Origin of the sequence: Pleomorphovibrio marinus (assembly GCF_003347495.1) — a bacterium.
Classification (GTDB): domain Bacteria; phylum Bacteroidota; class Bacteroidia; order Cytophagales; family Cyclobacteriaceae; genus Pleomorphovibrio; species Pleomorphovibrio marinus.
In genome coordinates, this window is sequence record NZ_QCXY01000003.1 from 57,672 (window position 1) to 173,014 (window position 115,343).

A 115,343-nucleotide genomic window follows, 5' to 3' on the forward strand; every position below is an offset into this window, starting at 1 on the left:
AAGGCAAAACTGTCAAGGCCTGTTCCCATCCGCTGGGCTATGGTAGTGGCCGAGGGTATGGAGGCTATAGTTACGGTAAGGGTCAAGAAACTAGATAATCCTAAACTCCAGGCGACTGGCACCCCTATTACCATCAATAAAAGAAAACTGACTACTAAAACGATGACACTGATGTATTCCATCCTATGCGTTATTTTGGGTGTTTTTTAGTTTAATAAGAGTATATATCTCCAAGAATTGGTAATACAATACCAACAACCCGCTAACGGGGATAATGAAATACACATAAGCCAGGGGCAGGTTGAGTGTTGCCGATTTTTGCTCAAGTACATAGGTGATATATACCAAGTTTCCTCCCCCCAACACCATCACAGGAAGCACGAAGGAAACGATTAAAATGTGAATTACTATCATCAACCTCCTTTTTGGCTCCCCAACCAATTTTTGGGGTAGTATATCTATGGCCAAGTGGCCGTTTTGGCCGGCAACGTAGGCAGCTCCCAGCATACCCAACCAGACTAACAGATATCTCGATAACTCATCAGTGAATGAACTTGGGGATTGTATCACATACCGGGAAAAAACTTGCCAAGTTACGTTAAACACCATCACGGCCATTATCACTGTGATCACTACCGCTACTATTCGGTCAATTTTCAGTTTTAATTCCATATCGGATCAGTAATTTCTAATTTCCTGTACCAGGTTATACATTTCTGGGTCACTGGTTTTCATTATCTCATACCCACTTTCGACCGCGGCTTCAAATGGAGCCTTATCCGGGTAAGAAACTTTTACCCCTGCTTCTTGAAGGATCTTCATAGATTCTTCCACCGATTCCTCCCATAGTTTGTATTGAAAAACCGCAGATTCATCCGCGGCTTCCTGAAGCCATTGCTTTTCTTCGTCAGAAAGCAGATTCCAAACTTTTGTGCTTACAATCATCATATCAGGAACAGCCGTATGTTCGTTCAAGGAATAAAATTTGCATACTTCATAATGCCTTGAAGTCAATAAACTGGGGGGGTTGTTTTCTGCCCCATCCACAATTCCCTGTTGCAAGGCTGTATATAATTCCCCAAAAGATACAGGAGTGGGTGAACCTCCAAAACTTTGTATGAGTCGAACAGCCGTAGGACTTTCCATTACACGGATTTTCAAACCCTGAATATCCTCAGGCTTGTCCACCGGTTTGTTTTTGGTATAAAAACTCCGCTTGCCTGCATCATAATAGCAGAGCCCTTTCAGCCAATATTTTTCTCCTGCAGCCAGAAGATCCTTTCCTATGGGTCCCTTTAGCACCTTGTCCCTATGTTCATCATCCCTGAACAGGTAAGGTTGGCCCAACACTTTTATTTCCGGTGCAAATCCTTCCATAGCCGCGGTAGAAACCTTTGTCATGGAAAGACTTCCGATCTGAAGCAATTCCACTAATTCCCTCTCGGATCCCAATTGTTGGTTTGGGTATACTTGAATGATCATTTGCCCATCGGATTTTTCCTCCGCCTTTTCAGCCATAAATACCATCGCTGCATGCACGGGGTGGCTGGTGTCCAACCCATGACCCAGTTTCAATATTCTAACCCCTCCCGGTGTATTGCAGGCAGAAAAAAGAAATCCTAGGGACAGTAGTATGAGGCTCAAAATAGTTGAAACCGGTTTGGGTTTGTCGATAATCCACTTCATTGGCATTTTAATTTCCATTTATAATAATTCTGTACTTCAATTTTTTTAAGCCCTTTGCTGAATTCAAGGAAACTTTTATCGCAGCAACTTACCCACGTTTTCTCCTTTTACCAAATCTTCCACCTCCTCCAGAGAAACGTAGTTCACATCTCCTGGAATACTATGCTTCAAAACGGAAGCCGCTACCGCAAACTCCAGGGCTTCGTGATCGGAATTGTTGAGAAGGCCATAGATCAGTCCTGCCATAAAGGCATCTCCTCCCCCTACCCTGTCGACTATGTTTGGCATATCGTAGGATCTGCTGTGCAGCAATTGTTTTCCATTCCAAAGCATGCCGGATAGCACATTATGGCTAGAACTCATGGATTGTCTCTCAGTGGTGACAATATGTGTAATAGAAGGAAATTTGGCTTTGGCATTTTGACAGGCGGTCACATAGTCTTCTTCATGAATATCCATACAATTCTGCATATCCGTAAGGCCTGCAATGATCACCTGTGTATGCTGAATCAACTCTGGCATTACCTCCAAGGGGCCTTTGCCGTATTGCCAAAGGTTTCTTCTGTAATTAATGTCTCCACTCACCTTGACACCGTGCTTTTGGGCAGCTTCCAGGGCCTTTATGGTCAGTTTGGCAGCAGCGTCTGAAATCGCCGGGGTTATTCCTGTCCAATGAAACCAGTCTGCCCCTTCGAATACCCTGTCCCAATCCACCCCCTCACCGTCAAATTCGGAAAACGCTGAATAGGCTCTATCATAGATAATCTTTGAAGCGCGCTGCATAGCGCCTCCTTCAAAGAAATAAAGCCCCATCCTACCAGGTCTTTTTTGGATAAATGTGGTATCGATTCCTGTGGACCGCAAATAGGCGTTCGCTGCTTTACCGATTTCATTGTCGGGAAATGCACAGATGTGAGCAACCGATTGACCCCAGAAAGCAAGGGATACAGCCACATTAGCCTCCGCTCCACCATATTGAACCTCATAGTCCCTGGTTTGAAAAAAACGCTCATGACCTGTAGTGGACAACCTCATCATGACCTCTCCCAAGGTAATTATACGTTTAGACATTTATTATTTTGGGGTTTTGTCATCAATTCTCCAAAATTAAGGGGGATTTGAAAAAAAAGAAGTAAACCGAACTTATTTCTTTCTTTTTATTCATAAATTGTGCAATCGATTGCTCAATATAAGTAAAAAATCACATGAAATCGAGCCTGTCCTGACGGCAGTCAGGGCATGACGAGCACGTCACACACTGGGATGATTATAGACTGCGAGATTCCCCCGAAACAAGTTCCCCGAAACAAGTTCGGGGCAGGCAGGGGCAGGCTATATGACCGCTGAAAAGACAATTATAAACATATGAAATCGAGCATGAGGAGAACCTCACACGTAGGGATGATTATCAAAGCGAGATTCCCCCGAAACAAGTTCGGGGCAGGCTATGTGGCCATTGAAAAGAAAATATAAACACATGAAATGCCCATGAAAAAGAATTCTCACACAGTGGGATGATTATCATGGCGAGATTCCCCCGAAGCAAGTTCGGGGCAGGCAGGGGCAAGCTACCTGCCTGACGGTTTACCTGCCGAAGGCATCGCAGTCAGGTGTGACCTCTAAAAAACAATTATAAAAATATGAAGCATAACGTTTTAAAAATTCATCCTAAGGACAATGTACTTGTTGCCCTTGCCGATTTGAAAGCCGGCGATATTATAGAAAACGAAGGAGAAACCATAGAGCTGGCCAACGACGTGGCCGCTAAGCACAAGTTTACCATAGGTTCCCTACGCAAAGGGGAGCACATTTTCATGTATGGGATTATTGTCGGAGAGGCTTTGGTGGACCATCCAAAAGGCGGTGCAGTCACCACCGAAACCATCAAACATGCCACCGCTACTTTTACCGGAAAGAGGAACCCCTTTTCCTGGCAGCCCCTTGATGTATCCAAATGGAAAACCAGAACTTTCATGGGGTATCACCGAGAAGATGGAAGAGTGGGAACAGCCAATAACTGGCTGGTAGTGCCCTTAGTCTTCTGCGAAAACAGAAACGTGGACATTATGAAACAAGCTTTCGTAGAAGAGCTGGGGTTTGCCAAGCCTAACCCTTATAAGTCCTTTGTGCAGCAAATGAAGCAATTCTACCTTGAAGGCAACCACAGTGGTATACAGGAATTGAATTTTGAAAGGGCGGAAGCCGAGGCCGGCCAAAGGATCTTCAAGAATGTGGATGGGATCAAGTTTTTGACCCACCAGGGTGGTTGTGGCGGCATAAGGCAGGATTCTGAAGCCTTGTGTGCATTAATCGCCGGATATATTGCCAACCCCAATGTGGCTGGAGCCACCATTCTCAGTTTGGGCTGTCAAAATGCGCAGCCCGCCATTTTGAGGCAGAAATTGGCTGAGATGGGTATGGAATCCAAAAAACCAGTTTTAATCCTTGAACAACAAAAGGAGGGCTCCGAAGCCCAACTGCTAAAAAACGCCATTCAACAAACATTTTTGGGCTTGGTGGAAGCAGACCAACTGGAAAGAAAACCTGCTGGGCTGCAACACCTGACCATAGGATTGGAATGTGGTGGTTCGGATGGCTTTTCGGGAATTTCTGCCAATCCGGTAGTGGGCCAGGTTTCTGATATCCTTTCCTCCCTAGGAGGGAAAACCATTCTTTCTGAATTCCCCGAATTATGTGGGGTGGAACAGGAACTTATCAATCGCTGCCAAACAGATGAAGCAGCGGACAAATTCATAAAACTAATGAGGGCATATGCGGCCTCTGCTGAGGCAGTTGGTTCGGGTTTTGACATGAACCCCAGTCCGGGAAATATCAAAGATGGACTGATTACCGACGCGATAAAATCGGCAGGTGCAGCAAAAAAAGGAGGGACATCCCCAATTGTTGACGTACTTGATTACACGGAGCAGGTGAAAAAACCAGGTCTAAACCTACTTTGCACTCCTGGTAACGACGTGGAAAGCACTACTGCCATGGCGGGGAGTGGGGCAAACATCATCCTTTTTACCACAGGTTTGGGTACCCCGACTGGTAATCCCGTCACGCCGGTAATCAAAATCTCCTCCAATCATAAACTGGCTAAGAAAATGGAAGACATTATCGATGTGGATACCGGCGCGGTGGTTTCCGGGGAAAAAACCATCGCTGAAGTGGGAGATGAACTTTTCGAATATATTTTGAAGGTAGCCAGTGGAGAGTTGAGACCAAAAGCGGTCCAACTGAACCAAGATGACTTTATCCCTTGGAAAAGAGGTGTATCTTTGTAATATAGCATGTTAATTTAACCTAAAAGTATGTCTAGTTTATTTTCAGTTAAAAATAAAATCATAATAATCAGCGGTGCCACAGGAGTACTTGGAAAAGCCATGTCCAAGCACCTAGCCTATGAGGGGGCCCAAATGGTCATCTTAGGAAGAAATCCCGACAAGGTAAACCAGCTTGTGAAGGAAATTAAAGATGAGGGTGGGTTTGCCGTCCCAGCTGTGGCAGATGTCACAAATGAAAAAGAACTGGAGGAGGTAAAGAAAGAGCTCGGCAATTCCTTTGAATACGTGGATGGGCTAATCAATGCCGCAGGAGGGAATATGCCTGGTGCGGTGGTGATGCCTAATCAGTTCCTCTCCGACCTATCAGGAGAGGACGTAAAGAAGATCATGGATTTAAATTACATGGGTACCTTTTTGCCTACAAAGGTTTTTCTGCCCCTGATGACCGCTACCAAGAAAGCAAGTATTGTCAATATTTCCTCCATGGCCGCAAGTCGACCCATGACCCGGGTGATGGGCTATGCCTCGGCCAAGGCGGCAATTGACAACCTCACCAAGTGGTTGGCCACGGAATTCGCAAAAAAATACGGGGAGGGGATGCGTGTAAACGCGGTGGCTCCCGGGTTTTTCTTAACCGAACAAAACCGAGCCCTCTTGACCCAACAGGACGGGAGCCTTACTGAAAGAGGACAATTGATTATCCAAAACACCCCTATGGCCAGATTTGGTGAACCAAATGAGCTTTTCGGCGCTATACAGTTCTTGTGCAGTGAAGCTTCGAAGTTCGTGACAGGAACCATAATTGAAGTAGACGGAGGTTTTAATGCATTTGGAGGAGTATGATGGAAGGTAATACAATTTTGATGGAGCAAACCATGCGTTGGTATGGCCCGAAGGACCCGGTAAGCCTCAGGGATATTTTACAATCCGGGGCTACGGGGATAGTCACGGCTTTGCACGATATCCCCAATGGTGAGGTTTGGCCAAGGGAAGCCATTAAGGAAAGGAAGAAACTAATTGAGAATACAGGTCTGCGGTGGTCTGTAGTGGAAAGTGTTCCCGTTCATGAAAGCATAAAGACCCGTAAAGGTGCGTATGAAAAACACATCCGCAACTATTGCCAAACCCTTGAAAACCTCGCCGCAGAAGGTATTTCAACGGTTTGCTATAATTTCATGCCTATATTGGATTGGACTAGGACCAATTTGGCCTACACCTTGGAAAATGGAGCGAAAGCCCTTCGCTTTGAAATGAAAGCATTGGCAGCTTTCGATGTATTTATGCTGAAGCGACCAGGTGCTGATCAGGACTACCCCGCTACCCTACTTGCCAAAGCAAGATCCTACACGGAGGAAATGAGCGAAGAGGAAAAGCAAAAGCTGATCAATACCATCATAGCAGGCCTTCCAGGTGCGGAAGCGGGCTATACCCTAGAGGATTTTCAAGCTGCCTTGGACACGTATCAGGATATAGATGCCGATAAACTGGGGAAACATCTCAACTTATTTCTTTCGGAAATAGTGCCTGTAGCCGAAGCCAACGGCGTAAAGTTGTGTATTCATCCTGACGATCCTCCATTTCCCATCTTCGGGCTTCCTAGGGTGGTGAGTATTTCCAGGGATTACGACCGGATCTTGGCTGCAAACCCAAGCAAGCATAACGGAATCACTTTCTGCACGGGATCTTTAGGGGTAAGGGCAGACAATGACTTGCCGGCGATGGTAAAAAAATACGGGGATCATTTCCATTTTATTCACCTTAGGAGTACCCAAAGGGACGAAGAGGGCAATTTCTACGAAGCCAACCACTTGGAAGGCGATGTACCTATGTACGAGGTAGTAAAAGAACTGGTACACCTGCAGCGGCGCACGGGGAAACAACTTCCCATGAGGCCTGACCATGGTCACCAAATGCTGGATGACCTTGCCAAAACCACAAACCCCGGCTATTCGGCAATAGGAAGGCTTAAGGGTCTGGCTGAACTAAGAGGGTTGGAACTGGCTATCGTTAGGACTTTATTTCCATAGATTCAATTAATTAATCCAAATATCAAAAAAATGAATAAAAAGCATAATCAAAGAAGGGAGTTCATAAAAAAGTCCGTTTTGACAACGGCAGGATTGACTACCCTGGGAACCGCAGGGCTTTCGGCAAAGAGTTACAGAAGAGTGGTAGGTGCCAATGAGCGTTTGCAAATTGCCGTTGCGGGACTTGGCAGGAGGCTAGGGGCTTTCTATGCACCTATTGCCATGGAATCAAGTAATGTTGACTTGGTGTACATTTGCGATGCAAAAACATCTCAATTGGAGAAAGCTGCCGGCAACTTCAAAAAACATATAGACTATAATCCCAAACACGAGACCAACATACTCAAGGTTATTGAGGACAAGGAAATTGACGCGCTGATCAATGCAACCCCAGACCACTGGCATGCACCAGGTACTTGGTTGGCCTTGGAAGCCGGTAAACATGTATATGTGGAAAAACCTTGTAGCCACAACCCCTATGAGGGTGAACTGCTGGTTGCCTACCAGAAAAAATACAACAAGGTGGTACAGATGGGTAACCAGCAGAGGTCAGCACCAGAAAGCATAGAAATCATTAAAGAAATCCATGATGGCAAAATAGGTACCGTTTACAAGGCCACCGCCTTTTACAATTCAGCCCGGGGAGAGGTTCCCAATCAGCAGAAGGCCTCCCCTCCAAGTGATTTGGATTGGGAAATGTTTCAGGGGCCGGCCCCTAGACGTGCTTATACAAGCGAAACTTGGGATTATAACTGGCACTGGTATGGATGGGATTATGGAACAGGGGAAACAGGCAACAACGCTACCCACGAATTGGATGTGGCCAGATGGGCACTCCAGGTGGATTTCCCAAGTAAGGTCATCGTAGATGCCGGCAAATACCACTGGCCGGATGATGGGTGGACCATGTATGACACCATGCATGCCATATTCAATTTCGGGGACAACAAATCCATTCATTGGGATGGAAAAAGCCGAAACGGTTACAACACCTATGGCCCTCAAGGTAGAGGAACCATTATTTATGGCTCAGAAGGTTCTGTGTTTGTAGATAGAGGGGGGTACCAGTTATTCGACCGTGGTGGCAAGCTAGTGAAGGAAAATAAGGGAGGAAGTGATGAAGGTGGCACCCAACTCGGGGGCGGTGGAGGCATGTCCACCCGACACGTGGTCAATTTCTTTGAAGCTATTAGAGGGAAAGAGGAACAACGCTCCCCAATAAACGAAGGAGCAAAAAGTACATTGTTGTGCCACTTAGCTAATATTGCCTCCCGTACAGGGGAATCCTTGGAGTGTGACACCAAAAACGGGCACATCAAAAACAGCAAAAAAGCCCAAAACCTGTGGAAGAGAGAATATGAGAAAGGATGGGAGCCAAAACTAAAGGCTTAGGAATTCTGTTTTAGCCCAAATTTTGAAGAAGAAGTAGTTATCCATGCCAATGGATAGGTACTTCTTTTTTAAAAGGAGTATACAAATGGAGATAACACTATTAACAATAACAATTTAACCATGAATAAAACCAACAAAACCCGAAGAACCTTTATCAAAAATTCGGTTCTCAGTACAGCCGGATTGGCAAGTTTAGGAGCAGTTGGATTTTCTGCCAAAAGTTATGGCAGAATCCTAGGTGCCAACGATCGCGTAAACGTGGGTATCGTTGGGTTTTCAGATCGATGCAGGGGAGCGCTTGTTCCTGCTATGCTGAAACACTCCGAAGAACTCAACTTTGAATTCACCGCCATTTCAGATATTTGGAACCTGCGAAGAGAAGAAGGTGCAGCCTATGTAAAGGAGAAATCCGGAAAAACCCTTGCCAAGGCCAGAAATAACGAGGAGCTGTATGAGAGAAAGGATGTGGATGCCGTCCTTATCAGCACCGCAGACTTTCAACACGCCTTGCATACTAAAGAGGCGGTGGAAGCCGGTAGAGATGTTTACGTGGAAAAGCCCTTTGCTGAAACCATGGAGGACAACAGGGCTGCACGAGAGGCAGTAGAAAGATCCGGTAAAATTGTACAAGTAGGTTCTCAGCGTAGAAGTGGACAGAATTACCATGCTGCCAATGAATTTATCCGTTCAGGGCAATTTGGGGACATTGTAGCTGTAGAGATGAGCTGGAACGTCAACCAGCCTGGCCGTTGGAGAAGACCCAGTTTGGTAGAAAAGATAAGAAAAGAAGATACAGACTGGGACAGGTACCTGATGAACCGACCTAAAGAAGACTGGGATCCTCGCAAATACCTTGAATTCAGGTTATTTTGGCCCTATTCTTCTGGAATTCCAGGCCAATGGATGGCTCACCAAATCGATACCGTACACTGGTTTACTGGGCTAGACCATCCCCGAAGTGTAGCTGCCAATGGGGGTATTTACCTTTGGAAGGATGGCAGGAAAAATTTTGATACCATGACAGCAGTTTTCGATTATGGTCCATATGACGATGAAACCAAGGGATTCCAGGTCATTTATTCCTCCCGTTTTACCAATTCTGCCGGAGGCACTAAGGAAATATACTTCTCCAATGGAGGTGAATTGAACCTGGACACCAACATGGTCACTCCAAACGGTGGACTAGATGAGCGGCACGCGAAAGCCATGGGCAAAGAAGCAAACAAACTGCCGGAAATGTCCCTATCTGAAGTCATCCAAGTGGAAACTGGGGCAGACACTGGGGCAGACAACCTCACCTCTTCACATATGAGAAACTGGATGGAATGTGTGAGAAACCGAAAAAACCCAAACGCTGATGTAATGGCTGGTTATAACCACTCCATAGCAAACATCATGACTACCGCAGCACTTAGGACAGGTGAGTTTGTGACCTTTGACCGAGAAAAGCAAGAGGTAATGGCAGGTGGTAAAGTTTTTAAATATTAAAGGAAAATGAACATGAAGAAAAAAAGTAAATATCATTTTCTTTTAATATCCCTGCTCCTCTTAATGGTAATAGGCATAGCACATATCTCCTCTGCCAGGACAAACCCTGACCCAATGGAAAAGGAAGAAAGGATACAACTTGTGAGAAATGATGATCAAAAAAAGGTAGATGTGATCATTGATGGGGAGCACTTCACCTCTTACATTTATCCAGAAACTATTGAAAAACCAGTTCTATATCCTATAAAAACCTCAAAGGGAACCTTTATCACCAGGGGTTATCCCATTGCCAACAGACCCGGCGAAAGGGTGGACCACCCACATCATGTAGGGCTTTGGCTAAATTATGGGGATGTCAACGGTTTGGATTTTTGGAATAATTCGGATGCCATCTCAGCAGAGAAAAAACCCAACTATGGTAGTATCATACACCGTGAAATCCTCCATATTGAAAGCGGTAAGGATGAAGGTATATTAGAAGTGGCCATGGATTGGGTGGATCACCAAGGAAAGGTACTCCTAAAAGAGCAAACCAAATTTGTATTTAAGGGAAAAGGGAACAAGAGATCCATTGATCGCATCACCACTCTAACTGCAAATGGACAAAAGGTAAATTTTACCGATAACAAGGAGGGCATGTTGGGTATCAGAATGGCGAGGGAACTTGAACATCCCTCTGATAAACCAGAAAAATTTACCGATGCCCAGGGAAACCCCACCGATGTGCCTTCCATGAACAATGAGGGAGTAAGCGGGAAATACAAAAGTAGTGAGGGGATAGAAGGGGATGATGTATGGGGAACCCGAGCGAAATGGATGAACCTTGCTGGCACCATTGAGGGTGAAAACATTTCTGTAGCCATATTGGACCATCCTGACAACGTGGGCTATCCCACCTATTGGCATGCCAGAGGTTATGGACTTTATGCCGCTAACCCTCTCGGACAAAAAGCAATGAGCGGAGGCAAGGATGAGCTCAACCATTCCCTAAATGCTGGAGAATCCATGACCTTTAAGCACAGAATCTTGGTATACTCAGGAAAGGCAGTAAAGGATAAGGATGTGGAAAAGGATTACAAGACATTCACCAAATAAATCTATCAATCGCTCGCTACCACGCTTGCGAATGTTGAAAGTGTATTTAATGGCTGTGTCTTATGGATACGGCCATTTTTGTTTACAAATTATTAATATAAAGAGGCTTATAAACTAGAGACATTTACTGTAGTATTGTACCACCAATTCCTAAAATCCCTAAAACACATGAACCACCTGATTCCAATCATCATCGTTTCTCTTATAATTTGTCTTACCGCGTGTGGCCCAGCTCCAGAAACCTTCTTGGACAACCCCGTTATTGCCCACAGAGGTGCCTGGAAAACCGAAGGATTACCGCAAAACTCAATAGCTTCACTGCAACGGGCCATAGATATAGGATGTGCAGGATCGGAGTTTGATGTTTGGATGACCTCTGATGGGGTATTGGTACTTAATCACGATGCCGATTACGAGGGCCTGGTACTAGAGACAGCTACCTTTGAAGAAGTCTCCCAACTAAGGCTTTCAAACGGAGAAAGGCTACCAACAGCAGAAGAATATATTAGAAAGGGAATGACCCAAAACAGGACCAAACTCATCTTTGAGGTCAAACCTTCGAAAATAAGTACGGGGAGAGGGGTAGAATTGGCCGAAAAATCAGTGGATATAGTAAAGTCCATGGGTGCTGAAAAATGGGTGGACTATATCACTTTTGACCATGATATAGGACTCCGGATTATCGCGTTGGATCCAGATGCCAATGTAGCTTATCTGAATGGTGACAAGAGTCCTCAAGAGCTTAAGGAGGCTGGATATTTTGGGCTGGATTATAACATACGTGTAATGAAGGAAAACCCTAATTGGTTTGAAGAGGCTAGGGAGTTGGGATTAAACATCAACGTGTGGACTGTCAATAATCGGGAGGATATGGAATGGTTGTTGGACCAGAATGTGGATTACATTACCACGGATGAACCGGAGTTACTTTTTGAAATGCTGAACGACTGACATTTTTAGGAGCCCAATTTTTCCGCACTCAGGCCAACTTTAAAAGGAACATGACATTGGTTTTATCTGATATGGTACCCCATAGAGATGACATATTTGCGGTGAGATTTCTAAGCTCATTAAAATACCCTAGGGAAAGTTAGGTATGTTTTAGCTAAAATTCAGATGAACGGAGCTTATTTTGGTTAAAAGACATGCTGTTAGTGGATAACGACGGATTTCTCGGAAACCAAAACTTTACGAATAGTGACGGGCAGACAACAAGTGTATTTATACCCATCGACAGCAGGATGCTATTGTTTTCTCCATTTTTTCCGCTTCCTCTTTATCCAAAACCCCAAAAAGATCATATGCGGTTGGCCGCTGTGCTTCTTTTTCCTTCTCCCTTTTCAACAGAGATTCCAGCTTATCAATAATCGCTTCATTGCTGACCGACAAAAGTTCCTGTATGAATTTTAGCTTTCTAGTTTGTATGTCCATAGTTTTAACCGATTGTATCCATTGTTGTAAAGTTAACGATTTCACTTTAATTTTTAGTTTCATTGTTTTAATTCACACTGGCCTCTGATATTCAGTTCCTCATAGGCTGTACCCTGCTGAAACATGTCTCTAAAAGCAGGGGATAAGGGTATTATGATAATTTGCAGCCCTGAGAAAAACCTTTTAGAACGCGGTTTTGGGAAAGAGATCAGTGGATACTTTAATGAAATTTAATGGTATTCAAGTAAATAGTGTTTTGATTTCAACGGTGTATATGGTTTAAAAATATATACCGTATCAAAATCAAATCTCACTATTTTTGATAAATCAATTTCACTTTTCTGATCGGTAATCAATTCTTCAGTCCCTCAAATCAACCCCTTTTACCTCAGGCAAACCACCTTACAGGGAAAACTTTGGGAGTCAATCAGCTCCAACTTGATGCTTATATCCGATGGAAACAGTTTCTTTCTCCTTCCCAATACTACGGGATGGATATATAGCCAATATTCATCCACCCTTCCAAGTCGGATAAATGACTCGGCAAGGTTTGCATCACCAACCTCATTGGCGTTTCCGGGTTGAGATCTCAATTGGCGGATCTCCTCAGGAACTACCTCTCTGACAAGCTTCGAATTCCAGGCAGTTGTCTCCAGGGTTTTGGAGAATACAAGTTTGGGTACTTCTTTCCAAATCCTAGAAAACTCTCATTCCACTGGAGACACGGTATCCTCATCGATGTTAGGCCAATAAGCAGCCATATTTTCATATAAACTCCGACCATACAAAGAGGTATCAATGGCTCCACTTGTTTAAAGATCATTGAAATGTTGGTGCAGTTCCTCCCCAGGGGCTGACCAACCGAGTTCCCCTTTTGGCCCCTCCAAGTATCCATCTAATGATACCATTTGTACGTAGATAATTTTTCTCATGGTCATTGTTTTTTAAAATAAAAATCTTCTGCCATAGGGATACTACCACTCCATTACCACCCTTTACTTGGAATCTTCATCCACTTGGAAGATCCCAAACGTGTTGCCCTCCGTATCTATGAAATACCCTTGCCAACACACTCCTGGCACTGCAAATTTGGGCATTGCAACGTTCCCTCCAAGTTCGGAAATAATTCGGGCAGTTGCTTCGAAGTCCTCCACTTCCACCGAGCAAACATAGGCATTCGTCCCACAACCTAGAGGAGGGGTTGATGCGGGACGCTTGAGTAAACCTCCCGCCGTGCCTCCAGTTTGTATCCTCCAATAGGGTACAGGAGTCGCCTCCTCCGCTTTTTCGATTTTCCATCCGAAGACCCCCTTGTAAAAGTTGGCAGCACGCATGGGGTCTTCTGCGTGTATTTCAAAATAAATATGTCCGTTCATGAGTTAATGGTTTGGTTGCAAATTTGAAAATCATTTTAGTTGAGATCCACTCCTATTCTATGCATTTCTACTCTTCAATCAACTACAGGTAAAGGTATTAACCCTACAAACGTCCGGCATGGTACGTTTAAGACATTTTTCAGGGTGGATTACGGCAGGAAAAAAATTTTCTTGTATCATATAGGAAGGAAACCATTTTTTAGTCGCTAAATAAGTGAAAACTCGCTCACATAAAGATGTGATTATCACCTTGAATATCAATTCTCCCGCAACCAATGCTCCTGATTTGCCATCAGGGAAGTAAACATTCCTATTTTAATAAACAGTCACGAAATGATATCAATCAACAAACTAATCTTGGCTATGTGTTTACTGGTAGCCATTTTCTCCTGTAAAGAAGACGACGGTTCCCCAAACCTGGGCAACAAGTTAATTGCCAACGCTGGCATGGATAGAGAGGTGCCCCTGGGCGAAGCGGTAGAATTGGATGGCTCAGGTTCCAAAGACGGGAACAACAAGTCCTTTTCCTTTCTGTGGACGCTCAAATCCAAACCCGAGAACAGCAATGCGGCTTTAACAAAGGCCATTGAAATGAAGCCATTAATTACCCCGGATCAGCTGGGTGTCTATGAGATCGAACTGAAAATTGCCAATGAAACCGGGGAAAGTAAAGCCACGGTAAAGCTTACTGCTGTGGAAGATAGTCAAGGAGGGACCGTGATACTTGACCGGGATATCCTCCAAAACAGGGTGTTAGTGGATATCCACGAAGACCCATCAATCCCGGACTACCTGGTGACGGTAAACCTTGGCGTCAAGGCAGCCTTGACCGTACAGCCAGGAGTGGTCATCGCATTTGAGGAGAAAAAAAGCTTGAAGGTGTTCGAGGAAGGGACTATAATTGCAAAAGGTTCACCTGATAAAAAAATCCAATTTATTGGAAAATTGCCGAACAAAGGCTATTGGGCCGGTATCATATCTCAGTCCAGCAACCCGTTAAATATCCTTGAACATGTCGAGGTGAGTGATGCGGGCAGTAATACCATCTATCCTGTACCTCAGGCCACGGCCCTTAGTCTCACCCACAATGCCTATCTCAATATTTCCCATACCACCATCCATCGCTCCCAAGGCCACGGCATTTGGATAAACCAAACAGCCAATTTTGATTTTGGCAACAACGTTTTCAGGGAAAATGATGGCATCAACCTACTAGTGCCAATAAGTAAGGCCCATAAGGTGGACAGTGAATCGCATTTTGAAACAAACAATGCAGCCAACAATGTCATCGAACTCGTAGGAAATGTGTTGGATCTGGATGTCCATGTAACTTGGAACAAACTCGGCCAAAACACAAAATATAGGGTCAAAGAAGACGTGGTGGTTAAGTCCGACCTTAGCTTGTCAAAAGGAGTAAAGCTTGAGGTGGCCCCGAATAAATTCTTAAGGGTTGATGGCTCCCTCCATGCGAAGGGAAGCCAAGATGATCCTATTATTGTTAACGTATGGCCTTCCGGGGGAGAAAAATGGGGTGGCTTGGTAGTACATTCCGGCAGTGACCAAAACCGCTTGGAATGGGTGGAAATCAGAAACGCCGGCAACAACCAAAGAGGGTATGGAATGGACAAGAGCGCCGCAGTAGGAATAGACAACGCAGGAGATGGTGGAAAACTCCATTTGGCAAACACAAAGATTATAGGAAGCAATTCCTATGGCCTCTATATTGAGCCGGGTGCGCATTTAGGAGATTGCGTCAACCTCACCTTTACAGGCATTAAGGGAAGAACGATTGCCCTTCCCGCGTCCCTGGTAAGCAGGCTAAATGAAGCTGATTTGGTGTTTTCCCAAAATCAATTGCCATCTGTAGAGATTTTAGGGTTCTCCCTTCAAGCCACTCAAGAAACCGTGTGGGCACCACTTCCTGATGGGATACCCTTCTTTATCCCCAACCAGCTTGATGTAATATCGGGGTTGAAATTGTTGCCAGGTGTTACACTTGAATTCACACAACATGCCATGTTAGCCATCCTCCAAAATGGTTATTTGGAGGCCATAGGTACGGCTCAAAAAAAGATAACCTTTAAAGGCGCTGAAGATCAGAAAGGGTTTTGGAGAGGGGTGATATTTAAGTCTTCCAGTGACCAAAACATCATGGAACATACACTAATTGCAGGAGCTGGAGGCCAGGCATTACCCTGGTCTGGGGGGAGAAGTGCCAGTATTGGGGTTTTCCCTGGTGGTGCGGGTTTGCAGTTAAAAAACAGCAAAATTACCAAGGGTGGAGGTTGGGGCATTTTGGTAGATACCAGTTTTGGTGCCCATATTAACCCGGACGCGGAAAGCCTCAATCTGTTTGAGGACATAAGCAACGGGAAAATCATTCACCTTTAAAATTAAACAAATACAAAACCAGCTTTTTGGAGGGGCCTTATGGCTAAAAAAAAAGCTGGTTTTGTTTATCTATTCGACATCGGATTTCCTTTTTATTTTTCCTATTATCCCAATAAAAAACAGCCCATCTCGCTTCCTAGCAACATGTGGCGATAGCCCATGAACAGTACATCTCCTCTTTATAAAAACAAAAAATTGTTATTGAGATGCTTCGGTTTCTATTGCTCTTTCCACATAATATTCCTGAACCAGGTTAATAATTACCACCAGCAACGGAGTGGCGAACAGTACTCCCCAAACCCCTGTCATCAAACCCATCAGCAACTGAAAAAACAATACCAAAGCAGGGGGTAGGGAAAGCAGCTTCTGGCGAATGAAGGGACCGAAGATCCCGGATTCCACCACCTGAACCAACAGGTACAATCCCACTACCATAAAGGCTACCTGAAAACCAGAAAGCAAGCCAACCAAAAAGGCAGGAATAATGGCCAGTGCTGGACCGATATTGGGAATAAAGGTCAGGAATCCGGCCATAATTGCTAAAATCAACCACAAGTCAATCCCCATTATAAATAAGCCAATGGCTGTGGTGAGAAACACAAAAATCATCTCCAGTACAATGGCCCTTAGCCAAACTTTAAGCTTTCCTCCTGTTTCCCTTAGAAAGTTAAGGGTATTATCGCGTTCCTTTGAGGGTATAAGCAATCCAAATCCCTCTACATACATTGCAGGATTGACCATAAAGAATATCCCAAAGAAAAGCACTGCATAAAAATCCCCAAAAAAACCAAAAGTGGTCCTGAAAAAGGCTTGGAAATTGTCAATAAAATCGATGTCGTCATTCTCCATATCTTCCAGCTTATCTACTATTTTTTCTCCAACTATGGTTTCATTCAGTTGGGATTTTAAGTTTTCCACCATGTCTGGAACCTTCTCAGCAAACTCATCATATTGTTGGCTCACTTGGTTTCCAATCAAAAAGGAGAGGCCTGCATAAAACAGGAAAATCATCAGTACGGATAGGCTGAGGGTTACCCCTCTTTTCCAACCAGTCCAATCCTGCAGTTTTACTGAAATGGAATGAAAAAACAAGGAGAATAAAATCCCACCAAAAGCCAGCAAAAATATTGAAAAGGCTAGGGTGAAAATTGAAAAGAGGGCAACCACAATTACTACCACAAAGGTGACGGTAAGCGTTTTGTGCATCAGAGAACGGGTAGGATGTTGCATTCAATAGTGATAAAATGAAATCTTACATTGATTTTATGATATACTACAAGGATAAAGCCAAACCATAAGTCCTGCTATAAAAGAATGAACCATGAACCACTTTTCCTGGACATCCACCGCTAGCTTGTAGCTATAATAATAAAAAACTAAAAAGGAAGCTATCCTAATGGATAGCTTCCCTTTTGGTTACTAAAGCATTTTAATCGCAATGACTATTAATACAAAGGATTTTGAACTAATTGAAAGTTTCGGTTCATTTCATCCAATTTAATGGGAAGCAGATAGGCCCTGTCCTGCCAAGACCTGTCCTGTACTTCAATTACTGTATAGGTAGGGTTTTCGGCAGTGGTATTATCGGCTTGGAGTTCATACCTTACTCTTACTCCCTGGGCATTTCCGTACACCTCTGGTGCGATCATCCATCTTCTGACATCGAAATACCTATGGTCTTCATACGCAAGTTCCACCCTTCTCTCATTCCTATAACGTTGTTTTAGTGCTTCACCGGAATCCGCTATTGCAGGCATACCTGCTCTTTCACGTACCATATTGATATATGTTCTTGCCTCAGCCTCCTCACCAAGTTCTATACATGCCTCTGCATAATTCAATAAAACCTCGGTGTACCTCATGATCCTCCATGGAACCTCCTGCCTGAAATATTGGTGATCCACATTTGGGTCAATAAATTTCCTCAGGTAGTAACCTGTATAGGTTCCATTCCAATCTTCAATAGGACCCTGGCGGGTATCCAGTCCATTTTGAACATTGACTTGTCCTGTAGAAGAGTTATACCTTTCCCATTGCCCAACTTGAATGATTCCTAATGGGTCGGAATCCCTAAGATTCTCTGGTCTTTGCCTCCACCTAGCTCCTTCATAAAGAAAAGTGGCATAAAACCTGGGGTCCCGGTTACTGTATGGCTCTGCTGCATGTTGTGGGTTGCTCCAATCAAACCTGGAACCATCCGCCATTTCAAAATCATCAGCCAATTGACCAACAGGGGTATTACCTCCCCAATTGTGATATCCATTTGGACCGTTGAAGAGACCTGGGTCTCCTATATCCCAATCCTCCTGAACCCTCTGGAGCATGTACCGCACATAAATATCCTCCGAAGTTTCCTTTGCAGTAAACACCTCTCCAAAGTTTTCCCAATCTTCTCCACCCCCGTTGTGCAGCGAATACTGCCCAAGGTCTATCACAGCTTTGGCCGCATCTTTGGCTGCTCGCCACCGGCTCATCTGGTCCCCACCGGTATGGCTGATCAATTCAGGGTTACTGAAACCCTGGGCCCAAGATGGGTTATGGTAAAGGTCGCTTGCGGCATATAGTAAAGTTCTAGCCTTTAGCGCCAAAGCTGCACCTTTGGTGGCCCGCCCCATTTGATCCCCAAAATGTTGTAGCGGTAGCAACTCTGCGGCCTTGTCCAGTTCCTCCACGACAAAATCTACCACTTGGGAATAATTGGTTCTAGGTTGCTCATAGTCTTCGCCTAACCCGAAAGCTTCAGTAATCAATGGTACTCCTCCATACACCGACAATAAGTTGTGATAAATAAAGCCCCTGAGGAAATGTACTTCTCCTATAAGCCGGTCTCTGAAAGATTCATCAGGAAAGTCCGCTTCATGGATTTTATCCATAAAGATATTACAGTTCCTCAATTGCCGGTAACTGTTTGTCCAATTGATCTGTTGGTATCTTCTACCAGTCCAAAAATTCTCATCCCAAACCCCCAGATAGCTGGGGTTGATCAAACTTTTGGTCGCATTACTCGTTTCCCAGTCCCATACTGCCATGGATTCATCCACCAGACTGGACATCATTAAAGCATGAAACCCATGAGGGATGGCAAAATATATGTTGTTGACGAAAGTCTCTATCAGATTAGGATCATTCCATACTGCATCTTCTGCAAACTGATCCAAAGGTTGCCTATCCAAATATTCCTCGCTGCATGAGCTCAGCCATACCAATAAGGCAAGAAAACTAGATATTATATAGTTGCTTTTTTTCATTGTCTTAGAAGGTTAAGGTCAAACCAGTATTTATCACACGCTGCAAAGGGTAACTTTGCCCACTAGCGCTGTCTGATTCCGGATCAAAATTCCTCAAATCCGGAGCATAAGTAAGCAGATTAAACCCACTTACATACATCCTGAAATTTTGAAGGCCTAGTTTCTCGGAGACAAAAGAAGGAAGGTTGTAACCCAGCTCCAGGTTTTTTAGCCTAATATAATCTGTGCTGTGCAGCCAAAAGGTGTTTCTTTGGTTCATCCAATATTCATCCGATCTGTTAAAAGTCCTTGGATAGTTGGCATTAGGGTTATCGGGAGTCCATCTGTTTTCTGCAAAATCCCTGAGAAAGTTTCCAATTTCCCCGGATTCTGTATTCACATATCGAACTGCTCCTGCGGCTCCCTGAACCAAAATGGCAAGATCAAACCCTCTCCATTGGGCACTTAGATTTAAGCCGCCGGTGAACCTGGGTATATTGTTTCTGTCATTTCTTACCATATCATTGGCATCGATCACGCCGTCCCCATTTACATCAGCGAAAATGATGTCACCGGGTCTGGCACCTGGCCAATTTGGGGTATTATCAATTTGCTCTTGATCCCGGAATATCCCAACAGCCTGATAGTAGAGATCCTGGTTTGGGTTAAAGGGATTGGATGGAATAGGTCTACCGGTAGTTTGTTGGTATTCCGGTGCTCCCGGGGATTCATCCCAAAACTCCACTCTGTTGTAAGCATAACCAGCATTTGCGGAAATTTGATAGGTAAAATTCCCTGCATTCCCGTTATACGTTGTTATAAAATCAAATCCCCTATTGGAAACTTCCCCAATATTCTCTCTAGGCAAAGTAAGCCCGGTAGAGGCTGGTATAGAAGCATTCCTCCACCAGAGAATCTGTGACCTATAGTTATAAAAGAAGTCGGCTTCCATGGTCAACCTACTGTTGAAAAAGCCCAGCTCAATACCCGCATTGTACTGATCTGCCACCTCCCAGGTCACATTTGGATTGGGAATTCGCAATTCCCTTAAGGCCTGGTGTTCTTGATCCACCCCGAAAATATAGGGTATATTGCCAAATCCATAAGAAGCCATGTACTGCCATTCGTCTATTCGGTCATTGCCAGTTTGGCCATACGAGGCTCTGATTTTGAAGTGGTCTGCATTGGGCATGGCCGACTTCCAAAAATCCTCCTCAGAAATCCTCCACCCTACAGAAATGCCAGGGAAGAACCCAAACCGACTACCTTGTGGAAATATGTAAGAGCCATCATATCTCCAAACGAATTCGGCCAAATATTTACCCCCGTATTCATAATTGAAACGCCCAAAATAATTGAGTCGGGCATTTTGATAAGCAGATCCACTGTTGTCCCGCTCGGCGTTGCCTCCCGCAAACATCTGATCCACAGCAGTAGAAACAAAGAATCGTCGAAATGCACTTAAACTGTTTCCAAATCCTGTCCTTGATTCAATACCCACCATTAATCGCATGGCGTGGTTCTCGTCGAAATCCTTGTTATAATTCAACATCCCATTGACCAATACCTCTCTACCGGTACCCATATTCTCACTCAACCTAGGGTCATTGAAACCTCTTTGTCCCCTGACCAGCTCTGGGGTACCGTCAGGCGTGTAGGTGTTGCCGTCCCAGCTGTACAAAAACCAAGGAGTCTCAAAGCGCTTTTGCGTGGTAAAGGTTTGGTCAAAGCCCACATTACCGTTGAATGAAAGACCTTCAATCCAGGGATTATCCATATTCAGCCTCAAGGTGGTTTGAAGGTTATAAAGGTTGCTCTCATCGTATCCGGTGGCATCGGTGGTGATGATGGCCGGGTTGTCCCCGTATTCAATATCAGGACCGGGGCTGCCATCAGGCCAATAAGCATGCATATTTGGTTTTCCTCTCATTATCATCCTGAAGATATTCCCTGCAGAGCGGGTGGGAAAGTTCCTCTTCTCCTGCCTCCCGGCAATATCGAAGCCTATTTTCACGTAATCATTGATTTTTCCATCAAGGTTACTCCGGAAATCATATTGATCATACCTAGTGGCACTGTTATAATAATAGCCATCCTGGCCCTTTGCACCTAGCATCAAAAAATAATTGATACTTTCAGTTCCTCCTGAGGCAGTCAGGGTATGATAGGATTGTGGTGCCCAAGGCCGAAGAACCTCACCAAACCAATCGGTGTCCGGGTGATGCCAGGGGTCGGTTCCTTGCCTAAAGTCATCGATTTCCTGCTCAGTAAACCTGGGCTGACGGTTCCTATACATGTCTATTTCATTGAGCATGGTCAAGTACTGCTCCGCATTAGCCATTTCCGGCAATACAGTAGGTTGATTCCAGCCGAAATTTGAATTTAACTCTATGACTGGTTTACCAGTTTTTCCCCGCTTGGTAGTTATAAGTATGACTCCATTGGCCGCCTGCGCACCATAAATAGCGGCAGAAGCATCTTTCAAAACGGTAATACTTTCCACACTATTAGGATCAATCCTAGAAAGGGACCTACCAGGTATGCCATCCACGACCACCAAGGCAGTATTATTCCCCAAGGTGTTCGTGCCTCTTATCCGAATCATGGAATCATCATTTCCTGGCTCCCCACTTCTTGTGACAGAGCTTAGACCAGGCAGTCTTCCCACAAGGCTGTTACTCACATTGGTCACCGGCGCAGTCCTTATCTCTTCTCCTTTTACCGAGGATACCGAACCGGTGAAAGTGACTTTTCGCTGCTCCCCGTACCCCACTACGACTACTTCCTCCAAGGAGCGGGAATCCATGATCATCCTCACGCTAAGGGTAGTAGCGGAACCCACAATAATTCTTTGAGTTTCAAAGCCCACAAAGGAGAATACCAATACTTCTCCTTCATCTGCGTCTATGGAGAACCTGCCCTCTATATCCGTAACTGTCCCACCTGTAGTGCCTTCGATAATCACTGTAGCACCGGGTAATGGCTCCCCATCCTCATCGGTAACTACACCTGTCACAGTTGCCATTGCCTCGATGGATTCGTTTGCGACCATCTCAACGGAAGCACCTGAACCCCCTTCTAATTTTCTTACGTGAATGTTCTGATTTACCTGTCTAAATTGCAGCCCTGTTTGCGCAGAAAGGTTTTGTAATAACTCATATACACTTGCTTTTTGCCCGTTTAATGAAACCCTTTCCATGCTTGCCATTTCCTCCGGGGTATAGACAAAGTGAAACCCAGAGGCCCTTTCAATTTTTGAAAAAGCTTCTTCGATAGCTGTTTCTTGGATATTGACGTTGATCAATACCTCCTCTATGTTTTTCTGTTGGGCCTTGCCATCATTGGCCAAAAGCCAACTCATCGAAAAACACTGTACAATGAATGCGTATAGGCATAGTTTGGTCATACCAAGTACAATAGGTACAAGATTTTTCATATCTTTACTCTGTTAAATTAAGTCCTGAAATTGATCGATTTAATTGAACGCCTACCCTGTTTATCCATTTCCACTGGATGGGGTAGTTGATCCCGGGGATGTTGACGCATCCCGGGGATTTTTTCCATTAGTTTTTCCTCATAGGCAAATTAGCGTTGAATTTGAGAATTATTAAAGGTTATATAAACCCGGTCTCCATCGATTTGATAGGAAAATCCGGCGGCATAGCTCAAGCCTTTCATCACATTTTGAAGGGTTTCATCCTGAAATCTCCCCTTAAAGGATATCTTGTTCTCAGGCTGGTTTACAAAATGGAACTTCACCCCATACCAATTCTCCAATACCCTTACTGCTTTGGGTAAAGGTGTATGTTCAAATAGAATCAATTTCTTGGTCCAGCCCACTACACTTTCTTCATCAAAAGCCTTTACCATAAATCCTCTGGAATTATATTTTAACATTTCTCCAGGAGACAAGGTGGTTCCTTTATTGTCTGACTTATCATTTGCAACCTTATCCTGGACGATTACCTTTCCAGAAACCAAGGCTACATTGCAAAATCCATCCGTATATGCTTCCACATTGAAAGAGGTTCCTAAAGCTATGGTCTCTAGCCCACCGGAGTGCACTGAAAATACTCTCATTGAGTCTTTGGCAATTTCAAAATAGGCTTCACCCTCCAAAAAAACTTCTCTTCTGTCCTGATCAAATGGTTTTGGAAAAGTAAGTTTACTATTGGCATTGAGTATCACTTTACTTCCATCTCCTAGCGTGATATGGGCTTTTACCCCTGGAGGGGTAACCCGCTCTACAAAAGCTACGGCTGGTTCCTCCACATCGGTCTCATCTCCGGGTAGGGGCATCAAAAAATACCCCAAGCCTAAGACTATAATCAATATAATGGCCACCCTTAACCATGTATAATCATCGTTTTTACGGATCCTCCTCTTTTCAAGTGTGCTCTTGGAATGGATGGGCACCACTGGAATTTCTACTTGTTCCTCCTTGAGGTTATAATGGATTTGTTTCCAAAGCAAAGTTTTCTCTTCTGTTTGAAATTGATGCTTCCATTGTGGCAAATGCAAAAGCATCTCCCTAGCTAACCTTACTTGTTGCCTTTTCCCAGGATTCTCCTCGATTAGTTTCTCCCATTTGATGTTTAATGTGGCGTTTGGCCTTAACACCCATTCTCTAAAAGAACTGTCAAGAAGGAAATCCTCAGTAGTATAATTGGTTATATCCATAGTATCACAAACTATCTACTACGAGAGAAAAATAGTCAAATTCTATCCTTCATTTGGCAAAAAAAAATAAAATTTATGTTATTAAGAAAAAACATTGTTTGTATTTATGGATTTAGTAAAAAAAATGAATGTATTCTAAAAAAATTGAAACAGACAAAATAAAGCAACTCCTTTGGAGTAATGTTTTTTTAGACGGTTAAGCGCTTTCCACGCCAACGTATATACTGATTGCACATTTATGCCCATTATATCGGATGTTTGCTCATAGGTGAAGCTCTCAAAAAACAAATACTGAATCACTTCCTTCTGTCGATCCGGCAATTTTCTAAGCGCATCTGCCATTGCCTCTTGTTTTTCCAATTCGATTTGGGAAGCAATGAGATTTGTCTCTTCGGCCTCCACTTGCAGTTGGCCGTTATGTACGGGGACATCCTCAATTGGTTTAATCAAGCGAATTTTTGCCGATTCGTGAAAAATCCTGTTTCTCAAACACTTAAAAAGGTAGAGTCGGAAATTCCTTATGGAGTTTAAAGAGGACCTATATCTCCAGAGCTCTAAAAACACTTCTTGTATACAGTCCTTGACAAGTTCTTTTTCCGAAACAACATTCATTCCAAAGGAAAAGAGTTCTTCTGCGTATTTCTCGTAAAATCTTTCGAGACCTTTTGGGTCCCCTGCTTTAATGATTTGCCAAAAAAGTTGATCTTCAGTGCAAAATGCCTCCTCAGAAATTGTTTGATCTGCCTTACTGTTCATCATTTTGGGTTTTTATGGCAGAAAAGTAAAACTTTTGGTTTTAATTACAAATATAAATTATAATTAAAGTAGAGGGGTCGGTATAGGTAATATTTAAGCGGTGAATTTAAGGCTTTTCAGGAAGTTTATTTGTAAATAAAACACCTTACTTCCTCCAATCCACTTTCAGGGTTTCCAATTCCGCAGAATTTGGCCCTACCATGATTTCAAACTCCCCAGGCTCCCATACATGCTCCAATTTATAATTGTAAAATTTTAACTCATCCAACCCAATTTCAAAAAGTACCTCCTTTTCTTCTCCTGCATTTAGGGAAATTTTTTGAAAGGCCTTTAATTCCTTTACCGGTCGCGTGATGGATGCCACCACATCCCTGATATAGAGCTGCACTACCTCTTTTCCATCTCTATCACCTTGGTTTCGCACAGCTACCTTCACTTTGATCTTTTGATCACCAGAGGGCTTAAGGTCGCTGACCTCCAGCTTCCCGTATTCAAATTGGGTATAGCTGAGCCCAAACCCAAAAGGAAATAAGGCTTCATTGGGCACATCGAGATAGTTGGATCGGAATTTCTGAAACCATTCCCCTTCCGGTAAAGGCCTGCCAGTGTTTTTATGGTTATAATAGATGGGAATCTGGCCGGTGTTTCTGGGGAATGAGGTTGTCAATTTGCCAGAAGGATTTACGTCACCAAAAAGCACATCGGCAATGGCATCGCCTGCTTCCGAGCCGGCAAACCAAACATTCAGTATCGCCGGTAGATGCACTGCTTCCCATTCCAAGGCCAATGGCCTGCCAGAAAATAATACCAAGATCACAGGTTTTCCAGTGGCATGGAGAGCCTGTAATAAATCCCTTTGATTAGTCTGCAATTCTATGTTGGTTAGACTGGATGATTCTCCGCTCATTTCCGCCGCCTCTCCCATTGCCGCAATGACCACATCAGCTCCCTTTGCTATTTCCACGGCTTCCTGGATCAATTCCTCTTCCGGCCTTTCGTCCCTGTAGGTGGGTTTCCCGAATATGCTTACCCTTTCTTCCAGGTCAGGATCCCTTGTCACATTGGCTCCTCTGGCCAATAGAATTTCTCCCATATCGCCTAGGGCATTTTCCAATCCCTTTTTTAGCGACACGGATTGATCAAAATTTGCCGCCACGCTCCATGTTCCTGTCATGTTCTCCCGGTTATCCGCCAAAGGACCCACCAGGGCAATTTTGGCGGATTTTTGTAAGGGCAGTATGTTTTCTTCGTTTTTCATTAAGACCAAACTTTGAGCGGCAATATCCCTGGCAGCTTTTCTATTGGTTTCAGAGAAAACTTCTCTTTCCGCCCATCCCGGCTTACAGTATCTATAAGGGTCTTCAAAAAGCCCTAACCTGGATTTTGCCACCAAGATCCTTTTGCAGGCCTCTTCGATTTCAGATTTGGTGATTTTGCCTTCTTCCAATGATTTTCTCAAAGTAGTTAAAAAGCCCTCCCCCACCATGTCCATGTCCACACCGGCTTTCAACGCCAAGGCAGAAACCGCCTGAAGGTCTCCTACCCCATGATCCACCATCTCATTGATGGCGGTATAATCCGTGACCACAAATCCGTCAAATCCCCACTGGTTTCTCAATACTTCGGTCATCAACCATTTATTGCCACTGGCAGGGATACCCTCCACATCGTTAAAAGCTGTCATCACTGACCCCACACCTGCCTCAATGGCCGCCTGGTAAGGCAAAAAGTATTCGTTGTACATACGTATCCTACTCATATCTACTGTATGATAATCCCTACCTGCCTCAGGTGCTCCGTATAAGGCAAAGTGCTTCACACAGGCCAAAATGGTCTCCTCTTCCGAAAGATCTTCTCCCTGGTACCCTCTCACCATGGCTTTGGCAATTTCTGCCCCTAAGTAAGGATCCTCTCCATTGCCCTCAGACACCCTACCCCACCTGGGATCCCTGGATACATCGGTCATAGGAGAGAACGTCCAATTAATGCCATCTGCACTTGCCTCCCTGGCAGCTATTCTTGCAGACCTTTCCACCAGATCCATGTCCCAAGAACAGGATAGTCCCAGGGGAATGGGAAACACACTCTCATAACCATGGATTACATCCATCCCAAATAAAAGGGGAATACCCAAGCGACTTTCTTCCACGGCAAGTCGTTGAACCTCCATGATCTTTTTCGCACCTTTTAAATTGAATAGACCCCCTACCTGCCCGGCTTGAATTTTTTCAGCAATATTAGCACTGGAGGCCTGACCTGTGGTGATCTCCCCTGCCGCGGGTAAATTCAATTGCCCGATTTTTTCCTCCAATGTCATCAAGGAAATAATGGAATCAGCTCTCCTGTCATGCTTTTCATCAATGTGTTGAGCAAGGGCGCCTCCAGAGAATAATGTGCCTAAAACAAGCGCAAATAGAAGATGGGTTTTCATCGCTTTTGGGGTTTTGGTTAAAGAAATATAATGAATGTTAGAGGCTGATGATATTCCGTTTTCATTGAAAGCTTCTATGGTAAAATAATATTCTTGGCCCACATTCAGGCTTCTGAGATCAAGTTCGGTTTGGCCATAGACCATCCAGGAGCTGTATAATTTTTCCAGGTCTATTCCACAACGGATCATGCTGTTCGTAGGGCCCTTATTCAGGAAAATAGATAAATTTGTGAAGATGGTCCCTAATTCCATGATGTACCCTTGCGCTGTGGAAACCCGCGAATTCTTAATAGTGGTAATTCAGGAATTTCCCACTTACGTTAATATTCAAAACCAAGCTTATCCAAACCTTCCTGCACCTCAGGGCAACTCATAAAAAGGTCCCAAAGCAGCCCCGAGCGATGATTTTCCATCATCACAACAATAGGGCCTTGGTCAATGGCCAGGTACCTTTGAGGGAACCAGTCCTCCGTCTCGCTAAAGGCATCGTAAAACCCAAATTTCCCGAACAATTTATCCCCCAGTTCGTCGTACCAATATCTCATTGTTTCTTTGGAATACTCAGGTGTGTAGGGCATCGAAGATAAGGCGGCTGTTGGGGTAATGACTCCCTTGTCTCTGCTTTCTGCTGGCGCATGCCCGGAATATCCATTTACCGAATAGCTTGAGGTGAGTCCCCAGCTCTGTGGGCCATATCCTTCATATCCAAGCGGGTTTTCAACGCACCAAGCCCGGTTGATCAAGGTATGGTTGGTATTATGCTCCCAGTAATCTGCATACTCATCCTTGAGAGTTCGGGGATCTAAACCCAAATAGGAATAATGTGCCCAGAATAAGGGTCCCCCCTTCTCTGGATTGCCATTATGCACCATGGAAAGGTGATGGCCATAGGCCTCGTGGTCTTCATCATTTTTGATTTCACCTGCTCTGGCCCATCCTTGATGGTAGGTTTCTGTCGGGATTGGGTGTGTAGGTGAGGCCGCAGCCAGCACATACATGATGAGGCACTCGTTGTACCCTCTCACTTCATGGTTCATTTCCCAGCCGTAATTCGGACTCCAATGCCAGAGCAACACGTCCCGCTCATTACGGTAAAAATTGAAATCTACCGCCTTCCAAAGGTCATCAATTCGGTTTGCTAACGCTTTCTCTTCCTCATCGCCATCCCTGAGGTACTGCCTCACCGTTAATAGGCCTTGTACCATAAAGGCAGTTTCCACGAGGTCTCCTCCATCGTCTTTTTCACTGAAGGGCTTTACTTTACCCGTTTCGCCGTGCCACCAATGGGGAAAGGCACCATGAAACTTATCTGCCTTTTCTAAAAATTCCACAATTTTATTTAGACGCTCGACCCCCTCTTCTTTGCTGATAAATCCACGTTCAATCCCTACCAAGATAGCCATTACCCCAAATCCCCCACCTCCGGAGGTGACCACATTTCTGTCATCCTGGGGATATTCCCCATCCACATGGTATCGTTCCCTTGCCAGGCCGGAGGTGGGCTCCGCCCCATCCCAGAAATACTGGAAAGTCCTGTATTGAACCAGGTTAAACAAAGAATCATCCGATATCTTTCCTTCATCCTCACTACCATTTCCTACCTTTGGCTCACAGGATACAGTGACTAATAAGGCTAATGTTACAAATACTAAATAATACTTCATGAGTTTTTGCTTATGGATTGATTAATAAATTTTCCAATCCCGATTGTAGGTCAGGATCCTGCATAAACAGGTCCCAAAGAAGACCTGTCCGGTAATTTTCGATCATTAAAATAATGGGCCCTTGGTCAATGGCTAGGTAAGAATCTGCATACCATTCTTCAGTGATATTGAAGGCATCATGAAAGCCGTATTCGCCCCATATTCTGTCCCCCAATTGGTAATAGAAGAACCTTAAAGCTTCCATGGATTCCTCGGGCGTGTAAGGCATAGAGCTCAGGGCGGCGGAGGGAGTGATCACCCCCCTGTCGTTGGTAGGGGAATGTGCCGAATATCCATCCTGGTTATCGCTTGCCGTGAGCCCCCAACAACGTTCACTATACCCCACCCACCCTTGTGGGTTTTCAATGCAATGTGCCCTGTTAATCAGGGTATGGTTTACATTTTGCTCCCAGTAGTTGGCATACTGATCGGAGAGTGTTCTAGGGTCTAGGCCTAAGTAAGAATAATGGGCAAAAAACAATGGCCCACCAAATGGAGAGCCTAATGGAAGGTTGATCCCCAGGTAATTATTGCCATTGACCATATCCCCACCTCTGGCCCAGCCCTGCTCATATACAGAACGGGAAATGGAACGGGTAGGGGATCCTGCTGCCAATAGGTAAGTGATCAAGCATTCGTTGTATCCTTGAATGGGCAGATTCATTCCCCACTCATGCTCAGGGGACCAATGCCAATACAAAACTTCCCTATCTCCGCGGGTGTACCAATCCCATTCCACATCTCTCCAAAGCCTGGTAATCTTATCGATAATGTATCCCTCCGTACCTATAGTCGGATCCAGGTAAGCCTTTAGGGTAAGTAATGCCTGAATCATAAAGGAAGTCTCCACTAGGTCCCCTCCATCGTCCATTTGGCTAAATGGGATTACCTGCCCGGAATTTCCGTTGAGCCAATGGGGCCATACTCCGTGAAACCGATCGGCGTTTCCCAAAAAATCCACTATCCTTACCCACCTTTCCACTGCTTCCTTCCGGGTGATAAACCCTCTTTCTACCCCTACTATCAATGCCATCACACCAAACCCGGAGCCTCCGATGGTTACCAGATCTCCGGAGGAATTTCGTTCCCGGGCTAATCCACTGTTGGGGTGCGCAAAATCCCAGAAATAACGGAAGGTCTGTTCCTGAACCAATGTCAGTAAGTCTTCATCTGTAATAACCGGAAATTTGGGAGTCTCATCCACACTGGTATAGAACACCTGCGAAAACCCGGCAAAACCCTCCCCTCCCTGACCTAGCAGGGTCTCCGAAACGGATAGAGTGTATTTGGACAAATCCATTAACTCCCCTTCTGAACGTACGGTAACTTGTGTTTGGGTTTCGTCAAATTGAATGCCTAGGTTAGGCACTTCTTGCCCTTTGATGGAAAAAGCTTCCTGAAAAGATGAGGGTTCAATGGGGTTGGAAAATTCTAAATTGAGCCTAAATTCCAAAGGTACTTCGCTTATCCTTCCACCCGCCAATTCTTTCCCCTCTTCAATAGTAAAACCAGTCAGCGCCAAATCACCAATTTGGGTTCTGAAAGCAACGCTTTTTGGAGAAAAACTTACCCCTGATATGGTCTGCAGGTTTTCATTTATGGAAATGGTATAAACTGTGTTGGTTGAAAATGTTCCCACTTTATTTAGCACCACCCTTGTGTTGTTGGATATGAGATTGGAATTGGTTGGGATTTCTTCTTCTCCTTCTAGCAACCTAATCCCTCCTGCCACACTTGAAGGGTCCAATGCCTGTGAAAATGCCAGGGTTATTGACCTATCAATGGGCAAATTGGCAGACATCTCTCCCTCAATTTCAAGCTCCTGTTCCCCTACGATAATTTGAAGTAAGGCTGGGGTCACCCATTCTTCCTCCCTTTCACAGGCAGCGAAAAGTATTAGAAAGCCAAAAGAAAATAACAAAAAGGGATATTTCATAAAGTAGGCTTTAAAGAAGTAAGATGGGATATGACTCTCCATATCCCATCTTGGGGTGTGTAATTAGAATTACATGCCCAGTTGTGAAAATCCTGAACATTTAAGCAACCTAACTCATTGCCTTTCGGCCTCCATGATATCTTGAATTTCCTCTTGAGTTAGGACAACGTCAAAGATCCTAAGTTCATCCATTAAGCTTTGGGTAGAAAGGTGACCCCACCCAATAAACCTAGGAGCACCAGATCCGACAGAAAGGATATCACATCCCTCCCAGTCTATTCCTGGAAACTCGCCCGTACTTACCACCTCTCCATTGATATAAACGGTACAGTTAGTACTACCGATTGTGATCGCAAGGTGGGCCCACTCATCCGAAGAAGGATCGATATCTGCTGCAGGACCACCGTCAAACCAGTTTTCTCCAGAACCATTGCCCACGTTCAGCTTAAAACGTTGGTTATCTCCTCCTGCTTCCCTGAAAAACCTAAATCCACGGGTTCTGTTATTGGCAGACCCAGGGTTGGCTTCGTCGGGAGGGCCCATAACCAGAAGTCCTGCCCTGTTGGGGTCTGCATTGGTCTTGTACCAAAAAACTGCACTAAATTCCTCGTTTTGCAAATGTTCCGCTTCGTACATCAAATATCCACTACTGGAACCCCTATAGGCTCTGCCGATCTTTCCATCTGCAAAACCCGGGTTCCCATTCACTTCCGGACTTTGTATGGTAACCAATTCCGTAAAATCTCCGTCAAAGTTTACATAAAAGACCTCATTTTCATAGACTGGCCGATACGGCTCTATCTTCTCAAAGCTCACGGATTCTTCGGTGGTTTTTCCAGATGAGTCCGTTGCAATTACGGTCAGGGTATGCTCACCATTGGGCACTTCCTCAAACCGATATTGCTTTAGGGCTCTTCGAAAATCCGGGAAATCATCAAATCGCGCAATTTCTTCCCCATTGAAGAGTAGTATAACGTTTTCTATCTCAATGTCATCTGTCACTTCCAGGTCAATAGTAATGGAAGTCACATCTTCTACTACCCTGATCTGTGCACCTTCTACAGGGGAGTTAATGGTTACCTCTGGGGCTTCCATGTCTTCACCAGGGTCCACGGTTTCAATATCGTCGATGTAGTTCTGGTCGCAGGCCCAGAAGAGCACTAAAAGGCCTGCTATTAAACTGATTTTTTTCATTGTTTAGTGATTTTTTTTCAACGGTAACATAGCTTATATCGCAGGATATTGTTCACTCCTACATGCACATCGTGTCTCATGCCTTATTTTTTCTTATCTTTCTCATTCATTGGTTTCTGGCTTCTGCCGCTTCCCTTATTTGAGGAATGATGTCCTGTTGTTCCAATGGGTAAGGAAGGAACCTATGATTTTGAAGATTAAAGTTTCTTCCTTCATAGTTCAACTCTTCCGTTCTATTGTGCCGGATAAGGTCATTGAACCTGACCCCCCACTCCATTCCAAACTCCGCAAATTTTTCATCCAAGACCACGTCAAGGTCCACCACCGGTGCCGGGTCCAATCCTGCCCTAGCCCTCACGGCATTTACTGCTTCTTCTGCAGATAATACAGCACTACCTGCGCCACTTACCTGGGCTTCGGCATGCATGAGCAGGATCTCGGCGTATCGAATGGCTGTAAAATTCTTGTTTTCACCATAGGTGAAGCGCCCGGGTGTTAATTGAACAGAAGGCAAATAGTGCTTTCCACTCAAGAAATTATACCTGGGATGGTTATTGAATTGGTCGCCGTCCCTGGTGATATTGGAAATCCAAGCGGGCAATTCCGCAAAATCCGGATCAGATCTGATCTCGTTCATTCCATCCGGGGTGAAAAGGACAGAAGTTTCCAATCTGATCCTCTCCCCTCTATCCAACATGAATTTGATGTATTTTGTGGTGGGCTCCCAAAAACCCCAACCGCCGCCGGCACCGGACACAGCGGGAGTCCAAAGGGCTGGGCCATAAAAGTTCCAGTTGAATCTGGTAACGGTTCCACTTGCCTGACCAAAGTCCGAGTATTGCATTTCCAGGATATTTTCCCGGTCAAGCTTTCCTGGTATTTTAAAAAGGTTGTAGAAATCATCCTTGAGTTCAAACATTCCACTGGAAATGATCTCATCGGTGGCCGCCACCACCACAGGATAATTCTGCAACTCCAAATTAGCCATGGCTTTTACAGCCAATGCAGTATATCGTGTAATACCACCTGTCACATCAGACCTATCCGCGGGATGCACCGCAGGAAGAAATGGGATCGCCTCGTCCATATAGCCGGAGATATACTCTAGCACCTCAGAAAATTCAGAAACTTGCACATTGAACAAATGGCTGGGCTGCGACTCTAAAGGGATCAAGATGGCTCCCCATAGCCTGGCAAGTTGAAGCATTTTAAACCCTTGCATTACCTTGATCTCGGCAATATATTGCTGGGCGTTTGCCTCGCTGGCTCCTGCCTCCTGGTACTTTTCTATTTCTTCAATGGCCCCGTGCCAATACAATAAGTCAGAGTAAAGGTTAAGCCACACCGAGTTGTACATCCAAAAATTCCGGTCATATCGGAATTCATCGGTTTCTATCAACGGAAATTGATCTCCTGCGGCATTCACATCGTCCCCTCTCACACCCAATATCGGATGGGTTTCCCATTGCATGCCGTACAATTGCGCATAGGATCCGTAAAGTAGCAATACCATATTCTGTGATTCAGAATAATCCGTTCCCTCTACCAGAAATTGGTTCTCAAGGGGTTCGTCCAGGGCGTCCACACAAGCGCCCAATAAAGTGGCGACGAACGTTAGGATGAGTAAATTATAGATATATTTAAATGGTTTCATTTTCTCCAAATTTAGAATTTCACATTTAGGCCAAGGGTGTATATTGCAGGTATAGGATACACTTGACGATCTATTCCATTGGGCACCTCTGGGTTGAAGCCATTGTAGTCAAAGACTGTCAAAGGTCTTTCCGCAGTAAGCGTAAGGGCAGTATTGGGCATATTTACCCCGAAAAGCTGTCTGTCCAGAAAGGAATAGGTCAATCTCACATTTTGAATCCTCCAATAAGAACCATCTTCTATGAAATAGCTACTTAGATTTTGGTTCCAACCTCTTCTCAACCCGGATGCTGAGGGGTAGCTATCCGAAGTACCCTCCCCCCTCCATAGGTTATTGGCAAGATCCGCATCAATATTGGTATCGTTGGTGAAAATGATTTCTCCACGCTTTCTGTTCAGAATGCTGTACCCTGCCTGACCTTGAAAAAGTGCCGAAAAATCCCAGTTTCTAAAAGTAAAACCCATGTTAAATCCATAGGTAAGGGAGGGTAAAAATGACCCTAACACCACCCTGTCCTCATCATTAATCACGCCATCACCATTCTGATCCCTGAAAATCAAATCTCCTGGCTGTAGGTTATTATCATTGATAAACTCCTGGGTGTAACCGCTGTTCTGAATCTGTTCCTCATTTTGAAAAACCCCATCGACTTCATATCCGAAGAAGGCCTGAAAGGGCTGACCAATTATAGATCTCTGCCTGAATTCCGCAGAGCCAGCATCCAATCCCTCTGCTCCCCCAAGTCCCAACACCTGGTTGTTCAGGGTAGCAATATTACCTCCTATATAGTAGGAGAAATCCTGGGTAATATTATCCTCCCAATTCAAAGTTAACTCCAGGCCCTGGTTTCTGATTTCCCCTACACTTCTCCTCTCGCTTGCCCTGATCACTGGTGGGATGATGCTCACCGCCAAATTCCTGGTATCCCGAATAAAATAGTCGGCTTCTAGGGACAACCTATTTCCGAATAACCGGGCATTTACTCCGATGTTTGTTTCAACGGTAGTTTCCCACCTGTCTATCAAATCAAAAGTGGGGTTTAACCTCCTGCCAAATACCAAGACATCATTAATGGCAGCAGAAGTCTCTACCAAGGTAGGAGCTCCCACAGAGGGGTTAATGCCATCATTACCAAGTTGGCCCCAAGAACCGCGAATTTTGAGAAAGTCTACAAACCCGGAATTGAAAAAATTCTCTTCAGAAACCACCCATCCTGCACCGAAGGTGGCGAAGTTACCCCAAGTTTGCTGAAACTTATTGTTGCCGTCCCTTCTGAAGGTACCGTAAAGCAGGTAGCGGTCATCGAAGTTATATGCAACCCTGGAAAAATAGGAAAGGAAAAACAATCTGTTCCCACCATCTCCAATAGCATTCAGGTCAAAGTCCGTAGAATTTGACAAGTACCAGAATTGTTCCGCATTACGGAGAGGAGCAGGGTTCAGGTTGGTGCCCCGGGCAAACAATCTCTCATTGGTCTCGCTTCTGTAAGATTGACCAACAACAACTGTTAGATTGTGCCTGTCAAAATTCTCCTGATACGTAAGGAAATTGTCCAAAATCTGGTCAAACCTGTTGAAGGTTTCTCTCCTCAGTCCGGATTGGAATTCCGTCACACCATCATTGTACTCCAGGTTGGTATTTCGCATATTGATGCTTTCCAGGTTATAGTTGAACTGTGTCCTGAAAGTCAGTTTATTGGGGATCACTTCCGCTTCGGCATAGAAGTTTCCCAACACCTTATTGATGTTGTTGCGGCGGTCATTATACAGTAAGGGATAAAAGGGGTTTTGGTTTCCCCTGTAACCTAGCTGTTGGGCATTGGAGAGCCTTACAGGCCTGGCATTTGCATTTTGCTCATCATACACCGGCAAGAAAGGCACTGCGAAATAGGAACGAAACCATGCTCCATCGTCCCCATTAAACTGCTGAGCGGTACTAATATTAAGGTTGCCTCCAATGGTTAACCAATCCCGTACATCGGTGTCAATTTTGACACGGAAGTTTAGGCGCTTATAGTCATTTCGGGTTTGATCCATCAGGCCTTTCTGATCAAAATAACTCCCGCCCACTGAGTACCTGGTTTTGTCATTCCCGCCATTGAACGTCAAAGTGTGGTTTTGGATCGAGGAAGGGCTCATCATTTCTGCATACCAATCGGTATTTACATCCGGTATATTGGGATCAATCCTACTTCGGCCAAACCTTTGCATGGCATTTTGAACAAAGGCTATATCCGCTGCCGAACCTGTCTCGTTGATATACTGAACAAATTGTTGAGTATTGGCCATTTGAAGCACGTTTTGGGGGTTTTGGAAGCCATAATAGCCATCGTAAATGATCTCTGGTTCTTGATCATAACTTCCCGACTTGGTCTCTATAACCACTACACCATTGGCAGCCCTTACCCCATATATTGCAGAGGCCGAGGCATCTTTCAATACATTGATAGTCTCTATATCATTTGGGTTAAGAAAATCGATGTTTTCAAAAAACATTCCATCCACAACATATAAAGGAGCCGCCCCACCTTCAAAGGAACCAACACCCCTAACTCTAACTGTGGGCGCAGCGCCAGGTGCACCACTACTTACAATTTGAACACCAGCTACCCGGCCCTGTAATGCCTGCATAGCCTGGGCATTTGGGGTTTTGATAATATCCTCATTTCTAATCGTGGCGATGGCAGAGGTGAGGTCTTTTTCCCGCTGGGTACCGTAGCCCACCACAACTACTTCATCCAAAGCCTGGGTGTCCTCCTCCAGTTGGACATTTATGGTGCTTGCATTCCCTACTTGCCTGCTCACTCGTGTAAAGCCAACAAAGGAAAACACCAATACATCCTCCGAACCCACCTCAATGGAAAAGTTACCGTCTATGTCGGTAACTGTACCGGTAGAGGTGCCATCAATTACTACAGTGACTCCTGGAAATGGCTCACCGTCTGCATCTGTGACCGTTCCGGTCACTACTTCCTGCTGGGCCATTGCTCCCGTGTACACCACGAAAAAAAGGGCCATAAGCAGTAATGTTAACTTTTGGTTAGGGAATCTGAGCCTTTGCTTGGCTCTCCCATTGGGTAGTTTGTCTCTCATATTTATGGTTAGTTTTAAATAAAAAACAACAAGAAAATTGTACCTCAATCAAGCTGGTTTGTCGATTTATCGAATTTACCTTTAATAACAGATAAACATTAAAATGGTCTTAAAATATCTTAAAAAAATTTAACTAAAATATTAAAATAAAGATGGTTTTTTCCCGCTTGGATATCACTCAAAAACCTGCATTTAGGATTAAATAGAAGTAATTTAACATTTTAATCCCACTTAATTACTAACCTAATTTTCCTCAAAAAAATTGGATTCGTGGAAATTTAAAAAGGTAGTAATAAATGCTAGAAGGGACTGTTTTAAAAACTAAATGCATGGAAAAATTGCCAAAAATCCAATGCTTATAATTAATACCTTATTCTATTAAAATTAATATTCAATTAATCAACATCAGCCTAAAAAAACACTCTACATAAAAGAATGTTTTCCAGTTTTCAAAAAGTAGCCTAAAATAAAAGTCATACCACCTATGAAACCAGAAAACATAGCAAAAAGTGTATACCTTTTCCCCACAAAATGCCTATTCCCGTTGGGGCTCTATCTCCACTATCAACTCGTGCCACTGAGGAAAGGGAAGGCCTCTGGCCTCCATCTGGGTTTTAACCTTCTTCCTGAAACTCCAAACCGTGTTTTTCCTTAGGTCCAGGGTTTCTGAAAGCTCTTCCAAGGTATGATGTTCTTGGGCCGAAATAAGGGAATAGGTAATATAAAAAGCTTTTTCAAGGGGAAATCTCACCCCATGGAAAATGGTACCAGCCGTTACGGATTCTATATGCCCACATTTAGAGCAACGACGAGTAAACAATTTCGGCCCTTTACCTGCCTTGTCGTTACCACAATGCCTACAAGAAAACCCGTCTTCCCATTTTAATTGCTCCAAATACCTGCAACAAGCTGCTTTGTTGGGGAAAAGTTCTTTGAATTCGCCATAAGTCATTTCCTTATTGTCCAATCTTGCTTGAAAAGAGGCCTTAATGGAACTCTTTAGCTTCCAATTGTCCTTGTCCAGGAATGAGTTGATCCGTTGTATTTCTTCATCCTTTTCCCTAAGCTGGGCATTGAATGCTTCGAGTAATTGGTTTTTCCTCTCCAGTTCCCTAGTTCTTGTCTGTACCTTGCTTTCCAGTTCAGCATTGACTTTTTCTTTTAATGCCACATTGATTTTGTATTGTTCTAAAGACCTTCTTAGGGCTTTGTCCCGAATTTGCTTCATGATTTTAATACGGTCACCCAAAGCCAAGGAAAGCAGGACCATTTCAATCAGGAATGCAATGTGAAGGCTGTAATAAACCAGGGTGTTGTGTTCTATAATAGCAGTATTGGCTAAAACCTTAATTACCGCACCCACAAACAATACACCGTAAGCACCTACAAAAAGCCGGGCACTTTTATACCCCTTTACATAGACAAAAATACTGGTGGCAAAAATGAGTAGGAAAGGAACGATATCAATGTGAGAAATCTCAAAAAAGCGCACATCGTAAAATACCCCAACCAAGAAGACAACAACTTTTGCCGCTAAAGAAATCAGGAGTAGGTAGTGAAACAATGGGGATTTATAGCGGGTGTTTAAAAACCGAATAGTAAAGAGTATTGCCCAAGTAATCACTGACAACTTGAAAATGCCATTTGCGTACATATTAAACTCTGGCACATTTGGCCAAAAATACTGGAAACCTATACCATCCAGACTCATGGCAAATAAGCCAGCGCTGCAAAGATAGAAAATGTAGTACAAGTACTTCATTTCTCTCACAGCCATGAAGGTTACTAAGTTATAGAGTGAAATGATCAAAATCATCCCATAAAAAATCCCATAAAGGAAATACTCATTCAGGGCATAAAACAGTAATCGGTCATAGGAACGGACGGCAATTCTAATGTCTGCCTTTTGTGAAGATCTAATTTTAAAATAGTAGGTATCCATCCCCTCCTGCTGGTTCGATATCTTGATTTGGAAATTTTTGTGCGCAAATTCCCTTAGCCCAAAACTCTGCCCATCCCCTAAATTTTTCACTTCAAAACCTTTTCCTAATTCCCTAGGAATATAGGCCTCGATTTGATCAATACTCTGATCATAAAATTCAAAAAGCCAAAGTTTTTCACTTTCAGGGTTCTTTTGGATTTGAAGCTTTACCCAGTAGGTGGAGCGAGTGTCTACCTGGCTTTTACTATAGAGGGGATTTAGTTGAAAAAGGTGTTGGAAATTTTCATCAGCCACTTCCTCGATGGTCAATTCACCAGGAATGTCTTCGTAAAACTCCAATTGAGAAATGGAGAAAATCCGTTCCTCCTTGCTGTCGTTGAGTATAATCGGTGAGCTGGCAAAACTATTTTCAGTAATAATAATGCAGGCACATAAAAATGCCAGATTAATTGTAAAAGGTTTCATGTTGGGTATCCGATTGGCTCCCACAAAAATAGGGTATTGCCACAAGTATACCCAACCTATGCATTCAGGACTAGGGTAGGAAGTAGAGGTTTCTCCTATTTATCCCAATATTTCCTGATTTTTTGCTTCAAAAAGCTCACACTTCTTTCCAATTGATCCATGCCATCTACCCCATCTTCAATACTGATCCAGCCGTCAAAGCCTTTGCTCTTCAATTCTGAGAAGATAGCATCGTAATCATTCAATCCTTTTCCGATTTCACCATGGCTTAGCCTTTTGGCATAACCTACTGCCCCATCTTCCTCTTTTTTCAGGTCTTCAATAGTGCCGGATTTCAGGTACCTGTCACTGGCATGCATGGTGACCACGCGATGGGAGATTCTCCCTAACAGTTCCAATGGGTCTTCTCCTGCCAGGAAAGTATTGCTGGGATCATAATTCACCCCGAAGTTTGGGTGATGGATTTGATCCACCAATTGGCAAAATACATCCATTTTCTGCGCAAATTCCGGATATTCCCAAAAGTCGTCCTTATAGTGGTTTTCTATGATAAGTGTTATGCCCCGCTCTTTTGCATAGGGTATGCAGGCCATTATGGCATCCGCTGCAAGTTTCACTCCCTCATCCAGGGTTAGTTCAGGTCTGCGCTGCCCACTCAAAACCCTGCAGTATTGCCCCCCTAGGGCATGTGTCATGTCTATCCAGTACTTTTGCTTTTTTATCTCCTTTTCTCTAAATGAGGCATCTGGGTGGGTAAAGTCAGGAGAACAGCACATCATGGGTATGGATTTCCCGTTATCCTCCACCATTTTTCTGAACTCTGGCCACATGGACTTATCCTCCATTTCCAGAAAACCGGCGTACCATTCCAATCCCATTACATCCAATTTGGAGGCCAAGTTGATCCATTCTTCCAACTTCATGGTTCCATCTTTACAAAGAGCCTGCATATAGGCCTTTGGAAACGCAGCTAATTTGGGCATTTTATCAATTTTATTTTAGGTTTTTTATATGAACTCATTTTATAGTACTGGTGTCCTTCGGAGGATTCCTTCCTATCATTGGATGCTGTTCCAACTCCATTATTTGGCCACTTATGGGCCCTGACTCCTCGGAAAGCCAAAAAATAGCACCTGCAGCTATTTCTCGCGGGAAAATAATCCGACCTGCGGGAGCAAACATGGCAGGAAGTCCCTCGTACCAGTTTTCCGAAAGACCATGCTCTTTCTTCCTCTTTATTTCTGTCTCCGTCAACACCCAACCAGGATTAATTTGATTTACCCTCACCTGGAAATCCCTGAAAAGTACATCCCCAAGATTTCGCGTCATGGTCATTAGCGCGCCCTTGGACATACTATACCCCAACAAATTGGGTTCACCAGACCAGGCGTTTACTGATCCTATATTAAGGATAGATCCTTTGGTTTTTTTTAAGTGGGGCAATGCCGCTTTTATGAGTAACAATGGTGCAAGGGTGTTTATGGAAAGCACCTTTTCCATAAAGGGCCTATCGGAGTTTTCTATCGTGGAGGCAGGCACCCAGGCAGCGTTGTTTACCAAGGCATCAATCTTTCCGTATTTTTTCAAACAGACCTCTACTACAGCTTCAATAGTGGTATCAAAGGACAGGTCTCCAGTATAGGCAAGGGCGCACTGCTCTCCCAATTCCTTTACGGTTTGTTGAGCCCAATCCTCCTCTAGACCATGAATAAGCACCTTGGCTCCTTCTTCCACACATCTTTTGGCTATGGCCTTTCCTATTCCCGTGGTACTTCCTGTTACTATGACCACCTTATCCTGGAGTCGCATATCAGACAGGTTTCAAAACACTTTTCACCACCTCTCCATGATGCATCTTTTCAAAAGCCTCTTTCCAAGAGGTAATAGGCCAAACCCCACCGATAATGGGTTTTACGTCCAATGTCCCTGCCGCCATCATGGCTATAACTTTCTCCCAAATGGGCCAATTGTGACTGAAACTCCCCTGCAGCCTTACATTCTTTTGAACGATGGGATCCAAAGAAAAGTCGCAGGGTTGTTTTCCCCACCCCACTTTGGTGATTTGTCCGTTGGGTCTTACCCAATCCATGGCTAGCTTGAGAGTGGAGCTGTGACCAGCCGCATCTATGATCAGTTCTGCCCCTAGGCCATCCTTATTTCTGGCCCAGTCAGAGGCATCACCCACAATTCCCACACACCCATAGGACTCCGCAATTTTAAGTCTGCCCTTGTCTGCCTCTAAACCCACCACTGCCACTTGAGCACCGTTTAGCCTTGCCATAACTGCACACAACATGCCAATGGTTCCGGGGCCAATTACCACAACGTTGTCACCGGGCTGTAAACGAGAATTGGCCACTACCGCATTATAAGCCACACAGCAGGGTTCAGTGAGGCATGCTTCTTCAAATGGTACGTTTTCAGGAACATGGTGCAGGCACCGTGCAGGGACTTTTACATACTTGGTCATCGCCCCATTTACACCGTATCCAAATCCCTTTCGTGTGGGATCCAGGTTGTACAAGCCTACCCTGCTCATCGGGTTCAGTGGGTCTATCACGGCTGCTGTTTCACTTACCACCCTGTCACCTGACTTCCAACCCTCAACTCCGTCACCCACAGCTACCACATGGCCTCCAAATTCATGACCGAGAACCACTGGGTAATTTACTGGCCAGCTATGATCTGAAGTCCACTGGTGAAGGTCACTTCCACAGACTCCCACATTGGCCACTTCCAAAAGTACATCTGTATTTCCTATAGAAGGAAGAGGTATTTCCCTGATTTCTACCGATCCTTTCTCTTCTGCAAAGTTTACTACAGCAGGGGAGTTTTCAGCTATTGCCATCTTTCAATAAGTTTAATTTTGAGGGTTTTGTGTGAAAATTAGACATTGATATCCCCGTGGGCATGCACTGCTTCACAGATTTTCCTTAGGGAAGCTTCCAGGTTCCCGTCAGCAGTTTTAAAAGCATCTGCATCTATGGTCAATGGCGCTCCCAAGACCACCAAGGGTGCCCCGTAGGTAGGGGTGGCTATGGCTTGCTCAAGGGAAAGCCCTCCTACTGCCTGCACAGGAACACTCACTGCCTGAACAACGTCTTTTAATTGGTCTAGAGGACTTGGCATTCTTTCTCCCCTAGCTGCTATCCCCCTTCTTTCGTCATATCCTATATGATGAATCACAAAGTCACAGCCCAAATCTTCAAGGAACTTGGCTCCAGCCACCATATCCGGGCATCCGAGGTTGTCTCCCATCACTGCCACTCCATAATCCTTACCTGCTTGGACCACACACTTGATAGTTTCTTCATGGGCCCTGGCCATCACTACTACGTGGGTGGCACCTGCTTTGGCCATCATTTCAGCCTCAAGGTATCCTCCGTCCATGGTTTTCAAGTCAGCCACTATGGGGATACCAGGGAAAGCTTCCCTCATCTTCCTGACCCCATGCAACCCTTCTGCCAAAATAAGGGGGGTACCGGCTTCCAGCCAGTCTACCCCTGCACGCAGTGCCATGGAGGCAGTCTCTAATGCCTCATCGATATTTGTTAAATCCAGTGAAATCTGTACAATGGGTTTCATCAATATTGGTTTATTTGTCAATCGAAAATGATTATAAATCGGTATTCAATTATAGTACAGCAATAAAAAAAGAAAGGCCATCGATAGGCCTTTCTTTTTTTTAGGTAGTGTACACCGAGTTAAACATAACATAATCGGTGGTGAGGTCACTGCCCCAGCCCACTGCCTCTGCATTTCCTGTATTTACTTCCAGATGAATACAAATATTGGATTCCCTGAGCAATTTTTTCATGTAGTTTTTGTCAAAATCAGTAGGAGTGCCCTTTTTCAGAACTTCGATACTGTTTTCGCTATCGCCCAAGTAGAGGTTTGCCTTCTTGTAATTGAAGTTAATGCCGGCATTTCCACAGGCAGCAATAATCCTTCCCCAGTTTGGATCCCTCCCAAACATGGCTGTTTTTACCAGTACTGAATCGGAAATGGCCCTTACCAAGGTTCTGGCCGTGGTCTCCGTTTTTGCTTTTGAAACCCTATATTCTATAAATTTGGAAGCTCCTTCCCCATCCGAGACAATTAGCTTGGCAAGATAAATAAGTATTTCCATCAGTTTTTCCCTGAACTTTTCATAGAGGGGGTCATCTGTGCTTTCCACCTTTTTGTTACCAGCCAGACCATTGGCCAAAATGGCCACCATGTCATTAGTAGATGTATCTCCATCTACCGTAATCATATTAAAGGATCTCTCCACACAATATTTCAGGGCTTTTTCAAGCAGTTTTTCGTCAATGGCAATATCAGTTACCACAAAAGAAAGCATGGTGGCCATATTGGGGTGGATCATCCCTGAACCTTTGGCAATGCCTCCAATGGATATCGCTTTTCCTTCCCATTCAAATTCCACAAAACCTTCCTTTGCAAAGGTGTCCGTGGTGAGAATGGCATTGGCCACAAAAGAACCAGCTTTAGGATCATCACTCAATTTTGGAATACTGGTATGTATGCCCTCTACGACCTCCTCTGTAGGGAATTTTTCACCTATAAGCCCGGTACTGGCCACAATCACGTCTTCTTTGGGTATGCCCAATCCATCAGAAACAGCCTTTGCCATGGCTTCTGCACCCTGTTTACCCTGCTCTCCCGTACAGGCATTGGCATTGCCTGCATTGCAGACAATGACTTGAGCCCGGTTGTTCTTTAAATGCTTTTTAGTCAGCTTTATGGGTTCTGCCTGTACCTTATTTTGAGTGAATGTAGCTGCTGCTGCGGCAGGCACCTCTGAATAAATCAAGGCCAAGTCCCTTCTCATGGATTTCACTCCGGAATGGGCACCCCAAACCTTTATTCCTTTTACACCTGTAATGTTCTTTATCATAAAATATTTGTTTATCTATATTTGCTAGGGTTGCATGGGTAATTGGATCAAGCCTTCTTTTTCCTCTAGCCCAAACATCAAATTCATGCAATGCACCGCTTGTCCTGCAGCACCCTTTACCAAGTTATCTATTGCAGATAATACAATCGCTCTACCGGTTCGTTTATCCCAAAATGGGTAAATGTCGCAGAAATTACTTCCTCTTACGTCCTTAAGCGACGGGGCATGTTTTCTTAACCGAACAAAGGGCTTCCCCTCAAAATAGGACGCATACAAGTTTTCTAATTTCTCCTGATCCATTTCTCCACTTACCTTGGCATAAGAGGTAGCCAAAATCCCTCTATCCACTGGCAACAAATGGGGAGTAAACTGAACTTCTATATGCTTTTTAAATAATCCCCCCAATTGCTCCTCTATTTCGATGGTATGCCTGTGACTTCCTATGCCATAGGCTTTGAAATTCTCATTCACGTTAGAAAAATGGGTCACTGGACTTACCTTGATTCCTGCTCCGGTAGTTCCGGACTTGGCATCAATAATCACTGTTCCCTCCTGCACCACCTTTTTGTGAAACAAGGGTGCAAGGCTCAAAATGGATGCGGTGGGGTAACAACCTGGATTTGCTACAAGGTTGGCAGTTTTTATTTCCTCAGCGTGCAGCTCAGGCATACCATAAACAGCTTTCTGAAACCCCTGTTTAAACGTATGGGCTTTTTTGTACCATTTCTCATATACCTCTGCCGAAGAAAGTCGGAAATCCCCGGATAAATCAATGATTTTCACTGCGGAATGCTGCCACTTTTCCACAAAATCCATGGATACGCCATGAGGCAATGCCAGAAAAAGCAAATCCTGGTCTTGGACATCTATAGAAGAAGCACTTTCCAATTGTATATCCAAATTTCCCAAAAATTGGGGATGAAGATCCGAAAATTTTTTATCTTGATGGCTTTCTGAAGTGATATGGTCTATGCCTACCATGGGGTGGTTCACTAAAATCCTGGCCAGTTCCGAACCAGTATAACCAGATGCACCTATGATGGATGCTTTTATTTTATTTTTCATGTGTTTATATTTTCTTTTCAACGGCCACATAGCCTGCCCCTGCCTGCCCCGAACTTGTTTCGGGGGAATCTCGCAATCTTAATCATCCCTCCGTGCGTCGCTTGCGTCATGCCTGACTGCCGTCTAGGCAGGCTCGATTTCATCTTTGTTGATTTGGGTAAGAACTTTTTCAAGTTTTTGCATCACCAAACTTAAATCCTCCTTAGGGATATTTAAGGGCGGAACTAAGCGCAGAACCGATTCTGCTGTAGCATTTGCAATCACCCCTTCTTCCATTAATCCCATAACTATGGGTGCTGCAGGCCTGTCCATTTGAACTCCCAACATCAAACCAAGTCCCCTCACCTCTTGTATCATTGGAAACTTGGATTTCATTTTGTTCAGTTCATCTGTCAAATATTTCCCCTTTACAGTGGCTTCATGTAATAATTTTTCCTCTTCAATCACTTTAAGTGTGGCCAAGGCTGCCGCAGAAGTAAGGGGATTTCCCCCAAAGGTAGTCCCGTGGTCTCCAAAATCAATGGCATCTCCCACCTTTTTATTGCAAAGGAAAGCACCAATTGGGGTTCCGCCACCCAAACCCTTCGCCAGGGTCATGATATCCGGTTGTATTTGATAGTGGTCTTTAGCGAAAAGGTGCCCTGTCCTACCTATCCCACATTGGATTTCATCAAAAATAAGTAATACATTTTCTTTGTCACATAGCTCCCTGATTGCTTTTAAATATTCAAGCTCGGCAGGCCGAATACCGCCTTCGCCCTGGATGGGCTCCAAAATCACTGCGGCAACATCATTTGAAATTTGTTTCCTAACTGCCTCCAAATCATTAAAAGGAACCTGCACAAACCCTGTAGGAATCGGCCCAAAGCCACGTTGGTATTTTTCCTGACCAGTAGCGATGGTTGCTAAAGTACGGCCATGAAAAGAGTTGTGCATGGAAATAATTTTACCCCCACGCTGCTGCTTAAAGGCATATTTTCTTGCTACTTTTATCGCTCCCTCCACAGATTCTGCCCCACTGTTTGTCAGGAAAACGTGCTGCAGCTTACTTGTGTCTACCAGTAACTTACTCAAAGCAACTTGGGGAGGGCTCACAAAAAAATTGGAAACATGTATCAGTTCAGCAGCTTGGTCCTGAATGGCTTTTACCACCGCAGGATGGCAATGCCCTACATTGTTCACTGCTATGCCTGCCAGCATATCGATATATTCCTTTCCATTCGCATCCCATAGCCTGCTTCCCTTCCCCTTGATAAAAGCCAAGGGAAATCTTTTAAAGGTGGGTAAATAATTCTTTTTGTCTTCTTCGTGTAAATATTGATTAGAAATCTCCATATTTATTTACTTAGGGTTGTACCAGTTTTCTTATTGTGTAAAAGGTAATCGGTGATTTGGTTCGGCTTGGTGCCATTCATGATAATTGCCTTTTTCACACCTTCTTTGAGCGCATCTTCGCAGGAATTGATTTTAGGAATCATCCCCCCTTGAATCACCGTACCGTAATATTCCTTTAGAGAGGAAAGCTTGAGGTCCTTCACAATGGATGCTGGATCCGGAAAATCCAGAAAAAGGCCATCAACGTCGGTAAGTACTATATACTCATCCACGCCCAAAGAAGAAGCTATTTTTCCAGCGAAAACATCGCCATTGATGTTATAGTCGTTACCTTCCTCATCAGAGGCTATACAGGTAATTACAGGGGTGAATCCCCCTTGCAATAAAATATTTAAAAGGGACACTTCCACCTTCTCCACGTCCCCCACCTGCCCCAGGTCTACTTTTATCGGCTCTCCTTGTTCATTTTTCTGGGTATGCCATCGCTTTTTGGCGGTGACAAGCTTTCCATCCTTCCCTGAAAGACCCACAGCCTTAAGCCCCTGCTTATTAAAAAGGTTTACTAGAGAGCTGTTTACCTCCCCTTTAAGAGTGCGTTCAATACAGGTGAGTGCCTCCAGGGAAGTGTGTCTGTGTCCGTCAAAAAATTCAGAAACGATTCCGGAACCCTCTAAGGCTTTATTGATAAATGGACCTCCTCCATGCACGAGCACCACTTGAATGTCCGCATCCCGAAGTTGTTTAATCCGTTTTGCGATCGAATGCTTTAATTCGTCGCTTATCATAGCATTCCCACCGTACTTGATGAGAACTTTTCTATTTTCCATTTGTATAACTGTTTCTATTGGTAACTCTTTGAATTTAGGTAAGATAGAAGTGAATTATGCTCAAAATATTCTGATAGAAATTTCCCAAACCTAATGTTGCCAAATTATTAAACAATAATTATACCAGTGAAGATAAAAAATTTGGTTTTTTCAGGACATTACCTTTTTATTGAAATAGGTAAAATAAAGCTTTGAATCCTTAAAATAAACTCGGGACCTAGGACCATCAAGAGGAGGCAACTCCATTTTTAAGTGACACCTTGTCCCTCTTTAGCAAAACTCCCTTGCAAAACAAGTTGGTTCTCCTTCCAACCGATTCTGAAAAGGCCTCCCCTTTGGCTTAGCTGATGGGCAACCATTGCCCTTCTACCCATTCTATCTGCCCAGAAAGGTGCCAACATGGCATGGGAGGAGCCTGTGGCAAAATCTTCCAGTTGCTGCACATGGGGAACCAGTGTCCTACTCACAAAATCCGCTTTCTCCCCCCGTGCCGTAACTGCATATCCAAAAATGTCGGACTCCCTCAGCTTATCAAACGAGGGTTTCATCTCCGTCACTGATTTTTCCGAATCGGTGAGGATAATATGCTTGTTTCCTGTGGCATACATGGCCAATACAGGAATGCCAAGCCCTTCCTGGATAGCATGTGGCACTTCGATTTCATTCTTTACCGAGATAGGGTTAAGGGTCAAAGAAAAAGACTCCTTTTCAGGGTAAAAACCGGCTTGTATCTCCCCCTCTCCGTATAATAGCCGACATGAGGTTATGGAGTGATTTTTCCCTAAGAAAACCCCTGCAGCCCCGGCTCCATGACCACAAAGCCCAATTTCAGCATCTGGGGCAAACCAGCGAACCATATAGACATCGGCGTCTTTGGTGGGCCTTAAAAAGGTGGTAGCTGGTTGTCCAAGCCGTTTTGCAATAGCCTGCATTTCCACTTCGGGTATCTCTTTTTCTGTAAGGATTACAGAAGAGGGATTTCCCTTAAAGCCTTGCCTGGAATCGGTAAATACGGCTATAGTTTCATAAGGAAGTGAGTAGTTCATTTGGTTTAATTTGAGGTAGGGCCATTAGTTGGCTCTCCAAAAATAGGGAGAAAACAACACAATAATAGTAAACAATTCCAATCTGCCCAAAAGCATAAGAAAGCTTAAGAACAACTTGGCAAGTGGCGAAAAAAAAGCAAAATTGTCCATTGGACCGACAAGGCCAATTGCAGGACCGACATTTCCAAGAGAAGTGGCAACTGCACCAAAACTGGTAATCATGTCATACCCCAAAATCGACATCACCACACTCCCAATTACAAAGATCATCAAATAAAGCAACAAAAAATTGATGATGTGAATAATCACTTTTCCAGTAACCCTTTCATTATTAATCTTTAAAGGAATTATAGCTCTAGGGTGTATTATTCTTTTAAATTCCAACCTGATGTTATTGACAAAGGTCAAATGTCTGATAAATTTAATGCCACCACTAGTAGATCCTGCACTAGCTCCAAAAAACAAAAACATAAAAAAGACAATAGTTAATCCATTGCTATAACTAGTATAATCAGCGGTGACATAACCAGTAGTAGTTATCAAAGAAATTACTTGAAAGGCCGTGTCTCTAAAAGTCTTTTCTATCCCCTCATCGGTTATCGTATAAATTGCAATGAATAAAGAAATGGTTAAAAATAATATTGTTAACAGGTAGGCCCTAAATTCATCACTAGACCACACCTTATTAAATTTCCCCTTAAGCCCATAATAGATGAGCGTAAAATTTGTTCCCGCTAAAAACATGAAAATAATGGCAGTATAATGGATTATGGGATTGGTAAAAAATGCGAATGATTCATTTCTTGTAGAAAAACCTCCAGTAGCCATTGTAGTAAGACCATGATTAAAGGCATCAAAGAAACTCATCCCTTCAAGGTAATACAGCAACATCAAAATGCCTGTCAATCCAATATAAACCAGCCATAGTCGTTTTGCTGTTTCCGAAATTCTAGGATGAAGTTTATCGGAGGTGGGGCCAGGTGCCTCAGCCACGAACAATTCAATTCCTCCAATTCCCAATAAGGGAAATATGGCAACCGTAAGTACGATTATCCCTAAACCTCCAATCCATTGGGACATACTCCTCCAAAGCAATACTCCCTCTGGAACTACCTCTATATCATCCAGGATGGTCGCTCCTGTGGTAGTAAACCCTGAAACAGTTTCAAAAATAGCATCTGGTATATTTTCAATAACTCCACTTACCAAATATGGAACCATTCCAAAAATTGACATAAAAACCCAGCTGAGTGCCACAATAAGGTAACCTTCCCGCTTGCGAATATTTTGCTCCTGGCCGGCAAATGAAAAGAACAAAAAGACACCCGGCACCAGACAAACTGACAAAGAAACCCAAAGGGAAAAATGGTCTCCACTGCTGAAATAATAAGAAAAGGCCAAACTTGGCATCATGAGCAAACCAAGTAAAATTAAAAGCCCCCCCATGATCTTAAAAATTGCCTTAAAATGGATCATGGTCAATTGAATATTTTTTCCAATACAGCTTTTGCTGAAGGAAGTGCTAATACGATTGCTTTATCATTCAAATTTAGCTGAAATTGACCATCAGGAATGAAAACTTCCTCCCCTCTGATCACTCCTGCGACAATAGCCGAATCTGGAAACTTAAGGTCTTTAAGCTTTTTTTTCGTTATTCTATTATTTTTGGTGATTGAGTATTGGACAAACTCGGCATCCACGCCATGGATACCCGAGACTAACTCGACATTACCCTTTCTCAAATAGCGGCTTACATAGTTTGCAGCTACTAGCTTTTTATTTATCAGTGAGTCAACTCCAATACTATGGGAAATATGAATGTATTCCCGGGTGTCCACATGGGCGATGGTTTTATACACCCCATGGTTTTTGGCCGATAGACTAGTAATGATATTGGTTTCAGAGCTATCGGTAAGTGCCAGAAACCCATCCATAGTTTCCAACCCTTCTTCCATAAGAAGGGAAACATTTTTATAGTCGCCATGAATAACTAATGTATGTTTTAACCGCTGAGCTAACCATTTACATCTTTCCTTGTCTTTATGAATTAAGGTTACTCTGTAACTTTCCTCCAATTTCAAGGCTGTAGAAAAGGCTAGATCATCACCACCTATTATCATAAGTTGCTTAACTAAAACCTCCTTATGATGTATTAACTTTTTTATGGACTCTACTGCCTCTTTGTTTGAAATAAAGAAAACATGGTCCCCATTTCTAATGTAGGTATTTCCTTTTGGAATTATAGTTAATTGGTCTCTAACTATGGCTATAATCCTAATATCATGAAAAATTGGGCTGGTACTTGCATCGGAAAGCATTTTGTTCACCAATGGTGAAAATCTATCTAGTGTAATCCCCACCACATTTAGCTTACCTTCTTCAAACTCTATGACATCCGAGAAAGTAGAGTTTTTCATCATCCTCTTGATCTCCTCGCTGCATAGTAGGGAGGGAGAAATGATTGCGTCAATCCCCAAATTATGAAAAAAAACCTTGTTTTCGGCTAATAAATAATCGTGGTTCCTCACTCTGGCAATCACCTTCCTAGCCCCTAATTGCTTGGCCAGGACAGCTGTAACCAAATTTGTCTTCTCGGAGGTAGTAACTGCCAATAATAGGTCTGCCCGGGCTATATTGGCGTTACTTAGGATTTCAATAGATGAAGAATCTCCCATTATTGCCATTACATCCAGATGAGATGAAATATTGTCAAGGACATCACTATCTAAATCAATAACGGTGATATCCTTGTTTTCATGGGACAATTGCTCAGCCAAATGATATCCCATATCACCTGCTCCCGCAATCACTATATGCATAGCCATACCTTATCAGAAATTACAGGTGGGCAAAATTGAAGAGATTATTCGGTAAAAAAAAACTTGCCGAACTTTATTACGGAAAATCAGCTATTAATCAGCCCTGGTCCAGGTTGTGGTCCGCCCAATCAAGGAAATACCGACATATCCTCTTACTTCTAAGGTGTCCCTGTTTTTTAATTTCATGATACAGGAATACGTTTTACCACTCTTCGGATCGTAAATCTCACCGTTTTCCCAGCTACCGTTTTTATATTCAAATCCTTCCAATATCCTTAGGCCTTTAAGAGGCCTGTCTCTTTTTGATTTATCGGGGTTGTTTTTATCGGTTTTTGGCTTGCCATCTTCCTTTGGTTCCTTTAGCCAGATCAACTTGCCGTAGAACTTGCCATTTTCCTCAGAAATTTCAATCCTTCCCTCCTTTTCTTCATTGAACCATTCCCCTTTGATGGCATTTTTATCTTGCGCGGAAAGAGTGAAAATACTTGCGAACGCTACGGATACAACTAATAGAATTTTCATAATTATATGTTTTAGACTATGGAAAAAAACAAATACCATACCTAAATTATCATATAATTGTTCTCAATCTTATTTTTTCTTTGTGGGCTTTACATTCATTCCTTCTGTTTTTTTAACAATTTCCCGTATGATTTCATCCATTTCCTCAGCGGATTGCTCTATGTATTGAAGGAGTTGAGTGCGTTCCTGTTCGTTGATAATATTTGATTGGACAAGACTGACTAGCCCCATAAGTCTGGATAATGGGGCACGAACTACGTGTGATTGGGTCCAGGCAATCTCCCTTAGCCTTAGGTTTTGCTCCTCAATGATATTTACATGTTTCAACCGCTCCGTAATATCATTTGCCAAGATGACATTTGCCTTGGCACCTTTATAGTTTATACTGTTACTTCTTACTTCTACGTCTATGACCGTTCCGTTCTTTTTTTTGTGCTTAAAGAGCCCCCTAAAAAAGCCTCCAGACACCTTTCTCCTTTCTTCAACCAAGGATTTCACCTCATCCACCAGATGATCCGGACGAATATCAAGGATAGTCATAGCCATAAACTCGTCATGGGTATAGCCATAGTGGTCAATAGCTGCTTGATTTACATCCAGAAAAGCAAAAGAATCCCTATCATATACCCACATGGGTTGGGGGCTTAATTGGAACAACTCGCTGTATCGCTGTTCAGATTCTTTCAGTCTGATATAATTTTTGTTTCGCTCGATGTTATAAACAATGCTCTTGTATAACACCTGAGGGGAAAGTTCATCTTTCAACAGATAATCCGAAACACCAAGACTCAAAGAACGAACCGCAAATTTCATGTCCGTGTATCCTGTCAAGACCACCACAGGACGGTTTCTACCAACGAAAACCATTTCCTTCACTAATTCCTCCCCTACTTTGTCCGGTAGAGAAAGGTCTAGCAAAATAAGGTCGAATGGGATGTCTTTTTCACAATACCCCTTTGCTTCCTTTAGGGTTTTGGCCCTTATGATTTCTGAATGTAGAATGCTCTCTTCCAAATAATCTTGAATAAGGACAAAATCACCTGTATTATCCTCTACTACCAGAAGGCAATAGGTTTTTTGGTCTTTAAGCATCTTACTTGCTTTTTTTTGGTAAAGTAACAATGCTAAGCCAGAAGCTTTCTATTGAGGTAATTGCCTGCAAAAACTGATCTACCTCAACCGGCTTTGTGATGTAACAATTGGCGTGATTCTCATAGGACATCTTGACGTCCCTTTCCGATGAGGAGGTGGTAAGCATGATAACAGGAATTCGTTTTAGGGAATCATCGGATTTAATGGTCTGAAGAACCTCATGTCCACTTTTTTTTGGAAGGTTGACATCTAATAAGATGAGATCTGGCAATTTCCTGCCTTTGAATTTATCCGTTTCATACAAAAAGTCCAGGGCTTCTTTACCATCTTTTACCACACTTATATTGTTTATCACTTTTCTTTCTTCTAGGGCTTCCATCGTCAAAACAATATCCCCTTCGTTATCCTCCACCAATAAAACATGAATGCTTTCCATCGAATACTTAATTGTTATAAATTCTATCTCAATGTATATTATTTTTTTGGTTTCGGAAAGCAAAACCTAATCCCATTTTTGGAATCACCTATTACCCAAATCTTTTGCCCCTTAAGTTCATGATTTTGCAAAGCTAAAGCTAAATCAAGGACCTCATGCCTGATATCCTTTTCAGATTGCATTCTTTAAGCCGTTTGAATGTGCTTTCTAATCTAAAACTTTAAAAAAATAATATTTAGCAGAGCCCCTGAGGCGACCTTTTTACGAAAAATGCTGTAACAATCCTTTATTTCAAAAACAACAGCCCTAGTTCTTGGTGTTGCTCTGTAGGGCATAACCACTGGTATTTTCCTCCTTGGACTTATTTTCCAATACCAGAACTGCAGTATGGTCATCGAGATAAAAATTTTCCTTTCCCACAACTTCCATCACTCCCCATTTCATCATAATGTCTCTTATTGGTCCCCTCGCACCTGCAATGCAAAAAAGTATATTGGATTCCCTCCACTCCTTTATCCAATCCACCAGTGCATGTACACCGGTACTGTCCAAGCCTGTAAGGCTTTCCATGTCAAATACGATGGATTCCACCTTGGTTCCCCTGTCCTGTATCCATTTGTCCATTTTATCTTTAATATATTGCACGTTGGCAAAATACAAGGGGCCATCCACCCTTACCACCAGAATGCCCGGGTTTAACTCCAGGTTTTCAAATCGTTTAACATTACGGAAAATTGTGGTGTCGGGTACTCTTCCTAACTGGGCCATATGAGGCATGCTGGCTTTATAAATCACAGCCAACAGGGATAACACCATACCAGCAATAATCCCAGTTTCAATTCCCAAAGTAAGGGTGAGAATAAAAGTGACAGATAACATCAAAAAATCGACTTTGTCCCTTTTCCAAAGTTCCCTGGGGCTATTGAAATCTATCAATCCATAAACCGCCACCATAATCACCGCAGCCAGTATGGCGTTAGGCAAGAAGTAAAACACTTCGGTAAAAAACAGCAAAGTCAACATTACAACTATGGCACTGATTATGGATGCCATGCCTGTTTTAGCACCAGCTTCATGGTTGACGGCTGTCCTACTAAACCCCCCTGTCACAGGATATCCATTGAATACAGAGACTCCCACATTTGCGATTCCTAATGCCTTCAGCTCTTGATTAGCATCCAACTGATAGTCCTTATGTTTGGCTTGAATAGCTCTGGCTACTGCAAAACTCTCAGCAAAACCAATTAATGCGATGGTCAATGCCACTGGAAACAATTCCCGCCATGCCCCCAATTCGAAACTAGGGAATGAAAAGCCCAAAAAGCCACCTGGCACTTCCCCTACAATTCCTACACCCAACTCGTTAAGCCCAAAACCAAAGGTCACAAAGATTCCGAAGACGACAGCAAAAAATGGAGCTGGTAATGACTTATTTATTTTTTTGGTGAATATAATCGTCAGAATACCTACCGCCCCTAGAAGCAAGGTGAGGAGATGGGTTTGGTTTAGGTTATCCACCAATGCTGGAATTACCTCCTGAATATGGCTGGTATTAGGCAAGGGGATGCCCAGGAGGTGCTTTAGTTGACTTAATCCAATAATGATGGCCGCTGCAGAAGTAAAACCACTGATTACTGGGTGAGAAATAAAATTGACCACGAACCCAAGTCTAAATAAGCCCATGCCAAATTGTATTAATCCCACCAAAAAGGCAAGTGTAAGTGCGTATAACAAATATTGGGAAGGATCTTCTGGATTCAAAGCTGCTATTCCCGCTGCCGTGAGCAGGGAGACCATGGCCACAGGGCCTACTGCTAACTGCCTAGAAGTCCCAAATACAGCGTAAAGAAGCAAGGGCAAGGTGGCAGCATATAAGCCATGAATGGGGTTTAAACCTGCTAACATGGCATAAGCCATCCCCTGGGGTATCAACATTACTCCTACTGTGAACCCAGCAGTAAGGTCCTTTTTGAAAAACCCTCCATGGTAGTAGGGGAGCCATGATAATATGGGAAATGCTTGCTTCAATTTCATGTGTTTAAATTTTCTTTTCAGCGGCCACATAGCCTGCCCCTGCCTGCCCCGAACTTGATTCGGGGAACTTGTTTCGGGGGAATCTCGCTTTGATAATCATCCCAGTGTGTGACGTGCTCGTCATGCCCTGACTGCCGTCAGGACAGGCTAGATTTCATATGTTTATATTTGTTTTTCAATGGTCAGATGGAATGCCCTGGATAATCATCCCCATGTGTGAGAATAATTTCTCATGGGCATTTCATGTGTTTATATTTGTTCTTTATAGGTCACATGGAATCTCGCAATCTTAATCATCCCTCCGTGTATCGCTTGGGTTATGCCTGACTGCCGTCCAGGCAGGCTCGATTTCATCGCATCAGTATAAATCCTAAACCTTGGAACAAATTTCGGCAAAAAATATCCCTTTGCTGGTGACCATTGTCACAATGCATCTAACCTGCTACAATCTCTATATTTCGTTTTAATGATTTTGATAGCACATCAGAAAACCGTTGCGCCTCCCATATTTCCAGGTCCGGCGTTTCTTCTGCAAACACCTTAATGGTGATTTTTTTGGTTTCCGGCACACAATATACATGCTGAACCCATTGGTTTTTTGTCTTATCCAGACCCACGGCCACCCGGAGCACTCCAGACAGGAGCCGTAGCCTTTTTTGCTGACTTTTAATTAACTTCCGGAATTTCTTTTGCTTCTTTTTAGGGCCTCCTTTCCGGTGGTATCTTGCCAGGTGTCCAAGTAGTAAAACCTCTTCATTGTTAAACCCCCGGAGCTGACTATTCCAAATGAGGTATCTGGAGTGTTTGTGATAGTCCTGGAATTTGACAAACAGCCCAACTTCATAGATGATACAGGAATGGTAAAGCAATTGCCTATCTTCTGTTTCGGCACCATGGATATCCTTTAATTGGTCAAAAATCTGTAGTGCCAACCTCGCCACATGAAATTTTTCTTCCACATCCACCTCGTATCGGCTTGCCAATAACAAGCAGCTTTTTTCTTTTACATGTTTGCCACCTATACCTGATTCAAAAACTCCGTCATGCCTGTATAGATAATCCAGGATCATCCCTTCTCGAAGTGAGGCATCAGAGAGGGTAATTCCATTTAATCCTGAGAGTTGCATCAATTCTACCAACAAAACAGCACCCAAATGTACCGCATCTGCCCTATTACTGCTTATCCCATTTACCTTAGCCCTATCCTCCGGATTGAGTGTGCATAGTTTTTTTGCGAGTTTTTCCAAGGCCTCCAGGGATACCCACTCGGCATTTACCGACTCTGGGGAGGGGTTTCCCTGCTTGGTCAGGCATGCTTCTCCTAAGGATCTAATGGTACCAGATGTACCTATGATCCTGTCAAAACCTCTTTCCAGTGCCCCTTGCATAACTTTTTGTGCTGTTTTCCGCACATGCTCTTTAAGCCGGGTCAGTTCATCCTCGTTTAAAGGGTTTTGGTGGCCTACATAGTCCAACAGCCTAAGCACTCCCAATTTCATACTTTTGCAATAATCCACCTTATGGTTATCACCAGTCACTGCCTCGGTACTTCCCCCACCTATATCCAGAACCATGGCCCTTTGTCCTTTTAGGTCAATAGCCTTTCTTACCGCTAAAAAAATCAAACGTGCTTCCTCCTTTCCGGAAATCAACTGGGGAGAAAGACCCGCCTCTGCAATAATGGCATCCAAAAAATCACGGCCATTCTTTGCTTCCCGGGTAGCGGAGGTGGCAGATGTGATGATATGGTCTACTCCAAATTGATCCGCCAGTTGGACATAGCGCTTGATCGTCTCTATCCCCGCCTTGAAGGCCCTGTCGTTTATGATATTACTGGCAAAAACACCCTCTCCCAGTTTGACCATCTCCTTTTCTTGCATGAGAATGTCAAACTGCTCCCTACTCCTGGCCTCTACGATGACCATGTGTATGGAGTTGGTACCTATATCGATAGCAGCCAGTTTCATAAAACTCAGGATAAACAAAAAGACCCTTTCGGAGGTGGGAAAGGGTCTTTTGTGTAAAAATTAGATAAATTGGTTCAAAATATTCTCGTACATCTCTTGCTTGCCACTGATTTGTTTGGGTTCTCCCACTTCAACGGCGATGGCCCTAAGGTCATCCAGGGTAAGTTTCCCTTCTTCGAATTCTTTGCCCTTTCCCGTGTCAAAGGAGGAGTAGCGTTCTTTTCTCAGCTTTTGGTAGGGGGATTTTTCCATAATGTCGTTGGCAATGATAAGGCTCCTTGCAAATGCATCCATACTTCCCACATGTGCATGGAACAAGTCGTCCAAATCTGTGGAGTTTCTCCTGATTTTAGCATCAAAATTCACTCCTCCGGTGGTAAAGCCCTTACCTTGTAGGAGCACCAACATGGACTCGGTGAGTTCCATCAAGTTGATGGCAAACTGGTCGGTATCCCAACCATTTTGATAGTCTCCCCTATTGGCATCTATACTGCCTAACAAGCCAGCATCTTGAGCAACCTGCAATTCATGCTGAAAGGTATGGCCAGCAAGGGTAGCATGGTTTACTTCCAAGTTCAGCTTAAAGTCCTTGTCCAACCCAAAATGCCTCAAGAATCCAACCACGGTAGCTGCATCATAGTCATATTGGTGTTTGGTGGGCTCCATAGGCTTGGGCTCAATCAAGAAGGTGCCTTCGAAACCGTTTTTCCTGCCGTAATCCCTGGCCATGCTTAGGAATTGGGCCAGATGTTCGGTTTCCCTCTTCATGTCGGTATTAAGAAGGGACATATATCCTTCCCTTCCTCCCCAAAACACGTAGTTTTCACCACCCAAAGCGATAGTAGCATCAATAGCATTTTTGATTTGTGTACCTGCCCTGGCCACCACTTCAAAATTGGGGTTGGTGGATGCCCCGTTCATGTACCTTGGGTTACTGAACACATTGGCTGTTCCCCAAAGCAACTTAATGCCTGTTTCTTTTTGTTTCCCCTTAGCATAATCCACTATGGCCTGCATATGCTTTTCATACTGCTGCAAGGAATCCCCCTCGTCTATAAGGTCAATGTCATGGAAGCAATAAAAAGGGGCGCCTATTTTGCCGATGAATTCAAAGGCAGCGTCCATTTTATCCTTTGCTCTTTGTATAGGATCTTTTGCCTTGTCCCATTCCCTAACAATGGTACCGGGACCAAAAGGATCGTTTCCAGCTCCACAGAATGAATGCCAATAGGCAATGGCAAACCTAAAATGATCTTTCATGGACTTGCCTCTTATCACCCTGTTTTCGTCATAATATTTAAATGCCAAAGGGTTATCGGATTCCTTTCCCTCAAAGGGTATTTTTTCAATGTTTGGAAAATAGGTTTTAGACATGGTTAAGTTAATTTAATATGTGAAACAATCAAAAGTTAAGATATAAGGGATAATTTTTCCTTCCAGATTTGGTAAACTTCCTCATAGGGAGCTGAGAGTTTGTCATCTGGATGAATTTCCAGCAGCTTTTCAAGACCTACAAACGCTTCCTTTGGAGATGAATAAACACCAGCTCCTATACCTGCCCCTCGGGCTGCACCCTGAGCTCCGTCCGTATCATAAAGCTCCACTACCACGCGGTTCATGTTGACAAAGGCTTCCCTAAACAGAGGGCTCAAAAACATATTTGCCCTACCAGCTTTCACCGTATTCAGGTTTAGTCCCATTCCTTTCATGATATCAAACCCGTAGGTCAATGCAGCTACGATACCCTCCTGGCCTGCCCTTAGCACGTGGCGCTTATCATGTTTCAATAAGTTCAGCCCATTCAGATGAGCGTCCACTGTTCTGTTTTCCATGATTCTTTCAGCACCATTTCCAAAAGGAATAAAGGTGAGGCCTTCTGATCCTATGGGAACTTCTTGGGCCCATTCATTCATTTCTTCATAGGAAACACTACTGCCAATCAATTTCTTAAGCCAGGAATTCAGTATACCGGTACCATTTACACACAGCAAAACGCCGTACCTGGGCTTTTCTTTAGAATGATTGACATGAACAAAGGTGTTTACACGACTTGCGGGGTCATAAACCGGCTTTTCACTAACCCCATACACAGTTCCAGAAGTACCCGCAGTAGTGGCCAGTTCACCTGCCTCCAGCACATTAAGTGAAAAGGCGTTGTTGGGTTGGTCCCCTGCCCTGTAAGTAATGGGAATTCCTGCAGAAAGGCCCAGGGAGGCTGCTGCCTTAGTGGACAATTTGCCCTGTTCACTGAAAGAAGGCTTAGCCTCTGCAATCAGCGATGAGCTAATCCCATAGTGATCCAAAAGAGGGCTGGAAATCCCATTTTCCAGAAAATCCCAAAAGATACCTTCAGAAAGGCCTGTTTCGGAGGTGAAAATTTCTCCAGTCAGCTTCATGGCAATAAAGTCACCGGGGAGCATAACCTTGTGTATCCTTTTGAAATTCTCCGCTTCGTTGTCCTTTACCCATTTCAACTTCGATGCGGTAAAATTGCCAGGCGAATTGAGCAAATGGGACAGGCAGTAGTCGCTACCCATAGCTTCAAAGGCGGATTTTCCGATTTCCACAGCCCTGCTGTCGCACCAGATAATGGAGGGCCGGATCACTTCATAGGAAGCATCTACCATGACCAATCCATGCATTTGGTAACTAATGCCTATGGCTTTGACTTCCTCCTTTTTGATATTGCCTTTGGAGACGGCTTCCCTGGTGGTGTCTTGAATGTATTTCCACCATAGCTCAGGATCCTGTTCTGCCCAATCTCTCTTGGGTGCAGCCATAGGCATTTCTTCTTTTGGCAGCGTTACTGCTACCACCACTTTTCCTGATTCTGCATCCAGAACAGTAGTTTTTACAGAGGAACTTCCAATATCGTATCCTAATAATAACGTTCTCATTATTGGTTTTGGGTTTGAAAAATGATTACCAGAATGCCGAATAAAGCCCCACTAAAATACCTGCAATAAGTATAGCGCCTACTTTAAACTTGGTACTGGTTTTAAATAAATCAGGGGTAATTTCTATTCCTTTTGGATGATCCTTTCCTTTTCCTTCATAAAGGGAAATCGCTATGATCAATACCGAGATGATCAAAAAGACGATGCCCATCCTGTCAATAAAGGGGATGTTAGGGGTCAGAAACTTAAAGGCAGTGGAAAGGGGTATGGTCAATGCTGCTGCGGTGAGAGCGGCATTTGAGGTGGTTTTTTTCCAGAAAAAACCAAAGATAAATATGGCAAAAACCCCCGGAGAAACGAATCCCGTATATTCCTGTATATATTGAAATGCCTGGTCCAGCTGTCTCAAGGCAGGCGCTACGAGAGCCGCAATAAAAAAGGCTGCAATAGCAGTAATCCTACCCACCCGCACTTGCTTCTTTTCGCTCGCACCCCTATCGAAGAAGTTTTTATAAATATCCAAGGTAAATATTGTAGAGGTGCTGTTTGCCATACTTGCCAATGAAGACACTATCGCGGCAGTTAAGGCTGCAAACGCCAATCCCTTCAATCCCGAAGGGAGCAACTGCAGTAAGGTGGGGTAGGCCCTATCCGACTTAATCACTCCGGCCTCAGGATCCGTCATGGATTGAATAAAGGAGGTGTCAATCCCCTCGCTAACGATTACATATGCCGCTATTCCAGGGATAACCACGATCAAGGGCATAAACAACTTTAAAAATCCAGCGAAAATCACCCCTTTTTGAGCTTCATTAAGGGATTTAGCTGCTAGCGCTCTTTGTGTGATATATTGGTTAAAGCCCCAATAATTTAGGTTAATCACCCACATACCCCCGATAAGCACACTAATTCCAGGTAGATCAAGATAGGCATCCCTGAAGCCACCAGATCCATCTGGGATCATCATTTCCCCTTCTTGAATAATCATCTTAAAATGAGCTGGAGCCTTAGAAATAAGGCTGGCAAAGCCGCCCAAAACATCCCCCTCTCCAACAATGGATAAGGCCAGGTAAGTAGTGGCCAAACCTCCGGCCACCAGGAAGAACACCTGTACCACATCCGTCCAAGCCACTGCTTTCAACCCTCCGTAAATAGAATACAACATGGCAAAAACTGCCAAGCCAGCGATCCCATATCCAAGGGGAATTCCCAATATAGTGTTCAGGCTTAATGCCCCAAGGTACAGTATGGAAGTAAGGTTCACGAAAACATACACCAATAGCCAAAATATTGCCATTACCGTTCTCACCCTGCTATCATACCTTTTCAAAAGGAATTGAGGCATGGTACTAATCCCTTCTTTCAGGTATACCGGAAGGAAAAAGATAGCAACAATCACCAAGGTGGCTGCGGCCATCCATTCATAGGTGGAAATGGCCAGACCAAGCGCAAAACCAGAGCCGGACATTCCGATAAACTGTTCCGCAGAAATATTAGAAGCAATAAGGGAGGCTCCTACTGCCCACCATGGTAAGGCCTTGCTTGCCAGAAAATAATCGTTGGAATTTTTGACATGTCCTTTTTTTTCACGGGACACTATAAACCCCAAAACGACAATCAATAAACAATATCCGATAAAGATAGTCAGGTCAAGTGTAGTGAAATTCATGCGAGTAGATTTTCTATCATGGGTTATAATTTTTGACCAAATAAAATAATGGAAGCTTAAATTGGAAGTGCAATATAGTCAATATTGATTTTTTGAAGCAAAAATTTGGGTTTTTTAAAAACAATCCTGGATTCGTTTATGCATGTTTATTTACTTCAATTTTGTATATTCATCTTTCATCCATGAGCAACTATCAAGACCCTCTATAATGAGAGCAATGTCAAATCATGAAGCGAAACTCAATCAATTTTTAAACTTATTTTTAAAAAGTACCCAGTCACACGGGATTATACTCCACATATACCGGGACAGCCATGACCCTATTACTTGGATAGGTGCAGCCGGCAATCTTGATGTGGCGACCCCTTATTTTCTTACCAGTGTAGCCAAGTTGCACATCACTGCAATAACCTTAAAACTCAGGGTTCAGGGAAAATTGGATTTGGATTGGAAAATACACCCATTCCTGCCTGAGGAATGGACCCATGAATTGCATATATGGAAAAAAAGGGACTATTCCCGTGAAATACGTATTCGGCACCTTCTTTCTCATAGTTCTGGTCTGCCCGATTACTTTGATTTCAAACAAAATAGTGGCCTTTCCCTGTTGGATGAACTAAAAAATGGAAGGGATAAATCATGGACTATAAATGACATTCTACAATGGGTCAAAAAAATGGAACCCAAATTCGCCCCTGGCTCAAAAAACAAAGCCTATTATGCGGACACTAACTTCCAGCTTTTGGTTTTTGTTTTGGAAAAAATAGCTGGGAAGCCGATAGAGCCTCTTACCCAAAATCTCCATGATAAGGTTCTAGGGGTTAGCGAAAGATATCTCTATACCGACCCAATGGATAGGACACCTAGCATTTTTTATTCGGAAGAAAAGCCATTACTAATTCCCAAAGCCATGTGTGCATTTGGACCTGATGGAGGCATGGTGGGCACAGCTAAGTCCTCTATGGTGTTTTTGAAGGCTTTTTTCCATGCACAACTTTTTCCCAAAGAATACTTGCCTGAAATTCAACAATGGAAATCTTTGGGAAACGGTCATTTTTATGGTCTAGGAATAAGTAAATTTCAAACTTCAGGTATAAAAGGGTTTTTAAAGCCTGCTCCTTACCTTATTGGGCATGCAGGAATGTCAGGTTCATTCGCTTTTTACATGCCTGAAAAGCATCTCTTTTTTACTGGCACAATAAACCAACTCAAAGGTTCCTCTTTATTGATCCAACTGATACAAAAGGCCGCCATGATCTTTGACCAATGATAGCTAGGGAATATAATCAAACATTTCCTCCACCCCATCCTTGATGGTTTGCATAAGTCTGTCCTCCTTTTCGGAAAGTATCCTTTCGGTCACAGCCACCCACAAAGCCTTATTTTGTTTAGCATCCACTAGGTGTACGGTTACAGTACCCTTACGGTAACTTCCTACTTTGATTTGTTCCGCTTTCCAAGTGTATCGTTGCTGGCCTATATAATTAAAAGTGCCAGGGTCAGTTGCAAGGTTGGTTTCCCTGGTCTGGTCTTTTTTTTCCACCAGCACGCCCAAATTTATCATTAACTCGGGATCTTCATCGGTAATCATAATCCCCCTGAAAGCCATTTGTTTTGCAATTTCCTCCTGGAGAAAGTCGATGTTCCTTTGGTAATTATCACTAAGTACGCCAGTGGTTTCTGTATTGTAAAAACCAAAAGTATCGTAGTTAGCCAATTTGAATTCCGGGGACTGCTCTAAAACCGAAATTTTGGTCGATTGGCAGGAAACACACATTACAGCCATTAACATTATTACATGCTGGATCATCTTTAAAGCTGTTTAATGATGTAATAAGTTACAAAAAATTGAACAAAAAAAATTACATTCGATTAAAATCAGCCAAAAAAATAGCTCTAAGGGCAAAAGGAATGACTGGTAAAACTGTCCTTACAGCTTATTTATCAATTCTCTTAACTTCAATGGCACTTAGCCCTTTTGGCGTTCTTTCTGTTTCAAAGGTCACTCGGTCATTTTCCTCTATTTCGTCCACCAAGCCTGTGGCATGGACAAAAATCCTATCCTTGGTTTGTTCATCTTCAATGAAACCATACCCCTTTGAAGAATTAAAGAAACTTACCTTACCGGTTCTTTCGGATGGTTCGTCATCAGAGGCCATATTTTTGGACACACTTATCTCAATATCATCTGCCTCGATTTCTTCATAATTATCCGGATCGGGTGGCGTGTCGGAAATATTCCCATCGGCATCCACATAGGCTATCATATCCTCCATGCCGGCACCTTTGGAAGAAGATGCCTTACGCGCTTCTTTTTTTTCTTCCTTCTCCTTCTTTTTTCTTAATCGTTTTTTTTCTTTTTCTTTTTTGTTGAACGTTACTCTAGATTTTGCCATAAAGAGGGTTTAATTATAAATGATTCATTGCATCACCCCAAAGAATTGGTGAACAGCACCGAACTTAAAAAACTAGAAATTAACTAGGAAGGTATCAGATTTGCCTGCTGAATTCTAGGGGAACTACAAATTACTTACAATTTTCTTGTAATTCCTACTCCCCATGCAATCATTTTTTATCCATCATTACCTTAATAGGCATTATTTTTAAATTAATCTTTTGATTTTCCCTGACTATCTATTGAGCATAGTCAGGAAATAAACAGTCATTACTGCATATAATATGCTAAAAGGCAAAGCCACCAAAACCATTAAATAAGTGATGGTCTCCAAAAGCCCCTCCTTGCCTAGCAAGAGTACAGAAGAAGTGATGCCCACTAGCAATATACCCCAAACCAAAGTGCTCGTTTTCCCTGGGTTTAAGCTACCTGCTTTTGAAAAAACCCCCAATACATATATTGCAGAGTCCATTGAGGTAATCAAAAACGTAGCCACCAGCAATAGGACAATGAGCCTTGTAATAAAAGCAAATGGGAGGTGGGAAAAGAAGGAAAAAATCCCTGAATAAATGGAATCGAATTGTCCTACCACAAACTCCTCAGTAGAAGTAAAGTGAAAAGCCGCAGTACCAAATACGGCGAACCATATGAAGGAACCCAGGGAGGGAACCAGTAACACTCCCAAAACATAGGACCTTATGGATCTCCCGGATGAAATCCTGGCGATAAACAAACCCGTAAATGGGGCCCATGCCATCCAAAACGCCCAATAAAACAAGGTCCAATCTGTCAGAAATAACTGGTTTACCCGGTAATTGCCCAGGTTTAGGCTCATAGGCAAAAAATCCATTAAATAAGCTCCAATAGAAAGGCCAAGCACCTCAAGGTTTTCAAGATCCAAGGTAAAAACCAGGGTAAAAGTCAGCAAAAACAAAGCTAAACCTATATTAAGGCGAGAAAGGTTTCGAATTCCCTTTTTCAGGCCGGAAAAAGCAGAATAGGTTGCCATCCCACCCAATACCCACACGACTAGCAGATTTGAACTTAGGGATTGGGGCAGGTCTACACCCACTTCCCGAATCCCCGTAAGAACTTGTTTGCTTCCTAAGCCCACCGCCCCCACCACACCGAATACGGTACATAAAACTGTTAAACTATCTACCGGGACAATCAGAAACCTCTTTCTAAGAATCTGAGGAATAGAGGAACTACTCAACATGGGTCTGTTATGGGTGTAGGACATAAAAGCCATAATAAGTCCAAACATCCCATAAAAGGCCCAAGGGGTGAATCCCCAATGAAAAAAAGTGTATTCCAATGCCAACACATCGGCTGCCAATGGGCTTTCTCGAGGTGCATGCTGGAAGTGATGCATAGGCTCTTGGACTGCTCTTAGTAAAAGCCCTGCTCCCATGCCTGTGCTAAAAAGCATTGCTACCCAAGAGAAGTTGCCATGCTGTGGTTTACCCTTGCCCAACTTGACGGATCCAAGAGGAGAAATTGCCAACCCCAACAAGCCCAAAACCAAAAAACATCCAAAGTAAAGGTAGAATCCCCCAAAATAGGAAAGGGTATAAGAGGCGGATAGATTAATGGCTCTATCCACCTGATCCGTATAAGAAAATGCCGCTATGAGGAACAACAAACAGCACCCTAAGGATATCATCAAAGTTTGGTGCCTGAAAATCTTCAAAACGGAAACCTATTATGTTACATAAATATTACTTGAGCCTCTCCGGTTTTTGCCAATCCTCCGTCATCTCATAGGGAAGTTTCCAAACTCTCCCCTTTTTATCTCCAAAATACAATTGGGATATACTAAATTCATCGGGATTACCATCGGCCCAAAAATAGACAAAAGGGTCCTTTCCGTTCACTACCCGCCGTACATAATTGTGGTTTCTCTGACTATCTTTAGTGAGTTGCTTATTCTTTTTCCAGGTCTTGCCCTTATCCTTACTTTTCCACATTTCAACCTCTCCCCCGGCACCCCACTGTTGTGGACTGTCCTGTGTTGGGGCAATGACTGTCCATTCCTTGTCATCAATCCAAAGGCTCCCTGAGTCGTAATTATGGTCAGATTCGGTTATCTTTTGATGCTCCCATCCATCTCCATTCCATTTAACAATACTCCATGACCTGGGGCCATGTTCAGGGCCCGGTTGATGGCCTTTGCCCGAAACATAAAGCGCTACCGGGTTACCGGATTCATCAAAGTTCACATCCTTGATATATACATTTATTTCATTCGTAAAAAATTCCTTAACCAAGGCCTTGGAATCCAAATCTGTAACTGGAATATCCAGCTTTTCTCCCTCTATAGTAGTCCATGTTTTTCCAAGGTCTGTAGTTTGAAAGTAGTATATATTGGTTCGCCTATCTACATTTCCATCCGGGTGCCAATTGCAGAAAAATACCACCTTTTCCCCATGCTGCCCACTTATCTGATAATGTCCGGCATTTTTATCCCCTTCTCTTTTTATGGAGACTAGCTTTTGGTCCTCACTCCAATCCAATCCATCTGGACTGGTTTCAAAGTACAACTCCCTTAGCCCAGTGTATTTAGTGAATAAATTAAGAAAACCCTTTCCAGGGATATACTTAGGTTGTGGATAGGTCATTTCTTCCTCAGTGATTTGTTCGAAGGATTCAATATTGTAAGGTTCCGCGCTTCTGTATTTGTACCCCATCCTTCTACTCCCCCTTCCACTTACGAACACCCATATGTAGCCATCACTATCCATGGTAATACTTGGATTATCGTGGGGATCATCAACGCCATTCTTATCGTAAACCACTAAAGGCTTTGATACTTTATCGGTCTTGTGATCATAAGCCCCTATCATGCACAACAGGTGTTTTTCATCGGAAGAACGAGTACCTCCATAAACAAAAAATGTCTTGTCCACTTCAGGAGCAAAAATGGCCAAAGGTATATGTTTGGCAGTATAGGTTCCCAATCCTCCCGAATATTTGTCTCCATAGGTAGAAAACTGTCCTAAAGTAAACCAGATGCCCTTGTAACCATTTCCCTTTTCATTATTCAAGGAAGGAGTATCCTGGGAATAGACCTGATTTAAGTTAAAGAAAAAGGTAAGAAAAAATAATAAAGGGGTTCTTAACATCTCCTGGGGTTTGGGTTTTCAATCACTTAGCTAAATTAGTCCTAAAAGTTTAAAAACTCCTCCTGAAGCCCAATTTTTTTTAGCTTCCAGAGAAAACCCATCCCCATCAATCTAGATTTCTTTTTGATCCTTGAAAAATTTCAGGAGCGAAGCTTGATTTTTCAGTTGTGAAAAATCATTTATGCTAAAAGGTTTTACCCAAAAGTCCAACACTTCTTTATATTCTTTTGACTTATCTCTTTCGGCCTGTTCAATGGAGGACGTGATGATGATTACGGTCAAACTGGCGGATAAATCCATTTCCCCCAAGGTATCCAAAACATCCCAACCTGTAAGGCCAGGCATGTTGATATCAAGGAATAACAGATAGTCATCGTAGTTTCCCACATTTTTGATAAGGTAGGCTATGGCATCCTCTCCATTACTAAAGGTTTCTAACTCATCTATAAGCCCAGCCTTTTCCATCAGTTTCTTTTGCAGAAGAATGACTATGGGGTCATCATCCACCAATAAAATTTTAACTTTTTCCTTCATCTTGCATAAACTTGTAACATCAGCATAAAAATTGAAAGGGTTGTTTATCATTTATTTTAATACATTAAAGACCTTTCTACCATTAAAATTCAACATGCATTTTTATATATTTAAAATACATTTTTCCAAATGTATCGTAATATTTTAAGATATTAAAATAATCGAACATCTTTTTTTTAGTTTGTTTTTACGGTTCTTTCTTTTATTAAAATTATTGTTTTTATGGTTATAGATTAAAAAGTGACACGTGTCTTGGCATTTTACAAAGGCATCGGTCATGCTACAGGTGGAAAAAGTAAAGGTAACTTCATCTGCTTTAAAAATTGGTTGAAAATCAATACCATGGAAAGGGATGGACTTGTGCCTTGATACCAAAGACAGCTATCTGGATATCATCTGAATTGTAATTCAAAAAATCCGAACCAAAAAGCTAAGGGCCAAAACCGAATAGCTAGCAGCCCCACCAACGAAAAAAGGCGAGCTCAAAACCCGCCCTTTCCATGAAAAAAACGTCGTTCGATAAACTGAATAATAGTCCAAAAAGACCATTTTCATAAAAAAAATAATTTCTTAATTATCAAATGCCCTACGACCATTGGGCTGTAGCACATAATCAAAGGTGTAGTACCCACCTGTGTTGAAATCCACCTCGTCCATAGGAGGGTTATCCCTGTAATAGCTCAGGATCTCCATTTTTACATAATTTCCAGCATTGGTCTGGAATACGAGGAATCTACCAGGCCTTGGGCTTACCAAGTGGGTGGAGTTGTTGTAGTTGTACCAGCCATTTCCGGATCCGGAAGGAATAGCCAATTCGTCCTCCGTATCTTGCCTAAGGGTTGCACTTTCTGGGACTTCGGCCAATTCTGAAAAAAGCCCTTCCATTACCATTCCACTAGCATTTCCAGGTCCACTGCTCCCACTGTTTACGATGATGGTGGTTCCCTTAAAACCTATGTCCCAATTTCCATCCACGGATTCGGCCAGGGCATTCTTCTCAAAACTGAAATACCTAAAGGGGTTTTGCTGTACGACCTCCCCTGAAGTACGGTCAATAACATCGTTTGGAGCATGGATGTTTTCAACCGTAATCACCTCCAAGGGAGTGGTTATAATTGGAGAATCATCTTCACTGCAGGAAATCATAAAGGCCAAACCCACTAAAAGGGTAGGCATGCAACATAAGTTTGTAGGTCTGTTCATTTTATTTATAAGTTAAATGTTCCACTAGTTTTTCAAATACTGATGCAGGGGTAGCTTTACTCCCATAAAATAAGTTCTGCCAGGATTGGTAGGATCATGGATAGTGAGTTGGTTCAACACATTAAACCCTCCTGCTTCGATCATAAGTCCCCTTTCGAAGGTTTTGGAAAGGGTGATGTTGGTATGAAAAATTCCAGGCGCATATTCCCTGGGATCATCCAGGATCAAATTCCCATTTACATCTCCAAACCCAAAGGGTCCCCTGTAAATCCCCCTTAGGGCCACACAAAGTCCCGTAAGGGCTTCATAATAATTCAACTTAATGTTCCCACTGTGTCGGCTACGGTTAAAAAGGCCCCCGTAATCAGAGCGGGTGACCAACCGGGTTCTGTTCTGCCTGTCCCGGTGATACATTTCCCCAGCGTCAATGGCTGCCAACACCTCCCTGTCCCTACTGTCCAGGTACATATATCCCAGAGAAAGTTGCAGCTGCTCAGACAACCGGTATATAATGTCCATTTCTGTCCCTTGGGTAATCACAGAGGAAATGTTGAAGTAAGAAAAGGCATTTTGCCCAGATGTCAATCTTGCCACTGGTGCTGTTTCAATCAGATTTTCAATGTGATTTCGAAAAAGGTTTACCTGTAACCAGAAATCCTCGTGAGGTTGCCATTTCCCTCCAGTGTTTAATGCCCAGCTACTTTCGGCATCCAGTTTCCCAAATTGAGAGGGATCTATCAGAATTTGTTGCACAAGGCCTTGGGCCCGCAGGTTGGCGATACCCTCCTGTACCAAATTTGCCCCAAACACGTAATAGCCCGAGGAGGCATTATTGAAATTCAGCAGGAGTTGCCTAAAATCTGGAGCCTTAAAGCCTGCTCCTATGGAAACTTGCCAGCTGAAGTTCTCCCTGACCTGATACATGGCAGAAACCTTGGGGCTGACCTGTCCACCATATTGGCTGTGTAAATCTGCACGCATCCCGCTTACCAGGTTCCACTTTTCTGCCGGTTCCCATTGGTGCTGAAGAAAAAGATAAGCGGCATCAAACCTATTCAAATCATCGTAGCGCGTGGCATCTACGGTCTCCAAAAGATGTCCCACCCCTACAGTGAGAAGTTGATCCTTGGTCAATTGATGATCCACCTGGAGTTCGGTACGATGATACAGTTGGTCAAATTCCTGAAAATCTAACCTATTCCCTGATTCCTCAAACCACGTCTCTGAACGGGTGCTGAAAAGAGAAGTCATACCTCTCAAAGTAAACAACCAATCCTCACCTGGCCGATAACTTAATGTAGGGTTCACGTTAAGCTCCCTCCTTGTCCCCGTCATGTTCGCAGCCTGGGTTTCACCATTGCTGTTTACCCCCATGAGGTCATGGGAAACTTCCGAATAGCCCCTTACAAAGGTCTTTGCCTCCCACCTATCTCCAATTTTTTTACCCAGTTTTATCTGCCCGGTATGGGCATGATAGGGGGATTGTGTATTTCCCAATACCTGCGGAGTAAGATCAAACCCATCCGTGGAAAACCGGTTATAGAACCCGTATATGTTCCATCCGTTTTGATGGATACCTCCTTCAGTAGTTAGGTCCTGGGTGTTAAAACTCCGGTATCTTCCCTGTACTGTACCCTGTACAGCTTCGCTACTTTCTTTGGTAATAATATTGATCACCCCTGCCATAGCCTCACTTCCATATATGGCGGAGGAGGGGCCTCGCAAGACTTCAATGCGCTCTATGTTACTTACCGAAATCCTGTCCAGATCAAACGTGCCGGCAGTACGGCCTATCAAAGGCTCTCCATCTAATAGGATAAGGATGTAATCAGAGGAGAGCCCCTGCATTTGAAGCCCTGCCCCATGATTGGATACTACTTGAAGACCTGTCTGCTCCCTTAGCACCTCTGAAAGCCGCATTCCCCCCGTTTCCTGGATTTTTTCTTGATTAATCACCTGTACGGGCATGGGAAGATCCGCAACACTTCGGTTGGTTCTGGTGGCAGCTACCACCACCTCATTGAGTTGGCCAAGATGCTCTTTCAATAGGATATCCTGGCCTTGGCTTAAGTTGGCAACTCTCACTTTTTTAGTGGCAAATCCCAAAGCCATGATTTCAATCTCCTCTACCCCTGCCAAAGCTTGAGTTATCCTAAAGACACCGTTCTCGTCTACTGTGGAAAACCCCTCCGAACCCCATTTCACGATGGCATGCGGAATTGGCATGCCTCTGCCATCTTTAATAACCACTTCATCACCTGGCTTTGCCATCATGGAGGTAAAAGCCGATGACAATAATAGCAACAGAAGAAATCTACTTTTAATAAGATTAATTCTAATTAACATGACAGAGAAGGTTTAGTAAATGACTTTTGCATGTGATTCAAATGATCTATTTACAGGCTTTCAACGAGTTTCCTCCAGGCTTCATTCTGGGGTAAACCTGGCTTTCGGAGTCCAAAAAACTGGGCTACAATTTCCCCTTTTTCATCAAAAAGTTCTATTGCAGAAACTATCCCATCCTCCGTGTTTTTATGTACCACCCAAGCTGTTTCCACCACTTCTTCATTGAGATGCATATTGAAATCCGGATCCATAACATTGAGCCAATTGCCCATTTGCCGTATGGTCCTCACCTTACCTTGATGGATTTGAATGTTTCCCTTATTACCTGCAAAAATCATAATAGGCAATTTGGTGGAAGAAGCGACGTCCAAGATTTTTCTGACACTTAACCTATCCACCTGGTAGGCCCATTTATTACCTATCCATTTTAAGGCATCCAGGCGTTGTATTTTGTGCTTTTTCAGCATCCCAAAAAAATCATGGGTATCTTTCATCTGTTCCCAATCTTGGGCAAAGGCCTCTTTATCAATCTCTTTTGCATAGGTTTCCTCCTCGAAGGGTATTTCCTCCAAATAGGGGGATTGGGTGGGGTGTTTGTAGGTGTTAAGGATTTGTTGGTAGACGTCCCTGTTGCTTTTTTCCTGCAAGAAAATTTTTATCACCGCTGTGCCTTCCTGATCAAAGAATTGAAGGCTTTCCATTATCCCCCTTGGGGTGGTCTGGGTAACTGCAAATCCGAACTTCCAGGCCTTGAAAAATACCCGTTGCTCTATAGGGCCTATCACGGTGGCAATCTGCTGGGGGGCCTTTCCATGTAGGCTGATTTTTTGGAAAGTCCCTTTGTGTTCCAACACACAGCCTTCACTTCTTGTCAACGACATGACCTTTCCAAGCCCTTTGCACGCCAACAGTATTTCTGGCCATGATCCTTCCAAACGGGTTACGCCGTTGCCAAGACTGGTGCAAAGCAGGGATGCCTCTGATACTCCTAATGCCCTGGCGGCATCTCTGATCCTTATGGCTTGGTTCTCGGCCTTTAATTTTTCCCAATTCTTTTTCAAGGTGCTTATTTCCATTTTTTTTGCTTCGGTTTCCATAATGTTAAGCGGTATGATAGTTGAATAGTTTTTTATTTAATTGAGGCACGGGATGAATCATCAAGGAGCCTCTTTCCTTATTGGTTATCACCTGGATAGGGTGATCAAATACCTCTCCAAGGTGCTGGGAAGTCATGACTTCAGCAGTAATCCCTTGAGCGAATAAGTTTCCATTTTTAAAAAGGATTACCCGATCCGCGTAACTTGCTGCCAAGTTCAAATCGTGAAGGATGGCCAATATACCGATGTTCCTGTCTTTCAATCCTTTTACTATTTTTAATACGTGTTGCTGTTGGGCTATATCCATACTGGAAGTAGGTTCATCCAGCAAAAGGTACCGGGTATAGGGCTGCTTTTCCCAAATTTGGGTGAGCACCCTGGCCAGTTGTACGCGTTGCTTTTCTCCACCGGAGAGATGATGGTATTGGGCATTCCTAAAGGCAAAGGTTTGAGTGAGCTGCATTACCTCCTCCACGATTTGGGTTACTGAGCTGCTCCTGGCCATGGTAAGACCCATTTCCACCACCTCCTTAGCTGTGAAAGGGAAGGACAATTGGCTGGATTGAGGCATTACTGCCCTTATGCTAGCCAATTGGCTACTTTTATATCCTTGGATGTTTTTTCCATTATACAGTACCTCCCCATGCTTGCATACCGCCTCCCCGCTTAGAAGTTTAAATAAGGTGGATTTGCCCGCCCCATTAGGGCCAAGTAGCGCCACGAGTTCCCCTGCCTCAACGCGAAAAGACGCCTGCTTCACGATGGCCTTATTGCTGATACAGAAATGAAGATGAGAAGCTTCCAGCATGATATTTACGCTTTTTTTATGGTTTTTACATTCATGATCAACCCTATGAAGAAGGGGGATCCAATAATGGCTGTAATGATGCCTATGGGCATCTCAGCCGGCATCACGATAATCCTTGCCAGCAAATCGGCAAAAGAAAGTAGCAAAGCTCCAAGCAGTATGGATGCCGGCAGTACCAACCTGTGGTCGGCACCGAACAGAAGCCTGATGAGGTGGGGTACAACTAGCCCTACAAAGCCTATGGCTCCCGTCATGGACACTCCTACTCCAACCATAAGCGCACTAAGCAAGAGCACCATGTATTTCACCTTCTGTACCGACACCCCAAGATGAAAGGCCTCACTTTCTCCTATGGCCAAGGCGTTGAGTTGTTTGTGTTGGCTGGTCAAAACCAAAGCTGGCAGTCCGATGAAAAGACTTCCTATACCTACTTTAGTCCAATTGGCTCCTCCAACGTCTCCTAGGCTCCAAAAGGTGAAATTCCTCAACGCGGCATCGTCCGCATAGAAGATAGATAACCCTATCAATGCGCCACATAAGGCATTCAGTGCCACCCCCGCAAGGATAAGCAAAGCAATGTCTGTTTTTCCTGCCTGGCTTGCCAAGCGATATACCAAAAACACATTGATCAACCCTCCGAGGAAAGCAAAAAATGGCAATCCCAAATTTCCAGCAACACGTGCGAGTATGGGAAAATAGCTTCCAAAGACAATATATAGAACAGCAAAAAGAGCTCCTCCACTACTTACCCCGATAAGTCCGGGTTCCACCAGGGGATTTCTGAATAAGCCCTGCAATGCTGCTCCCGAAATACCCAGGCCTGCTCCCACCAACATGGCCAGCAATATCCTGGGCAACCTCAATTGCAAAAAGACATTGGCCTGTTGGCTATCAAATTGTCCTATTGCAATGCCAACTTGATCCAACAAGATGGCCACTACTTGTAACATAGGAATGGGATACGCCCCTTGGGTGGAAGAAAGCATCAGGACACCCATTAGCCCTATCCCCAAGCTGGCTAATACCAAGACCCGGAGTCTGTTTTTGGAAACCTTATTGGAAATGGCCAGCATCAGTAGATTTCTTTTGCAAGTTCCAAAGCTGCTTTTCCTACCCTAGGCCCAAAGCCGGAGATATATAAACCATCCATTGCCAATATTTGGTCCTTTTGAAAAGCAGTTGTACTGCTTATCCCTCTTACCTCCTGCAAACCCTGTTTCCCTCCCAAAGTGGCCATACTGGATTCAAACAAAAGCAAATAATCCGGATTCAGGGTTACCATGGCTTCCGGGGTAAGTGGAATGAAACCCTTGAACCCACGAGAAACATTTTCGGCACCCACCATTTGGAACAATTCCTCCGCAGATGTTTCTTCCCCTGCCAAAAACACCGTCTCTGCCCCCCTAGCCATAATAAAAGCCATTCTTGGTGAGGCAATTGCATTTTCCAAAAAAGCCTCTAATGCTTCTATATCCCTTTGCACTTCCTGAACAAGAACCTCCCCCTTGCTCTCCACTGCTAAATAGGTGGCAAGTTCGCGTATAAGTCCGCAGGTTTCATTTACATTCCCAGGCTTTTCAAACAAATGCACAGTTATTTTCGAGGCCTTAAGCTGTTCCACTACATCAGTAGTTAAATATCCTTCCTCTGCCAATATCACATCAGCACCTAAACTTAAAACCCCTTCTGCCTTAATCTGATTCCTGTACCCTATAGAAGGCAGGTTTTGCATAGAAGCAGGATAAGTGGAGGTGATATCCGTGGCTATAATTTGATCCCCAAACCCAAGATCATGGACAATTTCCGTAATGGTTCCTCCTGCTGTAACGAGAAGTAAGTCTTCCGAAAATTCGGACTTTTCAGAGGAATCTGGGCCACATGCCTGGACAGTGGATAAAACCAACAGGAGGGAAAGGAATTCAAAATATCGATTCATTTATTTAGATTAATTTTAGATAAGGCAAATGTAGTCTTATATAGAATTAATCCAAATAAAATTTAATTGAAAAAATCTATTGCTACGGGCAATTCAATAGACAACATCAGAAAAGTTTCTGCTTTTTGCTCGACCAAATTATATAACTGATTTGGCAATTGTAAAAAATTAAAAACTTAGTAAATTGTTTTTTGAATGATATTTTTTGCTTTTTAAATAAAAACCACTAATATTATTCCTTGAGTATACTTTAAAATTTTAAATGAACGTGCCAAAAACGACAATAAACGGATAAAGAAAATTGAAAAAAAATCTCATTAAATATTAGTGCTATGGAAAAATTTTATTTTACCCTTTTAAAAATCCTAAAACACCCCTCAAGCCTGCTAAGAGAATTTTTAGGATTAGTCTTTGTCCTGGGTCTCTATCCATCTGCGTTTTCCACGCAACAACCGATTGATAATCAATCGTCCTACCAGAATGACAAGGAAAAAACCGTAGTGGCAATTTACCCCTTTACTACCCACAAGTCTTACCGGTATGAGCATGCCGCAGGTCTGGGAAATGCTGTGGAGGCAGGGTTTGTACGTTCAGGTAGATTTGTAGTGGTCGAAAGGAACCAATTTGACGCTTTATCGGAAGAAGACAGGTTTCAGGAGGTTAGCGCCACTGAAATCATCAACCAAGCCAAGCGCTTAGGGGCAAAAATTATCGTTACTGGGCATGTGGTCGGGGTATCCGAAGGACGTATGTTGGATTCCCGCAGGAGACCCACAGGAAAACTCTTCACGGATGTAAGCGTGTCATTCAAAATCATCGATGTGGAAACCGGTGCCATTGAAATGAGTGAAACCATAAATGGGCGAGGGATAGACCAAACCACCGCCGCAGCCACACAAGCAGCCTATCAAGAAATTGATCGATTGGCGCGTGCGCATGTGGGCATGTATATGCCTCAGCGCTTTGCCTTGATGTCGGTAGAGTCCACCAATGAAAGAAAAGGGGAGGAATTTTTGGAATCTTTCAAGATATGGGCAGGTTCAGATAACGGCCTTCAACAGGGAGATGTACTACAAATTTACCAAGTCACCCTCCTTAACAACCCCAACACCCAAGAAACTGTGGAAGAAAAGAGACTCTTGGGCGAAGCTTCCATTACAGAAATCAACAGCGGATCCACTTCCACCTGTAGGCTTTACCAGGCTCGTAGAAATGGAGGTACAATTTTGGATTTGATCAACAATGGAGATGAAAGCCTCGTGATTGAATACCAGGGTAGCCTGGATCCGGAGAAGAAATCATTACAAGACATACTATTAGGAAATTAACCTTTACCTTCCTTCGACATGCTAAAATCATTTATCTGGGGATTAGCAGGCATGCTTTGCTTGTCCCAGCCAATTATGGCCAAAATTTGGAGAGTAAACAACCAATTGGAGGCTGACAAGAGCCAAGGTATCTTTGAACAGCTTGGCCCCTTGAATTCGGATCCGGATGTGCTGCCAGGGGATACCGTGCATTTGGAGGGTTCGCCAAATTCCTACAGCAACTTCAACTGTTCCAAAAGACTGGTGATATTAGGGCCCGGCTACTTCCTTACGGAGAACCCTGAAACCCAGGCCAGGGCCATTCCTGCCAGGATTGGCAATGTTACGTTTCAGAGTGGATCGGAGGGATCCATCATTATGGGGGTGACCTTTGATATCACTTCAAACAGTGGAGTTACCATCAGAACCAATAACATCACCGTGCAAAGATGTTATCTGAGAGGAGGGGTAAGTCTGGACAACATCACGGGAGCAAGGGTTATAGAGTGTTATTCATTGGGAGGTGTAAGAGGGATGACTTCCAATACCTTATATGGGGACATCATAGTCAGAAACAACCTCTTCATCAACGCCTCCTTCAACACTTATGGAGGGTTTTTTTCCATTTGCGAAAACAATGTGTTTACCGGAAACTCACTCACCATCAACGCCTCCTCGTTTAGGAATAATATATTGGCCAACAACAACGCCAATGTGGAAATCACCTCAGGTAACAAAAGCAACAATCTGGCCTCCAATGGGCAGTTTGGCACAGAGAATGGGAACAAGTCCGTAAACCTGAACGGACTGTTCCTGGACGATGGCAGTACCGACGGACAGTGGCAGTTGGCAAGTAATTCCCCTGCCAAGGGAGCAGGAACCGAAGGGACGGATGCGGGGGCCTTTGGCGGTGAAGGAAGCTACAGGCTTTCCGGCTTACCCCCTATACCTTTGATTTTTGACCTGCGTGTGGGGGACTCAGGTAATCTGCAAACCGGTGTAAGGGTCCAGGTGAAAGCCAAGTCCAATTAACCATGAACCTGCGGGGTTTTCTACTTTTTACAGCCCTATTCCTTTACCACCTTTCTGCAGCGCAGCAGATAGGGAGGGTGGAGTATTTTTTTGACAAGGAACCTGGTTTTGGCGAGGGAACCCCCATCAACATTCATCCAGAAGCCTCAGTAAACCTGGATGAATCCATAGCCCTTCAGGGCCTTGAACCAGGTATGCACCAGTTTTTTATCCGAATCCAGAATGAGGAGGGGAGTTGGTCCATGACCCAATCTAGGGCATTTTTTGTGGCACCCAAACCTGCCCTATCCAGGGAGCTGCTCTCTTTAGAGTATTACTTCAATGAAGATCCGGGATTTGGCAAAGGCAGCAAAATCCCAATAAGCGAAGATGACTTGGTCACAATTGACCTTCATGTACCCCTAAACGGGTTAACCCCGGGCTTTCATCAGTTGTTTATCCGTGCCTTGGATAGTGAAGGTAGCTGGTCCATGAGTAACTCCCGGGTTTTCTACCTCCAGCCTCTGGAATCAGGAATAAAAAATTTGAGGGTTTTGGAGTATTTTATAGATGAGGACCCCGGGTTTGGCAATGGATCCGTTATTCCAATCACCACTTCTTCTACTCTGGTATTGGATGTCACCGCAAGTCTACAGGAAAATTCCCTATCCCCGGGATTTTACATTTTTTACCTCAGGGCAAAGGATGAGCAAGGAAATTGGTCTTTGACCCAAAGAAGGGCTTTTTACCTGCAGGAAGGGACTTTAGAACTTTCCCCTATCACTCACTTCGAATATCATCTGGAAGCAGAAGACTACCACTCTGGGTCAAAAATTTTTGAAGTAGACCCAGCACCCTTTGTGGAATTGGATTTTCAGGCTGATTTGTCTTTTTTGCCAGAGATCAATAGAACTTACCAATTTTACCTATATGCGGTCAATGAAAACGGGGTACGCAGTATGGTGGAACAAAGAGAAATCAGCATCTGTAGCGGGGATCCGCCAAAAGCAGATTTTGAATACCAATTGCTAGAAAACAGGATACAGCTCAAAAGCATATCCACTTCCGCCGATAGCCTCCAATGGATTTTTGGGAGTGAAGCATTTTACGGTGATGAAATTGAAATCTCCACTCCGGCTCCTGGAGGTTATGAGGTTCTGTTAATTGCCGGAAACCTTTGCGGAAAGGATACTTTACAAACCTCCATCGTCCTTCCCGGCATCCTAAGTGTTCACCCAAATACAGCCAGTATCCAACAATCCGAAGCGATATTCAGGGTGGAGATGCTGGGGATAGAAAACCTGGAGCAAATCTTCTTAAAAAATGAGAGTGGGGAGGAACTGCTACCCTTAGAAACAATTCAAGTGGATTCCCTATTCTATCAGGTAAAATTCGATTTCACACAAGTAGGACCCGGCAACTACCACCTTCAGGTGCAGGCAGAAAAGAGTTTTACCTATGCACAAGACATTCAAATTTTTGAGGGCGGGAATTTCCCTTTTGGGGAATGGGTAAGTTTTGAAATCCCCCCTGGGGAAACTTTCTTGGCGAAGGTCCTGGTTCCCGAGTTGGAAAAAATCCAAGTTTTCCTCAAAAAGGCAGACCGTTTCGGGTACAGTGGCACTTGGTCTGGCGAACTTAAGTTAAGGCAGGGAGAGGAAACCCTGGGTATCCGTCGGGGGTCAACTGATTATGACATGGAGCTTTCGAGGGTTCAGCCTGGAATATACCACTTAGAGGTCCAAAACCACAGTCGCTTGCCCGTCACCGGCCAGCTTATGGTAAGCGATTCCCCTGAGTGGCTTCCTCTTAATCGCTGGGAAAAAGGGGAAATTCTTCGGCCATATGGAAATGATTGGAAATTCATAGACCTTAAGCCAGATATTGACACCCTATTTTTCCAAACTGAGGGGTATGGGATGTGGAGCACCCTTGAGGTATTTTACCAGCAAATGGAAAAACCCAGCTCTCAATGGAGGTTCTCGCGAATGGGGAGTGGATATGCCCTATCGGGTCATATCCCCAACCCTGCCCCGGGACGGTACTTCCTACGGTATATGGATTCGGCAGTGCTACGGCATACCCCAGATGAGGATCAAAGAAGGGATTACCTTATCTATGCAGGAACTGTGGCATCCCTTTCCCACCCAGAAGGCAACCAAGAGATTCTACAACTTTCTAACTATGAAACAGGGCAGGGGCAAAGTTCTTTTCAGATACAGGGTTTGGGTTTTACGGAGGCGGATTCTTTGGCCTTGATGAGCTTATCCGACTCTTCCATGATAGGCCTTAACAGCCGCTGGGTTAATGGCGGCTTGCTGGAATTCACCCATGATTTTAGGGATTTGCCCCCGGGGGAATATCAAGTGGGTATTGTGGGAAACCCATCTATTTTTCACCATGTTCCCATTGAGGTAATTGGGGCTTCCGATCAGAACTTATCGGTAGAAATAATTGGTCGTGAGCAGCTTAGGATTGGGAGATTCCAAAAATATGTGCTGCGAGTGAAAAACATGGGAACCGTGGATAAAAATTTCATCTCCATCAATATTGGTGGCATCCCATCCATTGCTACCATCAGACTAGATGGGGAAATTCACTCCCTTTCCGAAATCACAAATTACGATTCCTTGATCAATACCGAAACTGTGGATGAAACCAAATTTATTCCATTATTGATCAATAATTTACCTTCCAGTGACCATGTCGATATTCCATTTAGCATCTATTTACCTTCCATGGTAGACTTTGACTTGGAAGTTACCCTGGATATGGAATTTGAAAAAAAATGGGATTTTTTTGCAAGTGAAAGCTTCAAAACCTATATGCAGGAAATGGCAACTATTGATTCTTTATTAGAGGCCTTGGTTGAAATTAACTTGAGCATGATGAGCGCAAGAAGAAAGGATATGGTAACAGACGCTTATCAAGCTACCTATGCCGCCCTTTCCAGTGCCGTCAATAGGCAACTTGGCTCACCGATCTCACAGGACTGCTCTGCGGCCCTTGGAAAGGCCGGGGGAAGTATAGCTGCCAGGAGTTTAAGAGCATACCTCAATAACAATGAAGCAAGCTTTAGTCCAGGCATACTTACCTCGCTCCTTTCTGATTGGGGGGATTGCCTAGGGTCTACAGCCAACACCCTAAAAGGAAATATTTGGGATCCCATCCAGAACAATAAACAACGAGGAATTTGGAACACAACAAAAAGTGTGGTTTTCCAATGGGATCTGTATTACAATCTCTTTAGCAATTCAATGACATGCCTTAATGCATTCGCAAATACCCCGATAAATCCAGCGGGTGGTATCCGCTTTTTTGCCAGAAACCTTGCAAGCAGAAAATCAAGAGCCTTCCATTTGGCAACCCTGGGAAGAACTACCACCCAAAGGAGAATTGCCCAGGCCATAGAGCCCCTGAGAAAATATCAACAATTTGGAGATAAAGTAGCTGCATTTGTTGGAACAGTAAATGAAGTCCTTGACGTTGGAGTTTCCTTATACGATGGCTGCAATCAGGACTACAGGGATCGCCAAATGTCACTCGCCAGCATCTCCTCGGTGACCCCCGAGGACAAATTCGGCCCGGTAGGTTTCGATCAGGAGCCTGGTTTATCCTTAGGCGAAAAACAACGGTTTATTGCCGATGGTGATCTTTTCGCTTATAAGATCGACTATTGGAACAAGGAAGATGCCACCGCACCTGCAGCAGAGGTGTTTATCCGGGACACTTTGGACACCAACTTTGACATCCATTCGGTAAATTTTACGGAAATAGGATTTCTAAAATGGACATTACCCTTAGATGGGGGGCAATATTTTGATGTTACGGTGGACATGCGACCGGACAAGAATCTTTTGGTACAGGTAAGGGGAACAGTGGATCACGATACCCGGGAAATCTACTGGGTTCACCGCTCCCTTGACCCTAATACCATGGAGCTGCCGGATGATCCCATGGCGGGATATTTACCTCCCATTGATTCTACGGGTTATCATATAGGCTGGGTGAATTTCACGGTAAAACCACTGGATAGCCTTGACCATAACACCGTCTTTCAAAACCAGGCGCATGTGAATTTTGACGGAGTAGGCCCTTGGGGCCCTGCCCCACCCTATGGCCCTTATACCAACACCTTGGACTTATATCCACCTGTATCCCAGGTAAATACTCTACCAAATAGGTTGCCTCCTACTTTTGATGTTTCCTGGGGTGGGGAAGATATTGGAAGTGGCATTGCCAATTACGATATTTTTGTAGCCAAAAATGGTGGAGACTACGAAAAATGGCTAACTGCTCATGCAGACACTACTTATCTATACGAGGGTGAGGAAAACAGCAATTATGCTTTTTACAGTATTGCTAAGGACCACACCGGAAATATAGAGCAAAAATCCGATACCCTAGAAGCCTGGACCTTTGTCCCACCACTGCCTCCCACCCCGGAGCCCCAATTTCCCACAGGGCCTGTGGTAAAGGCGGACAAGTTCTACTGGCCTTCCACTTATGAAGCTGATGGATACAGGATACAGGTAGCACGTGATAGCCTTTTCCAATCCATAACCTTAGATGAATACGTCATTGATACCCTTTTTCATGGGTATGCTGCTGCTGATGATGCTATTTATTATTGGAGAGTGCTGGCCTATAATGTTACTGGAGATAGTGAATGGTCAATACCCCTTTCCTTTACGGTTGATCCCGTAACCGGCCTCCAAAAGGTAAGTAGCAATATTCCGGATAGGTTTTACCTAGGAACCCCTTATCCCAACCCAAGTAAAGGATCTTTCCAGATGGAAATCCATATCGCAAAGACCACGCAGATTATGCTGAACATCGTCTCCGCAACAGGGCAAACCTCCTCTTTGCTTCTCAACCAGCCTTTGGATCCTGGTGTGTACCTGATGGAAATACAGTTGCCTCCTAGTGCCGCAGGTCTTTATTTTTGCAACATGAACAGCCAACATTTCCAAGACACCAAAAAAATCTGGGTAATAAAATAGTTTATCGATTTCAAAGAATACTATACTTCTTTCGATATTCCCTGGGGCTGCAGCCACAGTGCTTGGAAAAAGCTGCATTAAATCGACTAATAGAATTAAACCCCGACTCAAACGCTATATTGGTTACTGTGTCCCCGCTAAGCGAAAGCCTTCGCTGGGCATGAAACAGGCGTTGCTCGACCAAATAATCACTGAGTGTGATGCCAAAGGTTTTTTTGAACAAAGAATTGGCATAATCGGGGTGTAAACCCACTGCCTTTCCTATGTCTGCAGTTTTAATAGGATCAGTATAGTTATCCGCTATGTATAACACCATTTTCTCCACCAGGTTGGCACCTTGGGGCAGGCGAGGTTGTTCCTCCTTTCTGGGTATTTGTTTGGCAGACAATGCCAATCTCCCTATTCTTCCCCTAATTTCCTGCATGGAAACCTCTACAGCTTCCCTATTCCCTTCCCGGAAATCCCTTATCCAGTGTTCAAAAAGAAGTTGATCCAAGGTGCCCTCCGCTATCCTTTCCGAAACGACAATCTCCCCTTTGAGCAAAATATCCACAAACCTCCCGGGCAAACCCCAATCCAAAAACTGTACGAAGGGAATGGTGCAAACGTAATAAGGCGCCTCCTTCTCAAAATGGATGATTTGGTGAGGTGTCAGCGCCCAAAATACCGCCAACCTCTGGTTAGGAATTTGAACCTTTCTTCCGTTTACCAAATAGGTCATGGTCCCTTCAGGTAAAAAATTCAGTTCTATTTCGTTGTGCCGATCAGCCCTTCTCATGATTTTTGGAAGCCAAAGTTCGCAAGTGGTACCGTAGGGCCTAAGCTCTTTTCGGCCCTCATCAAATTGCTTGTAGGTATCGGAAAACGGCATAAACAAGGCTAAAATTGGGTAAAACACATTATAATTCGAGACTAAAATTACAAATTTCTCCCAATTTCACAATTCCTCTATACTTTCGCATTTTCAGGTTTTCTGATCCTCTTAAGTATATTTTGCCAGCTCATGCACCAACACCTTACCAACTTGTCAAATTATACTATTATGAATCCTGGCCCCAACCACATTGAACATCCCTGTCTGGACATTTTCAACATCCAGGTGGCTGCTATTTACTAAACCTTATGTAGGGATTTAAAGGTACCGTTCGACCTGTACCCTATTCCCAGAAGGAGGTAATTAAATCCATCAGGGACTCAGGGATAGAAAAAAGTATCGATAACAGGATTTTTCTCTTTCCACTCTTGGGCGAATGACCTACCGATAAAGATGAAAGAAATTATTAGTAATAAAAACACAGGTGCTTTCATCTGTTTATAATTTGTTTTTCAGTGGTCAGATAGCCTGCCCCGAACTCGCTTCGGGGGAATCTCGCAATCTATAGTAATCCCAGTGTGTGACGTGCTCTTCATGCCCTGACTGCCGTCAGGACAGGCTCGATTTCATTCCGGTAAATAAATGAGGTTAGGGGTTTATACCAAAAAGGTGGCCTGCCATGACTACTGATTTTTGTGGGCACTTCCAATTTGAATAGAATCCGAAACACCTACGAAAGCCACATAGAAGAACCTAATGAAACTACCTTTACTAGAAGATGCATGAAGCACCTAGCACTGTTTAACCCAACCGTTCCGAGTATAATTCATGGCATCCCGCGATACCCAAATTAAACCTTAAAAAACCCTCTCTTATGGCCTATTCCCTTTACACATAATTACTGAGCATCACTGGCATTACCAGCATCAAAATATCCTCATTTTCCTCGAGGTTTGAGGGCTGGATAAGACCGGCCCTGTTGGGGGCACTGAATTTCATGGTCACCTGTGGTGCAGTAATGTTGTTAAGCATTTCCACCAAAAACTTGGCATTGAAGCCTATTTCTATATCCTCTCCTTCGTGCTCGCAGGAAAGCCTCTCATTGGCCTCATTAGAGAAATCAAGATCCTCTGCGGATATCTGCAATTCACTTCCAGTGAGTTTTAACCTTACTTGGTGGGTGGTTTTATTGGCATAAATCGCAATCCTTCTCAGGGAACTTAGAAATTCCAGCCGATCAATGGTCATATCGTTGTTGTTGTCCAAGGGGATTACATTTTCGTAGTCCGGGAAACGCTCATCGATAAGCCTACAGATCATCTTAATATTGTTGAACTTAAAGTAGGCATTGCTATTGTTGAATTCCACAGATACCGGTACATTTTCAGTAGGCAAAGTGGCCTTAAGGAGGTTAAGGGCTTTTCTCGGTACTATGATGCTGGCAGTTTCGGGGGAAGCTATGTCCACCCTTCTGTATCGAATCAACCTATGCCCGTCAGTTGCCACAAAGGTGGTATTCGTGTCACTTAGATTGATATAAACTCCGGTCATGGCAGGCCTAAGCTCATCGTTGCTAGTGGCAAAGATGGTGTTGTTGATAGCTTGGCTGAGTACAGCCGTTGACATGTCTACTGTGGTGGCATTGGTAACAGTGGGGATCTTTGGGAAGTCCGTGGCATTTTCACCAGCCAGCTTGTATCGCCCATTGTCAGAGCTTATTTCTACGCTATAGGTTTCCTTGTCTATACTAAAGGTAACAGGTTGCTCCGGAAGGTTCTTCAGGGTTTCGATCAAAATTTTGGCCGGCACTGCGATATTACCGTCTTCTTTGGCTTCCACCTCTATTTCGGTGATCATGGAAGTCTGTAGGTCGGAAGCAGTAACAGTTAGCTTACTATCCTTAATCTCAAAAAGAAAATTTTCCAAAATCGGAACGACGGGGTTTGTCGTTACCACCCCATTTATCGAAGAAAGGTGTTTGAGAAGTGAAGAAGAAGAAACAATAAATTTCATTTGACGTCAGTTATTGGTTTTTGCCTTCTGTGCCTACCCCTAAGCCATAGACTATCAAGCCGATGATTAGGATGAACCAGCAAATCAAAATGGCATTCTTGTTAAGATTGGTCGTTAACAGGGTAAATTTAGAAATAAATTCAGAAATGCACCTATGGAAACGGTGATTCTCTAAAAAATTTGTGAATTCATTGGAAAAACCTTAGGGCCTAATTAGGGCTGTATCCTTTTTCGTATTTTCTTCTCCTGCGCAGGTAGTTGGCTAGGCCAATCGATAGGATGATCCCAATGGGCATGGCCACATTTATTACTTGCCAAAACCCTTTTTGGTTTTGGATTTTCACTCGGTTCAAAGGCCTGATTTGATATTGTTTGACCCGGGTGGAAATCAAGCCTTCCGGGTTAAGCATATAGTGAATGGCATTCTGCAAAAAATCTCTGTTTGCTGACATGTTTTCTCCAAAAGGTTCTTCCCCCAAGGGCATGGGTTCTCCACTACTTGGGTCTACCATGCTTTTAACAAGACTTCCATCCCCTGCCACTAAAAGCCTCCCCATGGTTCCTTCTTCTCTGAAAAAGTCCTTGGCAAAACCCTCAGGAATGAACCTGTTTTTAAAATAAGAGGTGAATTCCCCCTCCAAAAGATAAATCAAGGGCAATCTTTGACTTCCAAAAGTCTCCACATCTGGTTGGACCGTCATATCTTCAAAAGCCACACGCAGGGGTGCGTTCAACACCTTGCTGTAATCACTAGAAAACACCAGAGGGGTCTTTCTAATTCCATCTGCCTTCACCGTGTCCAAGGTACTCACAAACCTAAATTGCAACTGGTCCAAACCTTTGGTGATGGGGTGTGTAGCCATCCTTCCCGCAAGAACATAAAATGGCCAAGGAAGGGGTACAATCTGCGGTTGGTCTCCAAAATCCCCTGCTACTACAGGGTGGTAGCCATAATTCAAGTCTTGAACCAGGTCCTTATTGACGCGAATCCCATACCGGAAAAGTAGGTCATCCAATCCTGTATCGTAAGGCATAGCTACTGTCCCCTCCCCTCCTGCCTCCTTAAGGTCCACGGCCAAGGGATCCAAAAATACTAAGAGGTTGCCCCCATACATCAGGTATTGGTCCAATAAAAACTTTTCCCGCTCATTGAAAAGCTCCCTAGGCCCTGCAATAATTAGTGCTTCAAATTCCAGGAGATCCTCCACCTTTTCGGCCTGTTCCATTGGGATTTTGTAGATTTCAAAGTCCTCATGCAGTGCTTCTACTACCCCAAAACCTTCGTCTTCCTCCATTTCGCCATGACCAATGATTAAACCTACGGCATGCTGATGCCTGCTGATTAACCTTTTGATAGCAGTGCTGATCTCGAATTCCAAATTTTCGATAGAATTATTTAAGATTTCATCGGAGGACATCCCTTTCTCTCCCTTTAGCAGGAGCGTTCCCACTTCATATTCCTCATTCCTAACTACCACACCGGGAAAAATCATCCTGGTGGTCTTTCCTCCAGCTTCAGATGCATGTAAGTTGGTAGGAATTATCCCATAATCCGCCAAGGTGAAGATATATTCCTCCCGAATATCTTCTGGCAAGGTCAATGGATCTTGGTAAAAAAACCTAATAGGGTAAGGGCTGTAGGCATTTAAGGTCTTCACTGTTTCTTCGATGGACTTCTGAAATCTTCTCATTCCTCCTGGCAATGTCCCGGTAAGCAATATTTCCACTTCTAGAGGTTCTTCAAGATCAGCTAATACCTCCATTGTCGCCTCACTTACACTGTACCTTCCTTCTTCGGTGAGGTCCCATCTGAAAATAGTGAACTCGTTGGCCAAAAAGGCAAAAATCCAGATCGAAACAATGCCTAAAAGTGACTTGGTAAATATTTTAATGTTAGCATTCATTTTTTGGAAATGACCCCCCAAGTCAAAGCAAGTACAGTGCTGATCAAAGCAATAAAATAATACACGTTTTTGGATTCCACCACTCCCCTACCCATGCTATCATAGTGATAACTTATGCTAAGCTCCTCCATCCACATGGCTAAAGTCCCGGTCTGTAATCCGGCCAGAGCGGATAGGCCCGTATAGAGGAAAAAACCAAAGAAAACGCCTAGCACAAATGCCACAATCTGGTTATCAGTAAAGGAACTTGTAAACAGCCCTATTGCGGCAAAGGCTGCGCCGACCATGACTAATCCAATATAAGACCCGAAAAAACCAGCACTGTCAATATTTCCCGTAGGGTCTCCAAGCTGAACAACAGAGTAATAGTACACCAACGTGGGAAGCAAGGCAAAGAGAATGAGGGTCAATGCAGCCATGTATTTACTACCTACAATTTGAAAAGCCGTTAAGGGTGAGGTCATCAGTAATTCCCATGTTCCCGTCTTTTTCTCCTCAGCGATCATACGCATGGTGATGGCAGGGACCAGAAAAACAAAGACCAGAGGGGTATGGGAGAAAAGTGTGTCCAATTCTGCATACCCATATTCCAAGACACTTGTTCCTGGAAACACCCAAACGATCAAACCCAAAGCCACCAAAAAAACCACTAATATAATATAACCCGTGAGGTTACTGAAAAAGCCATTTAATTCCTTAACATACAAGCTAAACATAGAAGGGTCAATTTTGGGTTAACTGATGAAAGATGGTTTCGAGATCCTGCGCCTCCTGTTTCAGTTCCACCAAACTCAATTCCTTGGTATTTATGACATGAAGGAGTTGCTTACGTAATTCTTTTGGTTGGGAGGTTACCAGGGTAATCCTGTTAGGTGAAGATTGTTTGAGGCCTGCCACATTGAGGTGTCCAAACCACTCTTTGTTTAGAGGTTCCTCGGTTTGGAGAACCAAGGCAAATTGGCCCCTATTGCTCTTTAAATTCCCAAGGAGATCCTGCGCCACTATCTTTCCTTTATGGATGATTACTACTTTTTCGCAGATTGCCTCCACCTCCTGCATTATATGGGTACTTAAGACCAGGGTTTTCTCACTGCTGATTTGCTTGATCAAGCTCCTTATTTCCACCAACTGATTGGGGTCCAGACCAGTAGTAGGTTCATCCAAAATTATTATCTCAGGATCATGAACCAAGGTTTTGGCCAATCCCACACGCTGCCTATACCCTTTGGAAAGTTGACCGATCTTCTTCGTCCTTTCCGGCATCAGACCGCATTGTTCCATCACCTTCGGTATTTGCTTTCTCAATACTTTGCCTGAAAGCTGATACAAGCCCCCTATCAACGTCAAAAACTCCGGAATGTACATCTCAAGATATAAGGGGTTATGCTCAGGAAGGTATCCGATCATTCGGCTCACCACTTTGGGATGTTTTATTACCGACACCCCCTTGATTAAAACGTCTCCCTCATCGGGAAGGATATACCCAGTGGCAATTTTCATGGTGGTGGACTTGCCAGCTCCATTCGGTCCCAGAAAACCCAGAATTTGCCCTGGTTTAGCCTGAAAATCCACCTTGTTCAGGGCTTTCTGATAGCCGTAAAGTTTAGTAAGTTGATTGACCTCTATAGACATGAATTAGAAAAGAACAGGGCTTGAGCCCTGTATTTCAATGAGCTTTACCCAAATATTTAACGATAAATATCCAAATTTTCTTTTCTGCCTTCAAAAAAAATTTGGGAGTAAAAAGAGAAGTCCTTAGTGTTCCCCACCAAGGACTTCTTAAAAGACCCAATAAAGGCATCAGGGCTCCAAGGCCTTGACTCCTGGAAGCTCCTTGCCTTCCATAAGCTCCAATAAGGCTCCACCCCCTGTTGATACAAAGGACACTTTATCGCCATACCCAAATTTATTAATCGCAGCCGCAGAATCCCCGCCTCCAATCATGGAGAAAGCCCCTTTTTGAGTGGCCGATACGATGGCTTCAGCAACCGCTTTGGTACCATGTTCAAAACTGCTCATTTCAAAAACACCCATGGGGCCGTTCCAAAGTATGGTTTTTGAGGATTCAATTTCTTTTGCGAAGGAAACCCGGGAATCAGGTCCAATGTCCAACCCCATCCAGCCGTCAGGAATTTCACCTTTCTTGGCAGTACTCTGCTCAGCATCGTTGGCAAAGGCCTTACTGGTAACAGAATCCTGAGGGAAAACCAAATTTACCCCTTTTGCTTTTGCTTTTTCAATAAGTTCCAGTGCCAGGTCCAATTTGTCTGCTTCTAGTAGAGAATCCCCTATATTCCCACCTTGGGCCTTAGCGAATGTATAGGACATTCCCCCTCCTATGATTAAGGTATCCACCTTGTCCAGTAGACGTTCGATGATTAATATTTTGTCAGATATTTTGGCTCCGCCCATAATCGCTGTAAATGGTTTAGTGGCGCTGCTCATAACCTTATCCGCATTCTTGAGTTCGGCCTCCATAAGATAACCGGCTGCCTTATCATTGAAAAACTCAGCAATTACAGCCGTGGAAGCATGGGCCCTATGTGCTGTACCAAAGGCATCATTCACATAGACATCCCCCAGTTGGGACAATTTCTTTGCAAACTCCCTGTCCCCTTTCGTTTCTTCTTTGTGAAACCTGAGATTCTCCAGTAAAAGTACTTCTCCGGGGTTTAAACTCTTTGCAAGTTGGCTTACCTCCAGCCCAATACAGTCATCTACAAACTTAATCTTGGCATCAAGGGCCTTCCCCAATTCCGTTTTTACGTGCTTCAAACTGAATTTTTCCTCTGGGCCTTCCTTAGGTCTACCCAAATGGGACATAAGGATAACCGCTCCCCCATCTTCCAAAATTTTCTTAATTGTGGGTGCAGCGGCAGTAATACGTGTATTGTCGGTTACATTGCAGTGGTCATCCAATGGCACATTAAAATCCACTCTTATAAGTGCCCTTTTACCCTTAAAATCTAGATTATCTACCGTTTTTATGCGTCTATTCATTGGTTGAAATTTGATTGGTTACTCAAAAATAAACAAATTATTTTGCTGCCGCCCTTCTAAGGCGGTCATTTATGGCTTTACCCAAGTTTTCTTCCGGCAATTCCTCTGCCAAAATCACTGCCAGGCCTGTATTATCCAACATCCTCATGCCTGAAAACAAATTCCTCGCTGCCTCTTCAAAATCCCCCACCTTACTCAACACTACTTGCTGTTTGGGTTGAAATCTCCCATAGTCCTTACTAAAGGAGAGAACTCCAAATGGAATTCCATTTGCGGAGTATTTCACTATCATTTCTTCCAAATTCCCTAAAACAATCGGGGTTTGAGGTGCATAGTGACTCTTTAACATGCCCGGGGCTTTCGGATTACTGCTGGATTGGGGCAAAATGAGTAGGGGCCCTACCCTATCTTCTATTCTCTTCACTGGCACTCCACCTAGCCGATACACTATTACCTGACCTTGTTCTATACCCACAATTGTGCTTTCAAGACCCACTTGGCAGTCTCCTCCATCCAAAACATAGGGTATTTCTCCATTCAATTGATCCACTACATGAGTTGCCTTGGTCGGACTGATATAACCAAAAGGGTTAGCAGAGGGAGCAGCTAACGGAAAATCCAAATTCATTAGGAGTTCCCTGGTGAGAGGGTGATGGGGCACCCGGATACCTACAGTATCCAATCCACTGGTGACCAAGTCGGGAATAATGGATTGCTTTGGCAAAAGCAAGGTCAAAGGGCCAGGCCAAAATGCTTCGGCCAATTCCTTTAGTTCCTCTGGAAATTCTTTTACATAAGGGTATACCTGCTCCAGACCACCCACATGTACAATTAAAGGATCAAAACTTGGTCGTTTTTTAGTTTGGTAGATTTTCAGTACAGCATTGGTGTCCAATGCATTTCCTGCCAAACCATATACAGTTTCGGTGGGAATGGCCACTAGTTCACCCTTCTTGAGATAATCAGCAGCCAAATTTAGATCTGTGCCTATTTCGGTGTGTATCTTATTCTTGACAAAAGTCATCTATCCAGTCTTTTGCTGCGGTATAACCCAAACTTAATGCCATTTTGAGGTTGGCACATCCTTCCTCTTTTTTACCCAGTGCACTCATTTCGGTGACACCAAGAAGATAAAATGCAGGGCCATTCCTCTTGTCCAAGGAAATGACCTCGTTCAAGGAGGATATGGCATTGATAGGGTCGTTGTTGCCCAAGTGGGCCTTCGCTTTATTAAAATGAACCTGGGAACTTTGGGGGTTACCCTCTGTTGCCATTTCAAAATCAAACAAGGCATCCTCATATTGCTCCATACCCAGAAGTGCCAATCCTCTATTGTAATAGATATCCACAACACCTGCGTCCAAGGCACTTGCCAAATTATAGTCTGCCACTGCCTCCTTGTACCGCTGCAATTCCAATTTGGCATTTCCTCTGTTGAAAAAAGGTTTATAATTGCTGCTATCCAAGGCAATAGCCTCATCAAAAGCATCAATGGCCTCAGAAAAGTTCTGTTTTTCAAAATAGGCAACACCCAGACCATTATAGGCTTGTGCTTCTTGGGGCGAAATTTCCACAGCACGTTGAAAATACTCTGCAGCTTTGTCAAATTCTCCCGCTCCCAAAGACTTAAAGCCCTCTTCCACAAGCTCTTCTGTGGATGGGGAACAGGATACAAGGAAAGATGTGAGGATAATGGGTAGTAAAATACCCGAAAATGCGTTCATAGAATCGAAATTTCCGCAAAGTTAGGAATTTCGAAGTTAATTTCGAAGTAAAGATTATTAATCCCCAAAAACCCGAAAATTAAGCTTACATGAATATTTCTGATTTGCTCGTTTTCTCAAGCATTCGCATAATGGAAGGGTTGCCCATGACCAGTTCTTCTACAACGTCATAGTTTATCCAAGCCAAATCTTTACTTTCGGAACTGATAGATAGAGGTTCATCGATTTCAGCCTCAAGCAAGAACCTCACGTCATAATGAAAATGCCGTGGTTCGTTAACTCTGGAAGGTATCACGTGCCTGTCAATGTCAAAAATAAACTTGTCCACCAACCGCAGGGAAGACAGGCCACTTTCCTCCCTTGCTTCTTTCACCGCAACATCCAGGAGGTTTTCGTTATCATCAGCATGCCCTCCCAATTGCAGCCACTTGTTCAATTTTCTATGTAGGGTTAACAAGGTATGGGTGCGCCTTTTATTAACGATCCAGGCGGAACCAGTAAAATGACCGGAGGTCCTAAGCCTGCTGTAAGCCAGTGGTTCTCCTGTCAATGCTATAAAATCATTCACAAAAGCCTTCTCCTCCTCAAATGGAGTCCGATAGTTTTCTAACTGCAACTTTAAATGATGTCTATCCATGGCTTTTCTATTATGTTAACAAACCTTCTACAAATTGGTCAAAGGGCTTGGCATCCCGATATAAATGATCCGAGTATATTGTGACCAGAACCTTTAGAAAACTGGGTTTATTGTCCACTGAGACTTTTTCTACACTTACATTTCCAAAAATTTGATCAATTTTTTGGTTTAAATCACTTGATGAAATAGGGGGCTTATAGTAAAGTTTTTCGGTGACCTGAACCGTGTCATTGATTTCCTGCATTTTTCTGTCTAAACTCACCCTTCTATATCCCAAATCTAACAATCGCTGGCCAAAAGCAAAGAAAAGTCGAGAAAATATTTTCTCATCAAAGGGTTTTTCGTAGGTAATTGCAAACCCATTCGCATAAGGGGTATTGAGAATATGAACTTCAGGGCTGTCCTTAATCCCAGCTTTTTTCAAGTGGAAATTCTTGTAAACTTTTTCCAATGCTTGCTTCCCTTGCTCTGAGTTAATCCAAATGGTAACCTCTTGCTCCTCATCGGCAGTTTGGGCAAAATTCTCTTTAAAAGAGAGCTTTGGTGTCTTTCCTGGGAAAAGCTTGTCAAATATATCCTCAATAAAGCTCATTCAGTTTTCTTTTTATCCATCCATCTTTTCCAGTCTCAATCAAGCCTTCGTCTTCCATACAACGAAGCTCCTCTACAGTAACCTCATCCTTTTTGAGCCCCGACGCTTCGAATAATTTCAATAAAGAGAACGCTTCACCCCCATCTAAAGTTTTCAGAAACCTTTGCCTAATGATCTTTCTTCTCTCAAATTCCCCGCCAGAATTTCTATTATTGAGACATACATCGCAAATCCCACAGGGCTGCTCACTTTCCTCACCAAAGTATTCAAGCACTTGCAGGGTTCGGCAAAGTTTATCATTTACTGCATAGGCAACCATGGATCTGGCCTTTTTCACTGCCAGATCCCGACGAGAGGCTATTCGCTTGGTGTCCAAGGGCAACTTGCCAGCATCCATCCTAGGAGTCAAAAAAGTGACTTGGGGCTTATTTTTTCTCGGATGATAGGCCATAACCCCCAACTCATCCAATTGCATGAGCATTTTCTCCACCTCCAACTCAGTAATCCGTAAGGCAGTAGCTAGCTTGGACTCAGCTATAATGACATAGGAGGCAAACAACTCCCCCCCGTGCATACGTAACAAAAGCTTGATCAAAGGATCCAAGCGCTCAAACCGTATTTGGGTCTCATAAAGCCTAGTGGAATCCACCAAAACATGTAGGGTGGATGGGTTATGCACGCTTTCACTAAGCAGCACCATGGTTTCCTCCTCCAGCACTTTAAGTGCATTGTAACTTAAAAGAGGATCCAATTGATAGGTTCTGGTAAAATGATGTATATCAAAATCAAAACTGCTCATCTGGTTACTCCCAACAGCCAAGCGATAAAAATTGGCGAGGCATTGGTAAACCCGCTTAATCAGTTCTATGGGTGGGTAGGATTTTTCCGCTTTTTCCAGCAATTTCTCCCTGTCCATTTCCTGATAAATCAATACCGCAAACGATTTCTTTCCATCCCTTCCCGCTCTGCCGGCTTCTTGATAGTAGTTCTCTAGGTTTTCTGGTAGATCCAAATGCAGGACTACCCTCACATCCGGTTTGTCTATCCCCATACCGAAGGCATTCGTCGCCACCATCACCCTTTGCTTTCCTTGTATCCATTCGGATTGGCGGGTGGTTCTGACTTTTCCTTCCAAACCTGCATGGTAAAAGGTGGATGAAATGCCCAGCCTTTGCAAGTGGTCTGAAATCTCCTTTGTACCTCTCCTGTTTCTGGCATAAATAATCGCAGCCCCAGGAACCTTTTGGAGAATTTCGACCGCTTTTTCCAACTTGTTTTCTGATTTTCTTACTACAAAAGATAAGTTGGGCCTTGCAAAAGACTGCACAAAAACCCTAGGCTCTCTCATCTCCAGCTTCTCCATGATATCCTTCCTCACCTCCAAGGTGGCAGAGGCAGTAAGTGCGATAAAGGGAACCTTGGCATGTGTCTCCCGGAGCTTGGCAATTTCCAGGTAGGGAGGCCTAAAATCATACCCCCACTGGGAAATACAATGTGCCTCATCCACAGCTATGAGGCTTAGCTTCATCTTCTTGAAGCGGGCCAAAAAAATTTCCGTTTGGAGGCGCTCAGGGGAAACATACAGGAATTTCACATCTCCATACACACAATTGTCCAAAAGGGTATCGATTTCCCTCTTCCTCATGCCTGAATACACTGCCACGGCATTGATGCCTTTCTTCCTCAAATTATCCACCTGATCTTTCATTAGGGCTATCAGGGGGCTCACCACTAGACAAAGGCCTTCCTGCATCAAACCAGGTACTTGAAAACAGAGCGATTTTCCACCTCCAGTAGGCAACAGCGCCAGGGTATCCTTGCCTGAAGACACACTCAAAACGATTTCTTCCTGCATAGGCCTGAAATCCTGATAGCCAAAAACTTTTCTTAATACCTCTAATGCCTTACTTTTCACGCTACCATTCTTTTTTTTCTTTTTTCAGAAAAGCTGCAATCCCCTGCTGACAATCAACCGTATTTCGCGCCCTTGCATTTACCTGAGCTGCCTTTTCCAAGGATTCGTACAAGCCTAAGCCCACCAAATCTGCCAATAATTCTTTTGTCTGTGCCAGGGCCTGAGGAGAATTGGTTTTAGCCAGTTGCACACAAAAGGACTGGGCATGTTCTTGCAGGCTGTTTGCTTGAACTATACCTGATAACATCCCTATTTCCAGGGCCTCTTTAGCCTCAATAATCCTCCCGCTTAGCAATAGTTGCCTGGCTTTTCCATGCCCGATTTTTTCATTTACATATGGGGCAACAATTGCGGGTACAAAACCAATGCTTACTTCTGTGAAGCCAAATTTTGCTTCAGGAACTGAAAAGGCAAAATCACACACGTTTACCAATCCGCATCCCCCGGCCAAGGCATGCCCTTGCACCGCAGCCACTATTACCTTAGAAGACCGGTGGATGGTGTCAAAAAGCGCCTTTAGTGCCAAACTGTCTTCCAGGTTCTCCTCGTAGGAATAATCCTTTAATTTCTGCAAATGCATTAAATCAGCTCCAGAACAAAAAACTTTTCCTTCTGAGCGAATAAGGATTACCCTCACGTTTTCATTATCGACAAAACCTTTTAGGGCATGCTTCATCCTTTCTATCATTTCCGGATTTAGCGCATTCCTTTTATCAGGACGATTCAGCACCAAATGCCCCACCCTATTGTCGATTTCCGTGACGATTGGAGAAGTTTTCATATGATTATAATTTGCTTTTTATAGGCCATATAGCCTGCCCCTGCCTGCTCCGAACTTGTTTCAGGGGACTCGATTTGGGGGAATCTTGCAGGAATACCCCTATAGCTACCGGGGGGAGCATCCCAACCATTTACATATTACTTAAATCTTAATAATTTATGGATTAAATACTAATTTTTATACTACGAATGACAATTTATTTTACGCTGCAAGCTTCGCGGATTCGTTGCGGCCCCCTAAAAAACCTCAGGGCAGGGCAGCGATAAACCAAATTTTATTTCCTTTCTGTAAATGCCAATTTTATAACTCTGTGTGTTGTTCTCGTCATGCCTGCCTGGTCCGGTAGGCAGGCTCGATTTCTTAGTGCATTTTTGATTAAAGTAAGTCCGAAAATGTCCAAAAGCAAATTTTGGAGACTTATATATAGGAACAAGAAAAATAGAGAACAAACCCCTAGCCCGAATCCCGGCTAAAGTGCGAAGTAGTCTCTCTCCTCCAAAATCAAAGTTTCCCCAGATGGCAAAAGGATAAGAAGGGAATTATTCATACCCCGAATTCCCTTCAGGGAATTATGTTGTGTTTTGCCATAACGGATACGATGGGGTAGGATTTTGTAATTAAATTCCTCCTCCGTAACTTCTTCTAAATAGCTATAAATCTGTCCTTTGAAGAAATAGTCCACTGCCGCACCTGCATTTAGGGAATAAATTGTAGTTTTTACTCCGGTTTCCCTGGCAAAAAATAGGTACCATTGCCAAAGGACAAGAAAAATGGAAAAAACTGCAGCCATTTTTAGGGCATTTTTCCGTTTTTCCTGAAAGGCGAGGAGCAGGCAAACCAACAAACCCCAGAATAAAATCATTTCTGGCCATTCCATATGGATGTGTGAAATTCTCGCACCAGGCAATTTATTGACGGAAAATATAAGGGCATTTACACCTTGAATCAACCCACTAAGTAGTTGTCCAAATAAATCGGAGATTAGTGGAAACAAGAAGCTAACCAAGAAGGGTAAACCCAGGGACATTATCAAAAAAGCACCTGGAATTGCAACCAGATTGGCAAGCATAAAATAGGTGGGGAAAACATGAAAATAATAGGATGAAATGGGAAATGTGGCTAATTGGGCTGCAATACTTACGGAGGTAATCTGCCAAATGTAATCCATCACCCTACCCTTTGGGTTCCAAAGGTTCAGTATAAAAGGTTGAAAAATTAAAATACCGCTGAGGGCAGCATAAGAAAGCTGAAACCCAACGGCATAAATCAGAAAAGGGTCATAGAGCAAAAGAACCAAAGCCGAAAGTGCCAGTGGATTAAAAATGGAAGGACTTCTGGATCTCATTTGTGCCAGGGAAATAAAAGTGAACATGGTAGCAGACCTTAGTACCGAAGGGGACATCCCGGTAAGCAAGGCATAAAACCAAATACCCGATATAATCAACAGCAGGTAAGGCACCCTTTTGCTAAGAGAAAGCTTATGGGGTTTAAAGAAAAGCAGAAAAAACCCATAGATGATGCCAACATGTAATCCCGATACTGCCAATATATGCATGGCACCAGCAGTACTGTAAGCTTCTCTTAACTCCATGTCCATCCCTTCCTTTTGCCCCAGCAACAAGGCCTGTGCTATTTGTTGGGATAAAGGGTCAGGTATATAGGAACGCACATGCTCTATTAAATTTCTCCGGAGGAACATAATATTCCGAAGTATGTTTTCTTCGCTGTCCCTTCCCAATAATTCCAGCCCATCCCTGAGAAAATGCCTATGGTAAACCTGTTGCTTTTCCATAAACATCCGATAATCGAATTCATGTGGGTTTACCGGCGGGGAAATCTGGGAAGGCACCCCTTTTATCAAAACCAAATCACCCGGGTTCAATGGCTGCTCGCCGTTGTGGTAAATCAATACTATTCCTACAGCCTCTACCCATTCCCCTCCGGATCGCACCATTTTAATTTCCAGCCTGTTTGCAGTTGTTTTGGCCTTAGGCTCATCAAAGTTTTGGATGATTCCCATATAAGCCTCCAACTGGGAAAAGTGAATGAGGTGATTGGGGGAATTTCTTGCATCCCTTAGAAAAGAGAAACTGATACCTGCCAAACATAGCACCAGAAAAGCCAGGGAAGGTAACAATAGTCTATGAAAATGCCTTTTAGCCGGGTAATTGAAGAAAAGAACTACTCCATAAAAAGCAAAAGAAATGAAAGTGGCACCAAGCCAGATACTCCCAACCCAAAAACCGGAGTAGGGATAGATCAACACACCTAATGCAAAAAAAAGGGTATACCGGATAAATGGATAATCATTAAAAGGCATAGTGACTCACATAAAAATCCCTTTACAAATTAGGACTTTTAAGGCAAAAAACAAAGCAAACTATCTCTTCTCTAAAGAGATAGGCTTAGGCAATTCAAGTCAATAGCAATCTATTTTTCTCCAGGCTTGTAAGTGACGGAGGCATTGTTTTCTACCTCCTCTCTATAAAAATTAACCGCTTTAAATTCTCCTTTGGCATAAGGAGCAGCCTGGTCGATAAAATGAGGGGAATCTGGATCCCCACTTTGTCCTCCTGCCAATATACTTTTCGCTTTCACTTTTTCGCCAAACTCCACGACTGCAACAAAACTGTTGCCTAACGTTCCATATATTTTTTTTGTGGGTATCGGGCTTCTTCCTACATAGGAGGCCAGTGCTCCCCATAGCCCGGGTGCAAACGGAACTGGTATACTGGCTTTTTCGTCATCAAAGGGCTGAATGATGTCACCTGTCAAGCGTTGGAACCGATTTACCTCTCCCCAGGCCATCCTCCAAGTTCCAAAATCATTTTCCAGTCTTTCCACTGCCAATCTCAAGGCCTCAAGCTTCATGTGGTCACTGGTATTTTCTGCCAAAAAGTCGAACAGATACACTCCCTTGGGCATGGGTATACCCCTGGCCAAAGTTCGTAGGGCTTCTCCCCAATAATGGGCCAAAGTCATTCCTACTGGAGCCAAACCGAATTTCAAATCCCAGCCTTTGAGTTCGGAAATGGGATCTTCCAAACCTGCTTTACTAGCCTCATCGGAGTTTTCATATGCCATGAACAAGCTTGGAAGGAGCTTTTCAAAGCCAATAAGATAAGGGTCATAGGCCGTTTCAACGAGTTTTTCCAGGTTGAATCCCTCTTTTCCTTCAAGTACCCTGACGGCATTTAACCCTCTGGCATTTTCGGAATCCGGAGCCATATAGCTGGGGTAATCCTCCGGGTTTGGGCTTTGGTCACCAGCAGCGGTAAATGGGGTGGAGTTGCAATTCTGTATCCAACCATTTGAGGGGTTTATCAATTGAACTAGTTCATCTACTTCATGAAGGCCATCCCAATCGGTGGCAGGATCGCTCCCATCCACGGTTCCAGACCAGTCAAATGTGGGATTTCTTCTGGGAATAAAATTACCATGGTAATAGGCGATAGTTCCATCCTTATCCGCATACACAGTATTATTAGAGGAATTGGTCTTAAGGTGCATGAGCTCCCTAAACTCCTCATGGTTGGTGGTTTTGGTCCTCAGGTAGGATTGTGTAAGGGCATTTTCCCTATCCTCCATAAGGCCTATTGCCACCCAACGATCGTTTTCTGACCGGATCACCGGGCCATGATGGCTGTAATAGGCCGTAAAAGTCTTGGTATTCATTTCAACCCCAATTCTGTAAGAAAGGGTAATCTCCTTTTCTTCGAAGGGCTTCCATTGATCTCCATGTCTGTATTCATATCCTTGTTCGGCTGGTCTAACCTCCAGGGAAAAATGGTCAATGGCATCAGCCCTAGTAGAAGTATGCATCCACCCATTATAGGGATTAAAACCCTGGTAGATGAAAAACTGACCCCAAGTAACCGCCCCATAGGCATTAAGCCCCTCCTCACTAACCGTGTGAATTTCAGGACGAAAATAAAAGGAGGTGTGTGGATTTATCAACAAAAGGGCATTTCCATTTTCCGTAAGTGAAGGCGCAATGGCAAACCCGTTAGAGCCACTTGGGTTTTCATCCAACAAAAACCTGGGGGAAGGGGTGTAACTCTGAAAAGGATCATCATAAAACTGCTCCAGTCCTGCTGGGGAAATGGTTTCAATATCTCCACCTATACTCCCCTCTGTAAAAGATAGGGCCATCCAAGGTTCAAATTTCTCCAGTAATTTGGGAGTCACCTCTGGGTGGGTGTGCAAATAGTAATTGATTCCATCGGCAAATGCATCCATTAACCTTTTAAGCCATTCTGGACTGCTATCGTACTCTGATTTTAAAACATCCTCATCGATGTAAAACCGCATTCGGAGATCCGTAAAAAGTTTGTCCTCCCCTTCTACCTCAGCCATCCTACCCAAGGAAGTGATGTAATTTACTTCCACACGGTTAAAATCATCTTCACATTGGGCATAGAGCATGCCGAATATGGCATCTGCATCCGTTTTTCCATAGACATGGGGAACCCCCCATTGATCTCTTATGATTTCGGTATTATCTACATGCCTACTCCACCTTTCTTCCTCTGTCTGGGAAAGAAGTGGAAATACAAGTAGGCAAACAAAAAGGACAAGTAAGTAATGTTTTTTCATTTTAGTTAGTGGTTGATGGTTATCTTTTCCAATCAGCCAAAATCATGGAAGATTTTGGCCACAGGAACTAAAAGGACGAATATAAGGGTTAAAAAATAATTTTTAAGCCCTCCAAGAAAGAAGTAGCCAGAGAGAAGAAAAAATTTAAAGGTTTTTTGGCATTTTTTTTGGAGTTTTGCGAGAAATGAAATGTAAAAATCATGTTTAGAAAAGTAGTTGTTTTCCTTTTATTAGGAATTATTATTTATAGCTGTGCAAAAGTTCCAATGAGTGGAAGGAGACAGCTAAGTATAATAGGAAATAGAGAAATACTTCCTCTTTCCTATGACCAATACAGCCAGGTAATGGGTGAAAGTAAGGTGGTAACCAATACCGCCGACGGACAAAAGGTAGTAAATGTGGGGAAGCGAATAGCCTCTGCGGTAGAGCAATACCTTAAGGAAAACAATTATTCTGAAGCCACTGAGGGATTTGCCTGGGAATTTAACCTCTTAGAAAGCGACCAAGTAAATGCTTGGTGTATGCCAGGTGGAAAGGTTGCGTTTTACACCGGAATTATGCCCATTTGCCAGGATGAGACAGGCGTAGCTGTAGTAATGGGTCACGAGGTGGCACACGCTATTGCCAACCATGCAAGAGAAAGGATGTCACAGGGTATGGTGGCCAATGGTTTGCTAGGAGGCTTACAGGCTGCCATGGGGCAAAACCCTAACTTGACCCAGACCATCTTCCTTCAGGCTGTGGGCTACGGTGGCCAGGTTGGCATGCTTAAATTCTCTAGAGACCAAGAACTGGAAGCAGATAAACTTGGGCTGATCTTTATGTCCATCGCAGGCTATAATCCAGAAGAGGCTCCGGAGTTTTGGGAAAGGATGGAGGCCCAGGCAGGAGGAGGTGCACGTCCGCCAGAGTTCCTATCCACTCACCCAGGCCCTAACCGAAGGATAGATAGGCTTAATGAACAAATGCCAGAAGCCTTGGAGTATTACGAGAAAAACAAAAGGTGACAAAATGCAAAAAACCATAATTTGGAGGCTGTTTCCTAAGTCATTTTAAGCGATTTTCGATTAACAGTTCTTTAAATAATGGAGTACTACATTGCTAAAGGATCAAGAGATTAGATTTTCTCTGTAAGAAATTTAATTGGAAAAAAGAGGCTGTCTCCTATGTGAAAACAGCCTCTTTTTTTGCGAAACCCCTTAAAGCCGAAATATTTATACCATAGAAATATACCTAGTTACCTTAAATTTAAGATAGAAATTCTATTTCGGCCGATAAACTTGGCACTATCTACACACTTCTGTTAGGTAAAACACTTTTTTGCAATTGGTCCTGAAAGTATCGTTCCACATGGAGGACAGCATCTGCCCGACAGGAATTCTCAGCATTTTGCTATAATGGGGAAAAGATAATTAAATGGGTCATTCATAGGTTTCAGTTTTTGAACTTAAAAAATCCGTCCTGATAAAACCTTTGGTTTTATCTCGTATGAATCATCTCAATCCCTGCCAAAAAGTCTTAAAATAACTTATATACTGTTCAAATTCGGACATTATTACAGGTTTTTGGCTTAAAATAATTTTGGAAAAGAAATTGCAAAGCATAAAAAAAGTAAAGGAACATAAACAGCAGCCCTATGGATTTCAAGCAATTTACCATAAAATCACAGGAAGCCATTCAAAAGGCACTTGAGCTGTGTACCGCAGCAAATCAACAATTGATTGAGCCTGCGCATTTGCTCAAGGGTATATTAGTGGAAGAAACAGATGGCACCGGCTTTTTGCTGAACAAGGTGGGGGTTAACCCGAAGCTTTTGATACAAAAAGTGGAGGATCTCATTCAAAAACTTCCAAAAGTTTCCGGACAACAGCCATACCTTTCCAATGCCACTAACCAAGTATTACAAAAGGCAAAGGAATACCTAAAACCCTTTGAGGATGAATTTGTGGCAGTAGAGCATCTTCTATTGGGGATACTGGCAGGCAGCGACCCCGCCTCAACACTTTTGAAGGAACTGGGCATACAGGAAAAGGCACTCATAGAAGCGATTAAAGAACTTAGAAAAGGAAATAAAGTGACGGATCAAAACGCAGAATCAAAATACAGGTCATTGGAAAGATATTCCAAAAACCTTAACGATTTGGCCAAAAAGGGTAAAATAGACCCTGTCATTGGTCGGGATGAAGAGATACGCCGGGTCTTGCAGATTTTGGCAAGAAGGACCAAAAACAACCCTATACTTTTGGGAGAACCTGGAACAGGTAAAACCGCAATCGTAGAAGGTCTTGCGCAGCGCATCGTGAGTGGTGACGTGCCCGAAAACCTAAAAACCAAAACCATAATTTCGTTGGATATGGGTTTGTTGGTGGCGGGAGCCAAATATAAGGGTGAATTTGAGGAGCGCCTCAAGGCTGTAATCAAGGAGGTAACCGATAGTGACGGGCAAGTAATTTTATTTATCGATGAAATTCATACCTTGATAGGAGCCGGAGGAGGTGGGGAAGGAGCCATGGACGCCGCAAACCTGCTCAAGCCTGCATTAGCCAGAGGTGAATTACATGCTATAGGTGCCACTACACTCAAGGAATACCAAAAGTACATAGAGAAAGACAAGGCCCTTGAAAGAAGGTTTCAACAGGTGATCGTGGATGAGCCCAATGCTTCAGATGCCATCAGTATCCTCAGGGGAATCAAGGATAAATATGAACTTCACCACGGAGTCAGAGTTAAAGACGATGCAGTGATTGCAGCGGTGGAGCTTTCACAAAGGTATATTTCCGACAGGTACCTTCCCGATAAGGCCATTGATCTTATGGACGAGGCAGCGGCCAAATTAAGAATGGAAATCGATTCCCTGCCTCAGGAACTGGATGAATTGAATCGGCGAATCATGCAGCTAGAAATAGAGAGGGAAGCGATTCGAAGAGAAAAAAACAAGGACAAAGAAGGCACTTTAAGCAAAGAGATCGCAGAACTTTCCGAAAAACGCCAAGATATAAAGGCCAAATGGGAAAGTGAAAAGGCAGTGATCCAAGGTATCCAAAAGGAAAAGGAAAATATTGACAAATTCAAGATAGAAGCTGAGCAGGCGGAAAGAGCCGGCGATTTCGGAAAAGTAGCTGAAATTCGATATGGGAAGATAGGAGAAAGTGAAAAGAAGCTGGTATCCTTCCAGGAACAGCTCAAAAAAATGCAAGAGGGATCACCCCTTCTGAAGGAAGAAGTAGACCAAGAAGACATTGCAGCGGTGGTGTCCAAGTGGACTGGCATTCCGGTATCCAAGATGATCCAAAGTGAAAGAGAAAAGCTACTTCACTTAGAAAACGAACTTGGAAAACGAGTCGCCGGCCAAAAAGAGGCCATAGGTGCACTTTCCGATGCGGTGAGGAGAAGCAGGGCAGGCTTGCAAGACCCAAAAAGACCAATAGGCTCTTTCATCTTCCTTGGAACAACTGGTGTGGGAAAAACCGAATTAGCCAAAGCCCTTGCGGAGTATCTCTTTAATGATGAAAACGCCATGGTAAGAATTGACATGTCGGAATATCAGGAAAGGCATGCCGTAAGCCGCTTGGTGGGAGCACCTCCTGGCTATGTTGGTTATGACGAAGGTGGTCAGCTGACTGAGGCGGTTCGTAGAAAACCATACTCGGTGGTGTTATTGGATGAAATTGAAAAAGCTCATCCAGATGTATTCAACATTCTTTTGCAGGTTTTGGACGACGGTAGGCTTACCGACAACAAAGGTAGGATGGCCAATTTCAAGAACACCATCATTATCATGACCACGAATATAGGTTCCTTGCTAATCCAAGAGCGGTTTGACGGTATGGAAGAGTGGAATAAGGATCAAGTAATGGAAGATACCAAATTGGAAGTCTTTGACTTGCTCAAAAAATCCGTTCGGCCAGAGTTCCTTAACCGTATCGATGAAGTTATTATGTTTGAGCCCTTAAACAGGCAGATCATCCGGAAAATCGTGGATATTCAGTGGAGGGAAATTCAAAAGAGGCTGGATGAGGGAGGAATCGAAATCGATGCGACTTCGGAGGTACTAGACCATTTAGCAGTGGTGGGTTTTGACCCGCAATTTGGGGCGAGACCGCTGAAAAGAACCATGCAACGACTAATCCTGAACGAGCTTTCCAAACAAATCCTTAGCGGCTACATCAAAAACGACAGTGCCGTTTTGGTGGATCTGGATGCTGACAAACAGATTTACTTCAAAAACTTGGAGGCTGTGGAAATAGAATAAGGTTGCCCAATAGGAGTTATAAACGACACCCCTTTTTGGAATAAATTTCCAAAAAGGGGTGTATTTGTTATTCCCAAGCATCCAAGATGGATTCCATTTCGTCCATTACTGCATTAATCCTTGCTATAGTAAGATCAAAGGGCACTGAACTAGTCATATCCACCCCTGCCTCTTTCAACAGCTCTACCGGGTACTCAGAACCTCCTGCTGACAGGAATTCCCTATACCGTTTTACAGCCTTCTCTTCGCTGGCCAATTTCTCCGCTATAGCTTGCGAAGCAGTAAAGGAAGTGGCATACTGGTAAACATAGTAGTTGTAATAAAAATGCGGAATGAAGGCCCATTCTGACTTGACATTTTCATCCACTATACATATCCCTTCATCGTGTCCGTAATATTTTTTGGTTATTCCCAAGTAAAATTCATCAAAGTCCTCACCGGTGAGTACTTCACCATTTTCTACCATTTCATGGATTTTTAATTCAAACTCCGCAAACTGTGTCTGTCTAAAGAGGGTGCCTTTTGCGGTTTCCAGAAAATTCCCTAATATGGCCAAGCGAACCGCCTTGTCTTCCATATTCTTTAAAAAATAATCATTCAATAGTGCTTCATTTACCGTACTTGCCACCTCAGCCACAAAAATGGAATACCCTGCTTTAGAATAAGGCTGATTTTGATTAGAAAGGTAGCTATGCATGGTATGGCCCAGTTCATGAGTGAGAGTGCTTACATCATTGTATTTTTCATTATAATTCATAAGAATATAGGGATGCACATCATATACACCACCTTGTGAATAGGCTCCGGACCTTTTACCTTCGTTGGGGTACATGTCTATCCAATGCTCATTAAACGCCCTATCCACTACCTCCACATAATCCATCCCCAATGGCTCTAGGGACTTAAGCACGTGATCTTTGGCTTCTTCCACCGTAAACTCCAAATCCACTTCTCCCACCAATGGAGCATATAGGTCATAATAATGCAGCTCCTCCAGATCCATCATCCTCTTCCTTAGTTGTAAATACCTGTGAAAGGTGGGAAGGTTTTGGTGAACGTTGGCAATTAAGTTGTGATAGACTTCCTTGGGAATATTGTTTCCATCAAGGGCGCTTTCCAAGGTGCTTTCGTAATTCCTTACTTTGGAGTAGAAAATATCACTTTGCAGGTTTCCATAGAGTTTTGCGCCAAACGTACGTTGAAATTCATCGAGCTTACCGAAAAAGGAATCGAACACCTTTTCCCTTAATGCCCTATCCTCACTGGCTCTGTGCTTGCTAAAGTTCGCCGGAGTCAATTTAATGGTCTTGCCATCGATTTCCATTTCAGGGTAGGGAAAGTCCGCATTGGCAAAAATGGAACGGACATTGGATGCAGTACCTGCCATTTGGGAGGCCTGAGCAATTACCCTTTCCACCTCCTCGCTGCGCTTGTGAGTTCTTCTGCGAAGTAGATCATGAATGTATTTGTCAAAAGGTGCAAGCCTCGGCTCATTTTGCACAAAGGAGGTTAAGGTTTTGGGATCTGCTTGCAGGATTTCGGGTTCTATAAACGCAGCAGTGGAACTAAAAGAAGATCCTATCTGCTGCAATTCCAATTTCATGGCCGTGTATTTCGAAACCCTCGTATCCTGATCAGATTTCATGCTGGCATATGCTCCTAGCCTGCTGAACTCTTTCCTTGTATCAGCCATAAATTCCAAGGCATCTGCCAAATCCTCTGCCGAACTGGTAAGTTTTCCTTTAAATCGTTCTACTTGGGCACTTCTCTCTTTGATCTGGTCTTTTGCTTCAGTCCAGGCCTCATCACTGGGAAAGATGTGGGTCAAATCCCATTTATATTTTTCCTCTATCTCATCCCTGTCCTGGGCTTGGGCAGCCAAAAAAAATGTGCAGGTTACTAAAAAAATTAAAACCAGAAGTTTTTTCATATGATTATAATTGTTTTTTATACGCCGCTTAGCCTGCACCCCCCTTTCCCGGACCTGTATTGGGGAACTCGTTTCGGGAGAATCTCCCCACGGCCCGTTAGCTATCGGGGGGGCACCCCTTTGGGTGTAGTCGTGAATACTCAATTTCATATTTGTTATAGTCAGTTAGTTACAATTAGGATGGTCAAATATACCATATACGCCTAAAAGTTGGTGAGGGCAAACGAAAATTTTTCAGTTCGCATTAAGGGAGTTTCCTAAGGATGTAGACTTACTTGAAAAAGGCAGGAAAGGCCATGAGCTCATTTCTCTTTTAAATGATGGTAAGGCATAAGCGATCAGAACCTGGAACGAGAAAGTACCAACCTAACCTCTTCCAGACTTAAGCGCTATCCCCATCCTATAATTTTAATTAAGTTGGGATAGAAAGTCTTCAAATAGCGAAATGCCCTAGCCCAAGGGGAAAAACCAGCTGGGGCCGAATCCAACGATAACCTCCTTTTTAATACCCAAATTATTGTGCGAAAAGGTCTTCCATTGGACTCAAAATTCGCTAATCCTCATACAATATTGTTAATCGGAAAATTCATAATCAGTAGGTAAAAAATCTCCCAATTTCTGCCAACCCCAATATCCCTCAAAATAAAGGAAAAGTGGATTGGACTCCAAACCTGTAGAATAGATGGATACTGGTGCTGTTTGCTTCAAAATAGAAACCTGATCAGTTGATTTATTTACTTTTCCAGGCACCATTGAATTGATATATTCCCTGCTAGCCTTAGCCAGGGTATAGGTAATTTCCAAATAGTCTTCAAATTCCAATGTAAGCTCACCATTAATGGTGTTGCTAAAATCCCTTTCTTCCAACTGGTTGGGATCTACTTCATTTATTATTTTGGGGAGAGACTCCTTTTTAACAATTGCAGCAAGAGAATCCCTAAAGCTACTGAAAGTTACATCTCCAATATTTTTAAGTTGTTCCTTTGCATCGAGAATTATCCTTTCCTCAGGTCGGTCTGGATTTGGTACTGTCTTCATTTTTCTGACTTCGAAGCCTGCCTCATGTATAGTACCCTCCAAAAGGTTGCGTTTAAAATGCAGCCATGAACCCAAGTAGGTTTTGGATCTGTTCTTTTTCCACCTGCGTTGTTTCCATTTACCACCTTCCATTTCGGTATAACTGGGGTAGCCAAGGAAATGGAATATCTTTTTGCTGTTGTCCAACTCAAAGGAGGTCAATAAGTAGTTTATACGGTACCCAAGCCTATGATTTTCTATAATTAAAAAGTCTGTACTGTGCACTTTCAATAGTGATTGGTCAAAGTCTATCACCAAAACCTCTGGATTGATAATCTTGCAGCTTAGGGCATTTTTGCTATTCCCCAAAAAATAGAATTCAAAAATTTTTAAGTTTTCATACCATTCCTTGCTTCTTTCCCCATGTACTTCTAACTCATTCAGATCAATCAGCTTTGGAGCCATCTGAAATAAAATTCGGGGCGAATCAGCGGTGAAATTCGCCGAATAAATTAGGTTTTCATACCCTACTAAAGAAAGAACAAGTTCATGGTGACCTTCTGCCATTTTAAGTTCAAACTCACCATCCTCATTTGCTACGGTCCCCTCAGAGGTATTGTTTACAAATACCGTAACATACGGTAATGGAAGGTGTGTTTCACCATCCACAATCCTACCTTTCAGGCTAATCCTTTGAGCCAATAAAGGGTTAAGTGCTGAAAAACCTAAAATAAAAAAGAGAAGCCCCAATAAACCTGGCACCAAGCATTTTCTTCCTAACATATTAAACAAATTTAATTGTTAAGTAATTAAATACCTAAAAATAGTGCTATCTAGCTCAAAGCAGAAGGAATTACAACTAAACTCATCTTAAAAAAAATAAAAACTCTCCTTTAAAGAAAACCATTTACAAGCCTAGTTTCACTATGGAGTTTTTAAAGGAAGAAAGGTAGGGCATACATAACCGGTGAAGACAACCAACCCTTTGAAAAATGCAGTGAAATCGAGCCTGCCTGGACGGCAGTCAGGCATGACGAGATCGTCATACGGGGGGATCCCCCCGATAGAATACGGGACGGGGCAGGCTATCTGCCTGACGGTTTACCTGCCGAAGGCATGGGAGTCAGGTGTGACCGCTAAAAAACAATTATAACCTATAAAATGTATAGAAAAGATAAAGAATTTTTATTCTTTATAGTTAAGGTGTTTAGATTTTCCATAGGAAGGGGGATTTCCCTCAACTGTTTTTACATAAAGGCAGTACATCATTTTTTTATTAGTCTATACTTATCTGCCAATTCCCCGGTTATTCTTTCTCCCTCCATATCCAGTTGAAAAAGTTGATTTTCTCCCACTAGGTATTGGCTAGGCCTGTTATCCACCCCTTTCAAAGTGATGATATTGCCTTTCTCATTCCAAGTAAAATCTCCCGAATAAGAAAATTCCTCCTCACTTTTTCCTAGGTATTTCGTCTTTAATTCGAAATTGTTATCGTAATCAATTTCTAACGTGGTTGCGATACCTTCGCAGTCCGCACATGGCACTGTTCCTTCATATACTCCTTCCCAGTCCAGGGCATTTTTGCTAGTGTCGCCTTTTGGAACCTGCTTGTCTTTTGTCGCTGGGTTAGTGCAGGAAAAAGAAGCTATAAAAATAAACAAAAATGAAAATACAGAAATAAACGATTTCATAGTTAGGGTTTGATTTAGTTGGCTTTTAGATAGATATGGACAAATAATTCCATTTTAACAGTATCAATCTGCGTGCCATTTTGCCAATAATCCTCCGCATGTAGTGAGTCAGGAACCTATCCTAATCTACCCAAAATCTGGTTTCTATGCGAATCTAGTTTCACGAAAATAAAAAGCAAGATAGTAAAAGACCACAGGGAAGAGCCGCCGTAGCTGAAAAAAGGAAGAGGGATGCCAACCACGGGAAACAACCCCACTGTCATGGAAATATTGATGGCAAAGTGGAAAAAAAGCAGGGAAATCACACAGTACCCATAGATCCTTGAAAACCGTGTTTTTTGTCTTTCGGCAAGAAACACCAACCTAAGCAGCAAAGTGCAAAATAGTGCAACAAGGACAAGACTCCCGAACCAGCCAAACTCTTCCCCCAAGGTACAAAATATAAAATCAGTATGCTGTTCGGGAACAAAGTCAAACTTGGTTTGGGTACCTTCCAAGTATCCCTTTCCGATCAGCCCTCCAGAACCTATGGCTATCTTGGATTGGGTTACGTTCCAGCCTACCCCTAGGGGGTCTATATCAGGATCAAACAACACCATTATCCGGTTTTGCTGGTGATCTGGCAATTTTTCCACCACATAATCTAAACTATAAACATAGGCAACCATAATGGCAGAAAGCCCCAATACGGACAGGGTTTTCTTCCAACTGTACTTTCCCGAAAAGATTACAAACAATGCTATCACACAGATGCCGGCAACAAGGTATAAGTTCTCTTCTATACCTATTGCCAATAAAGAAAGCGTGACTAATGTAATCCCGATCACATAGTATTTTTGAGGCAGACCCTCCCTGTAAAGCATGATAAAAAAAGCACTGTAAACCATAGCGGTTCCAGTGTCGGGTTGTAACATTATCAGAGCTACAGGCAAGGCAATAATGCCCAATGCTTTCCACTGAAACTTAAATTGACTAAGGTCAAATAGGGGTGAGTCCATCAATTTGGCCAAGGCCAAGGCAGTGGCAAACTTAGCGAACTCAGCTGGCTGCAAGCGAAATGCTCCCAACTCAAACCAAGCTCTTTGCCCATTAATTTCCTTCCCAAAAAAAGGGGTGATCAAAAGAAAAAAGATCAAAATTCCATAAAGTATAAAACTCAGGTTCTCGAAAAATCGGTAATCAGCTACCAAAATAAGCACGATCAAACCAAGTGCGGTAGCAATCCATACCAATTGTTTTCCAGAGTTAATACTGAAATCGAAAATACTGGCTGCATTCTGTTCGTCATACACAGCTGCATAAATATTGAACCAACCTATAGTGACCAGTGCCAGGTAAATAATGACAGTTATCCAGTCTATCTTGCTGTTTTGGACTTCCTTCTCCCTCATTTCCTAAGCTTAATAAATGAATTTTCCCTCCAACACATAGGTTTCCAACGCAGGTCTGCTTACCTGTCCTTTCAAGTATTTTTCTATCATTAAGCTGGCGGTACTAGCTGCCGCCCTTCCTCCCCAGCCTGCATTTTCCACATAAACGGCGATGGCAATTTGTGGGTCTTCCTTCGGAGCAAAGGCGATAAAAACGGAGTGGTCCTCCCCTGCGGGGTTTTGAGCTGTTCCGGTTTTGCCTGCTATGGCGATATCCTTAATGATGGCTCTTGCCGCTGTACCGGAGAGTGCTTCTTGCATAGCGTCCTGAACCAAGTCAAAATGGACCGAATCGATCCCAGTGTACACACGTTCCTTGAACTTTTTCGGAATCAATTCCGGATCCTCATCTATAGCTTTTACCAAATGGGGAACATAATAAAACCCTTTGTTCGCAAAGACAGCTGCAAGATTAGCCATTTGAAGAGGTGTAACCAGCATTTCCCCTTGCCCTATGGATAAGGAGTAAATGGTGGAATACTTCCATCTCCCGTTTCCATAAATCCTGTCATAGAGTTGGCTGGTAGGAATGGCTCCCCCCTTTTCACCATGAATATCTATACCCAACCTGCTTCCTAAACCAAATTTTCCCACTGCCTCATGCCATTTGTCCAGCCCTATTTGGGTATCCCTAAAGGTGTTGGAGGAAACTTCCTGGTTTATCATGGCCCTGAACCCTTGGTGATAATAGGGGTTGCAGGAGTATTTTATCGCCCCAAATAGATTTACGGGATTGGGGTGGTTATGGCAATTTACAAGAGAGCGATTGCAGGAGAATGTCGTGGTAGGCTTAAGCACCCCTTCTTGAAGTCCAACTAGGGATTGGACGATCTTAAAAATTGACCCGGGCGGGTACATGGCCATAATGGGCCGGTTGAAGAGGGGTTTGTTCTCATCTACATTAAGCGTAAGGTAATTCCGGCCAAACCTTGCTCCAGTAAGAATGTTAGGGTCATAACTGGGAGCGGAAATCAGGGACAGGATTTCCCCCGTCTTAGGTTCTATGGCAACTACGGATCCTCGCTTACCTTTCATGAGCTTTTCTCCATACATCTGCAGCTCCATATCCAAGGTAGACTGTAGGTTTTTTCCTGGAATAGCAGCAGTGTCTAGGGCTCCATTCCGGAAGGAGCCCTTATCAATGCCCCTGACGTTTACCATTTTATACTTTACGCCCTTCTTACCCCTTAATTCAGGCTCATAATAGGCTTCCAAACCACTTAGCCCTACATAATCCCCCTGCCGGTAATACTGTGTTTCGTCTTTTGACAGCTGCGTCCTATTGATCTCGCCTATATATCCAAGCGCACTGGCACCTATTGGGTTTGGGTATGCCCTCACCGAACGAGTAAGCACAAAAAGTCCTCGGTAATCAATAAGGTAATCTTGAATCCTGGCAAATTCCTCATTGCTAATCTGCTTGATTAAAGGAGACGGTTTTACCCAGGAATACTTCTTGGCAGCATTAAAGCTCTCAATCAAATGTTCTTTATGAATTCCAAAAATATTACAAAAACGTGCAGTGTCCTTTAAATGGAATTCTTTAGGAATCACCATAAGATCAAAGACAGGATTGTTATAAACCATCAATTGATCGTTTCTATCATATACCAACCCCCTATACGGATGATCTACAATCCGCTGTATAGCATTGCGCTCGGCCTTTCTTAAATAGGTGTCATCGGTAACCTGGATAAGAAAAAGTTTGGTAAGTAGTACCATACCCACCAAAAGGATGATTATACCCACTACGATAGACCTATTGCTTTCCATCAGACCCCCTTTTTCTTCTTGTAAAATAACAACTGAACCACAACTCCCAACACAAAAGTAAAAAGTACACTGCTCAATGCCTTACTAACGATTAAAAGATAGAAATCTGTACCCAAAGAGTCAATATAAAAGAACAGAAAGTGATGAGCGGATATTAATGGTAAGGCATAAATTGTAAACCATCCTAAACCCATGTTGTGGAGAGTTGGGGGAATATAATCATCGTAACCTCCTCTGGGGGTATTTGCTTTAATCCAAGGATTCCTAGCAAAGGCTAGCAAAACGGTGGCTGAGGCATTTATCCCCAGGCTATCATAAAAAACATCCACCGCCATACCCATACCAAATCCCAACAGCAGTAGGGGAACCGTACCGACTTCCAAAGGCAAGGTAAGCAGAAAAAACACATAGAGCAGGCCAAATGAGTACCCAAACAACACTACATCCTTCAGGATAAACACCTGAACAAAAAGGTAGGCCAAAAAGGCGAAACTATATTTGATGATGTTATTGCCCGTCATAAAATTGGTCCAATTGTAATTGCAGAGAATCTAGCTCTTCCTTAAGGGTATTATCTACCAAATACACATAAGTCAGCTTGGAGAAGTCAGTGCTTAGCTCAAGACTGATTTCTAAATAGGCAGACTCTGATCCGGGCTTTACTTCACTTACAAAGCCTACGGCCATTCCTTCCGGAAAGATGGCATTGTATCCAGAGGTGACCACGGAGTCCCCAAGTTGTACATTGACGTGTCTAGGAACATAAAGCAGTTTTGCGCTTTTTGGGTTTTTTCCGTCCCAGTTAGTAGAGCCAAACACATTGGAACCCTTTATTTTTGAGGAAATTAAAAGATCTGTGTGCAAGGCGGAAATCACTGTCGAAAAATTCCGAGAAACACCTTTCACCCTTCCCACTACCCCCAGCTCATTAAATACTCCCATGCCTTCCCTGATGCCATGATTGGAACCCTTGTTAAGGGTAATGTGGTTTTGGTTCAGGTGTATGGAATTGTTAATAACCTTTGCGGACCAAAACTCATAACTGTGCCTGAAAAGAGTATCTATCTCAAGGGTAACGGAATCATCTCTAGGGGATAAATCCTCCAGCTTTTTAAGCAGTTGTGCATTTTTCTCTGCCAGTGCCTCATTTGCGACACCCAGATAAAAATACGAAACAACAGCTTCCTTCTTATCCAGTAACCCACCAGCAAGCCTGTTGGAACTGTTGAAGAACACTGCGCCCTGTACAGAGTTATAGGAAAAGATAAACCACGCGGCTACCAGCTCTAGTACTATAAAAAGAATAAGAGCCCTAAGGCTATAAAGAAAAAGTAAGATACGTTGCATCCATTCATCAAGTCATCAGCACAGTCCTATATTCATTCAGGTTCTTCAAAGCTTTACCAGTTCCCCTCACCACTGCCCTGAGTGGATCTTCTGCGATATGGATGGGCAGTTTGGTCTTTTGGTGCAACCTCCTGTCCAGTCCCTTTAGCAATGCCCCTCCCCCAGTGAGGTGAATACCGTTATCATAAATGTCCGCAGACAATTCGGGGGGCGCTATTTCAAGGGCTTTTAATACGGCTTCTTCGATTTTGGAGACTGATTTATCCAAAGCAAAAGCAATTTCAGAATAAGAGACCTTGATCACCTTGGGAATTCCCGTCATCAAGTCCCTACCTCTGATTTCGTAATCCTCCGGTGCATCATCCAGCTCGGTAAGGGCGGAACCAATAGCAATTTTGACCTTTTCTGCGGAGCGTTCTCCGATCAGAAGATTGTGCTGTCTTCTCATATAATCCAGGATATCCTTGGTAAAGGTATCCCCAGCCACTCGTATGGACTGGTCAGCGACAATCCCTGACAAAGCAATCAAGGCAATTTCAGTAGTTCCTCCACCTATGTCCACGATCATGGATCCCATGGGTTTTTCTATGTCAATCCCTATACCTATGGCAGCAGCAATTGGCTCATACACCATATATACCTCCTTTGCCCCTGCGTGTTCGGCAGAGTCTCGAACAGCTCTTTTTTCCACCTCGGTAATTCCGGAAGGTATGCAGATTACCATTCTGTGAGATTGGGGGAACATCCCTTTCTTATGACCCGGAATCATTTTTATCAAACCCCGAATCATCTGTTCAGCGGCATAAAAGTCGGCAATTACCCCGTCTTTAAGTGGCCGGATAGTTTTGATGTTTTCATGGGTCTTTTCATGCATATTCATGGCCTCCTTTCCCACAGCAAGCACCCTGTTGGTGGTCTTGTCTATGGCGATAATAGAAGGTTCGTCCACCACTATTTTTTCCTTATGAATGATTAGCGTATTAGCAGTACCCAGATCAATGGCAATATCACTGGAGAAAAAGTCAAACAATCCCATCTTGGTCTTTATCTTAAATTGATTTCTATTTGCGAGCCTAAAGTTAGCATTATTCACCGCTTATATAAGCAAGGGTGAAGGAATTTACAACCTAATTTTCAATAAATTTCTAGTCCTACAACCATTTAAAACAATATTCAATCTCCTGAAAATCATAAAGAAGCCAAAATTTTGAATTTTTAATAAATAATAGTGTATTTGGCAGCCTTTTTTGACTTTCAAAAAATTAATGTTTAAAATGCCGTACGCCTGTCATCACCATACTCA

88 protein-coding genes (2 of these 88 cut by a window edge) are annotated in these 115,343 nt (G+C 43.5%); 15 read left to right on the forward strand and 73 right to left on the reverse strand.

The window, feature by feature from the left end; all coding sequences use genetic code 11:
• The 4 genes from DB520_RS09465 to DB520_RS09480 all read right to left on the reverse strand — a co-directional run.
• Positions 1-182, reverse strand: the 5' portion of a protein-coding gene (locus DB520_RS09465) for a TRAP transporter large permease (protein ID WP_114749483.1). It extends 1,114 nt beyond the left edge of the window; only the first 182 of its 1,296 coding nucleotides appear in the window; its start codon is at positions 180-182; the stop codon falls past the left edge of the window.
• A 1-nt stretch (position 183) separates the two neighbouring features.
• Entirely contained in the window at positions 184-672 is a 489-nt protein-coding gene (locus tag DB520_RS09470; protein ID WP_114749484.1) for a TRAP transporter small permease, read from the reverse strand.
• 6 nt (positions 673-678) lie between these two features.
• Positions 679-1,686, reverse strand: a complete 1,008-nt coding sequence (locus DB520_RS09475) for a TRAP transporter substrate-binding protein (RefSeq protein ID WP_114749864.1) — start codon at positions 1,684-1,686, stop codon at positions 679-681.
• Between the two features lie 75 nt (positions 1,687-1,761).
• The gene (locus tag DB520_RS09480) at positions 1,762-2,757 is read right to left on the reverse strand and encodes a sugar kinase (RefSeq protein WP_114749485.1); all 996 of its coding nucleotides are present in this window, start codon (positions 2,755-2,757) and stop codon (positions 1,762-1,764) included.
• A gap of 569 nt (positions 2,758-3,326) precedes the next feature.
• Between DB520_RS09480 and DB520_RS09485 the strand changes: the two genes are divergently transcribed.
• The 7 genes from DB520_RS09485 (at position 3,327) to DB520_RS09515 (ending at position 11,926) form a co-directional block, all read left to right on the forward strand.
• A complete protein-coding gene (locus tag DB520_RS09485; protein WP_114749486.1) occupies positions 3,327-4,973 on the forward strand; it encodes a UxaA family hydrolase in 1,647 nt (548 codons plus the stop codon).
• A 27-nt stretch (positions 4,974-5,000) separates the two neighbouring features.
• Positions 5,001-5,816, forward strand: coding sequence for an SDR family oxidoreductase (locus DB520_RS09490; RefSeq protein ID WP_114749487.1), 816 nt, complete (start codon positions 5,001-5,003; stop codon positions 5,814-5,816).
• Positions 5,813-7,000, forward strand: a complete 1,188-nt coding sequence (uxuA, locus tag DB520_RS09495) for a mannonate dehydratase (protein WP_232834906.1) — start codon at positions 5,813-5,815, stop codon at positions 6,998-7,000. The genes DB520_RS09490 and uxuA overlap by 4 nt, the downstream gene beginning before the upstream one ends.
• Before the next feature lie 30 nt (positions 7,001-7,030).
• Positions 7,031-8,392 carry a Gfo/Idh/MocA family protein gene (locus DB520_RS09500; protein WP_114749488.1) on the forward strand — a complete coding sequence of 454 codons (1,362 nt, stop codon included), beginning with the start codon at positions 7,031-7,033 and terminating at the stop codon, positions 8,390-8,392.
• A 120-nt stretch (positions 8,393-8,512) separates the two neighbouring features.
• Positions 8,513-9,880, forward strand: coding sequence for a Gfo/Idh/MocA family protein (locus DB520_RS09505; protein ID WP_114749489.1), 1,368 nt, complete (start codon positions 8,513-8,515; stop codon positions 9,878-9,880).
• 12 nt (positions 9,881-9,892) lie between these two features.
• Positions 9,893-10,975 (forward strand): DUF6807 domain-containing protein, encoded by a 1,083-nt coding sequence (locus DB520_RS09510; protein WP_317047753.1) that lies wholly within the window; start codon positions 9,893-9,895, stop codon positions 10,973-10,975.
• A 168-nt stretch (positions 10,976-11,143) separates the two neighbouring features.
• A complete protein-coding gene (locus tag DB520_RS09515; protein WP_114749490.1) occupies positions 11,144-11,926 on the forward strand; it encodes a glycerophosphodiester phosphodiesterase in 783 nt (260 codons plus the stop codon).
• Between the two features lie 270 nt (positions 11,927-12,196).
• On the opposite strand, the gene DB520_RS09520 is transcribed toward DB520_RS09515, so the two are convergent.
• The 4 genes from DB520_RS09520 to DB520_RS09535 all read right to left on the reverse strand — a co-directional run bounded on the left by DB520_RS09520 (position 12,197) and on the right by DB520_RS09535 (position 13,782).
• Positions 12,197-12,406, reverse strand: coding sequence for a hypothetical protein (locus tag DB520_RS09520; protein WP_157971998.1), 210 nt, complete (start codon positions 12,404-12,406; stop codon positions 12,197-12,199).
• Between the two features lie 383 nt (positions 12,407-12,789).
• Positions 12,790-13,101 (reverse strand): dihydrofolate reductase family protein, encoded by a 312-nt coding sequence (locus DB520_RS09525; RefSeq protein ID WP_114749492.1) that lies wholly within the window; start codon positions 13,099-13,101, stop codon positions 12,790-12,792.
• Positions 13,102-13,218: 117 nt separating this feature from the next.
• A complete protein-coding gene (locus DB520_RS27225) occupies positions 13,219-13,338 on the reverse strand; it encodes a dihydrofolate reductase family protein (protein ID WP_232834907.1) in 120 nt (39 codons plus the stop codon).
• A gap of 63 nt (positions 13,339-13,401) precedes the next feature.
• Positions 13,402-13,782 carry a VOC family protein gene (locus tag DB520_RS09535; protein WP_114749494.1) on the reverse strand — a complete coding sequence of 127 codons (381 nt, stop codon included), beginning with the start codon at positions 13,780-13,782 and terminating at the stop codon, positions 13,402-13,404.
• Between the two features lie 333 nt (positions 13,783-14,115).
• Here DB520_RS09535 and DB520_RS09540 point away from each other — a divergent pair, with 333 nt between their 5' ends.
• Positions 14,116-16,173: a hypothetical protein gene (locus tag DB520_RS09540; RefSeq protein ID WP_114749495.1), complete on the forward strand. Its 2,058-nt coding sequence runs from the start codon at positions 14,116-14,118 to the stop codon at positions 16,171-16,173.
• A gap of 198 nt (positions 16,174-16,371) precedes the next feature.
• Here the strand turns inward: DB520_RS09540 and DB520_RS09545 are convergent, their stop codons facing one another.
• The 31 genes from DB520_RS09545 to DB520_RS09695 form a co-directional block, all read right to left on the reverse strand.
• On the reverse strand, positions 16,372-17,403 hold the full coding sequence (locus DB520_RS09545; RefSeq protein ID WP_114749496.1) for an AI-2E family transporter: 1,032 nt from the start codon (positions 17,401-17,403) through the stop codon (positions 16,372-16,374).
• Positions 17,404-17,618: 215 nt separating this feature from the next.
• On the reverse strand, positions 17,619-19,421 hold the full coding sequence (locus tag DB520_RS09550; RefSeq protein ID WP_114749497.1) for a RagB/SusD family nutrient uptake outer membrane protein: 1,803 nt from the start codon (positions 19,419-19,421) through the stop codon (positions 17,619-17,621).
• 4 nt (positions 19,422-19,425) lie between these two features.
• Positions 19,426-22,836: a SusC/RagA family TonB-linked outer membrane protein gene (locus DB520_RS09555; protein ID WP_114749498.1), complete on the reverse strand. Its 3,411-nt coding sequence runs from the start codon at positions 22,834-22,836 to the stop codon at positions 19,426-19,428.
• A gap of 149 nt (positions 22,837-22,985) precedes the next feature.
• Positions 22,986-24,080 carry a FecR family protein gene (locus DB520_RS09560; protein ID WP_114749499.1) on the reverse strand — a complete coding sequence of 365 codons (1,095 nt, stop codon included), beginning with the start codon at positions 24,078-24,080 and terminating at the stop codon, positions 22,986-22,988.
• A gap of 135 nt (positions 24,081-24,215) precedes the next feature.
• Entirely contained in the window at positions 24,216-24,836 is a 621-nt protein-coding gene (locus DB520_RS09565; RefSeq protein WP_157972001.1) for an RNA polymerase sigma factor, read from the reverse strand.
• A 145-nt stretch (positions 24,837-24,981) separates the two neighbouring features.
• Positions 24,982-27,519, reverse strand: coding sequence for a beta-glucosidase BglX (gene bglX, locus DB520_RS09570; RefSeq protein ID WP_232834908.1), 2,538 nt, complete (start codon positions 27,517-27,519; stop codon positions 24,982-24,984).
• A gap of 68 nt (positions 27,520-27,587) precedes the next feature.
• A complete protein-coding gene (locus DB520_RS09575; protein WP_114749501.1) occupies positions 27,588-28,931 on the reverse strand; it encodes a glucoamylase family protein in 1,344 nt (447 codons plus the stop codon).
• Positions 28,932-28,941: 10 nt separating this feature from the next.
• Positions 28,942-30,906, reverse strand: coding sequence for a glucoamylase family protein (locus tag DB520_RS09580; RefSeq protein ID WP_114749502.1), 1,965 nt, complete (start codon positions 30,904-30,906; stop codon positions 28,942-28,944).
• Between the two features lie 114 nt (positions 30,907-31,020).
• Positions 31,021-32,100, reverse strand: coding sequence for a LamG-like jellyroll fold domain-containing protein (locus DB520_RS09585; RefSeq protein ID WP_114749503.1), 1,080 nt, complete (start codon positions 32,098-32,100; stop codon positions 31,021-31,023).
• A gap of 106 nt (positions 32,101-32,206) precedes the next feature.
• A complete protein-coding gene (locus DB520_RS09590) occupies positions 32,207-33,754 on the reverse strand; it encodes a RagB/SusD family nutrient uptake outer membrane protein (protein ID WP_114749504.1) in 1,548 nt (515 codons plus the stop codon).
• 11 nt (positions 33,755-33,765) lie between these two features.
• Entirely contained in the window at positions 33,766-36,846 is a 3,081-nt protein-coding gene (locus DB520_RS09595; RefSeq protein ID WP_114749505.1) for a SusC/RagA family TonB-linked outer membrane protein, read from the reverse strand.
• 535 nt (positions 36,847-37,381) lie between these two features.
• Entirely contained in the window at positions 37,382-39,253 is a 1,872-nt protein-coding gene (locus tag DB520_RS09600) for a 7TM diverse intracellular signaling domain-containing protein (RefSeq protein ID WP_114749506.1), read from the reverse strand.
• Positions 39,254-39,348: 95 nt separating this feature from the next.
• Positions 39,349-40,236 (reverse strand): sugar phosphate isomerase/epimerase family protein, encoded by an 888-nt coding sequence (locus DB520_RS09605; protein WP_114749507.1) that lies wholly within the window; start codon positions 40,234-40,236, stop codon positions 39,349-39,351.
• 34 nt (positions 40,237-40,270) lie between these two features.
• Positions 40,271-41,062, reverse strand: a complete 792-nt coding sequence (locus DB520_RS09610) for an SDR family NAD(P)-dependent oxidoreductase (protein ID WP_114749508.1) — start codon at positions 41,060-41,062, stop codon at positions 40,271-40,273.
• Between the two features lies 1 nt (position 41,063).
• Complete coding sequence (locus DB520_RS09615; RefSeq protein WP_114749509.1) at positions 41,064-42,101, reverse strand: zinc-binding dehydrogenase; 1,038 nt, start codon at positions 42,099-42,101, stop codon at positions 41,064-41,066.
• 38 nt (positions 42,102-42,139) lie between these two features.
• On the reverse strand, positions 42,140-42,838 hold the full coding sequence (locus DB520_RS09620) for an orotidine 5'-phosphate decarboxylase / HUMPS family protein (RefSeq protein WP_114749510.1): 699 nt from the start codon (positions 42,836-42,838) through the stop codon (positions 42,140-42,142).
• 100 nt (positions 42,839-42,938) lie between these two features.
• Positions 42,939-44,150: a bifunctional glutamate N-acetyltransferase/amino-acid acetyltransferase ArgJ gene (argJ, locus tag DB520_RS09625; protein WP_114749511.1), complete on the reverse strand. Its 1,212-nt coding sequence runs from the start codon at positions 44,148-44,150 to the stop codon at positions 42,939-42,941.
• A gap of 24 nt (positions 44,151-44,174) precedes the next feature.
• Positions 44,175-45,215, reverse strand: coding sequence for an N-acetyl-gamma-glutamyl-phosphate reductase (argC, locus tag DB520_RS09630; RefSeq protein WP_114749512.1), 1,041 nt, complete (start codon positions 45,213-45,215; stop codon positions 44,175-44,177).
• Between the two features lie 123 nt (positions 45,216-45,338).
• Positions 45,339-46,550, reverse strand: coding sequence for an aspartate aminotransferase family protein (locus DB520_RS09635; RefSeq protein ID WP_114749513.1), 1,212 nt, complete (start codon positions 46,548-46,550; stop codon positions 45,339-45,341).
• A gap of 2 nt (positions 46,551-46,552) precedes the next feature.
• Positions 46,553-47,377, reverse strand: coding sequence for an acetylglutamate kinase (gene argB / locus DB520_RS09640; protein WP_114749514.1), 825 nt, complete (start codon positions 47,375-47,377; stop codon positions 46,553-46,555).
• A gap of 248 nt (positions 47,378-47,625) precedes the next feature.
• Positions 47,626-48,423, reverse strand: coding sequence for a PhzF family phenazine biosynthesis protein (locus DB520_RS09645; RefSeq protein ID WP_114749515.1), 798 nt, complete (start codon positions 48,421-48,423; stop codon positions 47,626-47,628).
• Between the two features lie 24 nt (positions 48,424-48,447).
• The gene (locus DB520_RS09650) at positions 48,448-49,899 is read right to left on the reverse strand and encodes a TrkH family potassium uptake protein (protein WP_114749516.1); all 1,452 of its coding nucleotides are present in this window, start codon (positions 49,897-49,899) and stop codon (positions 48,448-48,450) included.
• Positions 49,900-49,901: 2 nt separating this feature from the next.
• Positions 49,902-51,248: a Trk system potassium transporter TrkA gene (trkA, locus tag DB520_RS09655; RefSeq protein ID WP_114749517.1), complete on the reverse strand. Its 1,347-nt coding sequence runs from the start codon at positions 51,246-51,248 to the stop codon at positions 49,902-49,904.
• A gap of 87 nt (positions 51,249-51,335) precedes the next feature.
• Entirely contained in the window at positions 51,336-51,764 is a 429-nt protein-coding gene (locus DB520_RS09660) for a DUF2147 domain-containing protein (RefSeq protein WP_114749518.1), read from the reverse strand.
• Positions 51,765-51,833: 69 nt separating this feature from the next.
• Positions 51,834-52,856: a PAS domain S-box protein gene (locus DB520_RS09665; RefSeq protein WP_114749519.1), complete on the reverse strand. Its 1,023-nt coding sequence runs from the start codon at positions 52,854-52,856 to the stop codon at positions 51,834-51,836.
• A 1-nt stretch (position 52,857) separates the two neighbouring features.
• A complete protein-coding gene (locus tag DB520_RS09670) occupies positions 52,858-53,292 on the reverse strand; it encodes a response regulator (RefSeq protein WP_114749520.1) in 435 nt (144 codons plus the stop codon).
• 306 nt (positions 53,293-53,598) lie between these two features.
• Positions 53,599-55,326, reverse strand: coding sequence for a SulP family inorganic anion transporter (locus DB520_RS09675; RefSeq protein ID WP_114749521.1), 1,728 nt, complete (start codon positions 55,324-55,326; stop codon positions 53,599-53,601).
• 434 nt (positions 55,327-55,760) lie between these two features.
• Positions 55,761-57,293, reverse strand: coding sequence for a Ppx/GppA phosphatase family protein (locus DB520_RS09680; protein ID WP_114749522.1), 1,533 nt, complete (start codon positions 57,291-57,293; stop codon positions 55,761-55,763).
• A gap of 60 nt (positions 57,294-57,353) precedes the next feature.
• Complete coding sequence (xylA, locus tag DB520_RS09685; protein ID WP_114749523.1) at positions 57,354-58,667, reverse strand: xylose isomerase; 1,314 nt, start codon at positions 58,665-58,667, stop codon at positions 57,354-57,356.
• A 35-nt stretch (positions 58,668-58,702) separates the two neighbouring features.
• Positions 58,703-60,190 carry a xylulokinase gene (locus tag DB520_RS09690; RefSeq protein ID WP_114749524.1) on the reverse strand — a complete coding sequence of 496 codons (1,488 nt, stop codon included), beginning with the start codon at positions 60,188-60,190 and terminating at the stop codon, positions 58,703-58,705.
• A gap of 25 nt (positions 60,191-60,215) precedes the next feature.
• Positions 60,216-61,859, reverse strand: a complete 1,644-nt coding sequence (locus DB520_RS09695; RefSeq protein WP_114749525.1) for a sodium/sugar symporter — start codon at positions 61,857-61,859, stop codon at positions 60,216-60,218.
• 217 nt (positions 61,860-62,076) lie between these two features.
• Here DB520_RS09695 and DB520_RS09700 point away from each other — a divergent pair, with 217 nt between their 5' ends.
• The gene (locus tag DB520_RS09700) at positions 62,077-63,129 is read left to right on the forward strand and encodes a serine hydrolase domain-containing protein (protein ID WP_157972002.1); all 1,053 of its coding nucleotides are present in this window, start codon (positions 62,077-62,079) and stop codon (positions 63,127-63,129) included.
• A gap of 3 nt (positions 63,130-63,132) precedes the next feature.
• On the opposite strand, the gene DB520_RS09705 is transcribed toward DB520_RS09700, so the two are convergent.
• From DB520_RS09705 to DB520_RS09755, 11 genes are all read right to left on the reverse strand, one after another.
• Complete coding sequence (locus DB520_RS09705; protein WP_114749527.1) at positions 63,133-63,669, reverse strand: DUF4136 domain-containing protein; 537 nt, start codon at positions 63,667-63,669, stop codon at positions 63,133-63,135.
• 127 nt (positions 63,670-63,796) lie between these two features.
• Positions 63,797-64,255 (reverse strand): cold-shock protein, encoded by a 459-nt coding sequence (locus DB520_RS09710; protein WP_114749528.1) that lies wholly within the window; start codon positions 64,253-64,255, stop codon positions 63,797-63,799.
• Positions 64,256-64,489: 234 nt separating this feature from the next.
• Positions 64,490-65,920, reverse strand: a complete 1,431-nt coding sequence (locus DB520_RS09715; RefSeq protein ID WP_232834927.1) for a BCCT family transporter — start codon at positions 65,918-65,920, stop codon at positions 64,490-64,492.
• 55 nt (positions 65,921-65,975) lie between these two features.
• Positions 65,976-67,379 (reverse strand): BNR-4 repeat-containing protein, encoded by a 1,404-nt coding sequence (locus DB520_RS09720; protein WP_114749530.1) that lies wholly within the window; start codon positions 67,377-67,379, stop codon positions 65,976-65,978.
• Between the two features lie 111 nt (positions 67,380-67,490).
• Positions 67,491-67,913, reverse strand: a complete 423-nt coding sequence (locus DB520_RS09725; protein WP_114749868.1) for a response regulator — start codon at positions 67,911-67,913, stop codon at positions 67,491-67,493.
• A gap of 570 nt (positions 67,914-68,483) precedes the next feature.
• A complete protein-coding gene (locus DB520_RS09730; protein WP_114749531.1) occupies positions 68,484-69,089 on the reverse strand; it encodes an HmuY family protein in 606 nt (201 codons plus the stop codon).
• A 51-nt stretch (positions 69,090-69,140) separates the two neighbouring features.
• Complete coding sequence (locus DB520_RS09735; RefSeq protein WP_198675286.1) at positions 69,141-71,462, reverse strand: TonB-dependent receptor; 2,322 nt, start codon at positions 71,460-71,462, stop codon at positions 69,141-69,143.
• Between the two features lie 50 nt (positions 71,463-71,512).
• A complete protein-coding gene (locus DB520_RS09740) occupies positions 71,513-72,559 on the reverse strand; it encodes a hemin-degrading factor (RefSeq protein ID WP_114749532.1) in 1,047 nt (348 codons plus the stop codon).
• Between the two features lie 4 nt (positions 72,560-72,563).
• A complete protein-coding gene (locus DB520_RS09745; protein ID WP_114749533.1) occupies positions 72,564-73,367 on the reverse strand; it encodes a heme ABC transporter ATP-binding protein in 804 nt (267 codons plus the stop codon).
• A gap of 5 nt (positions 73,368-73,372) precedes the next feature.
• Complete coding sequence (locus tag DB520_RS09750) at positions 73,373-74,440, reverse strand: FecCD family ABC transporter permease (protein ID WP_114749534.1); 1,068 nt, start codon at positions 74,438-74,440, stop codon at positions 73,373-73,375.
• Positions 74,440-75,303 carry a heme/hemin ABC transporter substrate-binding protein gene (locus tag DB520_RS09755; RefSeq protein ID WP_114749535.1) on the reverse strand — a complete coding sequence of 288 codons (864 nt, stop codon included), beginning with the start codon at positions 75,301-75,303 and terminating at the stop codon, positions 74,440-74,442. Before DB520_RS09755 ends, DB520_RS09750 begins: the two co-directional genes overlap by 1 nt.
• A gap of 332 nt (positions 75,304-75,635) precedes the next feature.
• On the opposite strand from DB520_RS09755, the gene DB520_RS09760 reads away from it, so the two are divergent.
• The 3 genes from DB520_RS09760 to DB520_RS09770 are packed head-to-tail and all read left to right on the forward strand — an operon-like array spanning position 75,636 to position 82,624.
• Entirely contained in the window at positions 75,636-76,631 is a 996-nt protein-coding gene (locus DB520_RS09760; RefSeq protein WP_114749536.1) for a CsgG/HfaB family protein, read from the forward strand.
• 18 nt (positions 76,632-76,649) lie between these two features.
• Positions 76,650-77,642 carry a hypothetical protein gene (locus DB520_RS09765; RefSeq protein ID WP_114749537.1) on the forward strand — a complete coding sequence of 331 codons (993 nt, stop codon included), beginning with the start codon at positions 76,650-76,652 and terminating at the stop codon, positions 77,640-77,642.
• A 2-nt stretch (positions 77,643-77,644) separates the two neighbouring features.
• A complete protein-coding gene (locus tag DB520_RS09770; RefSeq protein ID WP_114749538.1) occupies positions 77,645-82,624 on the forward strand; it encodes a T9SS type A sorting domain-containing protein in 4,980 nt (1,659 codons plus the stop codon).
• Positions 82,625-82,634: 10 nt separating this feature from the next.
• Here the strand turns inward: DB520_RS09770 and DB520_RS09775 are convergent, their stop codons facing one another.
• The 13 genes from DB520_RS09775 to DB520_RS09835 form a co-directional block, all read right to left on the reverse strand.
• On the reverse strand, positions 82,635-83,495 hold the full coding sequence (locus DB520_RS09775) for a helix-turn-helix domain-containing protein (RefSeq protein ID WP_114749539.1): 861 nt from the start codon (positions 83,493-83,495) through the stop codon (positions 82,635-82,637).
• A gap of 831 nt (positions 83,496-84,326) precedes the next feature.
• The gene (gene dnaN, locus DB520_RS09780; RefSeq protein ID WP_114749540.1) at positions 84,327-85,451 is read right to left on the reverse strand and encodes a DNA polymerase III subunit beta; all 1,125 of its coding nucleotides are present in this window, start codon (positions 85,449-85,451) and stop codon (positions 84,327-84,329) included.
• A 209-nt stretch (positions 85,452-85,660) separates the two neighbouring features.
• On the reverse strand, positions 85,661-87,355 hold the full coding sequence (gene gldG, locus DB520_RS09785; protein ID WP_114749541.1) for a gliding motility-associated ABC transporter substrate-binding protein GldG: 1,695 nt from the start codon (positions 87,353-87,355) through the stop codon (positions 85,661-85,663).
• A complete protein-coding gene (gldF, locus tag DB520_RS09790; protein ID WP_114749542.1) occupies positions 87,352-88,071 on the reverse strand; it encodes a gliding motility-associated ABC transporter permease subunit GldF in 720 nt (239 codons plus the stop codon). Before gldF ends, gldG begins: the two co-directional genes overlap by 4 nt.
• Before the next feature lie 7 nt (positions 88,072-88,078).
• Positions 88,079-88,987: a gliding motility-associated ABC transporter ATP-binding subunit GldA gene (gene gldA, locus DB520_RS09795; protein WP_114749543.1), complete on the reverse strand. Its 909-nt coding sequence runs from the start codon at positions 88,985-88,987 to the stop codon at positions 88,079-88,081.
• A 168-nt stretch (positions 88,988-89,155) separates the two neighbouring features.
• Positions 89,156-90,355: a phosphoglycerate kinase gene (locus DB520_RS09800; RefSeq protein WP_114749544.1), complete on the reverse strand. Its 1,200-nt coding sequence runs from the start codon at positions 90,353-90,355 to the stop codon at positions 89,156-89,158.
• 37 nt (positions 90,356-90,392) lie between these two features.
• Positions 90,393-91,379 (reverse strand): L-threonylcarbamoyladenylate synthase, encoded by a 987-nt coding sequence (locus DB520_RS09805; RefSeq protein WP_114749545.1) that lies wholly within the window; start codon positions 91,377-91,379, stop codon positions 90,393-90,395.
• Positions 91,360-92,079, reverse strand: a complete 720-nt coding sequence (locus DB520_RS09810; RefSeq protein WP_114749546.1) for a tetratricopeptide repeat protein — start codon at positions 92,077-92,079, stop codon at positions 91,360-91,362. Before DB520_RS09810 ends, DB520_RS09805 begins: the two co-directional genes overlap by 20 nt.
• 85 nt (positions 92,080-92,164) lie before the next feature.
• Entirely contained in the window at positions 92,165-92,716 is a 552-nt protein-coding gene (locus DB520_RS09815) for an NUDIX hydrolase (protein ID WP_114749547.1), read from the reverse strand.
• Between the two features lie 10 nt (positions 92,717-92,726).
• Entirely contained in the window at positions 92,727-93,308 is a 582-nt protein-coding gene (locus DB520_RS09820) for a hypothetical protein (RefSeq protein WP_114749548.1), read from the reverse strand.
• Positions 93,295-95,223: a RecQ family ATP-dependent DNA helicase gene (locus tag DB520_RS09825; protein WP_114749549.1), complete on the reverse strand. Its 1,929-nt coding sequence runs from the start codon at positions 95,221-95,223 to the stop codon at positions 93,295-93,297. Before DB520_RS09825 ends, DB520_RS09820 begins: the two co-directional genes overlap by 14 nt.
• 1 nt (position 95,224) lies before the next feature.
• The gene (locus tag DB520_RS09830; RefSeq protein ID WP_114749550.1) at positions 95,225-96,004 is read right to left on the reverse strand and encodes an enoyl-CoA hydratase/isomerase family protein; all 780 of its coding nucleotides are present in this window, start codon (positions 96,002-96,004) and stop codon (positions 95,225-95,227) included.
• A gap of 469 nt (positions 96,005-96,473) precedes the next feature.
• Complete coding sequence (locus DB520_RS09835) at positions 96,474-98,210, reverse strand: ComEC/Rec2 family competence protein (RefSeq protein ID WP_232834928.1); 1,737 nt, start codon at positions 98,208-98,210, stop codon at positions 96,474-96,476.
• Between DB520_RS09835 and DB520_RS27460 the strand changes: the two genes are divergently transcribed.
• Positions 98,148-98,276 (forward strand): hypothetical protein, encoded by a 129-nt coding sequence (locus tag DB520_RS27460; RefSeq protein ID WP_262511316.1) that lies wholly within the window; start codon positions 98,148-98,150, stop codon positions 98,274-98,276. The genes DB520_RS09835 and DB520_RS27460 overlap by 63 nt on opposite strands.
• 158 nt (positions 98,277-98,434) lie before the next feature.
• Here the strand turns inward: DB520_RS27460 and DB520_RS09840 are convergent, their stop codons facing one another.
• Positions 98,435-100,600, reverse strand: a complete 2,166-nt coding sequence (locus tag DB520_RS09840; protein ID WP_114749552.1) for a penicillin acylase family protein — start codon at positions 100,598-100,600, stop codon at positions 98,435-98,437.
• 200 nt (positions 100,601-100,800) lie between these two features.
• Between DB520_RS09840 and DB520_RS09845 the strand changes: the two genes are divergently transcribed.
• Together DB520_RS09845 and clpB are read left to right on the forward strand one after the other, a co-directional pair.
• Positions 100,801-101,607 (forward strand): M48 family metallopeptidase, encoded by an 807-nt coding sequence (locus tag DB520_RS09845; RefSeq protein ID WP_114749553.1) that lies wholly within the window; start codon positions 100,801-100,803, stop codon positions 101,605-101,607.
• A 629-nt stretch (positions 101,608-102,236) separates the two neighbouring features.
• On the forward strand, positions 102,237-104,852 hold the full coding sequence (gene clpB / locus DB520_RS09850; protein ID WP_114749554.1) for an ATP-dependent chaperone ClpB: 2,616 nt from the start codon (positions 102,237-102,239) through the stop codon (positions 104,850-104,852).
• Between the two features lie 67 nt (positions 104,853-104,919).
• Here clpB and pepF read toward each other — a convergent pair whose 3' ends face one another.
• From pepF to purH, 9 genes are all read right to left on the reverse strand, one after another.
• Positions 104,920-106,782 carry an oligoendopeptidase F gene (gene pepF / locus DB520_RS09855; RefSeq protein WP_157972003.1) on the reverse strand — a complete coding sequence of 621 codons (1,863 nt, stop codon included), beginning with the start codon at positions 106,780-106,782 and terminating at the stop codon, positions 104,920-104,922.
• 573 nt (positions 106,783-107,355) lie between these two features.
• Complete coding sequence (locus DB520_RS09860; RefSeq protein WP_114749556.1) at positions 107,356-108,582, reverse strand: carboxypeptidase-like regulatory domain-containing protein; 1,227 nt, start codon at positions 108,580-108,582, stop codon at positions 107,356-107,358.
• Positions 108,583-109,064: 482 nt separating this feature from the next.
• A complete protein-coding gene (locus DB520_RS09865) occupies positions 109,065-109,490 on the reverse strand; it encodes a copper resistance protein NlpE (protein WP_114749557.1) in 426 nt (141 codons plus the stop codon).
• A gap of 116 nt (positions 109,491-109,606) precedes the next feature.
• Positions 109,607-110,881 (reverse strand): rod shape-determining protein RodA, encoded by a 1,275-nt coding sequence (gene rodA, locus DB520_RS09870; RefSeq protein ID WP_114749558.1) that lies wholly within the window; start codon positions 110,879-110,881, stop codon positions 109,607-109,609.
• Between the two features lie 9 nt (positions 110,882-110,890).
• Positions 110,891-112,693 (reverse strand): penicillin-binding protein 2, encoded by a 1,803-nt coding sequence (gene mrdA / locus DB520_RS09875; protein ID WP_114749559.1) that lies wholly within the window; start codon positions 112,691-112,693, stop codon positions 110,891-110,893.
• A complete protein-coding gene (locus tag DB520_RS09880; RefSeq protein WP_114749560.1) occupies positions 112,693-113,214 on the reverse strand; it encodes a rod shape-determining protein MreD in 522 nt (173 codons plus the stop codon). The genes mrdA and DB520_RS09880 overlap by 1 nt, the downstream gene beginning before the upstream one ends.
• Positions 113,201-114,040 carry a rod shape-determining protein MreC gene (mreC, locus tag DB520_RS09885; RefSeq protein WP_114749561.1) on the reverse strand — a complete coding sequence of 280 codons (840 nt, stop codon included), beginning with the start codon at positions 114,038-114,040 and terminating at the stop codon, positions 113,201-113,203. Before mreC ends, DB520_RS09880 begins: the two co-directional genes overlap by 14 nt.
• Positions 114,041-114,047: 7 nt before the next feature.
• On the reverse strand, positions 114,048-115,076 hold the full coding sequence (locus DB520_RS09890; RefSeq protein WP_114749562.1) for a rod shape-determining protein: 1,029 nt from the start codon (positions 115,074-115,076) through the stop codon (positions 114,048-114,050).
• Between the two features lie 226 nt (positions 115,077-115,302).
• Positions 115,303-115,343 carry the final stretch of a bifunctional phosphoribosylaminoimidazolecarboxamide formyltransferase/IMP cyclohydrolase gene (purH, locus tag DB520_RS09895; RefSeq protein WP_114749563.1) on the reverse strand. The gene runs 1,486 nt beyond the window's last position, so the window shows 41 of its 1,527 coding nt (coding positions 1,487-1,527); its start codon lies off the right edge, out of view; the stop codon is at positions 115,303-115,305.

What these genes read in the sequence shown, in the direction of transcription:
- mrdA (WP_114749559.1), bottom strand. Translation starts at nt 112,693, where the DNA reads ATGGAAAGCAATAGGTCTATCGTAGTGGGTATAATCATCCTTTTGGTG.
- DB520_RS09560 (WP_114749499.1), bottom strand. Translation starts at nt 24,080, where the DNA reads ATGGATATAACCAATTATACTACTGAGGATTTCCTTCTTGACAGTTCT.
- DB520_RS09595 (WP_114749505.1), bottom strand. Translation starts at nt 36,846, where the DNA reads ATGAGAGACAAACTACCCAATGGGAGAGCCAAGCAAAGGCTCAGATTC.
- pepF (WP_157972003.1), bottom strand. Translation starts at nt 106,782, where the DNA reads ATGAAAAAACTTCTGGTTTTAATTTTTTTAGTAACCTGCACATTTTTT.
- DB520_RS09610 (WP_114749508.1), bottom strand. Translation starts at nt 41,062, where the DNA reads ATGCGACTCCAGGATAAGGTGGTCATAGTAACAGGAAGTACCACGGGA.
- DB520_RS09605 (WP_114749507.1), bottom strand. Translation starts at nt 40,236, where the DNA reads ATGCCCAAATTAGCTGCGTTTCCAAAGGCCTATATGCAGGCTCTTTGT.
- argC (WP_114749512.1), bottom strand. Translation starts at nt 45,215, where the DNA reads ATGAAAAATAAAATAAAAGCATCCATCATAGGTGCATCTGGTTATACT.
- DB520_RS09820 (WP_114749548.1), bottom strand. Translation starts at nt 93,308, where the DNA reads ATGAGCTTTATTGAGGATATATTTGACAAGCTTTTCCCAGGAAAGACA.
- DB520_RS09680 (WP_114749522.1), bottom strand. Translation starts at nt 57,293, where the DNA reads ATGAAACTGGCTGCTATCGATATAGGTACCAACTCCATACACATGGTC.
- DB520_RS09720 (WP_114749530.1), bottom strand. Translation starts at nt 67,379, where the DNA reads ATGTTAAGAACCCCTTTATTATTTTTTCTTACCTTTTTCTTTAACTTA.
- DB520_RS09580 (WP_114749502.1), bottom strand. Translation starts at nt 30,906, where the DNA reads ATGAAATATCCCTTTTTGTTATTTTCTTTTGGCTTTCTAATACTTTTC.
- DB520_RS09740 (WP_114749532.1), bottom strand. Translation starts at nt 72,559, where the DNA reads ATGGAAACCGAAGCAAAAAAAATGGAAATAAGCACCTTGAAAAAGAAT.
- DB520_RS09475 (WP_114749864.1), bottom strand. Translation starts at nt 1,686, where the DNA reads ATGAAGTGGATTATCGACAAACCCAAACCGGTTTCAACTATTTTGAGC.
- DB520_RS09480 (WP_114749485.1), bottom strand. Translation starts at nt 2,757, where the DNA reads ATGTCTAAACGTATAATTACCTTGGGAGAGGTCATGATGAGGTTGTCC.
- DB520_RS09890 (WP_114749562.1), bottom strand. Translation starts at nt 115,076, where the DNA reads ATGGGATTGTTTGACTTTTTCTCCAGTGATATTGCCATTGATCTGGGT.
- DB520_RS09840 (WP_114749552.1), bottom strand. Translation starts at nt 100,600, where the DNA reads ATGAAAAAACATTACTTACTTGTCCTTTTTGTTTGCCTACTTGTATTT.
- DB520_RS09515 (WP_114749490.1), top strand. Translation starts at nt 11,144, where the DNA reads ATGAACCACCTGATTCCAATCATCATCGTTTCTCTTATAATTTGTCTT.
- DB520_RS09845 (WP_114749553.1), top strand. Translation starts at nt 100,801, where the DNA reads ATGTTTAGAAAAGTAGTTGTTTTCCTTTTATTAGGAATTATTATTTAT.
- DB520_RS09485 (WP_114749486.1), top strand. Translation starts at nt 3,327, where the DNA reads ATGAAGCATAACGTTTTAAAAATTCATCCTAAGGACAATGTACTTGTT.
- DB520_RS09810 (WP_114749546.1), bottom strand. Translation starts at nt 92,079, where the DNA reads ATGAACGCATTTTCGGGTATTTTACTACCCATTATCCTCACATCTTTC.
- argB (WP_114749514.1), bottom strand. Translation starts at nt 47,377, where the DNA reads ATGGAAAATAGAAAAGTTCTCATCAAGTACGGTGGGAATGCTATGATA.
- DB520_RS09715 (WP_232834927.1), bottom strand. Translation starts at nt 65,920, where the DNA reads ATGATATCCTTAGGGTGCTGTTTGTTGTTCCTCATAGCGGCATTTTCT.
- DB520_RS09830 (WP_114749550.1), bottom strand. Translation starts at nt 96,004, where the DNA reads ATGAAAACTTCTCCAATCGTCACGGAAATCGACAATAGGGTGGGGCAT.
- DB520_RS09550 (WP_114749497.1), bottom strand. Translation starts at nt 19,421, where the DNA reads ATGAAAAAAAGCAACTATATAATATCTAGTTTTCTTGCCTTATTGGTA.
- DB520_RS09735 (WP_198675286.1), bottom strand. Translation starts at nt 71,462, where the DNA reads ATGTTAATTAGAATTAATCTTATTAAAAGTAGATTTCTTCTGTTGCTA.
- DB520_RS09710 (WP_114749528.1), bottom strand. Translation starts at nt 64,255, where the DNA reads ATGGCAAAATCTAGAGTAACGTTCAACAAAAAAGAAAAAGAAAAAAAA.
- DB520_RS09730 (WP_114749531.1), bottom strand. Translation starts at nt 69,089, where the DNA reads ATGCCTACCCTTTTAGTGGGTTTGGCCTTTATGATTTCCTGCAGTGAA.
- DB520_RS09750 (WP_114749534.1), bottom strand. Translation starts at nt 74,440, where the DNA reads ATGCTGGCCATTTCCAATAAGGTTTCCAAAAACAGACTCCGGGTCTTG.
- DB520_RS09505 (WP_114749489.1), top strand. Translation starts at nt 8,513, where the DNA reads ATGAATAAAACCAACAAAACCCGAAGAACCTTTATCAAAAATTCGGTT.
- DB520_RS09660 (WP_114749518.1), bottom strand. Translation starts at nt 51,764, where the DNA reads ATGAAAATTCTATTAGTTGTATCCGTAGCGTTCGCAAGTATTTTCACT.
- DB520_RS09645 (WP_114749515.1), bottom strand. Translation starts at nt 48,423, where the DNA reads ATGAACTACTCACTTCCTTATGAAACTATAGCCGTATTTACCGATTCC.
- DB520_RS09770 (WP_114749538.1), top strand. Translation starts at nt 77,645, where the DNA reads ATGAACCTGCGGGGTTTTCTACTTTTTACAGCCCTATTCCTTTACCAC.
- DB520_RS09860 (WP_114749556.1), bottom strand. Translation starts at nt 108,582, where the DNA reads ATGTTAGGAAGAAAATGCTTGGTGCCAGGTTTATTGGGGCTTCTCTTT.
- mreC (WP_114749561.1), bottom strand. Translation starts at nt 114,040, where the DNA reads ATGCAACGTATCTTACTTTTTCTTTATAGCCTTAGGGCTCTTATTCTT.
- DB520_RS09520 (WP_157971998.1), bottom strand. Translation starts at nt 12,406, where the DNA reads ATGGACATACAAACTAGAAAGCTAAAATTCATACAGGAACTTTTGTCG.
- DB520_RS09545 (WP_114749496.1), bottom strand. Translation starts at nt 17,403, where the DNA reads ATGCAACATCCTACCCGTTCTCTGATGCACAAAACGCTTACCGTCACC.
- DB520_RS09775 (WP_114749539.1), bottom strand. Translation starts at nt 83,495, where the DNA reads ATGCCGTTTTCCGATACCTACAAGCAATTTGATGAGGGCCGAAAAGAG.
- rodA (WP_114749558.1), bottom strand. Translation starts at nt 110,881, where the DNA reads ATGAGGGAGAAGGAAGTCCAAAACAGCAAGATAGACTGGATAACTGTC.
- DB520_RS09690 (WP_114749524.1), bottom strand. Translation starts at nt 60,190, where the DNA reads ATGAGAACGTTATTATTAGGATACGATATTGGAAGTTCCTCTGTAAAA.
- DB520_RS09815 (WP_114749547.1), bottom strand. Translation starts at nt 92,716, where the DNA reads ATGGATAGACATCATTTAAAGTTGCAGTTAGAAAACTATCGGACTCCA.
- clpB (WP_114749554.1), top strand. Translation starts at nt 102,237, where the DNA reads ATGGATTTCAAGCAATTTACCATAAAATCACAGGAAGCCATTCAAAAG.
- DB520_RS09620 (WP_114749510.1), bottom strand. Translation starts at nt 42,838, where the DNA reads ATGAAACCCATTGTACAGATTTCACTGGATTTAACAAATATCGATGAG.
- gldF (WP_114749542.1), bottom strand. Translation starts at nt 88,071, where the DNA reads ATGTTTAGCTTGTATGTTAAGGAATTAAATGGCTTTTTCAGTAACCTC.
- DB520_RS09800 (WP_114749544.1), bottom strand. Translation starts at nt 90,355, where the DNA reads ATGAATAGACGCATAAAAACGGTAGATAATCTAGATTTTAAGGGTAAA.
- DB520_RS09470 (WP_114749484.1), bottom strand. Translation starts at nt 672, where the DNA reads ATGGAATTAAAACTGAAAATTGACCGAATAGTAGCGGTAGTGATCACA.
- xylA (WP_114749523.1), bottom strand. Translation starts at nt 58,667, where the DNA reads ATGTCTAAAACCTATTTTCCAAACATTGAAAAAATACCCTTTGAGGGA.
- DB520_RS09615 (WP_114749509.1), bottom strand. Translation starts at nt 42,101, where the DNA reads ATGGCAATAGCTGAAAACTCCCCTGCTGTAGTAAACTTTGCAGAAGAG.
- DB520_RS09500 (WP_114749488.1), top strand. Translation starts at nt 7,031, where the DNA reads ATGAATAAAAAGCATAATCAAAGAAGGGAGTTCATAAAAAAGTCCGTT.
- bglX (WP_232834908.1), bottom strand. Translation starts at nt 27,519, where the DNA reads ATGGAATTAGGGACCATCTTCACAAATTTATCTATTTTCCTGAATAAG.
- gldA (WP_114749543.1), bottom strand. Translation starts at nt 88,987, where the DNA reads ATGTCTATAGAGGTCAATCAACTTACTAAACTTTACGGCTATCAGAAA.
- DB520_RS09675 (WP_114749521.1), bottom strand. Translation starts at nt 55,326, where the DNA reads ATGAAATTGAAGCAAGCATTTCCCATATTATCATGGCTCCCCTACTAC.
- DB520_RS09635 (WP_114749513.1), bottom strand. Translation starts at nt 46,550, where the DNA reads ATGGAGATTTCTAATCAATATTTACACGAAGAAGACAAAAAGAATTAT.
- DB520_RS27460 (WP_262511316.1), top strand. Translation starts at nt 98,148, where the DNA reads ATGAAAATGCCTTTTAGCCGGGTAATTGAAGAAAAGAACTACTCCATA.
- DB520_RS09765 (WP_114749537.1), top strand. Translation starts at nt 76,650, where the DNA reads ATGCTAAAATCATTTATCTGGGGATTAGCAGGCATGCTTTGCTTGTCC.
- uxuA (WP_232834906.1), top strand. Translation starts at nt 5,813, where the DNA reads ATGATGGAAGGTAATACAATTTTGATGGAGCAAACCATGCGTTGGTAT.
- DB520_RS09650 (WP_114749516.1), bottom strand. Translation starts at nt 49,899, where the DNA reads ATGATCCATTTTAAGGCAATTTTTAAGATCATGGGGGGGCTTTTAATT.
- DB520_RS09600 (WP_114749506.1), bottom strand. Translation starts at nt 39,253, where the DNA reads ATGAAACCTTTTACAATTAATCTGGCATTTTTATGTGCCTGCATTATT.
- DB520_RS09865 (WP_114749557.1), bottom strand. Translation starts at nt 109,490, where the DNA reads ATGAAATCGTTTATTTCTGTATTTTCATTTTTGTTTATTTTTATAGCT.
- DB520_RS09700 (WP_157972002.1), top strand. Translation starts at nt 62,077, where the DNA reads ATGTCAAATCATGAAGCGAAACTCAATCAATTTTTAAACTTATTTTTA.
- argJ (WP_114749511.1), bottom strand. Translation starts at nt 44,150, where the DNA reads ATGATAAAGAACATTACAGGTGTAAAAGGAATAAAGGTTTGGGGTGCC.
- DB520_RS09695 (WP_114749525.1), bottom strand. Translation starts at nt 61,859, where the DNA reads ATGAATTTCACTACACTTGACCTGACTATCTTTATCGGATATTGTTTA.
- DB520_RS27225 (WP_232834907.1), bottom strand. Translation starts at nt 13,338, where the DNA reads ATGAGAAAAATTATCTACGTACAAATGGTATCATTAGATGGATACTTG.
- DB520_RS09760 (WP_114749536.1), top strand. Translation starts at nt 75,636, where the DNA reads ATGGAAAAATTTTATTTTACCCTTTTAAAAATCCTAAAACACCCCTCA.
- DB520_RS09490 (WP_114749487.1), top strand. Translation starts at nt 5,001, where the DNA reads ATGTCTAGTTTATTTTCAGTTAAAAATAAAATCATAATAATCAGCGGT.
- DB520_RS09585 (WP_114749503.1), bottom strand. Translation starts at nt 32,100, where the DNA reads ATGAAAAAAATCAGTTTAATAGCAGGCCTTTTAGTGCTCTTCTGGGCC.
- DB520_RS09745 (WP_114749533.1), bottom strand. Translation starts at nt 73,367, where the DNA reads ATGCTGGAAGCTTCTCATCTTCATTTCTGTATCAGCAATAAGGCCATC.
- DB520_RS09575 (WP_114749501.1), bottom strand. Translation starts at nt 28,931, where the DNA reads ATGAAGTATTATTTAGTATTTGTAACATTAGCCTTATTAGTCACTGTA.
- DB520_RS09555 (WP_114749498.1), bottom strand. Translation starts at nt 22,836, where the DNA reads ATGAAAAATCTTGTACCTATTGTACTTGGTATGACCAAACTATGCCTA.
- dnaN (WP_114749540.1), bottom strand. Translation starts at nt 85,451, where the DNA reads ATGAAATTTATTGTTTCTTCTTCTTCACTTCTCAAACACCTTTCTTCG.
- DB520_RS09755 (WP_114749535.1), bottom strand. Translation starts at nt 75,303, where the DNA reads ATGAATCGATATTTTGAATTCCTTTCCCTCCTGTTGGTTTTATCCACT.
- trkA (WP_114749517.1), bottom strand. Translation starts at nt 51,248, where the DNA reads ATGGCTATGCATATAGTGATTGCGGGAGCAGGTGATATGGGATATCAT.
- DB520_RS09590 (WP_114749504.1), bottom strand. Translation starts at nt 33,754, where the DNA reads ATGAAACCATTTAAATATATCTATAATTTACTCATCCTAACGTTCGTC.
- DB520_RS09880 (WP_114749560.1), bottom strand. Translation starts at nt 113,214, where the DNA reads ATGACGGGCAATAACATCATCAAATATAGTTTCGCCTTTTTGGCCTAC.
- gldG (WP_114749541.1), bottom strand. Translation starts at nt 87,355, where the DNA reads ATGAATGCTAACATTAAAATATTTACCAAGTCACTTTTAGGCATTGTT.
- DB520_RS09540 (WP_114749495.1), top strand. Translation starts at nt 14,116, where the DNA reads ATGATATCAATCAACAAACTAATCTTGGCTATGTGTTTACTGGTAGCC.
- DB520_RS09535 (WP_114749494.1), bottom strand. Translation starts at nt 13,782, where the DNA reads ATGAACGGACATATTTATTTTGAAATACACGCAGAAGACCCCATGCGT.
- DB520_RS09725 (WP_114749868.1), bottom strand. Translation starts at nt 67,913, where the DNA reads ATGAAGGAAAAAGTTAAAATTTTATTGGTGGATGATGACCCCATAGTC.
- DB520_RS09705 (WP_114749527.1), bottom strand. Translation starts at nt 63,669, where the DNA reads ATGATCCAGCATGTAATAATGTTAATGGCTGTAATGTGTGTTTCCTGC.
- DB520_RS09670 (WP_114749520.1), bottom strand. Translation starts at nt 53,292, where the DNA reads ATGGAAAGCATTCATGTTTTATTGGTGGAGGATAACGAAGGGGATATT.
- DB520_RS09805 (WP_114749545.1), bottom strand. Translation starts at nt 91,379, where the DNA reads ATGACTTTTGTCAAGAATAAGATACACACCGAAATAGGCACAGATCTA.
- DB520_RS09510 (WP_317047753.1), top strand. Translation starts at nt 9,893, where the DNA reads ATGAAGAAAAAAAGTAAATATCATTTTCTTTTAATATCCCTGCTCCTC.
- DB520_RS09565 (WP_157972001.1), bottom strand. Translation starts at nt 24,836, where the DNA reads ATGAACAGTAAGGCAGATCAAACAATTTCTGAGGAGGCATTTTGCACT.
- DB520_RS09665 (WP_114749519.1), bottom strand. Translation starts at nt 52,856, where the DNA reads ATGCTTAAAGACCAAAAAACCTATTGCCTTCTGGTAGTAGAGGATAAT.